A 112360-nucleotide genomic window follows, 5' to 3' on the forward strand; every position below is an offset into this window, starting at 1 on the left:
GCCGCGCGCGTGCCGGCGACGGCGGCGCGGGCGGCGAGGCCGGCGCGGGCGCAGCGCCCCACGAGGTCGCGCACCATCGCCGCCTCGCCGCCGAAGAGATGGGCCGATCCGCCGATATCGAGCAGCAGCCCGTCCGGCGGGTCGAGGCCGACGAAGGGCGTGTAGCGCTCGGCCCAGCCGGCGACGGTGTCGAGCAGCGTCGCGTCCGCCGCCGGGTCCGCCTCCGCCACCGCGAGCGCCGGCACCATGGCGCGGGCGGTGGCGAGCGGCAGGCCGGCCGACAGCCCGGCCCGCGCCGCCGCCGCGTCGACGGCGGCGAGCACGAGGGCGTTGTTCTCGCGCGCGACGACGACGAGCGGGTCAGCCGGCGCGGCGCCAGTCGCCCTCAGCCGGTGCAGCCGGTCGGTCGGCAGGCGCGGCAGGACGAGCGCGAGCAGGCGCGACGACGGGGTCTCGCAGGAGGTGCTCATCGGGATCCCACTCCATGGTCCAGGAGCCACCCTCGCCGACCGTTCCCGGCTGGCGCAGGCGTTCGAGCGTGACGGCGAAGGCCGGGCGGCCGACGCCCGGCAGGCGGCCGAGGGAAGGCAGCGGCAGGCTCGGCGCCGCCGCCACGCACCAGCGCGTCGCGGCGCCCGGCGGCCCGGCATGGGCGCCGGTGCGCAGCATCAGGGCCGGCACGCCGGAGGCCTCGGCCGCCAGCGCGAGACGCCGCGCGGCGGTGAGGTCGAGCGCCTTCGGATCGCCCCAGGGCTCGGCCAGCACGAGGCCCAGCGCGCGGCAGCGCAGTCCCTCCTCGGCGGCGCGCAGCACGTCGCGCGCGTCGGCGACGGCGACGAGCACGAGTCCGCCGGGATCGAGCCCGTAGGCGGCGAGGCCGGGGCCGTAGGGCTCGCCCGTCTCGCGTCCGGCGAGGTCCTGGCGGACCCACAGCCACGGCCGCGGCGTGCCGCCGGCGCGGGTGAGCCGGGCGGCGCAGGCGAGCGCGAAGCCCGTTGCCGCGGCGCCGTCGCCCGCCGCCGCCGGCCGCACCTCGTGCACGGCTCCCCGGCGCAGGCCGCCGCCGAGCATGCGGTCGGCCGCCGCATGGCCGAGGGGGACGGCGAGGTCCCGCTCCGGCCCTGCCAGCGCCCGCGCGCGGCCGTCCGCCCCGATGGCGGCGACGCGCTCGCGCAGCGCAGGCAACAGCAAAGGGTTCGCGGTCGCGCTCATGGCTCCACGGTCTCGACGCCCGTCAATGGAAGAGTTCCTGTTTTGTTCCAATACGGATTCCAGACGACGCCGACCGAGTCAACCGCGCCGTCGAATCGAACGATCGGCAGAGGGGATGTCAGAACCGGACACCGGCCCCTCATCCGCCCCTTCGGGGCACCTTCTCCCCGCAAGCGGGGCGAAGGGGCGCCCATCGACCGCGCCTCACCTTGCGCCTCTCCAGCTCCCGCGCCGGCACCGTTCCCTTCTCCCCGTCGCACGGGGAGAAGGTGGCCCGCACGCGCCGGGCTTGCCCGGCTCGTGCTCCGAAGGATGCGGGAGCGGGCAACAGCCCGCGCCCGTGGGACCGGATGAGGGGCGGCCGCGCCCGGTCCTTCCCCCCTCAGCGGCACTCCACCGCGACGACGCGGCCGCGCTGGGCAGCGGCGATGGCGCCGGCGGTCAGCGGTTGCGCCGGAGGAGACCCGGCCGAGGCCTGCGCCTTGCCGGCCGCCAGCGCGGTCGCGGCGGGCACCAGCGGCCAGCTCGCCTGCGGCATCACGCCGGCGACGAGGCGGGGTTCGACGGCCAGCGAGGCGACGAGGCCGACGAGGGCGCCGGAGCGGTCGAAGACGGCGGCGCCGGCCGCGCCGCGCTGCAGCGGCGCGAACACGCGGGCCTTCCCGCTCTCCGGCATGCGCGCCTCGGCGGGCACGACGGCGAGCTGCACGTCGCGCCCGAAGGCCGCCTGCGCCAGCACGACAAGCGGCTCGCCGTCCGCCGGGCGCCCTTCCCGCACCGCGCCCGCCGGGACCGCGAGACCGGGCACGTCGAGCACCGCGAGGCCGGCCGCCTTGTCCACGGAGAGGATCTTCGCCGGCTGGCGTCCGGCGAGCGGCGAGGGGCAGGCCTCGACGGCGGCGACCGTCACCACCTGCCCGGGACCGGTCACGAAGCCCGACAGCAGCAGCGGCCCCGAAGCCGTGGCCGGGGCCTGGCCCGGTGCCTGCGCCGCAGGCTGCCCCGGGGACGGGCCGGGCGTCGCGGGCGCCGTGGCCACGGCGGCGCCGGGCACGGGCTCGAAGCTGTTGGCGACGGCGATCGAGATGCGGTCGAACTCGGCGGCGCGCGCCACGGGGTAGCTCAGCGTGTAGCCGCGCAGGCCGGCGGGCGTCTGGGCGACGCGGGTGTAGAAGCGCCGCCCGTCGCCCTCTCCGGACACGACGAACCAGTCCGGGCGCAGCACCTTGTAGGTGACCTTCCGCTTCGGGCCGTCGGCCCGCAGGAGGTCGTAGAGCGGCTGCAGCTCGGCCTTCGGCGCCGTCAGCTCCAGCGTCACGGTGCCGTCGGCGGAGGCGAAGACGGTGCCGTCGGGCGACTGGCGGGTGCGGTCGAGGAGCTTCTGCGGCACGCCGATCCGGGCGCCGGAGCGGCCGTCGAGCAGTTTCGTGAAGCGCACGGCATCGCGCGCCTTCGCCGCCGTCTGGGCGAGCGCGGCGCGGTCCTTCGGCTGCAGGATGCCGTCCGGCTTCAACCCGGACCGCTTCTGCAGCGCGACGATGGCGCGGAAGGTGAGGGGGCCGAAGCCGCCCGTGGCGGCCCCGGTGAAGTCGCCGGTCCAGATCAGGTCGTCCTGAACGGCGCGCCGGTCGGCCTCCGGCAGGGCCTCGAAGGTCTTCTGCGCCTCCGCGAACAGGGGGTCGACGGGCGCCGCCTGCGCCGTGGGCTGCTGCGCGGCCGCGGGGCCTGCCTCCGTGATGCCCGCCACCGCCACCGCCACCGCCAGCGCCACGGCGAGGCATCCGCCATGGCCGGGACCTGAATTCCGCCGTCGCCTCATGGGCAGCCCCCGTCGAGCATGGCCGGGACTGTCGCAGAAGCGCACGCAGGGGTCGAGTGTCATTGCACACGCCGCTTCCGGTGTTACGCTTCCGCATCCCGGTCCGGACCCATCGACGATGCGCGCGCTCACCCGCACCCTCTCCGCCACCCTCCTCCTGGCGGCCGGCCTGTTGCTGGCCGGCCCCTTCGGCCCGCTGGGCTCCCTTGGCCTCGCCCCGCCGTCGGCGGCGCAGGCCCAGGCACAGAAGGCCTTCGTGCGCGACGATCTTGCCTCCGAGGGGGTGCGGCTGGAGGAACAGCTGCGCAAGGAAGCCCCGGCGGCGCTCGCCGGCCGTCCGGCCGCGCAGCTGCGCGCCGAAGGCACCGCCGCCGCGAACCGGGATGCGAAGCGGGGTCTCGCCATCCTCGCCGCCGCCGTCGCCGCCGATGCGCGCGACCCGGCCAACTGGCTGGCCTTCGCCCGCGTCGCCTTCGCCGCGGCGCCGGCCAACGGCAGCGAGCGGTGGCAGCTGCAGCAGCGCGCCGCCGTGGCCGCCTACGCCGCCTACCAGCGCGCCACCGCGCGGGCCGACGAGGCCGCCGCCCTCGCCTTGCTGGGCGACAGCTTCGCCGCCCGCCAGATCTGGCGCCCGGCGCTCGACGCCTACCGCCAGAGCCTCGCGCTCGCCGACGACGCGGCCCTGCGGTCCGTCTACCAGGCAATGCGCGAGCAGCACGGCTTCCGCATCACCGACTACAAGGTGGACTCGGACAGCGCCTCGCCGCGCGTCTGCTTCCAGTTCTCCGACCCGCTGGCGCGCGGCAAGGTGGACTTCGCGCCCTTCATCGCCGTCGCGGGATCGTCCAACGCCGCCATCGCGGCCGAGGAGCAGCAGCTGTGCGTCGACGGGCTGAAGCACGGCGAGCGCTACGCCATCGTGCTGCGCCAGGGCCTGCCGTCCTCCGTCGGCGAGGCGCTGCTGAAGAACGCCGACTACGAGATCTACGTCCGCGACCGCTCGCCGAGCGTGCGTTTCACCGGCCGCAACTACGTGCTGCCGCGCGTCGGGCAGGAGGGCATCCCGCTCGTCTCGGTCAATACGGCCCGGGTCGACGTCGAGATCAGCCGCATCGGGGACCGCAACCTGCTGCCGACGCTGCGCTCCGACGACTTCCTCGGCCAGCTCGAGGCCTACCGCGCCCGCCAGATCGGCAACGAGAAGGGCGTCAAGGTCTGGACCGGGACCATGGACACCCGCTCCGAGCTCAACCGCGACGTCGTGACCGCCTTCCCGGTCACGGAGGCGGTGGGCAGGCTGCAGCCGGGCGTCTACGTGATGACGGCGAAGCCGAACGACGGTACGCCGCCGTCTGCCTCCGCCTCGGCCACCACCGGCGACGACTACGACCCCGACGACTGGCGCACCCGCGCCACGCAGTGGTTCGTGGTGTCCGACCTCGGCCTCACGGCCTTCGTCGGCGACGACGGCGTGCACGTCTTCGTCCGCTCGCTCGCCTCGGCGCAGCCGATGGCGAACGTCGAGATCCGGCTCATCGCCCGCAACAACGAGATCCTCGCGACCCGACCGACCGACGCCACCGGTCACGTCGCCTTCGACCCGGGGCTGGCGCGCGGCACGGCCGGAATGGCGCCGAGCCTCGTCGTCGCCAGCGACGCCGGCGGCGACTACGGCTTCCTCGACCTCGGGCAGGCGGCCTTCGACCTCACCGACCGCGGCGTGAAGGGCCGCGTCGCCCCGCGCGGGCTCGATGCCTTCCTCTACGCCGAGCGCGGCGTCTACCGCACGGGCGAGACGGTCTACGTCACGGCGCTGCTGCGCGACCCCGCCGGCGTGGCCGTGCCCGGCCTGCCGCTCACCCTCGTCGCCCGGCGCCCCGACGGCGTCGAGTACAAGCGCACGGTGGTGCAGGACCAGGGCCAGGGCGGGCGCGCCTTCGCGCTGCCGCTGCTCGCCGGCGCGGCCCACGGCACGTGGCGCGTCGTCGCCTACGCCGACCCGAAGGGCCCCTCGATCGGCGAGACGAGCTTCCTCGTCGAGGACTACGTCCCCGAGCGCCTGTCGGTGGAGCTGACGCCGAAGCAGAAGACTCTTGGGCCCGGCGAGCCGGCCGACATCGACGTGCTGGCGAACTTCCTCTACGGGGCCCCGGGCTCCAACCTCGACGTCACCGGCGAGTTCGTGGTGCAGCCGGCCGAGGGCCCGGGCCTGCCGGGGCTCGAGGGCTACGCGGTCGGCCTCGCCGACGAGAGCTTCGAGCCTGCGTCCGGCAGCCTCGAGGACCCGGTGACGACCGACGCGAAGGGTCGCGCCACGGTGAGCGTGCCGCTGCCGGAGGTGGTGGCGCCCCGGCCGCTGGAGGCGAAGATCGCGTTGCGCGTCGGCGAGCCCGGCGGCCGCGCCGTGCAGCGTACCGTCACGATCCCGATCCGCCCCCGCGGGCCGGTGGTCGCGGTGAAGCGGCTCTTCGGCGACGACATCGGCGAGGGGACGCCTGCCCGCTTCGACGTGCTCTACGTCGCCCCGGACGGCGCGCGGCTCGCCAAGCGCGGCCTGCGCTGGACGCTGAACCGCGTGGAGAAGCGCTACCAGTGGTTCCAGCAGGACGGCCGCTGGTCGTTCGAGCCGGTCACCTCCACCCGACGCGTCGCCGACGGCACGCTCGACGCGGCCGCCGCCGCGCCGGGGCGCATCGAGGTCGCGGCCGAGATCGGCAGCTACCGGCTCGACGTCACCGGCGGCAGCGACGGGGACGCCACCAGCGTCGCCTACACGGTCGGCTGGAGCGGCGACGCCACGGCCCAGACGCCCGACCTGCTGGAAGTGTCGCTCGACAAGGCGGCCTACGCCGCCGGCGACACGATGCAGGTGACGCTCAACCCGCGCTTCGCGGGACAGGCGACGATCGCCGTCGTCTCCGACGCGGTGCGCACGATCCGCACGCTGGCGGTGAAGCCGGGCGAGAACCGTGTCAGCCTGCCGGTCGAGGCCGGCTGGGGCGCGGGCGCCTACGTGATGGCCATCGCCCACCGGCCGCTGGAGGAGGCGGCGAAGCGCATGCCGGGCCGCGCGCTCGGCGTCGCCTGGTTCGCCGTCGACAAGGCGGCGCGCAGCGTCTCCGTGTCGCTCGACCCGCCGAAGAAGGTGCGCCCGCGCGGCGCGCTCGAGATCCCGGTCAGGCTCGCCGGCCTGTCGCCGGGCGAGGAGGCCTTCGTCACCGTCGCCGCCGTCGACGTCGGCATCCTGGCGCTCACCGGCTACGAGCTGCCCGATCCCTCCGCCCACTTCTTCGGCCAGCGCCAGCTGCCGCTCGAGGTGCGCGACCTCTACGGCTACCTGATCGACGGCATGCAGGGCACGCGCGGCGCCATCCGCAGCGGCGGCGACGCGGCCGGCCTCTCGGCCGATGCCAACCCGCCGACGCAGGAGCCGCTCGCCCGCTACTCCGGCGTGGTGAAGGTGGGGGCCGACGGCACCGCCACCGTGTCCTTCGACCTCCCGGCCTTCAACGGCACGGTGAAGGTGATGGCGGTGGCGTGGTCGAAGGGCCGCACCGGCAGCGCCAGCACCGAGGTCATCGTCCGCGATCCCGTGGTGGTGACGGGCACGCTGCCGCGCTTCCTCAACCTCGGCGACCAGTCGCGCTTCCACATGGAGATCGACAACGTCGAGGGGCCGGCCGGGACCTACACGGTCGACCTCGACGTGACCGGACCGGTGGTCCTGCCTGCCTCGGCGACGCGCAGCACCATCCAGCTGCCGGCCAACGGCCGCGCCTCGCTGACTATCCCGGTGACGGCGGCCGGGCTCGGCACCGCCACCTTCGACCTGAAGCTCACGGGCGCCGGCATCGAGGCCGTGCAGAACTTCCGGCTGCGCGTGAACCCGGGCAGCTCCACGATCTACCGGCGCATCGTGCGGCCGCTGCCGCCCGGCGGCACGGTGAGCGTCAGCGACGATCTCGTCGCCGAGTTCCTGCCCGGCACCGGCGCCGTGTCGCTGGCCGTCTCGCCCTATGGCGGCATCGACGTGCCGGCGCTGCTGCAGGCGCTGGACCGCTATCCCTACGGCTGCACCGAGCAGGTCGTCAGCCGGGCGATGCCGCTGCTCTACGTCAACCGGCTCGCGGCGACGCAGGCGCTGGCGCTCGACGACGGCGTCGACCAGCGCATCCGCGACGCCATCGAGCGCGTGCTGTCGCGGCAGGATTCAAACGGCTCGTTCGGGCTGTGGTCGGTCGGCGGCTCGGAGGACGTGTGGCTCGACGCCTTCGTCACGGACTTCCTGACCCGGGCGCGGGAGCGCAACTTCGCCGTCCCGACGCGCGCGGTGGAGACGGCCCTCGACCGGCTGCGCAACACCGTCGCCAACACCACGGACGTCGCCGACGACCGGGCGGCCGGGCTCGCCTACGCCATCTACGTGCTGGCCCGCAACGGGCGGCCGGTGATGGGCGACCTGCGCTACCTCTCCGACACGAAGCTCACCTCCTTCTCCACGCCGCTGGCCCGCGCGCAGATCGCCGCCGCGCTGGCGCTGCTGGGCGACCGGGGGCGGGCGCAGACGGCGTTCGGCTCCGCGCTCGACCGCCTGCGCGCCTATCGGGACGGCGCCGTCTCGCGCGCCGACTACGGCTCGCGCCTGCGCGACGGGGCGGGCGTGCTCGCCCTCGTCGCCGAGGCGAACCAGGGCCGCGACCTCATCCAGCGCGCCGGCGCGGTGGTCGAGGAGGCGCGCGGCGCGACGGCCTACACCAGCACGCAGGAGAATGCGTGGATGGTGCTCGCCGCCACGGCGCTGGCCCGCGAGGGCGAGAGCATGGCGATCACGCTCGACGGCGTCCGCCAGAACGGTGCCGTGTTCCGCACGCTCAGGGGGCCGGCCATCGAGGGCCGCACGCTGGCGGTCGGCAACGCGGGCCAGGCGCCGGCGCAGGTGGTGCTGACGCTTTCCGGTCAGCCGATGACGCGCGACCCCGCCGCCTCGCAGGGCTACGCTGTCGATCGCAGCTTCTACAAGCTGGACGGCACCAGGACGGACCTCTCCAGCGTGCGCCAGAACGACCGGCTGGTGGTGGTGCTCAAGGTCACGGAGCCGGAGGCAAAGTTCGCCCGCCTGCTGCTCGTTGACATGCTGCCGGCCGGTCTCGAGATCGACAACCCGCGCCTCGTCAACGGCGATACGCTGGCCCCGCTCGACTGGCTGAAGCAGGAGATCGAGCCGGTGGCCACCGAGTACCGCGACGACCGGTTCGTCGCCGCCATCGACCGCAGTTCCGGCCAGCCCGCGTTCTTCACGCTGGCCTACACGGTGCGGGCCGTCTCGCCGGGCCGCTACGTGCATCCGCCGGCCGTGGTGGAGGACATGTACCGCCCCGAGCGCTTCGGCCGGACCGCCTACGGCACGGTCGAGGTGACGCCGGCGCGCTGAGGCGGGGAGACGCGCCGTGGCCGCGGGCAGGGCGAAGCGCTGGGCGAAGCGAACCGCCGTCGTCGCGGCGGCCGCGGCCGTCGTCGCGGGTGTTTCGCTCTGGCGCTTCGTCGACGCGCTCGGCCCGCTCGACCTCTCCCGCGTGCCGGACGGCTCGACCGTCGTGCTCGACCGCGAGGGGCGACTGCTGCGCGCCTTCACCACGGCGGACGGGCGCTGGCGCCTGCCGGTGACGACGGCGGACGTCGACCCTCGCTTCATCGCGATGCTGGAGGCCTACGAGGACGCTCGCTTCCGGCAGCATCGCGGCGTCGATCCGCGGGCCGTGGTGCGGGCCGCGTGGCAGGCGGTCGCCAACGGGCGGATCGTCTCCGGCGGCTCGACGCTGACCATGCAGGTCGCGCGCCTGCTGGAGCCGCGCGAGGAACGCAGTGCCGCGGCCAAGCTGCGCCAGATGGTGCGCGCGGTGCAGCTGGAGCGGCGTTTCGGCAAGGACCGGATCCTCGACCTCTATCTCGCGCTGGCGCCCTATGGCGGCAACCTCGAGGGCGTGCGCGCTGCCTCGCTCACCTATTTCGGCAAGGAGCCGAAGCGCCTTTCCGCCGGGGAGGCGGCGCTCCTCGTGGCGCTGCCGCAGTCGCCGGAGGCGCGGCGTCCGGACCGCCGGCCCGAGGCCGCGCGGGAGGCGCGCGAGCGCGTGCTCGCCCGCGTCGAGGGCCGCGGCCTGATGCCCGCCGCCGAGGTGGCGGCGGCGCGTGCCGAGCCGGTGCCCACGGCCCGTCGCCCCGGCCCGATGCTCGCCGCGCACGCCGCCGAGGCCGCCGTGCGCGCCGCGCCCGACCGGCGCGTGCATCGCCTCACCGTCGACGGCCGGCTGCAGGCAACGCTGGAGTCGCTGCTGCGCGAGCGCGTGCCGGCGCTCGGGCCGCGCCTGACGGCGGGCCTGCTGGTGGTCGACAACGCCACCGGCGAGGTCCGCGCCCATGTCGGCGGGCTCGACTACCTCGCGGCGGAACGCGCGGGCGCGCTCGACATGATCCAGGCGGTCCGCTCGCCCGGCTCGGCGCTGAAGCCCTTCATCTACGGCCTCGCCTTCGAGAACGGCATCGCCCATCCTGAGACGGTGCTCGACGACCGGCCCTCCCGCTTCGGCCTCTATGCGCCGGAGAACTTCGATCTCACCTACCAGGGCGCCGTGACGGCGCGCCGCGCGTTGCAGCTCTCCCTCAACGTGCCGGCGGTCGAACTGCTCGCCGAGGTGGGCCCGGCCCGCCTGCTGGCGCGGCTGCGCAACGCCGGCGCCGACCTCGTTCTGCCGCGCGAGGCACCGCCCGGCCTCGCCATCGGCCTCGGCGGCGTCGGCATCCGCCTCGCCGACCTCGTGCGGCTCTACGCCGGCTTCGCGCGCGGCGGCGAGGTGCCGACGCTGCGCTGGACGGCGGAGACGGCCCCCGGGCCGCCTGTCCGCATCTCGGAGCCCGTGGCGGCATGGTACGTCTACGACGTGCTGCGCGGCGCGCCGCCGCCGGCAAACGCGCCGGCGGGGAAACTCGCCTTCAAGACCGGCACGTCCTACGGCTACCGCGACGCCTGGGCGGTGGGGTTCGACCGGCGCTACACGGTGGGCGTCTGGGTCGGCCGGCCGGACGGCGCGGCGGTGACGGGCCTCGTCGGCCGGCAGGTGGCGGCGCCGCTGCTGTTCGACGCCTTCGCGCGCCTCGGCGGCGAGCCCGAGCCCATCCCGCCGCCCCGCGACGTCCTCGTCGCCACGACCGCGCACCTGCCGCCGCCGCTGCGCCAGCTGCGCCGCGACATCCCCAAGACGGCAAGCCTTGCGGCTCCCGCGCTGCGCATCGCCTTCCCGCCGGACGGCGCCCGCGTCGACCTCGGCCTCGCCGCGGCGGCGGCCGCGCCCCTCGCCATGAAGGCGCTCGGCGGCGTGCCGCCGCTGACATGGCTCGTCAACGGCCGCCCCCTCGCAGCGGCTGACCCGGTCGCAGCCGCCCGGCGGCAGGCGCTGTGGACGCCCGACGGCGCCGGCTTCGCCCGCGTCTCCGTCGTCGACGCGCTCGGCGCGACGGACAGCGTCACGGTGCGGGTGGAGTAGGGGCCTTCAGCGCGCGTTCGCGGCCGCGAGCGTCGCCGCGACACCGCGCTCGATCAGGCTGCCGAGGGCGCGCGTCACCGGGCCGGTGAAGCGCGGGTCTGCCGGGAGGCCGCGGCCGAAGACGCTCTCGAGGCCCATCAGTGCAGGGGCGAGTCGTGCCGCCACGGGGCCGGCCTCGTCGGCGCGGCGTCGCAGCTCTGCGGCCAGCGGATCGCGCACGTCGATGGGCCTGCCAGCCTCGTCCATCCCGGCGACGTAGCGCATCCACGCGGCGACCCCGAGCGCGATGCGGTCGACGGGCGCGCCGGCGGCGAGACGGTCGCGCGCGGTGGCAAGGAGGCGCTGCGGCAGCTTCTGCGTGCCGTCCATGGCGATCTGCCACGTCCGGTGGCGCAGGGCCGGGTTGCGGAACCGGGCGATGAGCCGGTCCTTGTAGCCCTCGACGTCGGCGCCGGGGGGCAGGCTCAGCGTCGGTGTCGCTTCCTCGTCCATCAGCCGGCGCACATGGACGGCGAGCGGCTCGAGCGCCATCGCGTCGGCCACGGTCTCCCGCCCCGCGAGGTAGCCGAGATAGGCCAGCGAGGAATGCGCGCCGTTGAGGAGCCGCAGCTTCATCGTCTCGAATGGCGCCACGTCGGCGACGAGCTCGGCGCCCTGCGCCTCCCAGTCGGGCCGCCCCTGCGGGAAGCGGTCCTCGATCACCCACTGGCTGAACGGCTCGGTCATCACCGGCCACGCATCCGCGACGCCGAGCGTCTCCGCCACGCGGGCACGGTCGGCGTCCGTCGTCGCGGGCACGATGCGGTCCACCATGGTCGAGGGGCACGACACCTCGTCCGCCACGAAGCGGCCGAGCCCGGGATCGCGGAGCGCGGCCAGCCGGGCGATGACCCGGTGCACCGTGTGCCCGTTTGCCGGGAGATTGTCGCAGGTCAGCACCGTGAAGGGCGGCACGCCCGCCGCCCGCCGCCGCGCCAGCGCCGCGACGAGGAACCCGGGCGCCGAGCGTGGCGCATCGGGGTGCGCGAGGTCGTGGCGGATGTCGGGATGGCTCTCGTCGAGCGTGCCCGCGGCCGGGTCGTGGCAGTAGCCCTTCTCCGTCACCGTCAGCGAGACGATGCGCACGGCGGGGTCCGCCATGGCGGCGACGAGGCGGGCGGGATCCTCCGGCGCCACGAGCACGCCGCGCAGCGCGCCGACGACGCGCAGGCTCTCGCCCTCGGCCGAACGGACGGCGACAGTGTAGAGCCCGTCCTGCGGCAGTAGCGCGTCGCGGGTGTCCGCCGCGCGCAGGCTGGCGCCGAGGATGCCCCAGCGAGGGTCGCCCGCCGCCAGGGCGCCGTCGGTATAGACGGCCTGGTGGGCACGGTGGAAGGCGCCGAGGCCGAGGTGCACGATGCCCGTCGTCACGGCGCCCCGGTCGTAGGCCGGGCGCTGCACGCCCGCGGGCAACGACGCCAGCGTGGCGGGCGAGAGGCGAGGCGGTGTCATCGGCGGGTGTCCTTTCGGCCTGTCAGGCGGCGAGGTCGGCGGGGACGTCCCCGTCGATCCGGCGCAGCGTCTCCGCGGCGATGGCGAGCGAGGCGGTCAGTCCCGGGCTCTCGATGCCGAGGAGGTTCACGAGGCCCGGCACGCCGTGCTCGGCCGGCCCGTCGATGCGGAAGTCGGGCGCCGGGTCGTGCGGCCCGGCGATCTTGGGGCGGATGCCCGCATAGCCGGGCGCCAGCGCACCGTCCGGCAGCGCCGGCCAGTACTTGCGGATCTCGGCGTAGAAGCCGTCGGCCCGCGACCCGTCGACGTCGTAGCGGGGCTCGTCGATCCACTCGACGTCGGGTCCGAAGCGGGCCTGTCCGCCGAGGTCGAGCGTCAGGTGCACACCGAGGCCGTGCGTGTGCGGGGCCGGGTAGATCAGCCGCGAGAACGGCGCGCGGCCGGAGAGCACGAAGTAGTTGCCCTTGGCATAGCGCGTGGGCGGCACCCGCCCTGCGTCGAGCCCCTCCACGGCGGTCGCGACGGTCGACGCGTCGAGCCCGGCGCAGTTGACGAGGAGCGTCGTGGTGAAGCGCCACGGCTCGGCGCCCCCGGTCTCCACCGCGATGGCGTTGCCCGTCGCGTCGGCCCGCAGGAACGGCGTGTGGAAGGCGAAGGACGCGCCGGCGTTCTCGGCGTCGCCCTGCAGCGCCAGCATGTAGGCGTGGCTGTCGAGGATGCCGGTGACGGGGGACCACAGCGCCGCGACGCAGGCAAGGTCGGGCTCCATGGCCCGGGCGGCATCGCCCTCGATGAGCTCGAGGTCCTCGACCCCGTTGGCGAGGCCCTTGCGCCAGACGCCTTCGATGGCGGCGCGCTCGTCGTCGGACGTGGCGACGACGAGCTTGCCGCAGCGGCGGTGCGGCACGCCGCGGCTGGCGCAGTAGGCGTAGAGCAGGCGCCGTCCCTCGACGCAGAGGCGGGCCTTCAGGCTGCCCGCGGGGTAGTAGAGCCCGGCGTGGATGACCTCGCTGTTGCGCGAGGAGGTGCCGGTCCCGATGCCCTCGGCCGCCTCCAGCACCACGACGGAGCGTCCCGTCAGCGCCAGCGCGCGTGCCACCGCGAGCCCGATCACGCCCGCGCCGACGACCGTCGCGTCGATGTCCGCCATCGCGTTTCCCCCTGTTCTCCCCGATGCGTAGCCGAGCATCGGGGCCGGGGCAACGGTCGACAGGGTTGCACCGCGCGGGCGCGGTGCAGTCATGCGCGGGGCGTCAGGGGACCGTCAGCCGGCCGTTGTCGCGGGCGCTGCGGGTCGCAGCATGCGCACGGCCGCGAGGCCAGACGCATGCAAGAGGGCCGTGGCCGCGAGGAAGCCTACGCCGTAGGCAAGGCCCGCCGCATTCGCAGGCATCTCGGCGCCGTGCGCCCAGCCGTGCATCGTGGCGAACAGGGCGCAGGCGGCCGCGCCCCAGCCCACCGGTACGCGGCGCCCGAGGACGAGCAGCCCGGCGAGGGCGACGAGCGACAGCGTGATGCCCGCCTCGCCGAAGGGCAGGGGCAGGCCGGCGGCGCCGAGCCCGGCCGCCGCGGCCATGGCGGCGACGAAGGCGAGGGGCCAGGCCCACAGCGCCCGGCCGCCCGCCATCCCGGCCCACGCCCCGACGCCGACCATCGCGGCGAGGTGGTCGAGGCCGCCGAAGGGATGGGCGAGACCGTCGAGAAGGCCGTGGACGTGCGGCGCGGCGCCGGTGTGGGCGAGCGCCGGCGTCGTGATCGCGAAGAGCGTTGCGGCGCCGAGAGTGCGGGCGAGCGGGGTCATGGGCCGTCCTCGTGTCGGTGTTGGCGAGGACGGCGAAGCAAGGAGCGTTCCGCTCAACCCTTGAGGCCGCCCGCCTTCTCGATGAAGGCCGCGACCTCGGCCACGCCCTCGCCGGCGCGGACGTTGGTGAAGACGAAGGGCTTGTCCCGGCGCATCAGCTTCGCGTCGCGGTCCATCACGCCGAGGTCGGCGCCGACGAACGGGGCGAGGTCGATCTTGTTGATCACGAGCAGGTCGGAGCGGGTGATGCCCGGCCCGCCCTTGCGCGGGATCTTCTCGCCGCCGGCGACGTCGATGACGTAGACCGTGATGTCCGCGAGCTCGGGCGAGAACGTCGCGGCGAGGTTGTCGCCGCCCGACTCGATGAGGACCACGTCGAGCGCCGGGAAGCGCTTCACCATGGCGTCGACCGCGGCGAGGTTGATCGAGCAGTCCTCGCGGATCGCGGTGTGCGGGCAGCCGCCCGTCTCCACGCCCATGATCCGCTCCTCCGGCAGGGCGCCGGCGACGGTGAGGAGGCGCGCGTCCTCCTTGGTGTAGATGTCGTTGGTGATGGCGCAGATGTCGTAGGTGTCGCGGAAACGCTTGCACAGCGCCTCCATCAGCGCCGTCTTGCCGGAGCCGACGGGCCCGCCGATGCCGACGCGCAGGGGGCCATGGAGAGAGCGGCCATCGGTGGAACGGGTCATCGTCGATCCTTCGTCGGTCGGTCGTCAGGAGCGGAACAGGCGGGTGTACTGCGTCTCGTGCCGGGCCGAGGCGATGTCCGTCCGCCACGCCGCGCCGCCGAGGTCGTCGAGCGTCGCGGACACGGCGAAGGCGGCCGCGGCCTCGACGCGCGGCAGCAGCGCAGCCGTCACTCGCTGCCCGTCCGTCTGGCCGATGGGGCCGAGCCGCACGGCGGCCGAGACGAGGTTGGCGACGAAGGCGAGCAGCGCCGCCTGGAGGGTCGGTGCAAGCGGCAGGCCATGCCCGGCCGCCGCCACGCCGAGCGCCACGGGATAGGCGACGTCGCCGTCCCACTGTCGCGCCAGACGGTCGATGGCCGGCGCCGGCCAGGAGGCGCGGGCGATGGCGAGGAAGGCGTTGCCCTGCGCCGTGGCCTCCAGGTGCCGCTCCCGCGTGGGTTGAAGGGCGACGGCCAGCTCGGCGATCTCGCGCAGGGCCGCATCGTCGCCCGCCGTGACGGCGCGCCACGCGCAGGCCAGCAGAACCGCGTCGTTGCGGCCGGAGCCGTGGTCGAGGAGGCCGGCGATCCAGGCCTCGGCCGTCGCCGCGTCCTTCACCTGCCCCGTCTCGACCGCCCATTCGAGCCCGTGCGAATAGGCGAAGGCGCCGACCGGGAAGGCCGGCGACAGCCACACCATGAGCGGCAGCAGGGCCGTCTCAGCCATGCTTGTGGCCGTGCCCGCCGTGGCCGTGCTGGTCGTCGTGCCCGTGGTCGTGGTGATGGTCGTGCCCGCAGCCGCAGCCCGGCCCGTGCTCGTGGGGGGCGTGGGCCTTTTCGTGACCGTGGTCGTGCGAGTGCCCGTGAGCGTGCGCATGGTCATGCGAATGGTCGTGGCCGCAGCCGGGGCCATGCTGATGGTCATGGTCGTGACCATGGGCGTGGCGATGATCATGATCATGATCGTGGTCGTGGTCGTGGTGATGCCCGTGCCCGCCGTGGTCGTAGGCGCCCTTCTCCGGCTGGAACGGGCGCTCGACCGCGGTCACGCTGCAGCCCTGCCCGCGCACCATCTCGGCGAGCACGTGGTCGTCCTCGATGTAGATGGCGTCGGCGGTGATCTCGGCCGGCGTGTGCCGGTTGCCGATGTGCCAGGCCACTCTCAGCAGGCGCAGCGGGTTCTCGGCGCGGACCTCCAGCAGCTTCTGCGCGGCGGCCTTCACCTGCACGAGGCGGCCGTCCTCCAGCTTCAGCCCGTCGCCGTCGTTGAGAACGGTCGCCTTCTCGAGGTCGAGCAGGAAGGCCAGCCCCCCGGTTCCGGTCAGGGTCATGCGGCGGCGATGGCGGCCGTCATGGTCGAGCACGACGGTGTCGGCGACGCGCTCGGGCTTCACGGCGGCTTTGCGGACGACGGCGGTGGCTCGCAGCATAGGGACGCTCCTCGGATCGGCCGCGCTTGATAGCACGCGGCGCCCGGTCAGGCACGCGTCTCCGGCGCCGCCACCGCCTCAGCCGGCACCGGAACCTCATGGCGCCGCACGACCAGCGTCAGGCCCGCGAGGAGGAGGAAGGCCCCTGCCGACGCGATGCCGAGGAGGCCGATGGCCGGGCCGATGCCTTGCCGGTCGATGACGAAGGCCAGGACCACGGGGGCGACTGCGTTCGCGACGTTCTGGCCGAAGGCGAGCCGCCCGGCGAACGTACCGTAGCTCGCCGATCCGAACACCCAGAGCGGCAGCGTGGCGCGGGAGACGGCGAAGAGGCCGGTGCCGAAGGCGTAGAGCCCGATGAAACCGATCGCCGCGGTTGGCGAGCCGATGAAGACGGCGAAGACCGCGAACGAGATCACGATCAGGCCGCAGGCGCCGAGCGCGGTCTTCATCGGCGAGAAGCGCCGGCCGAGGGCGAAGTCCGCCACTCGGGCCCCCGTCGAGACGAGCCCCATGCTCGAGGCGACGGTGAGCGCCACGGCTTCGCTCAGCCCCGACTGCTCGAGCAGTTCGAGGACATGCAGGGACAGGCCCCAGGAGACGAAGCCGGACAGGGCGAAGCAGGGCGCCATGACCAGCACGGCGAGCCGCCGGCCCTCCGGCGTCACCGCCGAGGGTGCCGGCGTCGGGCCGGCGCCGCCGGCCACCGCGCTGCGCCGCGGCAGGACGAAGGCGTGCAGCGGCAGGCAGAGCAGCACATGCACCACGGCGAAGGTGAAACAGACGCCGCGCCAGCCGACATGGGCGTCGAGCCAGCCGGTGACCGGCCAGGAGATGGAGGACGCGATGCCGGTGAACAGCATCAGCGTCGACATGCTGCCTCGCGCCGCCTGCCCGGCGACCTGCGCGAGCGCGGTGAAGGCCGGCAGCGACAGGGCGAGGCTGCCGCCGAGCCCGATCAGCAGCCAGCCCGCGGCGTAGGAGGTCGGGCCGCGTGCCATCCCGAGCGTCGCCAGCGCCAGCGCGAAGACGCACGAACCCGCCACCAGCGACCCGGCCGCGCCGACCCGGTCCAGCCGCTTGCCCAGCCAGGGCGACACCACGGCCATCACGATGACCATCAGGGTCACGCCGAAGAACACGAACTCGGTGGTCAGGCCGAGGTCGCGGGCCATCGCGCGGCCGATGATGGCCGGAAGGTAGAAGGTCGTGCCCCAGCCCGTCACCTGCGTGACGGCCAGCACCGCCGTGGCCCGTGTGACCGCCGTCGCCATGCCTGCCCGCGTCGCCGCTTCCCCCCGGGAAGCTTTAGGCCAGACGGACGCGCGCCGCCATGCCGCCGTCGCCCGAGGGCGGATGGCCGCTCTGCAGCGGGGGCATGCCGGGCGGGCCCGGTCGGCCGCGAGACGGCTGGAAGAGCCTGGACGCGACGTCGGGGAAACGGCTCAGAATAGGAAGTAGCGCTGCGCCATCGGCAGTTCCTTCGCCGGTTCGCAGACGAGGAGTTCCCCGTCGGCGGTCACGGCGTAGGTCTCCGGGTCGACCTGGATGTCGGGCGTGGCGCCGTTGTGGATCATCGACGCCTTGGTGATCCCGCCGCGCACGTTCTCGACGGCGACGAACTCCTTCGTCGCGCCGATCCTGTCCCGCAGGCCGTCGGCGATGGCCGCCTGCGAGGTGAAGACCATCGAGGTCGCCGTCAGCGCCTTGCCGAAGGCGCCGAACATCGGCCGGTAGTGCACCGGCTGCGGCGTCGGGATGGAGGCGTTGGGGTCGCCCATCGGCGCGGCGATGATCATGCCGCCCTTGACCACGAGGTCGGGCTTCACGCCGAAGAAGGCGGGAGACCACAGCACGAGGTCTGCGAGCTTGCCCGGCTCCACCGAGCCGATGTGCTTCGACACGCCGTGCGCGATGGCCGGATTGATCGTGTACTTGGCGACGTAGCGCTTGGCCCGGAAGTTGTCGTTGCCCGGCCCGTCGCCCGAAAGCGCGCCGCGCTGCTTCTTCATCTTGTCGGCCGTCTGCCACGTGCGGGTGATGACCTCGCCGAGGCGGCCCATGGCCTGGCTGTCCGACGACATCATCGAGAGCGCGCCGATGTCGTGCAGGATGTCCTCGGCGGCGATCGTCTCGCGGCGGATGCGGCTCTCGGCGAAGGCGAGGTCCTCCGGGATCGAGCCGTCGAGGTGGTGGCACACCATGAGCATGTCGAGATGCTCGTCGAGCGTGTTCACCGTGAACGGCCGGGTCGGATTGGTGGAGGACGGCAGCACGTTGGGCAGCCCCGCCACCTTGATGATGTCGGGCGCGTGCCCGCCGCCGGCGCCTTCCGTGTGGAAGGCGTGGATGGTGCGGCCCTTGAAGGCCTTCACCGTGTCCTCGACGAAGCCCGACTCGTTGAGCGTGTCGGTGTGGATCATGACCTGGATGTCGTGGTCGTCCGCGACGGCCAGGCAGTTGTCGATGGCGGCCGGTGTCGTGCCCCAGTCCTCGTGCAGCTTCAGCGCGCAGGCCCCGGCCCGGATCATCTCGACGAGCGCACCCGGCAGCGCCGCGTTGCCCTTGCCGGAGAGGCCGAGGTTCACCGGGAAGGCGTCGAAGCTCTGCAGCATCCGCATCATGTGCCACGGGCCGGGCGTGCAGGTGGTGGCGTTGGTGCCCGCCGAGGGGCCCGTGCCGCCGCCCAGCATCGAGGTGACGCCGGACATCAGCGCGTGCTCGATCTGCTGCGGGCAGATGAAGTGGATGTGGCTGTCGAAGCCGCCGGCCGTAAGGATCTTGCCCTCGCCGGCGATGACGTCCGTACCCGGGCCGATGACGATGGTGACGCCGGGCTGGATGTCGGGGTTGCCGGCCTTGCCGATGGCGGCGATCCGGCCCTCCTTGATGCCCACGTCAGCCTTGACGATGCCCCAGTGGTCCAGGATCAGCGCGTTGGTGATGACGGTGTCGACGGCGCCTTCCGCGTTGCTGCGCTGGCTCTGGCCCATGCCGTCGCGGATGACCTTGCCGCCGCCGAACTTCACCTCCTCGCCATAGATGGTGAAGTCCTTCTCCACCTCGATGACGAGCGAGGTGTCGGCGAGCCGCACCCTGTCGCCGGTGGTCGGGCCGAACATGTCCGCATAGGCGGAGCGGGAAAGGGTGGTCGCCATCGTCGTCGGTCCTTCCCGCTCAGAGCTTGCCCATCACGTCCTGCCGGAACCCGTAGACGGTCCCGTCGCCGGCCAGCGCCACGAGCCGCACGTCGCGGGTCTGCCCCGGCTCGAAGCGCACGGCGGTTCCGGCCGGGATGTCGAGGCGCATGCCGCGGGCCTTCGCCCGGTCGAACGACAGCGCCGGGTTGGTCTCGAAGAAGTGGTAGTGGCTGCCCACCTGGATCGGCCGGTCGCCGGTGTTGGCGACGGTGAGCGTCACCGTCTCGCGCCCCTCGTTCATGGCGATGTCGCCGGGCAGCGTCGTCACTTCGCCGGGCGTCAGCGCGCCGGAGGCGCCGCGGATCGGGTTGTGCACGGTGACGAGCTTGGTTCCGTCGGGGAAGGTCGCCTCAACCTGCACGTCGTGGATCATCTCGGCGATGCCGTCCATCACCTGGTCGGCCGTGATCACGTGGGCACCCGCCTCCATCAGGTCGGCCACGGACCGCCCGTCGCGGGCGCCCTCGACGACGAAGTCGGTGATCAGCGCGATCGCCTCGGGATGGTTCAGCTTGACGCCGCGCTCCAGCCGGCGCCGGGCGACCATGGCCGCCATGGCGACGAGCAGCTTGTCCTTTTCGCGGGGTGAGAGGTTCATCGTCGGCCCTCGTCAGCGGTCGGTCAGCACTGCCACACGCGCGGAAGCGGCATGGCGAGGAAGGTTTCGAGGAACCGCGCCACGTCCCGCCTAAGGGCGGACGGCGACGGCGCGGCGAAGCGGGCCACCAGCATGGACGACCAGGCGCTGGCTCCGCAATCGCTCGTGGCGCCCTCCAGCGCGGCGCGGGCGTCCTCCAGCCGGGCCTCGGCGTCGGGAGCCACGTGCAGCACGGTGGCGACGGCCAGCGCGTCGCCGGCGACCGTCGGCCGCGCCAGCGCTCCGGCCAGCGGCCCGTCGACCCGGATGTCCTCGGCGAACAGCAGCCGCCCGCCGCGGCGCACCCGCCAGCGGTCGCGGATCAGCCCGTCGCCCAGCGTCTCGCCCATGGCGATGCGGCCGAACACCATCGCCTCGCACAGCGTGAGGGAGGCGGAAGGATCGACGTCCGCCTCGAACCGCCGGGACAGGCGAGCGCCGGAGAACAGGATCGACTCCTGCGGGAGCCAGGCGAGCCGCGCTCGCCCGGCGAGCGACAGCCGCACGTCGATCTGCGTGTCGGCCCCCGTCGAGCGGTACATCTTCTCGGCCGACTGCGTGGTGGCCACGGCCGCGGCGTCGGGCTCGACGGCGATCTCGACCTGCAGCCGGTCGCCGCCGGTCATGCCGCCGCCGGTGTTGATCATCACCGCCTCGCAGCCGGCGGCCGCGCGCGGGAAGCGGATGCGGTAGCCGCCGCTCTCGGACAGTTCGATCGCTTCCGTCCCGCGCGGGCGGGCGGCGAGGCGCATGCGCAGGCGCCCTTCGGCGCGCACATAGGCGGGAAGGTCGCCGCCCGCGCCGCCGGGCGTCGTGTCAGACGGAAAGGTGCCGGCGTACATCGCTCTCGACCATGTCGTCCTTGCGGCCGGCGAGCACGATCTGCCCGCGGTCCATCACGGCGAAACTGTCGCACAGGTCGCGGGCGAATTCGAAGTACTGCTCGACGAGGAGGATCGCCATGTCGCCCTTGTTGCGCAGGTAGGCGATGGCACGGCCGATGTCCTTGATGATCGAAGGCTGGATGCCCTCCGTCGGCTCGTCGAGGACGAGCAGCGTGGGGCGGGTGACGAGCGCGCGGCCGATGGCGAGCTGCTGCTGCTGGCCGCCGGAGAGGTCGCCACCTCGCCGGTTCAGCATGTCCTTGAGGACCGGGAACAGGTCGAAGATCTCGTCAGGGACGTAACGGTCCTGCCGCTTCAGCGGCGCGAAGCCCGTCTCGAGGTTCTCCTTCACCGTCAGCAGGGGGAAGATCTCGCGGCCCTGCGGCACGTAGGCGATGCCGCGCCGCGCGCGGTCGTAGGGCGGGATCGCGCCGAGCGTCTCTCCCTTCCACGCGATGCTGCCGTTGCGGATCGGCTGGATCCCCATGATGGCGCGCAGCAGCGAGCTCTTGCCGACGCCGTTGCGGCCGAGCACGCAGGTCACCTGGCCCGTCTCGGCCTTCAGCGAGACGCCGCGCAGCGCCTGCGCGGCGCCGTAGTAGAGGTCGATGCCGTCGATGGCGAGGGTGGTCATCTCAGCGCCCCAGGTAGACTTCGATGACGCGCTCGTTGCCGGAGACGGCGTCGATGGTGCCCTCGGCGAGCACGCTGCCCTCGTGCAGGCAGGTGACCTTGCAGCCGAGCGCGCGCACGAAGGCCATGTCGTGCTCCACCACCACCACGGCGTGGTCCCGGGCGATGGAGGTCAGCAACTCGGCAGTGGATTCCGTCTCGGCGTCGGTCATCCCCGCGACCGGCTCGTCGACGAGCAGGAGCTTGGGGTCCTGCGCCAGCAGCATGCCGATCTCCAGCCACTGCTTCTGCCCGTGCGACAGGTCGGCGGCCATGCGGTGGCGGTGGTCGGCGAGGCCGATCTTGACGAGGATCGGCTCGAGCTCCGCCTCCTCGACACGGTTGCGCCAGCCGAACAGGGAGGACAGCGCGCCGCGCGGCCCCTTCTTGGCGAGCAGGATGTTGTCGACGACCGTGTGGCTCTCGAACACCGTGGGCTTCTGGAACTTGCGGCCGATGCCGAGTTCCGCGATCGCCGCCTCGTCGAGCTTCGTCAGGTCCACGTTGCCGCCGAAGAGCACGTCGCCCGTATCGGGGCGCGTCTTGCCGGTGATCACGTCCATCATCGTCGTCTTGCCGGCGCCGTTCGGGCCGATGATGGCGCGCATCTCGCCCGGGCCGATGACGAGCGACAGGTTGTTGAGTGCCCGGAATCCGTCGAAGGAGACACCGACGCCGTCGAGGTAGAGGAGGGACTGGGTGAGCTGTTCTTCGGTCATCGGCTCACTCCGCCACGGCCGGGGTGGGGGCAGCGGGTGCCGCGGTCGAGGGACCGGCCTTCCTCGCGGCCTTCTCCTCGGCGCGGCGCTGGCTCCAGGCCGAGAGCGTGCCGACGATGCCCTTCGGCATGAACAGCGTGACGACGATGAAGAGCGCGCCGAGCGCGAAGAGCCAGATCTCCGGGAGGGCGCCGGTGAGCCACGTCTTCGCCCAGTTGACGAGCACGGCGCCGAGCGCCGCGCCGACCAGCGTGCCGCGGCCGCCGACCGCGACCCAGATCACCGCCTCGATGGAGTTCGCCGGCGCGAACTCGGAGGGGTTGATGATGCCCACCTGCGGCACGTAGAGCGCACCCGCCACGCCGGCCATGCAGGCCGAGACGGTGAAGGCGACCAGCTTGAAGCGTTCCACCCGGTAGCCGAGGAAGCGCGTGCGGGATTCCGCGTCGCGGATGGCGATCAGCACCTTGCCGTAGGCGGAGTTCACCATGGCGAGCGCCAGCAGGTAGCCGGCCGCCAGCGCCGCCAGCGTGATGACGAACAGCGACACGCGGGTCGTCTGCGCCTGGATGTTGAAGCCCAGGATGTCCTTGAAATCGGTGAGGCCGTTGTTGCCGCCGAAGCCCATGTCGTTGCGGAAGAAGGCGAGCAGCAGGGCGTAGGTCATCGCCTGCGTGATGATCGACAGGTAGACGCCGGTGACGCGCGAGCGGAAGGCGAACCAGCCGAACACGAAGGCGAGCAGCCCCGGCACCAGCAGCACCATCAGCATGGCGTAGGGAAAGAACTGGAAGCCGTACCAGGTGACCGGCAGCTCCTTCCAGTTCAGGAACACCATGAAGTCGGGCAGGATCGGGTTGGCGTAGACGCCGCGCGGCCCGATCTGGCGCATCAGGTACATGCCCATCGCGTAGCCGCCCAGCGCGAAGAACGCGCCGTGGCCGAGCGAGAGGATGCCGCAGTAGCCCCACACGAGGTCGAGCGCCACCGCGAGCAGCGCGTAGCACAGGTACTTGCCCATCAGCGACACGGCATAGGTGGGCACGTGGAAGGGCGAACCGGGCGGCACCATCAGGTTCAGCACCGGCACCATGACGGCGGCGAGCGCGAGGATCGCGAGGAAGATGCGGCCGCGCTGGTCGAGGCCGCCGATGAGCTTCATCGTGATCATGCTTCGACTGCCCGGCCCTTGAGCGCGAACAGGCCGCGCGGGCGCTTCTGGATGAAGAGGATGATGAAGACGAGCAGCGCGATCTTGCCCAGCACGGCGCCGGCGAAGGGCTCGAGGAACTTGTTGGCGATGCCGAGCGACAGGGCGGCCACCAGCGTGCCCCACAGGTTGCCGACCCCGCCGAACACCACGACCATGAAGCTGTCGACGATGTAGCTCTGGCCGAGGTTGGGGGAGACGTTGTCGATCTGCGAGAGCGCCACGCCGGCGATGCCGGCGATGCCGGAACCCAGCCCGAAGGTGAGGCTGTCGACCCACGGTGTGCGGATGCCCATCGCCGAGGCCATGCGCCGGTTCTGCGTCACCGCCCGCATCTTCAGGCCGAACGACGTCGCCTTGAGCACGAAGAGCAGGGCGACGAAGACGGCGAGGCCGAAGACGATGATCCAGAGCCGGCCGTAGGTGATCGTCAAGCCGTAGAAGTCGAACGCTCCGGCCATGAAGGATGGGGCGCCGACCTCGCGGTTGTTGGCGCCGAAGATCGAGCGCACCGTCTGCTGGAGGATCAGGCTGACGCCCCACGTGGCCAGCAGCGTCTCCAGCGGCCGGCCGTAGAGATAGCGGATGACGCCGCGCTCGATGGCGATGCCCACCGCTCCGGCCACGAGGAAGGCCAGCGGCAGCGCGATGGCGAGCGACCAGTCGAACAGGCCCGGATACTTCGTGCGCAGGAACTCCTGCACCACGAAGGTCGTGTAGGCGCCGAGCATCACCATCTCGCCGTGCGCCATGTTGATGATGCCCATCACGCCGAAGGTGATGGCGAGCCCGATGGCGGCGAGCAGCAGCACCGAGCCGAGCGACAGGCCGTACCACGCGTTCTGCAGGCCTGACAGCAGCGCCAGGCGCCGCTGGATCGTGGCGGAAGCCGTCTCAGCCGCCAGCTTCACGATGGGCGAGGACTTCGACGCGGCGAGCCCGAGGAGGTTGAGCGCATCCTGGTCGCCGCGGTCGCCGATCACGTCCACGGCCGCGACCTTCTCGGCGTCCGAAGACTGGTCGCTCAGCAGGACGACGGCGGCACGGGCCTGCTGCAGGGCCCGCTTGATGCGCGGCTCGGTCTCCTTGCCGATGGCCGTGTCGAGTGCCGGCAGCGCGTTGACGTCGCGGGACTTGAAAACGGACTCCGCCGCGGCGAGACGCTTGGCGGGATCGGGATTGAGCAGCGTCAGCGAACCCAGGGCGGCGTCGAGCGCGCGGCGAATGCGGTTGTTGACGCGGACGGGGCGGGTGCCCGACGGGGCCTCGACCTTCGCGCCGGTGCGCGCATCGAGGACCGTGCCGTCGGCCTGCTTGATGAAGACGGCCTTGTCTGCCTGCCGGTAGACGAGGTTGCCGGCGGCGAGCGCCTCGAGGGCCGGCTGGGCCCGCTCGCTGCCCGTGGCGGCGAGATCGCCGATGGCGGCCTCGATCTCGTTGAACGTCTCGGTCGCCATCCGGTTGAAGGCGGCGTCGGCGGGGGCCTGGGCCCTCGCGCCGCCGGGGGCGGCGGCGATCACCGCGAGAAGGGCGAACAGTCCGGCGACGGCGCGCAGGACCCTCGGGATGGCGGAAGGAGGCATGGGACCGGCCCTGGCAGGAGCTCGCGGGAAGCGGACGAAAGAGGGGGCGGGCGGCCGTAGCCTTGTGAAGCGGGGCCGCCCGCAACGGCGCGTCCAGGTCCCCTCCCGACGGCGCCGCCTGGAACCGGCCGGCGAAGGCTCGCCGGCCGGGCTGTCTCAGGTGCGGGCGATCACTTCGTGGCGCCGCCGCACTTGCCGGTCTTCACGTTGAAGTTTCCGCAGGACATCGGGGCTCGCCAGTCGGAGATCAGGTCCTTCGAGCCCTCGAGGTAGTCCGACCACTCGTCGCCGACCACGAGGCCCGGGGTCTGCGACACGATGTTGAACTGGCCGTCCGCCTTGATCTCGCCGATGAGCACCGGCTTCGTGATGTGGTGGTTCGGCATCATCGCGGAGAAGCCGCCCGACAGGTTCGGCACGCTGACGCCGATGAGGGCGTCGATCACGGCGTTGGTGTCGGTGGTGCCGGCCTTCTCGACCGCCTTCACCCACATGTTGAAGCCGATGACGTGCGCCTCCATCGGGTCGTTCGTCACGCGCTTCGGGTTCTTCGTGAAGGCCTTCCACTTCTCGATGAACGCCTTGTTGTCGGCGTTGTCGACCGACTGGAAGTAGTTCCAGGCGGCGAGGTGGCCGACGAGCGGCTTGGTGTCGATGCCGGCGAGTTCTTCCTCACCCACCGAGAACGCCACGACCGGGATGTCGGTCGCCTTGATGCCCTGGTTGCCCAGCTCCTTGTAGAACGGCACGTTGGCGTCGCCGTTGATGGTCGAGACCACAGCCGTCTTCTTGCCGGCCGAGCCGAACTTCTTGATGTCCGCCACGATCGTCTGCCAGTCGGAATGTCCGAACGGCGTGTAGTTGATCATGATGTCTTCCTGCTTGACGCCCTTGGCCTTGAGGTAGGCCTCGAGGATCTTGTTCGTCGTGCGCGGATAGACGTAGTCGGTGCCGGCCAGCACCCACCGCTGGACCTTCTCGTTCTCCATCAGGTAGTCGACGGCCGGGATCGCCTGCTGGTTCGGAGCCGCGCCCGTGTAGAAGATGTTCTTCGAGGATTCCTCGCCCTCGTACTGCACCGGGTAGAAGAGGATGCCGTTGAGCTCCTCGAACACCGGCAGCACCGACTTGCGCGACACCGAGGTCCAGCAGCCGAACACGGCGGCCGCCTTGTCCTTCGTCAGCAGCTCGCGCGCCTTCTCGGCGAAGAGCGGCCAGTTCGAGGCCGGGTCGACCACGACGGCCTCGAGCTTCTTGCCGAGCAGGCCGCCCTTCTTGTTCTGCTCCTCGATGAGCATCAGCATGACGTCCTTCAGGGTCGTCTCGCTGATCGCCATCGTGCCCGACAGCGAGTGCAGGATGCCGACCTTGATGGTGTTCTGCGCCTGCGCGCCGAAAGAGGCGAGCGTGACGCCGGCGGCCACGGCGGCCCCCGTCAGGAATGCCTTGAACGATCGAGTCATGAATTGTCCCCTCGGAACCGGATTGACCGTGAACCGTGGTGGCAAGCGCCGTGCCAGCTTCCCGAACCGCCGCGTCAGGCGCGTGTCGGGCCGCTTTGCGCAGCCGGGGAGGGCGACACACCGACCGCGGGAGGCTTGAGCACGGCCGTTCGGAGGGCCGGAGTGCCCGCCGATCAGGCACGGCCCGGGAGGTGCCAAAAAAACAGGCACCCGCGGTGGGATTACCCCCTGACTGGATTCAAAGTGACCAGAAATCGCGCGGCACGTTGCCGCGGTCCCCTGACCAGGTGCGCACGCCGTGCTTGCCCAGCTTCGTGTTCGCGAGGGAGCGCTCGGCGTGCAGCATGCGGTGCGAGAGCAGCCGCTGGGCGAGGCGGGCGACTTCGCCCGCGCAGGCCGGGTCGTTCGCCCGGTTGACGAACTCGCCCGGATCTGTGGCGAGGTCGAAGAGGAGCGGCGGCAGCGCCGTGAAGTGGACGTACTTCCAGCGCTCCTCCCGGATGACGTCGAGCGTGCACTGGTCGGGCAGCAGGCCGAGGTGCTGCTCCATCCCGCCGCTGCCGAGCGTGCGGAAGTCGTACTCCCAGAACACGTAGTCGCGCCAATCGCCGGGCGTGGCGCCCTCGAGCCACGGGCGGAGCGAGCGGCCGTTCATGTCTGCGGGAGGCTCGAGGCCGATCCACTCGAGGATGGTCGGCGCGAGGTCCACGCTCTCGGTGAACGCGTCCACCACGCGCCCCCGCGCCGCCGGGTCCGCGCCCGGCATGCGGATCACCAGCGGCACGTGGTTGGCCGGGTCGAACCAGCCGCCCTTGCCCCAGCACCAGTGGTCACCAAGCATCTCGCCGTGGTCGGCGGTGACGATCACGAGCGTCTGGTCCCACTCGCCGGTCTGCTTGAGATGCTCCACGAGCCGGCCGAGGTTCGCGTCCACCTCCGCGATCAGGCCGCCGTAGACGGCCCGCATCGCCATGACGTCGTCCATCGTCGCGCGGAGCGGGTTCACCTGGCTCTTCAGGTAGTCGTGGTTGTCCATCTCGTCGAGCCAGGCGTCGAGGAACGGATGGAAGGCTCTTTCGTCCGTCAGGGCCTCCCGCCGCCGCGGCGCCGCGATCCGGCCGGTGTCGACGAGCATGTTGTAGGGCTCGGGGGCGATGAAGGGCGGATGCGGCCGCATCCAGACGAGATGCACGAACCAGGGATCGTCCCGTCGCAGCCGCCACCAGTCGAGCAGGCGCTCGGTCAGCCAGGCGGTATCGGAATCCTCCGCCCGGTAGAGGGCGGGATCGCGGGAGAAGTGCTCCATCTTCCGGGTGCGGCCCGGATGGTTGTAGAGGTCATGCAGCTTGTCCGGAACAGCGTAGCCCTTGCGGACGAGGTCCGTGGCCCAGGGCTGCAGGCTGAGTTCGTTGTGCGCCGCCTCCAGCCGGAAGCCGGGAAGGATGCCCTCGAAACTGCGCGTGCGCGGGTCGTCCGGCGGCACCGTGCGCGGATCCACGGACGAATCGGTGTAGCCGAACAGCACCGGGTCGTACCCGGCCCGGCGCGCCTCCAGAGCCACGTTGGAGAAGCGCGCATCGAGCGGGGTGGCGTTCCGCACCGAGCGGTGCACGAAGGGATAGAGCCCCGTCAGCAGCGTCGCCCGCGCCGGTCCACACGGTACCGCCGGCGTGAAATGTCGCGCGAACGTCGTGCCCTCCGAGGCCAGTGCATCGAGATTCGGAGTCAGGCTCGGCCCGCCGAAGAGACGCGGCGCATCGCCGCGCCACTGGTCGGCGGCGATGAACAGCACCTTTCTCATCACTTTCCCCGCATGGACCGCATGTATCGCGATGGGAAGCTTATCCCGGTCCGGAACGGGTCCAAAATCGTGCCGAAAAGAGGACAATAGTCTTTACGAAGCGGGCCCGCCGTGTCTAACTCACGGCCGCACGCAGCACTACCGGAAATACCTCTTCTTCATGTCCACGACCCCGAATATGGACCAACTCGCCTTGCGCGCGAGGGATGCGACCGCCTTGCTGAAGGCGCTATCCCACGAGGCGCGGCTGGTCATCATGTGCCTCCTGATGGATGGGGAAAAAAGCGTCACGGAGCTCGAACGAGCCCTCGGACGCCGGCAGGCGGCGGTTTCTCAGCAGCTCGCGCGCCTGAGGCTGGACGGACTGGTGAAGGCGCGGCGCGAAGGCAAGATCATCTACTACAGCGTCGCCTCCGACCACATCCGCATGATCATGCAGACGCTGTCGACGGCTTTCGCCGCGCCCTTTCCCGATCCGTTCGAGCGCCGCATCCGGCGCTCCGACTCGACGCCGACCCCCTGAGGTCTCAGCGCCGTCGCCACGGCGCGAACCAGCCGAGCCCCTCCAGCGTGCCGTTGCGCGGACGGTACTCGCATCCGACGAAACCGTCGTAGCCGAGGCGGTCCAACGTGGCGAAAACGAAGCCGTAGTCGATTTCCTCTCCCGCCGGTTCGTTCCGGGAGGGAATGCTGGCCACCTGGACGTGGCCGGTGAGCGGCATGAGGGCCTCGAGGCCCCTGGTCACGTCTCCGTGAATGATCTGCCGGTGATAGACGTCGAACTGCAGGCGCACGTTCGGGAGGCCGATCTCGCCGATCAGCCGGGTCGCGAGCCCGAAATCGCCGAGGAAGTAGCCGGGCATGTCTCGTCCGTTGATCGGCTCGAGCATCACCGACACGCCCGCGCGGGCCATCGCCTGCGCCACGAAGGCGATGTTCTCCTTGTAGGTCGCGATGCTGCGGGCGTCGGGCGCCACGAGGCCGGCCATCACGTGGACGCGCCGGGTGCCCGTGGCGGCCACGTAGTCGAGAGCCCTGGCGACCCCCTCGCGGAACTCCGCCTCGCGTCCGGGAATCGCGGCCATGCCGCGCTCCCCGGCGGCCCAGTCCCCCGGCGGCAGGTTGAAGAGGGCCTGCGTGAGCCCGTGGCGTTGGAGCCGCTCACCGATCGCCTCCGGCGGGTGCTCGTAGGGGAACAGGAACTCGACCGCGTCGAAGCCGGCGTCGGCCGCGGCGGCGAACCGGTCGAGGAACGACCATTCGTTGAACATCATGGACAGGTTTGCGGCGAAGTGGGGCATGGGCGGTCTCCTCGATGCCGCCCAGCCAAGCTCGCCGATCTCGTTCTGTCCAGCGCGGCGTGGGGGCATGCGCTCCTCACGTCCCCGATTCGCGGATGAGCACGCCGATGACGTGGCGCGCGGCGCGCACCGCGAAGCTCTCGGCATGTCCCTCCAGAACCGCGGTGCCCCGTCTGGCGGTGGGCGGCACGGGGCCGGCGGTCGTCATGATGGCCGGATAGACGGCGGCGCCGGCCTTGAGCCGCCGCCCGTCCTGCAGGGCCGGCACGGGGCCCTCGTTCGTGGACGCGAGGGGCAGGAGGTCCAGATCCTCCGCCGCGGTCCGGCCGATGGAGTCCAGCACGACCGGCACGGCCGGCATCTGGGGATCCTCGGGCACGAACCGTCCCCGGGTCCCCGGCGACAGGCGCCGAAGGTCGGCCTCGGCCACGTAGCCGCGGACCTCTCCGGTCTCGGTGCCGACGATCCGCGCGATCTGTGTCCGCGGGTTCACCCACGTCCCGGGCTTGAGCAGGGGATCGAGCTCGCGCACGACGCCCGGCGCCGGCGCCCGGACGACGAGGTCGCTCCGCTGCGCCTCGAAGCCTTGCAGCCGCCGCCTCTCGGCGTCGAGCTGCCTGCCGAGCACGATCCACTCGGACCGGTCCCCGGCATCGGCTGCAGCACGGTCCCGCCTGCGCTCGAGCAGGGCGATGCGCAGGCCTGCACGCTCGATCTCGCTCTCGAGCTCGCGGGAGCGCAGCACGACAAGGACGTCGCCTTCCGCCACCGTCGCGAGGGGCGTGGCTCGTACCTCGACGACCTGGCCGGGCGAGCGCGGATAGACCGCGGCGTCGACGGCCGCCCCCGCCTGCGCCGGGACGCGGACGGACGTCGACCACGGCACCACGGCCGCCACCACGAGGCCGACGAGGGCCATCAGCGTCACCAGGCTGCGCGGGCTCCGCGCCACGAGATGCCGGCCGCCCCACAGGACGCGGAGTTCCATGGCGATGGGCCGTGCGATGAACCAGACGATCTCGATGAGGAACAGCACCACGCCGAGCGCCTTGAAGGCCATGTGGTAGACCAGCAGGGCGATGCCGAGGAACAGGAAGAAGCGGTAGATCCAGATCGCGTAGGCGTAGAGCGCGAGGATGACGAGCGTTCGCCGCTCGAACGGCTCCGGCGGCGGCGCGCCGAGCCCGAACAGGACCTCCCGCATCAGCCAGCGCCCGACGGCGATGGCGCGGGTCTGCAGGTTGGGGATGCCCGATGCGTCGGCCAGCAGGTGGTACCCGTCGAACCGCATGAACGGGTTGAGGTTGAGGAGAAGGCTGAGGACGAGGCTCGTGGTGGCCGTCACGAAGGCGATCGACCTCAGGATGCCGTCCGGAAGGAACACCCAGGCCAGAAGGGCCCACGCCGCCAGCATGACCTCGGCGACGAGGCCGGCCGCGTCGATGGCCAGCCGCTGCCGGCGCGAGCGGAGGCGCCACGCATCGCTGACGTCGGAATAGAGGAACGGCGCCATGACCATGAAGGCGACGCCCATCGACGGCACGCGCACGCCGTACCGCTTCGCCATCAGTGCGTGGCCGAGCTCGTGGATCGTCTTCACCAGAACGAGGCTGAGCCCATAGAGCGCCGCGCCCTCCAGCGTGAAGAAGGACAGTGCGGTGGCGACGAAGTGGTCCCACTGGCGGGCGACGAGCGCCAGCGCGACGAGCCCCGCGGCTCCGGTCAGGCCGAGCACGGGGCCGGAGAACACGGCGCGGGCCAGCCCGCGGCGCCGGTCGAGCCAGGCCTGCGGCCGCAGCAGCGGCACCTTGAAGAAGAGGTAGTTGTGGATGAGCCAGGCCAGCCAGTGGTGGGTCCTGTCCTTGTCCCTCCTCGCAAGGGCCATCGCGCCGCCGGCCGGCTCCTGCGTCAGTTCGTGCGCAGTGAGGAACGCGATCACGCCGTCGATCTCGTCGTCGGAGACGGGCCGCGCGCTGCGGGCGGCGACCCTCGTCTTCAACCCTGACCGCGTTCCAGCCGGCCACGCGGACAGGAGGTCCAGCACCGCGCGGCCGATCTGGAAGTAGCGGTGGCGGACCGGGTCCAGCACCACCCAGCCCGGCGCGCCGCCGGGCAGCGGCGACGAAGGCAGGATGCGCAGGTCCTCGCGCAGCGGCGGCAGGCCCTCGTCGGCCACTGCAGCCGGGTTCACAGCCAGACCTGCTGGCGCAGGGCCGTGATCGGCCGGCGCAGGAGGAGGTAGCCGAGGGGAACCGGCTCGCCCCGCACCTGGGCGGTTCCCCGGTAGCCGATCCTCGGCGGCGGCGTGGCGGCATCGGGCACGGCACGCAGGACCAGCGCCAGTCCGCCGCCGGGCACGGGTGTGGCATGGAACGCCACGTCCTCGACGGTCGCGTCGAGCGGCGCCAGCGGATCGGAGTCGAGGTAGATGCGCACCGCCGCGCCGTCGCGTGCGACGATGGCATCCTTCACCGGCAGTTCGATCCGGAACTCGATGCGCTTCGGATCCGCGAGCGTCATCAGGCGCTCGCCCGTGGTGACCGGCTTGCCCTCGAGGTCCTTGCGGCTGGCGAAAACCGCCACGCCGTCACGCTCGGCGACGATCGTGGAGCGGGCCAACTGCTCGCGGGCCGCGTTCCGCTCGGCCTCGGCGAGACCGAGCTCGGCCGACGCCACGGCGAGTTCCCGGCGCGCGGACTTGTCGGCGAAGGCGGCCTGCGTCAGGCGCTGCTCGCGCGCCCGCGCCACCGCGACGTTCTGCTCCGCGACTTCGAAACGGCTACGGGCCGCAGTGTCCACCATCCGGACGAGCACCTGCCCCTTTCGGACGTCGGTATCGGGAGCCACCTCGACCGTGTCGATGAGGCCCTCCATCGGGGCACTGACCACGTCCGCGTCCCGCGGCACGACCTCGACCGGCGCCAGCGCCGTGAGCCTCACGGGGACGAGCCCCGCACCGAGCAGGAGGGCGACGCAGACCGGCGTCACCCACCGCTTCCACGCAGCCTCCTTCAGTCCCGCTCGCCCCAGAAGCGCGGCCCACGCGTGGCCGTAGCTCTCGCCGAGCCGGCTTGCGAGCGCCGTGTCCCGCTCGGTCCAGGGCATGTCCCGCGCGAGGACGGCGACACCGAAGCAGCGCCCGTCGCGGGTGACGAACGGGACGAGGCAGACATGGGCGAAGGGCGACGGATCACCGGTGTCGCCGGACGGATCGGCACACAGGGCGGTCCATTCCATGACGGCGGCGCGCGCCGGGACCGGCCGCGACAGCCGGCGGACCCATTGCGCGAGCCCGCGTTCCACCGCGACGACGAGCGGCGACGTCCGCTCCACGCTCGACTGTGCCGAGACCGCGAGGACGCGGGCGTTCCGGTTCGTCGTCCTCGCCACGACGCATTGGCCGTAGGGAAGGAGGCGGCGCCAGTCGTTCGCGATCCCGTGCACGAGCTCCGTCGGGTCGGCGGCCGCCCGCGCCGCCGCCTCGAGCGACAGCACGGTTTCCAGCGGCGAGGCCGGAGCCGGCGCCGCGCCCCGCGCAAAGGCGGGCTGGATCGTCATGGCCCGTCCGCCTCCGCGGAGAACGTCGCCGTCCCGCTCATGCCGGGCTTGACCCGAGGATCCGGCGCGAGCAGCACGGCGAACAGCTTGACCGTCTGGCTCACGGCATCGACGACCGCGGCCTGCCGGATGACGCGGGCAGGGTGGACGCTGCCCGTGTCCTCCAGCGTGAAGTCGAAAGTCTGCCCCACGAGGTCGCGACGCAGCCAGCGCGACGGCGCGATGAGCTCGATCTCGAGTCGCGAGGCGTCCACGACGCGCAGCAGCGGCGTCGAGGGGTTGGCGATCTCGTGCGGGTTCGCGCTTGTCTCGACGACGAACCCGTCGAAAGGCGCGAGGATCCGGCATCCCTTCAACCGCGCGTTGCCGGCATTCACGTCCGCCGCGGCCTTCCCGAGCCGTGCTGCCGATATGATCATGTCCCGCGCGCCGATGGCCTTGTGGCGCTCCAGTTCCAGGTTGCCGTCGTGCGTGGCCTTCGCCGCGGCCATTTCCGCCTCCAGGGATGCCTGCTCGGCCTCGTTGCGGGAGCAGTCGAAGGCCACGAGCAGGTCGCCCGCGCGGAACGGCTGGCCTTCGCGGAACGGCATCGTCGTGATGCGGGCGGAGAGCTCGCTGGAGATCGTGGCCTCTCCGAGCGATCGCACGAGGCCATGGGCCCGGTTCTCCCGCCCCTCGCCCAACGCCGGGGCTTCGGCCAAGGCAGGCCGTGCGGCCAAGGCAGGTCCTGCGGCCGAGGCAGGCCCTGCGGCCACGAGTCCCGCCGTCAACAGAAGCCCCCGCAGGGCTGGCGTCACGAGGCTCTCCCGTCGGGAGCCCGCAGCCCGTTCTTCCGGAACGCCTGGGCAGCCTCCTTCAGGGACGCGCCGCCCAGTTGCGGATAGGGATCGCGGCCGAGCGTCGTGAGGATGGCGGCATAGGCGCTCTGCGCATCCGCCACGGCGACGTCGTGCCGGGCCCGGGCGAGAAGCGCTCCAAGCTTCTCGCGGATCAGTTCGTTCTCGCTCGTGAGCTGTGCGTCTCCGGCCGAGGCCGCGAACTTCTCGAGGAGCTTCGTCTGCACCGCGGCGTAGTTGCCCAGCGTCTCCGCGCGGCGGAGCGCGTGCTCGTAGCGCACCCGGCTGACGTGCACCTGCAGGGCCACGGAGGCGATCGTCGCCTTCAGCCGCTCGGCCCGGACCTCCTTGTTGGCCTCCACCTCCGCACTCCGGACCGGGTAGCTGATGAGGCGCATGGCGTTCCACGTCACCTGGGCGCCCCAGCCGGCCCAGTCATTGGCCCAGGTGAAGCTGTTCGAGGTGTAGTTGGGGCCGGCGTTGAGGTTGATGCCCGGCAGGAGCTCCAGCAGGATCTTCGTCCCGTCCCAGTCGGCGATGCGCTGGTCGTAGAGCGCCTCGCGCACCTCGGGGCGCTGTGTGATCGCCTCCTTCACCTGGTCTTCCGGCCGGCCCTTCACGGCCGGCAGCGCCCGGCCCGCATTCGGCCGCACCAGCGTGAAGCGGGTGCCCGGGGGCAGGTTCATCAGGGCCGCGAGCTGGTTGCGCGCGGCGGCGACGTCCGCCTCGACCGTCTGCAGGCGGTCGGTCAGGTCGTAGACCTCGCGCTGGTAGGTCAGCGCCGTGAGTGGCGGCGTCCGGCCGCTGTCGACCAGTGCCTGCGCGTTGGCGAGGGCCTGGCGCGCCTCCTTCTCCAGCGCCCGCAGTTCGCGCCCGAGGTACTCGGCCGCCAGCGCCCGCCAGTACGCGGAACGCACCTCCTCGACGATGCGCGCCATCACGCGCCGCCGTGTCTCCTCGGCGATCAGCGTCCGGTCGGCCGCCTGCTGCGCCTGGACGTAGGACAGGCCGAAGTCGAGGACGTTCCACGAGATGCTCAGGTCCCGCGTCCGCAGGTCCTGGTCTGTCGACACGTTGAAGCCCTGGTCGACGAGGCCGGTCCGCAGGCTCCGGCTGAAGGACGCGTCCGGCTCGTTGCGGCCGGTATAGCCGGCGTTGAGGGCGATCTGGGGCAGCGCGGAGACCGCCGCCGAGGCGATCTGCCGGTTGCGCAGGCTCGTCTCCAGCTGCTCGACGCGGTGGTCGAGGTTGTAGAAGACCGCGCGGGCCATCGCCTCGCCGAGGTCGATCGGCCCGGCGACGGGTTCCTGGGCCTCCGTAGCAGCCTTGAAGGCCTCCGCCGTCTTTACCGCGATCTCCGCCTCGCTGAGGGGCGTCGGCGTCAGCGCACAGCCGGACAGCAGCACGCCCAGTGCGCAGCCTGCGAGCAGGACGGCGATGCGCCGGGGCGCGAGGGCACGAAAATCGGGCTCGGAAAACGAATGCATGAAATCCCCATCCCCGTCACCAACCGCCGTTCCCCCGGCGACCGAGACAACTCGGCTGCCCAGGGGCGAGGATTTCCGCTGCACGTCAGCGTGGATCGAAGGCGATCTCGACGATCGAGTCGGCTAGAACAAAAAATAACGTCTTGAGGAAGCAGCAACGTCGACGCGGTGTCAATGCACAGAAGAAATGACGCGACGTCGATAGGTTAAACAACTTCAGGTTGTACGTTCATCGCTTCGCGTCTACACGCGTTCATCATGAATCGCCGTCCGTCCGTAATTGCGCGCAAAAATGTGATCACGACGCGCTGGCCGGAGGGGCGCGCTACCCTAAGTTGACCGCGGCTGACGGTGATCAAGCCAAGGGAGGGTGTTGCATGTCGATCACACGCCGGACAATGCTTGCGGGTACGGCCGCCACGGGAGCGGCGCTGGCCGCCGGGGGACAGGCTCTGGCCAAGGCCCCGATGTCCAACCAGCAGGCGCCCGGCTTCCACCGGTTCAAGATCGGCGCCTTCGAGGTCACCGCCATCCATGACGGGGCGGTCTCGCGCGACATGCCGAAGGGCTTCGTGCGCAACGCCTCGGACGCCGACGTGTCCGCCGCCTTCGCCGAGCTCGGCCTGCCGGCCGACAAGCTGACGATCACCTTCACGACGCTGGTCATCAACACGGGCGACAAGGTCGTGCTGCTCGACACGGGCAATGCCGCGGGCGGCCCCGTCGGCAACACGCCGAAGAACCTCGCGGCCGCAGGCATCCAGCCGGGCGACGTCGACGTGGTGGCCTTCAGCCATTTCCACGGCGACCACATCGGCGGCGTCCGCAACGCCGAGGGCGCCATCGTCTACCCGAATGCCGAGATCGCGGTGCCGTCCGCCGAATGGGCGTTCTGGATGGACGACTCGAAGATGAACGCCGCTCCCGAGGCGGCGCGCGGCGGCTTCCAGCTGGTGCGCAAGCAGTTCGGCCCCATCGCCGACAAGGTGCGCAAGTTCGACGCAGACAAGGAGATCGTGCCCGGCGTCGTCGCCGTCGCGGCTCCCGGCCACACGCCCGGCCACACCGCGTTCCTGATCGCCTCCGGCAACCAGCAGATGATGTTCGTGGGCGACATCACGAACCATCCGGGCATCTTCGCCCGCCGGCCGGAGTGGCAGGCGATCTTCGACATGGACCCGCAGATGGCCATCGCCACCCGCAAGAAGCTGCTCGACCGCGCGGCGGCGGACAAGATCCGCGTGTCCTTCTACCACGCGCCGTTCCCGGCGACGGGCTTCATCGTGAAGGACGGCGCCGGCTACGACTTCCTGCCGGCCCTCTGGTCCAGCACGCTCTGAGCGACCGGGACTCCGGTCCCGTTCGAGAAACAACGGGCCCGCGGCATTGCCGCGGGCCTTTTCGGTGACGGCTTGGCAGCCGCTGGCACGGCTGTTGTATGCTCCCGCGCAGCGTCACGAGAGCCCGTCCGCCATGACCTCATCCCCGCCGTCCGCCCCCGCCGCCCCGCTGGCGCGCTATGCCGCGTTCAAGCGCATGGGGGACTTCGTCTTCCTCTCCGGCATCATCGCGGTTGACCCGGCGCGCTCCCTCGTCGTCGGCGGCTACCAGGACATCCCGCCGGAGGCGGCCGACCTCATCGGCCGGACCGGGGAGATGTCGGTCGACGTGAAGGAGGGGCCGATCCTGGCGCAGAGCTGGTGGGTGCTCGACCGCATCCGCGCCACGATCGAGAGCGCCGGCGGGTCGATGACCGACGTGTTCAAGCTCGTGCAGTACTTCCGCGACCTGCGCGACTACCCGCACTACAACCGCGTGCGGAAGCTGTTCTTCCCCAACGATCCCCCGGTCTCCACCGTGGTGCAGGTCACCGCGATGCTGCCCGACGAGCGCGTGCTCGTCGAAGTCGAGGCGACCGCCTACCTCCCGAAGAAGAAGTGAGTCCATGACCGCCCACCGCTACGACATCGAAGGCCTCAAGCGCCGCCTCGGCGGCATCAGGGTCGAGGACAACCCGGCGCTGGTGAAGCAGAAGAGCCGGGACTTCTTCTGGTACTCGCCCAAGCTCAAGCGGCAGCTCGATCACGTGACGGGCGACATCGTCGTGTCGCCGGCCACCGAAGCCGAGGTGCTCGCCACGCTGGCGGCGGCGCATGAACTCGCCATCCCCGTCACGCCACGCGGCACGGGCACCGGCAACTACGGCCAGGCGATGCCGCTGTCGGGCGGCATCGTGCTCGACCTCTCCGGCTTCAACCGCGTGAAGAGCATCGGCCGCGGCCGCGTGGTCGCCGAACCGGGCGCCGTGATGGCACGCATCGACGACGAGACGCGCCCGCAGACGCAGCAGGAGCTGCGGCTGCACCCCTCGACCTATGCCACCGCGACCATCGGCGGCTTCGTCGCCGGCGGGTCGGGCGGCGTCGGATCCATTCGCTGGGGCGGCCTGCGCGACTTCGGCAACGTCATCCGCCTGCGCGTCGCCACCATGGAGGCGAACCCGCGCGTGCTCGACCTCGAGGGCGAGGACCTGCACAAGGTCAGCCACGCCTACGGCACCAACGGCATCATCACCGAGGTCGAGATGCCGCTCGGCCCGGCCTTTGCGTGGACGGACGTGATCGTCGGCTTCGACACGCTGGAGCAGGCGGCGGACTATGCCAACACGCTGGGCGAGCAGGACGGCCTGCTGCTGAAGAACCTCGCGGTCGTCGCCGCGCCGGTGCCGCACGACTACTTCCCGCGCCACCGCAAGTACCTGCCGCGCGACAAGGCCATCGCCATCGTCACCATGGCCGACTTCGCGGTCGGGCCGATGCTGGCCTTCACGCGCCGCTGGAAGGGCGCCGAGGTGCTGTTCCGGCAGGACGTCCTGCCGCCGGAGGACCTGAAGGGCCTGCCGCCGGGCTTCGAGCTGTCGTGGAACCACACCACGCTGCGCGCGCTGCGTGTTGACCCGACGATCACCTACCTGCAGGTGCTCTATCCCTTCCCCAACCAGGTGAAGCTGGTCACGGCGATCCACGAGCGCTTCGGCGACGAGGTACCGGCGCATCTCGAGTTCGTCCGCTTCGACGGCAAGATCACCTGCTTCGGCCTGCCGCTGGTGCGCTTCACGAGCGAGGAGCGGCTGGACGAGATCATCCGCATCCACGAGGACATGGGCGCGCCGATCTTCAATCCGCACCGCTACACGCTGGAGGAAGGCGGCATGAAGCAGACCGACGAGGTGCAACTCGCCTTCAAGCGCGAGGCCGACCCGCAGGGCCTGCTGAACCCGGGCAAGATGATCGCCTGGGAGGATCTGTCCTACGACTTCCGCTCGGGCAAGACCTTCCTGTTCAAGGGGCTCGCGTCCTGATCCCGAGCATGCCGGCATGAAGGTCCTCGTCGTCTACTGCCATCCCTGCCCCGACAGCTTCTCGGCGGCGCTGCGCCACACCGTGCTTGCCTCGCTTGCAGCCGCAGGGCACGAGACCCGGCTCACGGATCTCTACGCCGAGGGCTTCGACCCGGTTATGGGCGATGCGGAGCGCCGCGGCTACCACACGCCGGGCGAGAACGAGCGGCCGGTCGCCGACCACCTCGCCAACCTGCGCTGGTGCGAAGGCCTTGTCTTCGTCTACCCGACCTGGTGGTACGCGCAGCCCGCGATGCTGAAGGGCTGGCTCGACCGCGTGTGGATCCCGCACGCCACCTTCACGATGCCCGATGGGCAAGGGCCCATCGGCCGGGTCCTCACCAACATCCGCAGCATCGCCGTGGTGACCACGCTGGGCGCGCCGTGGTGGTGGTGGATGGTGATGGGCGCGCCGGGCCGGCGCATCCTGCTGTCCGGCTTCAAGCCGCTCGTCCATCCCCGCTGCCGCACCCGCTGGTTCGGCCTGCATCGCATGGACAGCGTCACGCAGGGCGAGCGGGAGAGCTTCCTTGCCAGGGTTCGCGACCGGATCGGCGCCATGTGAGGGGTCGCGCCGCGGTCAGCCTCAGCACGCCGACGACACGCCGGAGCTGCGCGTCTTCGTCGGCCAGTTGCGGCGCAAGGTCGAGGCAGAGCCGACGTCGCCGCGGCTCGTGCTCACGGAGCCGTGCGTCGGCTACCGCTTCGGCGCCTGACGCGCCTCAGCTGATCTTCTCGACCTTGGCGGCCATGTCCGGCACGAGCCTGACGCGATAGCTCACGCCGTCGCACTTGAGGATCCACACGGCCTCGTTCGGCTTCGAGGCCTGGGCATCGCGCGTCGCCGACTCCGGCGTCTTGCAGGCGTAGCCCTGGTTGCGGATGTGGTCGGCGATGATTCCAATGGTCGTCTCCTGCGCCATTGCTGCCGCTGCCGTCACTACGAGGGCTGCACCGGCCACGGCCACGCCGACCCACCCCATCCGATCCTTCGACGCCACGGCATCCCCCTTCGTCCCGAACATGCGTCGATCATAAGCGGGGCCGTCCGCGTGGCAAGCGTGCGGCACCCCGCGGTCGAATGGAAGAATCCGGCAGGGCGTGAACGGCCTCGAAGCCCGCCTCAGCCGCGTCGGGCGGCCTCGATCGCGGCGACGTCGATCTTGCCCATGGTCATCATGGCCTGGAAGGCACGGCGTGCTTCCTCCCCGCCCGCGGCCAGCGCGTCCGTCAGCACGCGCGGCGTGATCTGCCACCGGATGCCCCAGCGGTCGCTGCACCAACCGCACACGTTCTCCGTGCCGCCATTGCCGACGATGGCGTTCCAGTAGCGGTCGGTCTCCTCCTGGTCATCGGTGGCGACCTGGAAGGAGAAGGCCTCGCTGTGGCGGACCGCCGGTCCGCCATTGAGCCCGAGGCAGCGCACGCCGGTGACGGTGAACTCCACCGTCAGCACGTCGCCCGCCTTGCCGGACGGATAGTCGGACGGTGCGCGGTGAACGGCGAGGACCTCGCTGTCGGGGAAAGTCGCCGCGTAGAACCGCGCGGCGGCTTCGGCATCCTTGTCGTACCAGATGCAGATGGTCGTCTTGGCCGCGGGCATGGCGTGTCCCTCCTGTGGCGTCGAGGCAAAGGGACCAGCGGGGCGGCCGGCCCGTCAACCTTGGCGACGGTCGTTCCGGTACTGGCTCACAGACATCCACGTCACGCCGCCGATCATCGTCGTGTGGTAGGCCACCTGATGGGACGTCCTGTCGAAGATGAGGTAGCCCAGCGGCATGAGGATCGCAAGACTTCCAGCCCACATGAAGGCGGCGGCGATGAAACTGCGGATCTTCGGCATGATGTCTCCTTGTTTGGGAGAGGGTCCTTAGCAGGGATACGCATTCAGAGAAATGAAAATCGAACTGAGACTGAGCAGATGAGCCTCACAAAGCTTGAGCGCGGCATTGCCATGATCCGGAAATTCTGATCGGGTCGCCTGCATCGACAAGATCAGACCGGCCGTGCACCTCGCGGCGGCGCCGGGCCGCCGCCCCTACCGTGGCGGCAGCGCCATGCGCCAGCGCTGGGGTGTCATGCCGCTCCAGCGGCGGAAGGCCGTGTCGAACGCGGCATGGGTCGAGTAGGCCAGCGCAAGCGCGATGTCGCCGATGCTGAGATCGGTCACCTCGAGCAGTTCGCGGGCATTCGCGTAGCGTAGGTCGTCGAGCACGGACTGGAAGGTCGTCCCCTCCCGGGCGAGATGGCGCCTGAGTGTCCGAACATGCACGTCGAGCCGCTCGGCCACGACGGTGACGAGCGGCTCGCGCTCGAGGATCGTCGACCTCAGGACGCGCCGGACGCGATCGGTCCAGACGTGATCCGAGGGCGGCATCAGCGCTGCCGCCTTGCGCTCCAGCGTGGAGAAGTCGACGGGGCTCGCCCCCTCGATGGGCGTGTCCATGGCCCGGCGGGGCAGGACGAGGGCCGAGAGCGGCTGGTTGAAGTGGACCGGTGCCTTGAAGACGTCGAGCCACGGCTTCTTGTCCGCCGGCTCGCGCAGGGAGAGTAGCACCTCGATCGGCTTGATCTGGCCGCCGGTCAGTTTCCGGACGACGTTGTTGGCCATGCCCACCACCAACGGGTAGAGGTGCTGCCAGCCCGTCGTGCGCTGTCCGTAGATGCCGTAGCCCAGATAGACGGCATCGTCGCTTGGGAACATGTAGACCACGCCCCCGCGCGAAGCCGAGGGCTGCATCGCCACGAAGCCGGTCAGCGAGGCCCCCAGCGTCGGTGCGTTGCGCATCCACTGTCCGGCGAAACCCAGCACGGACGTGTCCGCACGGGCGCCGAGCAGCAGCCCGAAATGCGGGCAGCCGGTGAGGTCGGCGCCATTCTGCAGGAGCTGGCAGATCTGGCTGTAGGGGATGCGCGTCTCGGGGTCGGCGAAGATGTCCGCCGTCAGCGGAAGCCCCTCCAGCATCGCGGCGGTCTCGACGCCGAACTCCGCCAGCAGTTGAGGAATGCCGACGAGCGGGGACATCCGCTGGAGGGCGTCATCGGGGCCCGGTTCGCCGGTGCGCCTGTCCGACATTCGAAAACCCGGCCCTTCGAACCCGCTTAACATTTTCATATCCGGCTTAGCGAATGACCGTGACGAAAAGCAACTCCGAGTTTCGGACGTCGATAGCTCGAGGGCGCTCGCCCCGTGTGCAGGTCCGAACCTCGGGAGGCGCGATGGTCCGCGCCGGGACGCCCTTGCGGCGAACGCGCCGACAGGTTCCGGGAAGGCGACGCGCTCTGGTCCCGGTCCAGCGACTGCCACTGGCCTTGAGACAAGACGCCGCAGCCCGCGGCGGCAGACGACTGAACGACAGATGGGGGAGCAGGTGATGAGACACGGATCATTCAGGACACTTGGCCGACCGTCGCGCCGTGCCGGCGCCGTTGCGGCGGCGCTGCTGGCGTCGGTGGCGACGGCAGGTGCCCAAGTTCCCGACAAGGTCGTCGAGTCCCTCGGCCCACCGGCCTCGATTGCGACGAGCTTCGGGCAGCTCGAGTTCAGGAACGGCGTGCCCACGGTCGAGACGGCCGCGAGGACCTACGACATCCTCGACTTCTCGCAGGCGCTGAGCGTCTACAACAACAGCTTCCGCGGCGCCTCGGCGCTGGCCATCGTCAAGGGCTTCGAGGGCATCGGGGCCAAGCCCGGCGACGTCGTCATCTTCTCGAAGCTGATGGATTCGCGTTCGCTGTTCCTCACGGCCAACGCCGACACGGTCTACTACCTCACCGGCCTCGACCTCAGCAAAGGCCCGGTGGTGATCGAGCAGCCGCCGAACGCCGTGGGAACCATCAACGACATGTGGTTCTCCTGGATCATCGACATCGGCGGTCCCGGACCGGACCGCGGGATGGGCGGCAAGTACCTGATCGTCGGACCCGACTACAAGGGACCGCTGCCGGAGGGCGGCTACTTCATCGGGCGCTCGGAGACGAACTTCGCGCTCTATGCGGCGCGGGCCTATCTCCAGAACAACGATCCGGCGCCGGCCGTCGAGACGATCAAGAAGACCATGAAGGTCTATCCCTACGAGCCTGGCTCCTACGGGACGAGCCTCGCGCAGGCGCTGGAGGGGCAGGTTCGGCTCGCCGGCGAGCCCAAGATCCCCGAGATGAAATTCATCGAGGGCAGCGGGCTCGCCTTCAACACGATCCCGCCGAGCGACGCGAGCTTCTTCGACCTGATCAACGAGAACGTCCAGAGCCAGCCGGCCACCAGCTACGACATCGAGCTCGCCGGCCAGCTCGCCGCCATCGGCATCGCCAAGGGCAAGCCGTTCAACCCCGATGCGCGGATGAAGAAGATCCTCGCCGACGCGGCCGCGTTCGGGCAGGCGACGGGGCGGGCGCTGAACTGGCGCTACGCCATGAAGCACCCCGGCTGGGCCTACTACCCGAACTCCAGCTGGGGATCGATGCTCTGGGAGGGCGGCGCCTTCTTCGAGACCCCGCCTCCGCTCTTCGAGGCCGGGGTCATCAAGCCTCTTCCGCCGACCGGCGCGCGCACCCTCGATTCCCGCACGGCCTTCTACTACGGCTATACGCTCGACTCCCCCGGCATGATCATGCGCATCCCGGGCGTCGGCTCGCAGTATCTGATGGGCTTCGTCGATTCCGACGGAAACCCGTTCGACGGCGCGAAGACCTACACGGTGACGCTGCCGCCGAAGATCCCGGCAGAGGCGTTCTGGTCGCTCACGCTCTACGACAACCAGACGCGGTCGATGCTGCAGACGCCGCAGAACTATCCGCGGGCCGGAAGCCAGAACTATCCCTCTCCGGCCGCGGACCCGTCCGTCGACGGCAGCACGACCATCTGGTTCGGACCGACGAAGCCGGAGGGTGTTCCGCGAGGCAACTGGATCCAGACCGTGCCTGGCAAAGGCTGGTTCACGATCCTGCGCCTGTACAGCCCGCTCCCCTCGTTCTTCGACAAGAGCTGGCGCATCGGCGAGGTGAAGCTTGCCAGGTAAGGGCCAGGCGAGCACGGCCTCTCTCCACCCGGACGAGGAGAACGAGGCTGTCACGCTGCGGCACATGCGCGTCGTGACAACTGGGACTTGCATTCACACAATCGAAGAGGAAACATCCATGAAGACCTCGACCTTCGCCGTCGGCGCCGCGCTTGCCGTCGCTGCCATCGTGTCCGTTCCCGCCATGGCCCAGACGCCCGTGCCGCTCTCCGCCTATGCCGACAAGGACGGCTACATCGACGTGCAGGCGCTGACCTGCGCCCAGCTCGCCGGCACGTTCCAGGAGGACGCTGACGCGCTCACGGCTTGGTACAGCGGCTGGTACAACGGGCTCGCCAAGCGCCACTACATGGACTTCACCAAGGGCAAGGAGGCCGAGCACGAGACCATCGTGTACTGCAAGGCCAACCCGCAGGTGAAGATCATCCAGGCCATGGAGATCGTCTTCGACAAGATGCGCAAGGACCGCGGGATCGTCCTGGCCAAGTGACAGGGTCCGGGTGACCGGCGTCCAAGCGACTTTGGCCAGGTGACTTGGGCCAGGTGACTTGGGCCAGGTGACTTTGGCCAAGCGACTTCGGCCAAGCGACTTCGGCCAAGCGGCACCGGCCACCGTGAAACGCGCCGGGTGACGCCGGTCACCATGACACGCAAGGGGGCGCCCGGGGGGCGCCTCCCATTTTCAGCAAGGGGGACGCGATGCGCATGATCCGGACGACCCATCTCAGCCTGCTGGCCGCTGCAGCGGCCATCGTGACCTTGGCCACGACACCCGGCCATGCCCAGAACGCCGGCGCGACGCCCCATGTCCCGGGGGCGAAGACGATCGGGACGCCGGCCAGCGCGGGTCGTCCGATTCCCTCCCTCGCCGTGATCAACGCCGCGGGCGCCAGGCTGGACGGCGGCAAGCTCGTGCTCACCGGCGTCATGCCGACGACGATCGTCTTCGCCGACCGGCCCTACAGGGCGGCCGGCCACGAGACGACGAAGCAGTTCATCATGCAGTGGGACGAGGGCAAGGACAGCTTCGCCAAGGACCCGCCCAACGCCACCGTCTCGGTGCTCGGCTCCACGCCCGGCGACGTCGCCGACGCCGTCGTCACGCTGAAGACGCCCCGGCTCGACGGCACCACCCTGACCTTCGACGTGGCCGTTCTCGAGGGGAGCCTCGCGGGCGCCAGCGGCCCGGTGGCGCTGTTCATCGACGCGTTCGCGGCGAGGGGCGCCTATGGCGGCGGCGTCGCCCACTGGGGCGGCGTCGGCGGAACCACCGTCGCCCGGGCGCCGGACGACTATCGCGGCGGCGCGGCCTATTACCACCCGCCCGTCTACCACGGCGCCTGGTACGCGCACCCGGACCCGGTCTACGGGGTGGGCGCGGGGGTCGCGGCCGGGGCCATGGTCGGCGCTGCGGCAGCCGCGGCCGCGCCGCGGCCCGCCTGCGGCTACTACCCCTATCCGCCCTGCTACTGACGGCGTGCCCGGGGGCGACGAGGCAGCCGCCTGCGTCGTCCCGGGCCACGAAGAACACTGCTGCTGAACGGACGGACCGGCCGGTCGTCCACTGACCCGGGGGGGTGCATGTCGCGCGGGAATGGCCTTCGACTGATCCGGCTCGGGGTGGCCCTGGGCCTCCTGCTGGGCGTGCTTGCGGCGATGGCGTTCGACAGCCGCGTCGCCGGCCCGGCCATGGCGGCAACGAAGCCGACCGCGGCCGCCGCGGCGCCGGCAACCGCTGCGGGAGCCCAGAAGGATCCGGACGACGTCGACCAGTTCGCCGAGATGGTGGAGGAACTCGCCGGTCGCGCACCTGGCGTTTTCCGGTCCATCCCCGGGCTGCCGGCTGCCACCGCCGCCGCGATCACGGGGCTCGACCGCAGCGGCGACGGGGGGCGCAGCACGGGATCGTTCCTGTCGGCCCTGGCCGGATGGCTGATCGCCCTTGTCCTCATCGACCTGTTGATCGGCTTTGCGATCCGGGGCCGCTGCCAGCGACTGATCGGACAGGGTCCGGAGAGGGCAGGGCTCGGCGCGACGGTCAAGGCCGCCCTTCTGGAATTTCTGCGGCCCCTCGCGGTCCTGCTCGTCAGCCGCGTGGCGCTCGGGGCTGCATTCGCTGGCGCCGGCAACCAGACATTGGTGGCGGCCGCGATCCTCGACGCGGTCGTCACGGTGGTGGTGTTCCGCTTCCTGCTGGAGGTGTTCCTGCGGCCCACGTGGCCCGCCGCACGGCTGGCGCCGGTGGAGGACGGGCAGGCATCCCGGCTCAAGCGGGGGATTCTCGCGGTCGCCGTGCTGGCCCGGATCGGACAGGTCTGGGGCGCCCTCCTCGCGGGCAGCGCCTACCTTCCGGCGCAACTGCTCGTCACCGCTGCCATCATGCCGATCGCCTATGGCTGGATCGTGTGGAGCAAGAGGGACGTCTTCGGAACGTGGATCGGACGTCTCTTCGGCAGCGGCTCGCCGGCCGCCGTGGCCCGCGGCTCGCACGCCTGGGTCCTGGGCATGGGGCTTCTCGTCGCGCTTGTGCTGCTGCTGCGCGTCTACGCGGCCCTGGCTGACCGACCGGACGTGCCCTTCGGCACCATGGCGACGCTGACGACCGTCATCCTCCTGCTTTTCGGCGAAACGCTGGTCCGCTGGGTTCAGGGCCATCCCGACGCGGCTGCCGGGCGCAGCGACGTCGAGGCCCGGCTGCTGAGGTCAGGCGCGCGGCTCGCCCGCGTGCTCATGCTGATCGCCGCGGCCGGATTTCTCGCGAGGGTCTGGGTCGTCGAATCGCTCTCGCTCGTCAGCGCCGACGACTGGCCGAGCGCCAGCCGCCACTGGTGGCTGGCGGCGGTCACCGCCTTCGCGGGGTTCATCACCTGGGAGGTCATCAACTTCGTCTCGCAGGCCTATCTGGCGCCGGCCACGCCGGACCCTGCCGCCGCGACCCCCGCCACCGGGGCGGGATCGCGCGCCAAGACGCTCGCGCCGCTCCTGCGCGCCGCCCTGCTGACGCTGACCGTGGCGATGTTCGGCCTGGCGGTGCTTTCCATCCTCGGCGTCAACATCACGCCGCTGGTCGCGGGCGCCTCGATCCTCGGCCTCGCCATCTCCTTCGGCAGCCAGACGCTGGTGAAGGACATCATCACGGGCGTGTTCTACCTCGCGGAGGACGCCTTCCGGGTGGGCGAGTACATCGACTGCGGCAAGGCGAAGGGGACGGTCGAGGGGTTTGCGCTGCGCTCCCTGCGCCTGCGCCACCAGAGCGGTCAGTTGCACACGATCCCGTTCGGCCAGCTCGGGCAGGTGACGAACTTCAGCCGCGACTGGTCGACCATCAAGATCAACCTCCGCTTCCCGCGTGACGTCGACCTCGACAAGCTGCGAAAGGCGGCGAAGAAGATCGGCCAGCAGCTGATCGACGAGACCGACTACGCGCCCGACTTCATCGATCCGCTGAAGATGCAGGGCGTGACAGAGGTCCTCGACGACGTCCTCGTCATCGGGTTCAAGTTCACGGTGATTCCCGCGAGGCCGAGCGAAATCCAGCGCGAGGCCGTCCGCAGGCTCCTGACCGACCTGCCGAAGGCGGGCCTCCGCTTTGCCGCCTCGACGCCCACCTACATCCAGGTTGCCGTGCCCGCAGGTCAGCCGCCTGCCCCGGTTCCCGCGACCGCATCACCGGGTGTCGTCGCCAACACGCAGGTGGTCACGGCGCCCGCGGGGTAGCGGCGGACAGGTCCCGCGATACGCGATCAGAACCGGATGCTCAGGCCCAGCACCGGGCCGTGCTGCACCATGTCGAACTCGTACCGGTTGCGGCCTTCGCCCTGCACGTAGTCGACGTAGAGCGCCTTGTAGCCGATCACCCCGGAATAGGTGACGCCGTTCCTGGTGGTGAAGTCGTAGGCGTACGCGGCCAGCGCGTTCCACGTGAACTTGCTGCCGCCGCCACCGAGGTCGCCGCGCAGTTCGAGATGCTGGTTCGGCGCGATGGAGACGCGGGCGCGTGCGCCGGCGAAGGCGTCGATCCAGTCGACGGACCCCGACCGCGCGACGACGCGTCCACCCTCCACGACAAGATTGCCGAGGTCGACCGTTCCGTTGAGATCGAGCGTCGCGTCGATCTTCTGGTACCAGTAGCGCGCCCCCGCCAGCACGTCGAAGGCGACGGGGCCGATCTGCCCCACCTCGTAGGCGCCGCCTGCCTCGACGATGGCCATCTGGTATTGCATGTCGAGGCCGGCGCCCAGCGTGCCGGTGACGCCCGGCGTCACGCCGCGCGTCTTGAAGCCGGACTTGTCGATCGAGATGCTCTCGGCGATGACGTCGGCCAGGAGGGCGAACTTCCCGTAGCGCGCCTCCATGTCCAGCATCAGCGCGACGAGGGTGCCGCCGTCGCCGATCGTGTTGTCGACGATGTCCGCGAAGGACGCGTTCACGTCCATGGTGCGGCCCTTGATCGTCTGGGTCCCGTTCAGCGCGGTGAGCCAGGCGTAGGGCGTGGCGCGGAAGGTCCAGCCCATGTCCACCACCGGAACCTGCGGCGCGGCCGCCGGGGCCGGCGCCGGGAGGTCGGCGGCCCACCCGGGCACCGCCCAGCCCATCAACCCCGCCAGTGCCGCAGCCGCCCTGATGCCCCGCATCGACCCCTCCCGAACCCGCGTCGCGGGCGCCTTCCTGTCACCATGCTGAGCCTACGCCGTGCCGGGCGTCCTGTTCGTGTTCACCGCGCAACAACGGCGCGGGAAACTGCAACGGTTCCCCAGGCCGGTTCCGCTCGAACGATCGCCTCGAAAGGCGGTTCTGCCGCCGGGCATCCGTAGGACCACCCATTTACAGCGCCGCAGGCGTCCCGAACCGTGGCGGGCGTGGATTCTGTGGGAGAACATCCGTGCTGGCACGAGGAAAGGGGCGCCCGATAGGATGGCGGCGGGCGGCTGGCCTTCTCGGCCTCTCCATTATCGCCGCTGCGGGACTGACCTCGCCGGGGAGCGCACAACCGAAGCCGCCCAACATCGTGCTCATCGTCGCGGACGACGCCGGCTACGCCGACTTCGGCGCGTTCGGCGGTGAGATCGCCACGCCCAGCATCGATGCCCTCGCCGCCGTGGGCGTCCGCTTCTCGAACTTCTACGTCGGCCCGACGTGCTCGCCGACTCGCTCGATGCTGCTGACCGGGGTGGACAACCACCTTGCCGGGCTCGGCAACATGGCGGAGTTCACCGCCCCCAACCAGAAGGGACGACCCGGCTACGAGGGCCACCTCAACCAGCGGGTGGCGCCCGTCGCGGCCCTGCTGAGGCAGGCCGGCTACCACACCTACATGGCCGGCAAATGGCACATGGGCGAGGAGCCCGGCCAGTTTCCGGCGGCTCGGGGGTTCGAGCGTGACCTCACGCTGATCCCCGGCGGCGGAAGCCATTTCGACGACATGTGGGGCGCGAAGGGCGAGAAGCAGCTCTACACGCGCAACGGCAAGGTCCTGACCGAGCTGAGGCCGGGCTTCCACTCCAGCGTCGACTATACCGACGCCATCATCGACAACATCGAGGAACAGCGCGCGGACGGACGGCCGTTCTTCGCCTACCTCGCCTTCCAGGCGCCGCACGATCCCTTCCAGCTGCCGCCGGACTGGCTGGACAGGGCTCGCGGCCGCTACGACGCGGGCTACGACGCCACGAGAGCCGCCCGCATCGAGCGGATGAAGCGCCTTTCGCTGCTGCCCGAGAACGCGACGGTCTATCCGCGGCTGCCGACCATCCCTGCCTGGAACACCCTGACGCCGGAGGCGAAAAGGCAGTCGGCACGCAGGATGGAACTCTATGCCGCGATGCTGGAGCACCTCGACTGGAACGTCGGCCGGCTCGTGCGCTACCTGCGCGACCGGAACCTCTACGACGACACGCTCTTCATCGTGCTGTCCGACAACGGCCCCGAGGGTACGTCCGCGGGGATCGGCGCACCCTGGGACAACAGCCGCTTCGAGGACTGGGGAACGAAGGGGACATTCATCCAGTACGGCGCCGCGTGGGCGCAGGTGAGCGCCGGGCCCTTCCGGATGTTCAAGGGCTACGAGTCGGAAGGCGGGATCCGCGCTCCGATGATCGTCGCCGGCCCGGGCGTCGTCGGGGGTGGTCGCATCTCGGCGGCACTGAGCCATGTCACGGACGTGCCGGCCACCATCCTGCAGGCAGCGAGCGTCGCGCATCCCGCGACGTTCGAAGGCCGTCCGGTGCTGCCCTTGCAGGGCCGCGCCTTGCAACCCGTGCTGGACGATGCGCGCGGCGCGGTCAGGAAGCGGGGCGGGCCGATCGCCGGCGAACTCTTCGGCAACCGCTTCGTCCGTCGGGGCGACTGGAAGCTGCTGTGGATGTGCCCGCCCGCCGGGACGGGGGACTGGCAGCTCTTCGATCTCGCCCGAGACCCGGGCGAGACGCGCGACCTGAGCGCCAGGGAACCGCGGGTGAGGAGCCGCCTGCTGAGGGACTGGGACACGTATGCGGCGGCCAACGGAGTCATCATCCCCGACGCATCGCCGGTATGCCCCGCCAGTGCCAGGTAGCAGTCGCTGACGACGCCGGTCACTCGCGCCTGGCGAGACGCTCGGCCACCCGGCGGTCCTGCGCGGTCTGTACCGCCGTCATGAGAACGCCGGTGGACCAGGCGAAGGTCAGGAGGCCGCTGATGGCGATCATGCCTTCCAGCAGGCGCCAGCGTGAGGGAAGGTTATAGTCGCTCCCGACGGTCGTGTATTCGAGCAGGGCGAAGTAGTAGGAGATGCTGACGTTGGCGAAGCTCCCCTTCCAGAAGAAGAAGCCCGCCCAGAAGACGACCTCCAGCAGGTGGATCAGGACGAGCAGCTCCGCCAGCACGATGATGCGGACGAGGTCCCGCCAGCCGGGCGACGGACCATTCGGCGCGGGAGCCCGCGTCCAGAGGATCGCCCATGTCGTCCCGATTCCGTGGATCACGAGCGTCAGCGCCATGAGGACAAGACCCCAGGCGATCTCCTCGAACGACGTGACGTAGAAGGGTTCGGGACCTTCGCTCATCAACGGTCGTCCGTTGCGATGCGTCCGGCCTTGCGCAGGCCCTGAAGTGTCTCGTAGTCCCGTTCGTTCTGATCCGCGTACGCGACCGCGAAGTCGGCCATGGCCTCCGCGAAGGCGTCCGACTTGCCGACATAACCGCGGATCGCGACCGCGTCGCCGGCCTTTGCGAGCGCCCTGGCGAGCGCCGTGCCGCACGCGTCGGCATAGTCGTGAAGGGCCGCCTTGCCGATCTCCAGCGGGTCGAAGGCGCCCTTCATGTCGCGGAGCTGGCGGACGTAGAAGTCGATGCCGGACGAGGAGCGGGCCCAGCCGAGGAAGACGTCGCTGGCGCCCTGCAGGAGGTGCTGTCCTGCCACCACCCGCTCCCCGTGGTTGCCGTAGGCACTGGGCCCGAGTCCTTCCTCGAGGGCGGAGGCCCTGGCTTCCTTGATCTGGAGGAAGAGGGGCGTCTGCCCGTCGGCCATCAGCAGCGCCTCGTAGCATCGGGTGCCCACCGATCCGACGCCAACCACCCTGACGACGACGTCGACCAGCTCGAAGCGGTCGAAGAGTGTTCTGCGCTCGTCCGGCAGGCTGTTCCGGTAGTGCCGGAAGAAATCCCGGACGACGTGGTCGAACTCCTGCCTCCTTCGGGTCGACCCTGGATAGTGGTAGATGTGGTCCGGCTCCTCTCGGATGCGCAGCCGCCCGTCGACGACCTCGGTGTCCTGCCCGGCGAGGGCCGCCGACGTGGAATGGCGCGCACGCTTCATCTCGGTCTCTTCGGCCTGACGAACCTTCTTCTTTCCGGCCATCGCCACCATGCCGGCCGCCGTGAACTGCTGGTACCAGACGGCAAGGACGCCCATCGTGCTCAGCTTGGAAACCTCGTTGACGAACGTGGCACAGGCCCGCATGGCGAGGTGCTTCTGGGCATGCTTGCCCAGCCCGTACATCCGGCCTGCGATCGCGAAGGAGGCGGCGAGGCGGCGCACGTCCCATTCGAACGGCCCCGGCAGGGTCTCGTCGAAGTCGTTCAGGCCGAAGAGAATGCGGCGCTCGGGGCTGGCGTAGAAGCCGAAGTTCGAAAGGTGCGCATCGCCGCAGATCTGGCAGACGATCTCGGTGCGCGGCAGCGGCGAGAGATCGTGGGCCATCAGGCACGCGGCGCCGCGAAAGAACGACAGGGGAGATACCAGCATCCGCGCGGTACGGACAGGGATCAACTCCAGGAGCCGCCCCTCGTTCGAGCGAGTCAGGAGTTCGAGGACGTCCCGGTCCGGCGCGGGGAAAGCCGCGAGGCTCGCTCGGGTGACGCGCCTGCGGGACTCCCGTCCCGCTGCGAGCCGTTCGGCGAAGACGCCACGGCCTCGCAGCAAGCCCTCGTCCGGCGTTCCGCGGGAGCCTGTCACCGGATCCTTCATCTCCCTGCCCCGGACGTCTCGATGGCGTCCTGCAGCGCGGCGTCGACGGACGAGAACAGGCGGCCGTTCGGACCCTCCGACTTGCGGTACCGGTCCATGGCCTGTGCCACATCGTCATTGACGGCAACGCCGATCATCCGCACGCCGCGCCTCTCCAGTTCGGCGTGCAACTGCATGAGGGCCTTGGCGGCCGTGAAGTCGATCGAGTCGATGCCGGACGCGTCGATGATGACCGTCGTCGTGCCCGCCCTCCCGGCGAGCCGAAGGACCTCGTCGGTGAAGCGCCCGCAGTTGGCGTAGAAGACGTCGGCCTCGAACCGGTAGACGAAGACCCCCGGCGCCGCCTGATGGTCCGGGGTGACGGGTTGCTCGGCAAAACCGCCACGTCCGTCGGGCACAAGAAGCCGCGTCCGCAACCTGTAGCTATGGCGGACGTGCGCGATCAGCGACAGGAGGACGGCTGCGAGGATGCCGTCCATGACTCCCAGGCCGACGACGACGAGGGCCGTCATGACCGCGACAACCCACTCGTCCCTCTGCACGTGGAACAGCTCGGAAAGGCCGTTGTAGTCGACGAGCTTCACGCCGATCAGGAAGACGATTGCCGAGAGTACGGCTGCCGGCAGGAGGCTGAGCGGACCGGTCAGGAAGAGCAGGACCATCAGCACGATGACGGCGGTGGTCAGGTGCGTGAGCTGGCTGCGTCCGCCCGCCTCGTCCACCATCTCGGTCTTGGTCGGGCTGCCGTTGACGACGAAGGTGCCGGTGAGGGCGGCCGCGGCGTTCGCCCCGGCGAGGCCGACGAGATCCGTGTTCTCGTCGAAGCGCTCGTTGTAGCGGTTGGCGTAGGCACGGGAGGTCGCCGCGCTCTGGGCGAGCACGACCACGAAGCAGGAAGCCGCCGCCGTCGCGACGACGGAGAGCGAGCCCATGTCGAGCGTCGGGAGCGTCAGGTGCGGCAGGCCGCTGGGGACGGCGCCGATGACCTTGATGCCCTTGTCCTGCAGGTTGAAGAGCGCGCTCGATGCGATGGCCCCAATCACGGCGATCAGGGCGCCGGGAACCTTGGGCGCGAAGCGCTCGAAGAGGATGATCGTCCCCAGGACGCCGACGACCACGAGAAGGGTCGGCAGGTGGAACTCGCCCAGCCGACGAAGGAAGGACAGCAGCTGCTCCGCGCTGCCGTGGCCCTGTTTCTCCAGCCCGATGAGGCCAGACAGTTCTCCGATCGCCACCTGCACGCCGACACCCGTGAGGAAGCCGATCAGCGCGCTGCGGGACAGGAAGTCCGCGAGGAAGCCGAGACGGAGCAGGCGCGCGGCGAACAGCATGATGCCGACGAGCAGGGCCGTGAGACCAGTGAGTTCGACGTAGTGCGCGCTGCCGAGCGCCGCGGCCCCGGTGAGGGTACCCGCGAGGATCGCTGCCGTCGCCGAGTCGGCGGCGACCACGAGGTGCCGCGAACTGCCGAGGATCGCGAAGACGATCAGGGGGAGCAGGATGGTGTAGAGGCCGGTGACCACGGGCGTGCCCGCGATCTTCGTGTAGCCCATGACCTCGGGAATCCCGAGCGCCGCGAGGGTGACGCCGGCGAGGACGTCGCGAGGAACATCGGATGGCCGGATCGGCAGCAGCCCCTGCATCAGGCGGAAGAAGGCAGTGGGCGCGTCGCCCGTTGTCTCCGGAGTCTCCAAGCGCTGCCCTCCCCGTCCGGCTCCCTGATCGTGGACGATAGGCCTGCACATGACCCGCAGCTTGATCGTTTCGGACAGGCCCGCGCTGCCCGCCGGTCAGCATTCGCGCGATCTCGACAGGACACGGAAACTCGCGCTTGAATGGCCGAGCTTTCGCTGCCGCCGTGGGGACCGAATGGACGCGGACGCAGGATTCCAGCGTGTCGGCGTTCTCGCGCGACTGCCTGAGGCTCTCGCCGATCTCGGTGTCGAGGCCGGCGCCGTGCTTGCGGCGGCGGGAATCCCGGCCGCTGCCATCGCGCGCGAGGACAATCAGCTTCCCTTCGAGCAACTGGACCGCCTGCTCGCGGAGGCCGTCCGCATCGCCAAGGCGCCGCATATCGGCCTTCTCACCGGGCAGCGTTCATCCCTCTCGTCTCTGGGGCTCGTCGGCGACCTGATGCGCCACGCGCCAACGATCCGCAGGGCCATGGAGGACCTCGCGGAGAACCAGCACCGCTATGTCCGGGGGTCCGTCGTCTATGTCGCCGACGGGGGCGAGACCGTCACGATCGGCTACGCCGTCTATCAGCCCGGGTTTCGCACGGGGCGGATCCTCGCCGAAGGCGCCATCGCTGCGGGGTCCCGCTTTTCGCAGGAACTCGGGGCCGGCGAGCCCCTCGAGGTTCTGATGCCGGGGCCGGCGACGGTCGAGCCGGCGATCTATCAGAAGCTCTTTCGTGCTCCCGTCCGGTTCGGCACCGGCGAGGCCGGACTCGTCTTCTCCGCCGCCCAGCTGGACAGGCCCGTTCGCGGGGCTGATCCGATGCGCCGTGCTGCCCTCGAAGAGGCCGCGCGGTCCTATTGGGCTCTGCGCGAACCCAGCGTGCCGCATATGGCGCGCCGGCTGCTCCGGTCGATGGTGCTCTCCGGGACGCCCGACCTGGCTTCGCTCGCGGGCCGGTTGGCCATCCATCCGCGGACCCTCAATCGGAGGCTGCAGGATGCAGGCCTGACCTTCCGCTCGTTGCTCAACGAGGTCCGGTATGACGTGGCGCGAGAACTTCTTGAGGGAACGGGTCTCTCGGTGACCCAGATTGGATTGTGGCTGGGCTATTCCGAAGCAGCCGCCTTCGCCCATGCCTTCCGTCGCTGGGCGGGCGTGGGTGCGCAGGAGTGGCGCGCCTCACGGCCAGCGTGGACAGGTCCCTCCCATCCTCCCGGCGGTGCCTGAAGCCCCCGTCTTTCGGTCAGGTTGTCGCGAAATATCAAGTCGCGGCCCGACCGGAGCCTTAACGATGGAGCGTGCGGCGTCGGGGTCGAGCCGCACGGGCGCGGGGCGGGCAGGCGTGGCTTGGGCGTTGAACGAGAAGGCGCGAACGGCGCGCGTGACGGCCTTGCGGGCCGCGCCGCTGGTGTCGGTGCTGCTGCTCGCAGGATGTGCCGTCGGACCCGACTTCACGACCCCCGCCGCCAAGGTCGCGCCGACTTGGCTGGAATGGCGGGAGGCCTCGCTGAAGAGCGCTCCCAACGCGACGGCCGCGTGGTGGAGGGGCTTTCACGATCCGACGCTCGACAGGCTGGTGGCGACGGCGCAGGCGGAGAACCTCACGCTCCTGAGCGCTGGCACCCGCGTCCTCCAGGCGCGGGCGGAACTGGGAATCGCCGTTGGCGAGGTCTTTCCGCAGCAGCAGTCGGCGGACGGCTCCATCGGCTTCAGCCGTTCGAGCCAGGCCGATCCCACCGCGGCCAGCGGCCTCAAGAACTACTGGCGGGACTCGCTCGGCGTCCGTGTCGCGTGGGAACTCGACTTCTGGGGCAAGTTCAGGCGCGGCGTGGAATCGGCCGACGCGGCCTACCTCGCATCGATCGCGACCTATGACGACGTGCTCGTCACGATGCTCGCGGACGTCGCGTCGACCTACATCGGCATCCGGACGCTCGAACGGCAGATCATCATCGCGCGGGCCAACGTGGTGAAGTCGCGGGAGGTCCTGCGGATCGCGCGGGATCGCTTCAAGGAGGGCGCCAGCAGCGAGCTCGACGTGCTCCAGGCCGAGACGATCCTGGCGACCACCGAGGCCTCGATCCCCGAACTGGGGATCCAGCTCCGCCGCGGCCAGAACGCCCTGCGCGTCCTGCTGGGCATGGAACCCAAGCCTCTCGAAGCTCTCATGGCGTCTGGCACCGGCCGCATCCCCGCGGCTCCGTCGCAGGTGCGCATCGGCATCCCCGCGGACCTCCTCCGCCGACGGCCGGACATCCGGGCGGCGGAACTCAGGGTCGCCGCGCAGAGCGCGCAGGTCGGCGTCGCGGTGGCCGAACTCTATCCGGCCATCAGCATCAGCGGCTCGTTCGGCGGCGTGGCGAGCAACGTCAACGGCGCCAACCTGAACCAGGTCGTCAAGAACGCCGGGATGACCTACGCCCTCGGGCCGTCCTTCCAGTGGAACCTGCTGAACTACGGCCAGATCACCAACAAGGTTCGCCTGCAGGACGCGGCCCTGCAGCAGGCGATCGTCGACTACCAGAACACCGTGCTGAAGGCCCAGGCCGACGTCGAGAACGGCATCGCCGCCTTCACCCTGTCGCGCGTGCAGGCGGAGGCCCTGCGGCGCAGCGCGACGTCGGCGGCGAAGGCGCTCGACATCGCGATCCTGGAGTACCAGGGCGGAACGCGTGACTTCACGACCGTCCTGCAGGCCCAGCAGAGCCTCTACGGCACGCAGAACAACCTGGCCGTCGCCAGCGGCGGCGTGTCGACCGGCGTGGTCGCGATCTACCGCGCGGTCGGCGGAGGATGGCAGGCGCGCGAGGGCAAGGGCTTCGTCCCGCCCGCCGTGGCCGAGGAGATGCGCAAGCGGACCGACTGGGGCGGGCTCCTCGACACGAATGGTCGGGTGCCCGACGCCGCGCCCGGCCTTCCCGGCCCACAGGATCGGGGGCCGACGGTACGACCGCCGGACTTTTGAGAGGAGCCGCTCGCGATGCGCAACGCTTCTGGACGGATCGTCTGGCCGACCTGCGGAGCCTGGCTCCTCGCCGGTGCCGTCATGACGGCTGGTTCCCCGGTCCGGGCGGAGAACTGGTTCCAGCGTCTGTTCGACCGCACGCCTGCGCCGAGCACGGCTCCAGCGGCGACACCCGTTCGCCCCGTGCCACCGGCTCCTGCGGCGCCATCGTCCCCAGCCCAGCCCGCCCCTCCGGCCGCTGCCGCGCCGTCGGTTCCTGCGCCGGCCGCGGCCCCGCCTGCTGCACAGCCGGCCCCGGCTCTGCCGCAGATCCCGGTTGCCTACCCGAAGGTTCAGCGCTTCGAGGAGCATATCGAACTCACCGGCACCTCCGCGGCCGTGAACAGCGTCAAACTGGTCGCTCGGGTCCCGGGCTTCCTCGAGGACGTTCACTTCGCCGATGGGCAGACGGTCGATCAGGGAGCGCTGCTCTTCACCATCGAGCAGGCCCAGTACAAGGCCCAGCTGGCGCAGGCCGAGGCGCAGGTGCGCGCCACGGAGGCGGCCCTGGCCTACGCCCGCAGGGAAGTGGAACGCTACGCCGCGCTGCAGAAGCGGGGAGCGGCTGCGCAGGTCGTCGTCGACAACTGGAACTTCCAGGCGAGCAAGAGCGAGGCCGAGCTGGCGTCGGCGCGCGCGCAGGCCGAGATCGCCCGTCTCAACCTGAGCTACACGGAGGTGCGGGCGCCGTTCGCCGGGCAGATGGGCAAGGCCCTCGTCAACGTCGGCGCCATGGTGGGCGGAGCAGGCCAGCCGCCGAACCTCGGCGAGATCGTGCAACTCGATCCGATCTATGTCGTCGCCAATGTGAGCGAGCAGGACCTGATCAAGATCCGCGAGAACATCGGTCCTCGCCGCCTGACGCAGCAGGAGCTCCTGAAGGTTCCCGTCGACGTCGGGATCGAAAGCGTGCCGTCGTTCCACATGCGCGGCTTCGTCGAGTACATCGCGCCGGGCATCGACACCCAGACGGGCACGATCATGGTGCGCGGCGTCGTCGCGAACCCCGACCGCGCCCTGCTGCCCGGCGAGGCCGTCCGCATCCGGCTGCCGCGGGGCAAGGTGATCCCCGACGCGGTCATGGTGCCCGACCGCGCCATCCAGGCCGACCAGGGCGGTCGCTACGTGCTCGTCGTCAACGCCCAGAACACGATCGAGCAGCGCTACGTGAAGCCCGGCGACCTCGTCGATCGGCTCCGCATCGTCGGCGGCGTGGGCCCGCATGACCGCATCGTCATCGCCGACCTGTGGCGTGCGACGCCGGGGCTCAAGGTCGCGCCGAAGCTGATCCCGATCGACCAGGCCGCGACCTTCGGAAGCCAGTGATGTCGAAGTTCTTCATCGAGCATCCGGTCCTCTCCAACGTCGTCGCCATCATTCTCGTCATCATCGGTGCCGTCGCGGTCTACACGCTGCCGGTCTCCCAGTATCCGAACATCGTGCCCCCCACCGTGCAGGTGACGGCGCGATATCCCGGCGCGAGCCCGCAGACGGTCATCGACACGGTCGCGCTCCCCATCGAGCAGCAGATCAACGGCGTCGACGGCATGCTCTACATGCAGTCGACGAGCGCCTCGGACGGCACCTACACGCTCACCGTGACCTTCCGCATCGGCATGGACCCGGACACGGCGCAGGTCCTCGTCCAGAACCGGCTCTCGAACGTGCTCGCGAGCCTCCCCTTCCCGGTGCAGGCGCAGGGCGTGTCGGCCCAGAAGAAGTCGACCGCGATCCTGCAGATCGTCACGCTGGACTCCCCGACGGGGACGTTCGACTCGCTGTACCTGACGAACTACGCGACCATCAACCTCGTGAACGAACTGGCCCGGCTACCCGGTGTCGGCAACGTCAACGTGTTCGGTGCGGGTCGCTACGCCATGCGCGTGTGGCTCGACCCCGGCAAGCTGCAGTCCTTCGGCATGGTGCCGTCGGACGTCATCAACGCGCTCCGCAACCAGAACCAGGTGGTGTCGCCGGGGCAGACGGGCCTTCCCCCGGCTCCTGCCACGCAGGACTTCCAGTACACGCTCGACATCGCGTCCCGGCTGAGCGACCCGGCCGCCTTCGCCGACATCATCGTGAAGACGGAAACGGCCGGCGGCGGCCGCCTCGTCAAGGTGAGCGACGTGGGGCGTGTCGAACTCGGCTCCCAGACCTACGCGCAGCAGTTCCTGCGCAACGGCAGGCCGGCGGCGGGCATCGCCATCTACCAGACGCCCGAGGCGAATTCGCTGCAGGTCGGCCAGTCTGTGTCGGAGAAAATGAGGGAGCTCTCCGCCCGCTTCCCGCAGGGGTTGCGCTACGGGATCCCCTTCGACACGACGCTCTTCGTGAAGGCGTCGATCGACGAGGTGTACACGACGCTCTACCAGGCCGGCATCCTGGTCCTCATCGTCATCCTCGTGTTCCTGCAGAGCCTGCGAGCCACGCTCGTGCCGGCGACGACGATCCCGGTCGTGATCATCGCGTCCTTCGCGGGGATGTCGGCGCTGGGCTTCACGATCAACCTGTCGACGCTCTTCGGCGTCGTGCTGGCCATCGGCATCGTCGTCGACGACGCCATCGTCATCGTCGAGTCCGTCTCGCGCCAGATCGAGGAGGGCAAGTCCGGCCACGACGCGGCCGTCGACGCGATGAAGGAGCTGATCGGACCCATCCTGGGCATCACCCTGGTGCTGATGTCCGTCTTTCTGCCGGCGGCCTTCCTGCCCGGCCTCACGGGCAAGATGCTGGCGCAGTTCGCCATGGTCATCGCGGCGACGGCGCTGATCAGCGCGATCATGGCGGTGACGCTCAGCCCGACGCAGAGCGCCCGCTTCCTGCGCAAGCCGGTCCCGCCGGAGAAGCGCAACGTCTTCTTCCGCGGCTTCAACGCCGTCTACGGCCGCGGCGAGGACGCCTATGTCCGGCTCGTGGGCGGGCTGGTCAAGCGCAGCACCGCGGTCGTGCTCGCGGGCATCCTGATCTCGGCCGGCGCGGTCTGGGGAATCGCCCGGCTACCGACGGCCTTCATCCCCAACGAGGACCAGGGCTACGCGCTGATCGCCGTGCAACTCCCCGACGGCGCCGCGCTGGGGCGCACCGTCGACGCACTCGACCAGACGACGAAGATGGCGCTGGCGACGCCGGGCGTGAAGGACGTGATCACCATCGCCGGCATTTCCGTGCTGGACAACAGCGCGACGTTGGCCAATGGCGGCGTCAACTATGTCATCTTCGACGACTGGGAAGCCCGCAAGAAGGCGGGCCACGAGGACATCCTGTCGATCCTGCGCGAGTTGCAGAAGCGCCTCGACACGCTGGCCTCGGGGCGCGCCTTCGTCGTGGTGCCGCCGCCCATTCAGGGCATCGGCAACGCCGGCGGCTTCCAGATGCAGACGCAGCTTCTCGGCGGCAGCTTCGACTACGGGCGCCTGATGCAGTCGACCGAGGCGCTCATCGCCGAGGCGCGCAAGAGCCCCTCCGTCGAGCGCCTCCTGACCACGTTCCGGCCCGACGTCCCGCAGGTTGCGCTCAACGTGGATCGCCTGCAGGCGGAAGCCATGGGAGTGGACGTCGGCGACGTGTTCGCCGTCCTCACCGACTATGTCGGCTCCACCTATGTCGGCCAGTTCAACAAGTTCGGCCTGTCGCTGCAGATCTACGTCCAGGCCGACGCTGCCTTCCGGCTGCAACCGGACGATCTCCTGAACCTCTACGTGCGCAGCAAGACCGGCCAGATGGTGCAGCTCGCCAGCGTGGCGTCGCTCGCGCAGCAGGTCGGGCCGTCGATCATCACGCTCTACAACCTGTACCCGTCGGCGACCGTGATGGGCTCGCCGGGTCCCGGCTTCAGTTCGGGGCAGGCCATGGCGACGATGGAAGAGGCCGCGGCGCGGGCCCTTCCCAAGGACGTCGGCACCAGCTGGACGGCCATGTCCTACCAGGAGAAGGCGACCGGCAACCTCCTCTATGTCGGCTTCGCCATGTCGGTGCTGCTCGTCTACCTCGTGCTCGCCGCCCAGTACGAAAGCTGGTTGCTGCCGCTCGCGGTGATCGCCGCCGTTCCGCTCGCGCTGGTGGGACCGGCCTCCGCGCTCACGGCCCTCGGGGTCGCCAACAACCTGTACACGCAGATCGGCCTGATGCTGCTGATCGCGCTGTCCGCCAAGAACGGCATCCTGATCGTCGAGGTCGCGCGCGAGCAGAGGCTCTCGGGCAAGCCGATCATCGAGGCCGCCATCGCGGCGTCGAAGACGCGCTTCCGGCCGATCCTGATGACGTCCTTCGCCTTCATCCTCGGCGTGCTGCCGCTCGTGTTCGCGACCGGCGCGGGTGCCAACGGACGCCGCTCGCTGGGCCTCAGCGTCTTCTCCGGGATGATCGCCTCCACCTGCCTCGCCGTCGTGTTCGTCCCCGCATTCTTCGTGCTGCTCCAGAGGCTCGACGAGAGGAGGAAGCCGGCGACGCCGGCTGCTTCACCCACCCCGGTACCGGCCGCGTCGGAAGCGTGACGCCGGCGCTCGCGCCGGCGTCAGGCAGATTGCTGGGCCCCGGCTGATGATCCGTTGCGGCTGCCCGTCCCTGACGTCAGGCGGGAGCACCATCGAAAGGTCGATCCCATGAAGGCCCTCCAGCCCCTCGTCCTCGGCTTCGTTATCCTCGCGACCGCTGCCTGCCAGACGGCGGTCCAGGACAAGGAGAACATGCTCTCGGCCGCCGGCTTCCAGATGCGCCCCGCCGACACGCCGGAGAAGATCACCGCCATACGGACGCTCCCGCCGCACCGGTTCGTCCAGCAGACGAACAACGGGCAGCCCGTCTGGATCTACGCCGACCCGACCATCTGCGGCTGCCTCTACGTCGGCAACCAGCAAGCGTGGCAGACCTACCGCCAGATGGTCTTCCAGCAGAACCTGGCCAACGAACAGCAGATGACGGCGATGATGAACCAGTCCTTCGCCTTCGACTACGGCATGTGGGGCTTCAACCCGCTGATCTACTGATGGACTCCATCCCGAACGGGAGGCTGGAGCAATTCGCGGGACGGCGCGCCGCCGGCCTCGATGCTCAGGACCATGGGCGTTGCTCCATCCTCCGCACGCAGGCGGCCTGAGGGGCTGTCGCCGCCGTCGGCCAGGGAATTCGATGGTACCAAGGCGCCTCGTGAGGACTGGGTCGTGACGCCCGAGCCCACTCCTGCTTCAATCATCCGCGCCCAATCCGAAGCAGTGCCCATTCTGGAGTGAATCGATGAGCCTAAGCCGCAGGACCGCGCTGGCCGCGCTCGGCGCAACATTGCTGTCCCGCTCCGCCTGGGCGGCCGGCCTGCCGCCCATGCGCGTCCACAAGGATCCCAACTGCGGTTGCTGCACGGGCTGGGTCGAACATGTCCGTGCTGCGGGCTTTCCCGTCGACGTGCTGACCGAGACGAACATGGACGCGATCAAGTTGCGGCTGGGGGTTCCGGCGGCGCTGTCGTCCTGCCATTCCGCCGAAGTCGACGGATACGTGATCGAAGGTCACGTTCCAGCCGCCGAGATCATCCGCTTGCTCGCGGAGCGGCCCCGTGCGCTTGGACTTGCCGTGGCTGACATGCCCGTCGGCTCGCCTGGCATGGAGGTCCCCGGAGCACGTCCCGACGTCTATCCGGTCGTGCTCTTCGGAAGCGGACAGTCCATCTATGCCCGCTATAGGGGCGGGCAGCGAATCTAGCGGGGGCAGGACAGGGGACGGAGGCGAACGGGCGGTCTGAAGGACCCGTTGACCAGCCTGCCAACGCCCCCGGCCGTGCCTCCGACTGCCAGGACATCGAGACCCTCGCCGATCCCACCCGCACCCACGGTGCCCTGACGTGGACGAAGGCTGCCAGGCTCCGGGCACCCTGAACGGAGCAGCGTCCTGAAGCGTCATCGGTCCTGGAGCCAGAGGGGCGATGGCGGTCCGAGGGAGTTACGCCAGTCCTGCAAGATGAAGCCAAGGCTCCCGTGGCTGCTGCCGCGATGCGGGCGCCCGATGGACAGCGACAGGCCTCCGCGATCCTCAGGCGGATGTTCGATTGACGACGGTGGCACCGACCGCCACCTTACCAACCTCGCAATAGAAGAAGGATGAGCCGGCTGCCCTTGCTTGGTCCGGCTCGAAGACTTCGTGTTCGAACTCATCGTCGCCGCTGTTCTCATCGCCCTGAACGGGCTTTTCTCGCTCTCCGAACTCGCCATCGTCTCGGCGCGTCGCGTCCGGTTGAAGGCCATGGCGGATGCTGGGCGACCCGGCGCCGCCACGGCTCTCGCGCTCGCCGATGATCCGGGACGGTTCCTGTCGACCGTGCAGATCGGCATCACCCTCGTCGGCGTCATCGCGGGCGCATTCTCGGGCGCGGCGCTGGGCGAGGCGTTCTCGGCGATCCTCGCGGAGCGCTTCCCGATCTCGACGACGGTGGCGGAGGCGCTCGGCTACACGACGGTCATCGGCGTCATCACCTACCTGTCCGTCGTGGTGGGCGAACTGGTGCCGAAGAACCTTGCCCTGCGCAACGCCGAGGGCATCGCCTGTGCCGTCGCGCCGCTGATGCTGGTGGTCTCGCGGAGCGCCGCGCCCGTCGTGTGGGCCCTGGACGCTTCGACGCGCCTGATCTTTCGCATCCTTGGCCTGCGGGAGGAGGGCAACGACGCCGTATCGGAGGAGGAGATCCGGACGATCGTGGCGGAGGCGCAGTCGGCTGGCGTGATCGAGGGCGAGGAACGGGAGATGATCTCCGCCGTCCTGCGCCTCGGCGACCGTCCCGTCCGGGCCCTCATGGCGCCCCGCACCGACATCGAGTGGCTTGACCTTTCCGCCGACGAGGCGACCCTGCGCGCGGCGCTGGTCAAGTCGACGCGGGCGCGGCTGCCGGTCTGCGAGGGCGATCCCGACAACATGATCGGTGTCGTCCAGGTGCGGGATCTCCTGCCGCCGCTGCTGCGCGGCGAGCGGCTCGACGTTCGAAGGCACCTGAAGGTGGCGCCCGTCATTCCCGACACGCTGGACGCGCTGCAGGTGCTGACGGTGCTTCGCCACGCCGAGGTTCCGCTCGCCCTCATCCACGACGAGTACGGGCATTTCGAAGGCATCGTCACGCCGGCCGACGTTCTGGACGCCATCGCCGGCGCCTTCCGGTCGGACGAGGGGATCGGTGAGCCCGAGGCATACCAGCGTCCGGACGGGTCTTGGCTGTTTGCAGGCTACATGCCCGCCGACGAGATGGCGGAGAAACTGGGCGTCACGCTTCCCGACCAGCGGGGCTACGAGACCGTCGCCGGCTTCGTGATCAACGCCATGGGCAGGCTGCCCGGTACCGGCGACGCCACGACCGTCCTGGGCTGGCACTTCGAGGTGGTCGATCTCGATGGCCGCCGGATCGACAAGGTGCTCGTCACACGCGCGACCTAAGGCACGCCATCGCTCCGCTGGTGGGGTGCTCCCGCCGCACCGGGCGACGGGAGCCCAACCTCACATGACCTTGCGGATCTCCGCGTAGGCCCCGGTGGTCTGCAGCGTGATCGTCACCGGCTGCGAGCCGCGGTTGCGGAAGAACCACCCGTGGGTGCCGTCGAAGCCGGCTGCGAGCGTGCCCTCGTCGCCCGGCACGCCGCGGGCGGACTTGTAGCTGCTCTCCTTGCCGCCGCCCTTCGGTGTCCCGTGCATGTCGTAGTTGACGACGCCGCCGCTCACCGTCCAGCGGTACTGGACCTGACCGCCCTTTGGCAGCTCGATCTTGTACTCCACGCCTTCGGCAGGCTTCAGCGTGATGACGGTCTCGTCGGTGCGCGTCGCCTGCGCGACGACGATCCGCTCGCCCGCTACCGCGGACGGCACGAGCCACTGCCCGATCTGGCGCAGCAGGTCGATGTTGGAGCGCTGCCCGCCGGCGCTGGACTGCTGGTCCTTGATGCGATCCGCCTCCGCCTCGGCGGCGAGCTGCTTCTTGATCTCGCCCATCTCGGTGAGCTTCAGCAGACGGCCGACGCCCGTCGGGTCGATCGCGTACTCGGCCGGCATGACGATCGTCACGAGGATGGTCATGGCCGAGATCAGGGCGATGATCGTCGAGCGGATGAGCTGCCGCGTCGACGGAAGCTCCGCGCGGCTCGGGATGTCTGAGTTGTACATGGTCTGGAACCTCAGGTCTGGGAAACGAAGTAGCCGGTCAGGTGCATCCCGGTGAGGACGAAGCCGGCGGTCATCATGGCGACGTTGGCGGTGTAGGCGTGCTTCCAGAAGCTGTCGGTCCGTCGCCAGAAGCTGATGGCGATCAGGATCGCGGCCAGCGCGAGGAGCTGCCCCACCTCCACGCCGATGTTGAAGGCGATGAGGTTGGTGAGCAGGCCGTCCGGCGCGATGTCGTATTCCTGCACCTTCGTGGCGAGGCCGAAGCCGTGGAACAGGCCGAAGATGAACGTGGCCGCCTTGGTGTTCGGCTGGAACCCGAACCACCGCTGGTAGGCGCCCATGTTGTCGAGCGCCTTGTAGACGACCGACAGGCCGATGATCGCGTCGATGATGTAGGAACTGACCGAGATGTCGAAGTAGACGCCGATGATCATCGTCGTCGAATGGCCGATCGCGAACAGCGTGACGTAAAGGCCGATGTGCTTCGGCTGGTAGAGAAAGAAGATCACCCCGGCGAGGAATAGCAGATGATCGTATCCGGTGATCATGTGCTTGGCGCCGAGGTACATGAAGGGGATGAAGTGAACCCCCGTGATCTCCTGGATGTAGCCCTTGTCCCCTTCGGCGACCGCGTGGGCGAGCGCGTCGAGGGAGAAGGACAGGGATAGAAGGACGGCGAGGAGGACGATGGGGCCCCCACGGGGCGCGAACGTGCTCCAGCCCGCCCGAACGAGGTTGGGCATGCGGAAACCTTTTGAACGAAGGGATGCGTTGCGTCGCTAGGACGCGCGGATCGAACCGGATGCGCCGTCGCGCGGAGGTCGCTCGATCCCGATCGGCCGCATGCCGGACCTCACCTCGTCGGGGATGGCCGTCTGCATCCGAAGGGGGGATGCGGTCGTCGCCGTGGACGCTGCCGGCATCGTGCCGGGCTCGTGAGAATGGTCCAGCGGGTCGTGGCTTTTGCTGCCGGGGGCGTCCTCGTCGTCGAACGCGTGGACGTGGCCGTGATGACCATGGGGGGTGTCCGGATGCACGTCGCCAGTTGCCATGTCGCTCTGGGCCGCGACGACGGGCGCGACCATCGCCGGCGGCGAAAGGACGATCGCCACCGCCAGAAGCAGAGCAAAGCAGGCTCTCGCAAGGGTCATCGTGACGCGAATCATCGACATCCCGGGTAGCACGTCTTGGTCGAGATAGGGGTTAACGTGTTGACGTCATCCCCACCGGGGGGATAGGTCGTGATCATGACCAAGCGACACCACAGTCACCCCGACATCGTCAAGCGCCTCCGGCGCGCGGACGGGCACCTTCGCAGCATCGTCGAGATGATCGAACAGGGTCGCCCCTGCCTCGACATCGCGCAGCAGCTCCACGCGGTGGAGAAGGCGATCTCCGAGGCGAAGAAGACGCTGATCCGCGATCACCTCGACCATTGTCTGGAAGACCTCGTCGGTCCCCTGCCACGCGAACAGCGCCGCACGATCGACGAGTTCCGCGACATCACGAAGTACCTCTGAGGCAGCCCATGCCCTCCTTCGCCGAACTGCTCCAGCAGGGTGCCGCCAACGCATGGTTCTTCGTCCCAAGCGCGATACTGCTCGGGGCTCTCCACGGGCTGGAGCCCGGGCATTCGAAGACCATGATGGCGGCGTTCATCGTCGCGATCAGAGGCACCGTCCTGCAGGCGGTCATGCTCGGCGTGGCGGCGACGATCTCCCACACTGCCGTCGTATGGGCGATCGCGCTCGGTGGAATGTACCTGTGGCGTGGCACCGCGCCGGAGACGTTCGAGCCGTGGTTCCAGTTGATCTCCGGCGTCATCATCGTGGCGATAGGGCTATGGATGGTGTGGCGCACATACGACGACAAACGCCGCGCGCTGATGGCGGCAGGAGCAGGCCGTCGGGGCCACCATGGCGGTCACGGCCATCACGGTGGTCACGGCCACCATGGCGGGCATGGTCATCACGGCGGGCACGGGCACCATGGGGGGTACGGCGTCGCCGCCTCCCGGCACGAGGACGACAGCGGTGTCGACGAGGCCGATGAGCGCCTGATCGACAGCGGCCACGGCCTCGTTGCCCTGAGCCTTGGCGGTGCAGATGGCGGCCACTGGCGGGTCCGAAGCGTCAGCGGTCATGTCTGGTCGCCAGCGGAAGTGACGATCGAGATCGAGCGGCCCGACGGCACGATCAAGAAGTTCATCAGCTTCCACCAGCGCGACGGCTTCCTGGAGAGCAACGATCCCGTGGCGGAGCCGCACGACTTCATGGTCCGCCTCAGCCTTGGCCACGCCGGGCACAGTCACGACTACGACCTCGTCTTTGGCAACGGAACGAACCGGCACGACCCGATCCACGACGAATTGCGCGGGCTACGGGCGACCGACGACGACTACCAGGACCCACACGCGCTGGCGCACGCCAACGACATCCGCCGCCGCTTCGCCAACCGCCCCGTCACCAACGGGCAGATCATCCTGTTCGGCCTCACGGGCGGGCTCATCCCCTGTCCGGCGGCCATCACCGTCCTGCTGCTGTGCCTGCAGGTGAAGGAGTTCACCCTCGGCGCGGTGCTGGTCCTCTGCTTCTCGATCGGCCTCGCGATCACCCTCGTCGCCGTCGGTGCCGTCGCTGCCATCAGCGCCCGGAAGGTCCGCGAGCGTGTGAGCTGGTTCTCGACCGTGGCCGCAAGGGCGCCCTACGTCTCCGGCGGGCTCATCGCGGCCGTGGGAGTCTACGTCGCGATCCACGGACTGAGCGCCCTCACATGACCCATGGCGCGATGAAGACGATCTCGCGAGACGACAGGGAGCCCATGGCAAGCCAAACTTCCACGACGATGGCAGGACTATGCTGACGATGGCTGCCCCCTGCCGGAAGCGTTCAGCGCTTTCAGTTCAGCCTGTTCGTCAGAACATGAATGATTGACCGCCGCCAACGTGCGGGAACACCCCTTGCTCCTCTAGCCGCTAGAGATGCTACGCCCCGGCAACGATTCACGTTGCAGGGCTCTTGCATGGTTCAGGTTCGCGTCGCCGGCGCCGCCGTTTTTCTGTCCGCCGCCGTCCTCGCCGGGGACCAGTGGTCGAAGGGTCTGATCCTCGACCGGTTCGAGGCGGACCCGTCTCCGGTGCCGGTGACGCCTTTCCTGAACCTGACCCTGTCGTTCAATCCCGGCGTCAGCTTCGGGATGTTCCAGGACATGCTCGCTGCCCATCCCGGGGTCGTGGCTCTCGTCACCGCGTGCCTGTCGCTCGGACTGCTCGTCTGGGCGACCCTCGCTCGCACTTCCGTGGAGCGGGTCGGGCTCGCGCTCATGGCCGGCGGAGCTTTCGGCAACGCGGTCGATCGCTGGCGTCGGGGCGCCGTCACGGACTTCATCGATCTCCATGCCGGCGGGCTGCACTGGCCCACCTTCAATGGCGCCGATATCGCGATCGTCGGCGGCTGCGCCATGATCTTCGCGGACGCCGTTTTCCGCGCACGCCAGCCCATGGTGGCGACCTCCGCCCGGGGCCACTCATGAGCCTGCGAACCCTCAGAGTCACGCTGTGGGCCCTCGTGGCCGTGGCTTTGGCCGGCGCGGGTGTGCTGTGGTTCTGGCCGGGCCCGACGGCTCCCGGCACCCCGCTCGGGCCCGGCGTATCCCTCGTGAAGCCCTACACCATGACCGACCACCGAGGCCGGGCGGTCGACGAGCGCAGCTACCTCGGCAAGCCGACGGCGTGGTTCTTCGGTTTCACCCACTGCCCCGACGTCTGCCCCACGACCCTGATGACCATGACGACCCTCCTGAAGGACCTCGGCGCCGATGCCGACAGGCTGACCGTCGTCTTCGTCACCGTCGATCCGGAACGGGATACGCCGCAGGTGCTCGCCGAATACCTCACCGCGTTCGACCCGCGGATCATCGCCCTTTCGGGCTCGCCGGAGCAACTCGCGGCGATGGCGAAGACGTTCTACGTCACCTATCGCAAGCAGCCCCTGGAGGGCGGTGGCTACACCATGGACCACTCCGCGACGGTTCTGCTCGCGGATAAGGATGGGCGCCTCGTCGGAACCCTGGACCCCCACGACACGCCCGCGGCGATCGCCTCCAAGGCGCGTCGGCTCGTCCAGCGTGGCGAGCCATGAACGGCGACCGCGTCCGCGCCCCGGAGCAAACGGAGACTTCATCCGGCCGGTCCCGCGCTGAGCATGAGGCTTGGCCCCATGTAACAGGACATTGCCCATGAGCCGACCAACCGCCTCGCCGAACGGCGTGTTTCCGCGCTTCGACGGCGGTCCGCCGCCCCGTGACCGCGCAACCAGCGGCGCCGCCTCGTGGTGCCTCCTTTGTGCGTGGATCATCGCCCTCGCCGCGACGTTGGCCGCCCTGTTCATCGGCGAGATCATGGGCCGGACGCCGTGCGACCTGTGCTGGCATCAGCGGGTCTTCATGTTCCCGCTCGCCGTGATCCTCGCGGTCGCAGCGTTCCGCGGAGATGCCGGCGTCTGGCGCTACGCACTGCCGCTCGCAGTCCTGGGCTGGCTGGTCGCCGGCTTCCATTCCCTGCTCTACGCCGGCGTCGTCTCCGAGGCGATCAGGCCATGCGGGAAAGGGGTCTCCTGCACCGGCGCCGACATGACAATCCTCGGCCTCCCGCTCCCTTACCTGTCACTCATCGCCTTCACGGGCGTTGGCGCTCTCCTCCTCGTCGTCGGCCGGAAGGATTCGAATGTCTAGACGCCTCCTCGTCATCGTCGTGGCGCTGATCGCAGGCGCCGCCTTCGTGGGTGGCAGCGTCCTCTACGACCGCTTCGGCCGTCCGCCCGAGCGCGGACAGTCGGCCTCGTCCACGCTGGTGAGGGCTCACTCGCCCGTCATCGGGCCCGCCGGAGCGCCGGTGACGATCGTGGAGTTCTTCGATCCGTCGTGCGAGGCCTGCCGGGCCTTCCATCCGATCGTCAAGAGGATCATGGCCACGTTCCCGAACGAGGTGCGCCTCGTGATCCGCTACACGCCCTTCCACGAAGGCTCAGACGTCGCGGTGCGAATCCTCGAAGCGGCGCGCGCGCAGGGGCGGTTCGAGCCCGTCCTGGAGGCGCTCCTCGAGGGACAGCCGCAGTGGGCCGTCCACGGCGCTCCCGACCTGGAGAAGGCGTGGAGCCTGGCCGGCGCCGCAGGCCTCGACGTACCCCGTGCGCGGGTCGCGGCAGTCGCTCCTCAGGTCGACCGCGTCCTCGACGTGGACGTGGCCGACGTGAAGGCGAACGGCGTGGAGCGGACGCCGACGTTCTTCGTCAACGGCAGGCCCTTGACGACCTTCGGCCCGCAGCAGCTGTTCATGCTGGTGGCCCAGGAAGTCGAGGAAGCTCGGAAGGTCAGGTAGGACGCGTTGATCGGGGGCATCGGAGGGGCGCCTGCCGCGATCCCTCGGTTCGTCACGCGGCAGCCCGCGGTTCGCGACGTCGCCAGAGAACAGCGGCGACCGCAATGAAAGCCACGAGCAGCACGACGCTCGCGACGCCGAACCCTGACTGCACCGCCTCCTCGATGATCGGTCCGAAGCCGTATCCGAGCCCGACCATCACGGCCGTCCAGGTCGCGGCCGATGCCGCGTTGAGCGGGGTGAAGCGCCGCCACGGCATGTCGGTCAGGCCGACGGGAAAAGCCCCGACCGTACGCAGGCCCTTCGGGTACCGGTAGGCGAACAGGTAGGCGCGTCCGTATCGCGTCAGCAACGACGTCGCGCGGTCCACGAGGGGCTTGAGCCGGGGGCGGTGCGACAGCCACGCCGCGCCGTGACGCCGGGCGATCCAGAACCTGAGTTCATCGCCCAGGTAGCCACCGGCGAAGGTCGCTCCGGCGACGATACCGGCGTCGAGGGCCCCGGCCTGTGCCGCATAGCCGGCAAAGAGGGGCAGGGCGCCGCTCTTGGCGAACGTGTACAGGAAGAGGAGGCCGTAGACGAACGGGCCGTAGGCTTCGACGAGGTCGAGGATTGCCGTCACGTGCTCCTCCGTGGATCCCGGACGCGAGATAGCGCCGGCCGCGTCTCCGTCGAGGGTGCTGCGGCGTTCGGGTCGGCATGCCTGGGCTGTCACATCCTCCGAAACTAGGATCGCGTTACGTCGTCGCAGTCGGCCGTTTGCTGCGACGTGCGGACCGCCGCCGCGCCAACTCTCGATAGAGAGCTTCGGGACTGACACCGATCTCTCCGGCCACATCAACCCATCGCCTATCCGTCGAGAGGGGGCCGTGTACATCCATCCAGGCGGATAGCCGCTCGGACACCGTCCGCAGAGAGAGAATCTCGGCGCGCGTGCGCGTTGCCTGCACCTCGTGCGAGAGACGCGCGAGCCACATCTCCGCGACGAGTGGCTCCTTCAGCTTTGACCGAAGGTCGGCGGCGCTCACGCTCTCGAGAACGCTCGTTCGCCTGACCACGGCATCGCAGTGATATGTGGCCGAAAAGAGCGAGGCCTCCGCCACGATCGCACCGGCGCCTGCACGCTGCAGCACCAGTGTCCGACCCTCCGAGCCATGGCGAACGAGTTCGACCAGGCCCTCAACAACGCGGTGCATTGAGCGGACTGGTCGGCCACGGCTGAACAGGACATGCCCTGGAGCGTACTCGTGCCGGCGGACGCGCAGACCCTCGAAAGCGGATGCAGACATGATCACTATCATGCGCGCGGACCTGTCGACGCGGCAAGATGTCCGCCTGATCACAAGGACCATTCGCCATGCTCGCCCGTGCCCTCGTCCTCGCCGCTGCCCTCTCAGGCCCTCTCCCAGCGATCGCCCAGCACGCGCATCATGCGATGCCGCCGCAAGCGCAACCGGCCGTGAGCGGGCCGCACGAACCCGGACAGTCCGCCTTCGCTGCCATTCAGGAGATTGTTTCCCTGCTGGAGGCCGACCCAACGACGGATTGGAGCAAGGTCGACATCGAGGCCCTCCGACGGCACCTTGTCGACATGGACGCGGTCACCCTCCGGGCGCGTGTCGCCGCTGAGCCCGTCGATGGTGGAGCGCGGTTTGTAGTCAGCGGGGATGGTGAAGTTACGGGTTCGATCCGCCGGATGGTCTCAGCTCATGCGGCAACGATGGACGGCGCCGGGGGCTGGCGGATGAGCGCCGAGGAACGCCCCGGCGGCGCCGCGCTCACCGTTACCTCGCCTCGCGTCGGCGATGCGACGAAGATCCGCGGCCTCGGCTTCATTGGCATCATGACGCGTGGCATGCACCACTCGCAGCACCACCTGATGCTGGCGCGCGGCATGAATCCGCATCAGTGAACGGGGCTGCAACTTGTCGGCGCGTGGCGTAACGGCGTAACCGATTAGCGTTTGGAGACGTATTCGGCCCTGATGGTTTCTTCTCCGGCGTGACCACGGGCACCTTCCACCAGGCGGCAGCTTTGCCCCGGGCCGACGGTGCCGACATGCCCGTCGGCGCTTAAGGCACGCAGGTCCCAGGAGCACGTCCCGACGCGTAGGCCGGTCGTGCTTCTTGAAAGACCGCGTATGTCCGTCAAAGCGGCGGACGGCGGATGGAGGACCACGGGCCGCCTCACACACGGCTCACGTCGTCGCCTTCGGCCCCTTCAGCAGGCGCATCGCATTGGCCGTGACCAGCACGGTGGCGCCGGTATCGGCGAGGATGGCGGGCCACAGGCCGGTGATGCCGGCGATCGTCGTCACCAGGAACACGGCCTTCAGTCCCAGCGCGATCGTGATGTTCTGGCGGATGTTGGCCATCGTGCGCTTCGACAGCGCGATCATCTCGGCGATGTCACTCACCCGTCCATGCAGAACCGCCGCGTCGGCGGTCTCCAGCGCCACGTCCGTTCCTCCCCCCATGGCAATGCCGACATGGGCGGCCGCCAGCGCCGGCGCGTCGTTGATGCCGTCGCCGACCTTGGCCACGCGGTGGCCGGCGGCCTGCAACTCGCCGACGATGCGCTGCTTGTCCTGGGGTAGCAGCTCCGCCAGCGCCTCGATGCCGAGGTCCCGCCCGACCGCCTCGGCCGTGCGGCGGTTGTCCCCCGTCAGCATGAGCGTCTTGAGGCCGGCGCCGTTGAGCGCGGCGAGCCCCGCCTTGGCGTCAGGGCGCGGTTCGTCGCGCATGGCGATGGCACCGGCGAGGGCGTTGCCGACGACGAGGATGGAGACGGTCTTGCCCTCGTGGTTGAGGCTCTCGATGCGGGTCTGGAGGTCGGTCCCGATCGCGACCCGCGTGGCGGCCTCCTTCGGCGACCCGAGGAAGGCTTCCGTCCCGTCCACCTTGCCCGCGATGCCCTTCCCGCCAAGGGCCCTCGCGTCCGTGACACGCCCGGGCTCGATCCCGTCGGCGGAGGCGCGGGCAAGGATGGCGAGGGCAAGGGGGTGGCTCGATCCGGTCTCCAGCGCGGCCGCCACGCGCAGGACCTCCCGGGGATCGCTCGTGAGGCCGATCACGTCGGTGACCTGCGGCCGGCCCTGGGTGAGCGTCCCGGTCTTGTCGAGCGCGACGGCCGTGACGGTCCCGACCGCCTCAAGCACCGCGCCGCCCTTGAGCAGGAGGCCGCGCCGGGCGCCGGCGGACAGGCTCGCGGCGATGGCGGCGGGCGTCGAGATGACGAGGGCGCACGGGCAGCCGATGAGCAGGATGGCGAGGCCCTTGTAGATCCACTCCGACCAGGCGCCGCCGGAGACGAGCGGCGGCACCACCGCGACGAGCGCGGCCACCACCATGACCCCCGGCGTGTAGTACCGGGAGAACCGGTCGATGAAGCGCTCGGTGGGAGCCTTGCTCTCCTGCGCCTCCTCGACCAGCTTCACGACGCGCGCGATGGTGTTGTCGGCGGCCGCCGCCGTGACCCGCACTCGCAGCGCCGCCTCGCCGTTCACGGTGCCGGCGAACACGCTGTCGCCCGGCTCCCGGCGCACCGGGACGCTTTCCCCGGTCACCGGGGCCTCGTCGACGGCGCTCTCGCCGGAGAGGATGAGGCCGTCCGCCGGAATCCGGTCCCCCGGCCGCACGAGAACGACGGACCCGACAGCCAACGTCTCCGCCGGAACCTCGCGGGTGCGTCCGCCGTCTTCGAGCAGCGCCGTCTTCGGGACGAGCTTGGCCAGCGCCTGGATGCTGGCGCGCGCCTTGCCGGCCGCGACGCCCTCCAGAAGTTCGCCGACAAGGAACAGGAACACGACCGCGGCGCCTTCCTCGCCCGCGCCGATGATCACGGCGCCGACGGCGGCGATGGTCATCAGCATCTCGATGGTGAAGGGCATGCCGGCCAGCGCCGCCATGATGGCGCGCTTCGCGATCGGCACGAGGCCGATCAGCATGGCCGCCTCGAACGCCCAGCGCTCGATGCCCGGATACAGCTTGCCCAGGACAAAGGCCGCTGCGAGCCCGAGCCCGCTCGCGATGGTCAGCATCCCTTTCGGAGAGCGCCACCATGGTCCGTCGGACGGGCCGTGGTCATGGCCGTGGAGGCCGGCGGGGTTCGTCGACTTGCCGTGGTCGTGCGCGTGTGGTCGTTCCTCCCGGTGGCCGTGATCGCCGCGGGTGGCTGTGGCGGCGCCGGGCAAGGCAGAATGACCGCAGGCCTGACCGTGATTCCCGTGAGCACTATCGCCGTGATCATGGCCGGTGCCATGGTCGTGGTCGCAGCATCCCGCGTGATCCTGCGGCGCGTGGGACGCCGGTGCGACCTTTGCCTCGGCGGTCCGGGTCACGCCGTAGCCGAGGCCCGCGATCCTCTTCTCCATCGCGGCGAGATCGGTCTCGGCGGCATGGCGGACGGTCATGGTGCCGGCTGTGACCGAAACCGACACGTCCGCGACACCGGGCACGCGGCGGACGGCGCCCTCCACCTTCGCGGCGCAGCCTCCGCAGTCCATGCCGGCGACGCGATAGCGGGTCTGGATCACGGTCGTCGGGTCGTTCATGGCAGGCCTCTGTGCAGTCCGTCGGCGATGCTCTACATCCTCCAGTCGCTAGAGGAGCAAGCGCGATGACCGGACATTCGTTCCCGATCGGCGAGGCGGCCCGCCACACGGGCGTGAAGGTGCCGACGATCCGCTACTACGAGAGCATCGGCCTGCTTCCGGCCCCGCCGCGGACCGAGGGCAACCGTCGCCTCTATGACGAGGACGACCTGCGCCGCCTTGCCTTCATCCGGCATGCCCGGGAGCTCGGCTTCGAACTCGAGGCGATCCGCACGTTGCTGGCGCTGCAGGACGACCCCGATCAGTCCTGCGCCGCGGCCGACGCCGTCGCACGGGCCCGCCTCGTCGAGGTCGAGCAGCGGATCGCCCGCCTGTCGGCCCTGAGGGACGAGTTGCAGCGCATGCTGAAGCGCTGCGCCTCCGGCCGGGTCTCCGACTGCAAGGTCATCGAGACCCTCGCCGATCCCACCCACACCCACGGCGCCCTGGCCTGAGCAAGGTCGGGGAGCCTTCGATACGTCGCTGGGCGTGGCCAGGCCCTGTGAGGCCCATGGCTCCGGAGTCGGTCGCGAAAATCACCTGCGCGTTGTGAATGTGTAGGCGAACACCCACTCGTGACTTGCCAGACGCGTTCTTGCAACTGATTATCAATAACGACCGTAGAGGCGGGAGGATCCGGAATGACCGCCGCGCTGCCGCAAAAGCCGGACGACGTCGAGGACGGCTGGCGGCGACAGCGTGGCGATCCCTCGATGCTCGACGTCTTCCGGTCCGTGAGCGTCGATGCGCGGGGAACGCCGCTGCGGCGCTTCCTGGCCTTCGTCGGTCCGGGCTATCTCGTCGCTGTCGGCTACATGGATCCCGGCAACTGGGCGACGTCTCTCGCCGGCGGTGCGCAGTACGGCTACACACTGCTGGCTGTCGCGCTGGTCTCCAACTTCATGGCGATCGTGCTGCAGTCGCTCTGCGCGAGGCTTGCCATCGCCACCGGGCGCGATCTGGCGCAGGCATGCCGCGATGCCTATCTGCGGGTGCTCTCGTGGCCGCTGTGGCTCCTCGCCGAACTCGCCATCTGCGCCACGGACCTCGCCGAGGTCATCGGCACGGCCATCGGCCTCAACCTGCTCTTCGGGTTGCCGCTGGAGATCGGCGTCATCGTCACGGCCCTCGACGTGTTCGTCATCCTCTGGTTGCAGACCAAGGGATTTCGCTGGATCGAGGCGTTCATCGTGACCTTGCTGGGCGTCATCGCCCTGTGCTTCGCGGCGCAGATCATCATGGCGCGGCCGGTGTGGTCCGAGGTCTTCGTTGGCTTCCTGCCCCGGGCAGACATCGTGACGAACCCGGGAATGCTCTACCTGGCCCTCGGCATCATCGGGGCGACCGTGATGCCCCACAACCTCTACCTCCATTCCGGCATCGTGCAGACGCGTGCCTTCGGCGACACGGAAGCCGAGAAGCGCGAGGCCCTGAAGTGGACGACGCTCGACACGACCGGCGCCCTCCTGTTCGCCCTGACCATCAATGCCTCGATCCTCATCCTGGCTGCCGCGACGTTCCACAAGGTGGGCGAGCACGAGGTGGCCGAACTCGGACGGGCGTATGAACTGCTCGCTCCGCTGCTGGGTGCCTCGATTGCCCCGACCCTGTTCGCCATCGCCTTGCTCTGCTGCGGGCTGAACTCGACGGTGACCGCCACGATGGCGGGTCAGGTCGTCATGGAAGGCTTCCTGGACATCCGCCTTCCGGCCTGGCTGCGGCGGCTCGTCACGCGTCTCGTGGCCATCGTGCCGGCGATCGCGGTGACCTGGCTCTACGGTGCCGGTGAGACCGCCAAGCTGCTGATCCTCAGCCAGGTGATCCTCAGCCTGCAGCTTCCCTTCGCGGTCGTGCCGCTGCTGCTGCTGACCGCGTCCCGGCGCAAGATGGGCGTCCTCGTCGCGCCGCGCTGGCTGACCGGAATCGCGGCCCTCGTCGCCGCCGTCATCATCGCCCTGAACGCCAAGCTGCTCTTCGATCTGGCTGTCGGGTAGGGCCAAGCATTTCTCAAGGGGCTCGCTGCCCCCGAGGGCGAGGCGGCGGGTGGATGTCGCCGCCTCGGGTCTTCTGCCGGGTTCGGATGATCTCCGACCGTCGATGTGATCGGGAGGACCCGGCCGCTGGCCGGGCCCTGGCTCACGGGATGACGAAGCGCCCCTGGAGCGTGTGGCCGTGGCTGTCCTTGCCGGTCACGACGACGCGTGCGCCCTTGTTCAGCGGGGCCGCGAGCTTGCCCGTCAGGCGGTTGCCGTCGACGGTCAGCGGCACCGTCTCGTTGCGCGTTCCATCCTGGACCACGACGCGGACCGTGGCGCCGGTGGGGACGTCCACCTTGCCGCTGTCGATCAGGTAGACCGTGATCTCGGCAGGCTTCACGATCAACTCGACCGCGTGGCTCTTGTCGCTCGACAGGAGCCCGCCGTTCGGACCGGTCCCCTGCGCGAAGGTCGGCGTGTTGAAGGCCAGCAGCGTCGCCGTCGCAAGGGCGGCCATGAGGTTTTGCCTGGGCATGAGTGTGTCCTTTGGTTGGGGGGTCAGTAGGCGTCGGCGAGCGTGAGGCCGCCGGCGGGTTGCGAGGCGCGCTGCGACTGGATTCGCTCCAGGGGCTTGCGGCCGAACTTCATGAACAGGATCGGCGTGAGGAAGGTGTCGATCAGCGTGGCGCTGATCAGGCCGCCGAAGATCGTCACCGCGACGGGATGCAGGATCTCCCGCCCGGGCTCGCCCGCCCCCATGAGGAGCGGAATGAGGGCAAGGCCGGCCGACAGCGCCGTCATCAGCACCGGGGTGAGCCGTTCAAGGCTGCCGCGGATCACGAGGTCCCGACCGAACGTCTCGCCCTCGAACAGGACGAGGTTGATGTAGTGGGAGACCTTGAGGATGCCGTTGCGGGCCGAGATGCCGGCCAGCGTGATGAAGCCGATCATCGAGGCCACCGAAAGCGGCTGCCCCGCGATCCAGAGCGCCACGACGCTGCCGATCAGGCCGAGCGGAATGTTGGTCAGGATGATCGCCGCGAGCGCCGCCGACTGGTAGCGCGTGTAGAGCACCATGAACACCAGCGCGAGGGAGACGAGCGACAGCGCGCCGATGACGAGCGTCGCCTCCTCCTGCGCCTTGAAGGTGCCCTCCATGGCGGTGACGTAGCCGCGCGGGAACGTGGTGTCGGCCAGCACGCCCCGGATGTCGGCCACGATGGCGGCCATGTCCCGCTTGCCGTCCCCGTTGGCGGAGACGACGATGCGGCGCTGGCCGTTCTCGCGCAGGATCTGGTTGGGCCCTTCCGCCTCCTCCACCGTCGCGATGAGGCGCAGCGGTACGAAGCCCTTCGGCGTCGGCACCAGCAGATCGCTCAGGCCCGTCGTCGAGCGGTTCTCGTCCGACAGCCGCATCACGACGTCGAAGCGGCGGTTCCCCTCGACGATCTGCGAGATGACCCTCCCGTTCGACAGGCCTTCGAGTGCTTCCGTCAGTGCGGCCGGCGTGATGCCGTAAAGGGCCGCGCGCTCGAAGTCCGGCGTTACCCGCAGCTGCGGGATCAGCACCTGCTTCTCCACCTGCACGTCGACGAGCCCGGGAATGGTCACGAGCCGCGACCGGACTCCCTCCGCCAGGGTCCGCAGGGTGTCGAGGTCCTCCCCGACGATCTTGACCGCGACCTGCGCGCGAATGCCTGACAGCATGTGGTCGAGGCGGTGCGCGATCGGCTGGCCGATGCCGACGGCGACCGGCAGCACCGAGAGCTTGCTGCGGATCTCGGCGTAGACATCCTCCTTGGGCCTGTCGGACCGCTGCAGGTCGATGTCGAGTTCTGAGGTGTGGACGCCCTCCGCATGCTCGTCGAGTTCGGCGCGTCCGGTGCGGCGGCCGACCGACTTGACCTCAGGCACCGTCATGACGATGCGCTCGGCGACGCTGCCCAGGCGGCTGGACTCGGCCAGCGAGATACCGGGGTTGTACTGCAGGGACACCAGGATCGTACCCTCGTTGAACGGCGGCAGGAAGGCACGCGGCAGCAGGAAGGCGCCGATCCCCGCCACGGTCACGCTGACGACGACCCACGAGACGATGGCGGCCGGCCGGTCAAGGGCCCACAGGAGGAGCCGCCGGTTGCCCGCCTTCAGCGTCCTCACGACGGCGCTGTCACGCGCCTCGTGAGGCTTGGCCTTGCGCAGGAAGTAGTAGGCGAGCACGGGGGTGACGGTGATCGACGTCAGCAGCGAGGCGAGGATCGAGACGATGTACGCCACGCCGAGCGGCGAGAACAAACGGCCCTCGATGCCCGACAGCGCGAAGAGCGGGACGAAGACGAGCACCACGATCATCGTGGCGTAGACGATGCCGGACCGCACCTCCTGCGACGCGGCCGCGATGACGTCGATCGCGGGCCGCGGCACGGCCGCCTCCGCGTTCTCCTTCAGGCGGCGCAGGATGTTCTCGACGTCGACGACCGCGTCGTCCACCAGCTCGCCGATGGCGATGGCGAGACCGCCGAGCGTCATCGTGTTGATCGACAGGCCGAACGCCTTGAACACCAGGACGGTGATCAGGATGGAGATCGGGATGGCGGTCAGGGAGATGAGCGTCGCCCGGACGTTCATCAGGAACAGCAGCAGGATGACGGCCACGACGACGGCCGCTTCCATGAGCACCGTCTTCACGTTGTCGATCGAGCGCTCGATGAAGGTGGCCTGCCTGAACTGGATCTTGTCGGCGACGACCCCCGCGGGAAGCGTGCGCTGGATCTCGGCGAGCTGGGCCTCGATGGCGCGAGTCACCGTGATCGTGTCGGCTGATGGCTGCTTCTGGACGCCGATGATGACCGCGCCCTTGCCCTGGTGCCCGGCGTCGCCGCGCTTGACCCGCGGCGCGAAGTCCACGCTGGCGATCTGCCGCAGCAGGATCGACTGCTCCCCTCGCGTCGTGACGACGAGGTTCCGCAGGTCATCGAGGCGGTTGGTGACGCCGATGTTGCGGATCAGGTACTCGCGGGCGTGCTGGTCGACGAACCCGCCGCCCGTGTTGGTGCCGAACCGCCGCAGGGCCGCTTCGAGCTGGTCGGGCGTGATCTTCAGCTTGTTCATCAGCACCAGGTCGGGCGAGACCCGGTACTGACGGACCTCACCGCCGATCGGGATGACCTGCGACACGCCGGGGATGGTCAGGATCTGCGGCCGGATGGTCCAGTCGGCGATCTCGCGCAGCTCCATCGCCGAGATGCCCGGACCGGTGAGGGCGATGAGCATGATCTCGCCCATGATGGACGACACGGGCCCCATCTGCGGCTGGAGACCGGCCGGCAGGCGGCTCTGCACGACCGACAGCCGCTCCGCGACCTGCTGGCGCGCGCGATAGATGTCCGTTTCCCAGCCGAACTCGACGTAGACGAACGACAGCCCCACGCCGGACACCGAGCGCACACGCATGGCGCCCGGCATGCCGTTCATGGCGGTCTCGATAGGATAGGTGACGAGCTGCTCGACCTCCTGGGGCGAGAGGCCCTCGGCCTCCGTCATGAGCGTGACGGTGGGCCGGTTGAGATCGGGGAACACGTCGACCGGAAGGCGCGGCAGGACGAAGCTGCCATAGGCCACGAGCAGGAGCGCAGCGGCGATGACGAAGAGCCTGTGGCGCAGGCTCTGGTTGACCAGGAAGCTGAACATGGTCCCGCCTCACCGCACCTGGTTGACGAGGGGAGCGTTGCGCACGACGACCTTGTCGCCGGTGGCAAGGCCGCCGACGATCAGCACGCGGTCGGCATCGAGGTTCTCGATGCGCACGGCCTTCGGCACGAAGAGTTCGGCCTCCTTGTGCTGGAACACCACGGTCTGACCGTTGGGGGACTGCGCCAGGGCGGTCCGCGGCAGGATGATCCCGCTGACGGGGTCGCCCGTCGTCGCCATGACGGTCACCGGCGCGCCCGCATCCAGGTGTGCCGGCGGGTCGAGGATCTCGAAGTGGACGAGCGTGGCCTGCTGCTGCAGCGCCCGGCTGCGCCCGACGAACGACAGCTTGAGCCGGGCCCCGTCCACCGCCATGGCCGACGCCGACGTGACGGCGCCCGCGGTGGTCTGGTCGTAGACGAGCGCCTCGACCCAGAAGCCGGAGGGGTCGACGATCCGCATGAGGATGTCGGACGGCGCGACCACCTGGCCGAGGACGAGCGTGGTCTCCGCCACGACACCGTCCACGGGTGCGACGAGGGGTTCTGGGCGGTTCTGCGCCTGTTGCAGTTCCTCGCGACGCTTGCGGAGGCCCTGCAGTTCGATCTCGGCTTCCTCCAGGCTCGCCCGCGACGCGATGTCGGCGGAGGCCAGTCGACGAAGCCGATCCAGCCGCGCCGTGACGAGGCTGATGCGCTGGTCGAGGTCGCCCTCCGTCTGGCGCATGTTCGACGCGTCGATCGAGGCGAAGGCGGGTTGCACGAAGCCGAGGACGTCGCCGGCCTTCACGGTCTGCCCCAGCCGCGGAAGGCCGCCATTCGCCGCGACGATGCGGCCGGCGATGGTGCTCTGGACGAAGCCGCTGCGGTTGGGATTGGGAACGACGCGACCGGGGAAGCGGACGGCCCGGACGGCCGACTGGGGCTCCACCACGGTGGTGCGCACGTCGAGGAGCCTTTGGGTCGGCTTGGGCAAGAAGATCGAGCCGTCGGGCTGCCTCGCGGGTGCATTGCCGTTGGCCGCTGCTGCGGGCTCGGGGCCGTGGTCGTGGCCGGGGCCCGCCCGCACCGTCGTGGTGGCGAAGAGGGTCGCGAGGCCGGCGAGGATCAAGGCACCGATGATGGCGGGCCGGGTGCGGAACGCCGCGCCCAGCAGGAAGGCGCCGAACAACGGTAGGCCGAGCATGGCAAGGTCCGGCTTGATCGGGAGCGCCGTCAACTGGTGGAAGTCGAGCCTCCAGGGGGACGCCGCATGGGCCACGGCGGCCGGCGGCACGCTGAGGGTGCCGATCAGGAGATCGCTGGCGTCACCCTCGCGCACGGTCACGAGAACCTCTTTTTCCCCGGAAGCGCGAAGCGCGGGGCTCACGACCTCGTACGTGCCGTTGTCCTGGCGTTCGACCTTCAGGTTTTCGCCGTCGACCGTGACCTCCAGTTCCGCGGCGGTGACGGGTTCGTTGTCGCGCGCGCGGTCGAGGTAGATGACGAGAACCTCGCCTTCGAGGATCCCGGTGAACTGGTAGCTCTCGCTGTCGGCGACGACGCGGGGACTGGCAGGGACTCCGGCGCCGGTCGGCTGGGCCCCGTGGTCGTGGCCTTCGCCGGCCCTGGCGCTCAGGCCTGCCAGCGAAATCGAGGCGGCAAGGAGGGATGCGAGGAATCGCTTCGTGATGGTCATCGTCCTGCTCTTGGATGATCGAATGCCGAGACAGCCCGGACGGGCCGGGCGCGATCAGGCGAGCAGGAGGCGAGGAGGCCGTTCGGGTCCGGGTGGCACCCGCGAAGGCGGGGCGGCCGCGAGCGCGAAGGGCAGGCGGCACTGGCTGGATTTTGCCAGAGGCGTCATCGCCGACGGCGAGATCAGTGACGTCGTCTGGCAGTTGCCGTGCTGGCACTCAGCCAGGTCGTCGCATCCGTGAGAATCCGTTCCGCCCTCCCGGGTCAGTCCGTCACCCGAGGCAGCGAGGACCATGTGCCCGGCAGGAGCGTGATCGCCGCTCCCGCCGAAAGCGGAAACGAGCCCGGACACGACGAGCGCAAGCACGACCAGAAGGTGCACGGCACGGCGCATCATCACGGATCGAGAACCAGACCTGTCCCACGACTTCGACATGGCATTCAACCGGCGACTACGATTGTCGCCTCCGGTCGGATCATCCGGACCGGCGCCGGAGCGCGCCTCGCGCGTCCCGGCCAAGCTCCAGCCCCGATCGACGCGTGTTTGCCTAACGAGACCTTTCAGGAGGGTAAACGAGCGAACGCACCCGTCCACCGCTGCGCACGAGGTCGAGGTACGACAACGAGCGGCCGACGAAATGCAGTTCGGGGGTCCGGGCGAGGATTCTCCGGGGAGCCGTCGGATGTGCCGCCGCGTCACCCGGCGTACCCTGAAGGCCCCCAGCCAATGCCTCACCTACTCCAGGCGAAGAAAGACCAGCTATTTCAGATAGTTGAGTGGCGCACCCGACACGATTCGAACGTGTGACCTTTGCCTTCGGAGGGGCAGGGAAGCGGATTTCTGATGCTTCCCGATGGTTTCTTGAGATTGCTAAACCGCTGATTTCCTTGACATGGTGCGATCTGGCCGCTTACCGGTCTTCCCCAGGATGACCCGGGGCGTGTTACCCCGGTGTTACCCCGAGGAGATCGACATGGCGACGGACAGGACGTTCGACAGGCGGCAGGCGGGGGCGAGGCGCATCACCAAGACCGTCGTCGATGCCCTCAGGCCGGCCGCGACCGAGTACACAGCGTTCGACAGCAAGCTGCCCGGTTTCGGCGTCCGCGTCCGCCCGACTGGCAGCATGTCCTACGTGGCGATGTATCGGACCGGCGGGCGCAACACCGCCCTTCGCAAGGTGACCATCGGCAAGGTCGGCAAGCTCACGGCGGACGAAGCGCGCAAGGAGGCAGAGGCGATCCTCGCGAAGGCAGAACTCGGTCAGGACGTGGCGCACGAGCGCGCCAAGGCTCGATCCGAGCAGACGGTCGCGGACCTGTGCGACATCTACCTCGCCGAGGGGTGCCCCACCAAGAAGGCGTCCACCCTGGTCTCGGACCGTGGGCGGATCGAGCGGCACATCAAGCCGCTCCTCGGCAGAAAGCTGATCGGTGAGGTGACCTCGGCCGACGTCGAGCGGTTCCTGCGGGACGTGGCGACGGGCAAGACCGCGGCCGACGTAAAGACCGGCAAGCACGGGCGGGCCATTGTCCGCGGTGGCAAGGGGACGGCAACCCGCACCACCCGTCTGCTGGGTGGGATCTTCACCTTCGCGGTTCGGCGAGGCCTCCGTGCCGACAACCCGGTCAAGGGCGTGCGGAAGTACGAGGATGGGCGCGGTGACCGATACCTGACGACGGACGAGTTGCAGCGTCTCGGCGAGGCGCTCCGGGAAGCGGAGACGATCGGAATCCTGTGGGACGTCGAACTCGACGCGCCGGGCGCGAAGCACTTGCCCAAGGACGCCGCATCGCGCCGAACGAAGATCGACCCCTATGCGGTGGCGGCAATCCGCCTCCTCATCCTGACCGGTTGCCGCCTGAGCGAGATCCTGAAGCTGAGGTGGGAGCAGGTTAACTTCGAGCGCGGCGTCATCCTGTTGCCTGACAGCAAGACGGGTTGGAAGCCCGTACTCCTCGGCAGTCCCGCCATCCAGATCCTCGCTGACCTGGGCCGTGTCGAGGGCAGCCCATACGTGATCCCCGGCGAAGTCCCCGGCAAACCGCGGGCGGATCTCAAGCGTCCTTGGGTAACGATCCGCGCACGCGCCGGGCTCGACGATGTCCGAATGCACGACCTCCGACACACGTTCGCCAGCTTCGGCGCGGCGGGCGGCATGGGGCTCACCATCGTCGGCCGGTTGCTCGGACACGCCGACATCAAGACGACCAACCGTTACAGCCACCTCGCGGACGTTCCGCTTCGTCGTGCTGCCGACACTGTTTCGAGCTCGATTTCTGTGGCGCTCGGAGACCGTCCAGCCAGCGTGGTCGTGCCGATGAAGCGGAAGGGCAGTAGATCCCCGTGATCACTTCCCAAAGTGCCTTCGTCGCCCAAGGCCTCATTAGGGTGGTGGGCATCGAGGTCGCGATCCGCGGTCGTTTGGGCTGCTGCCGTTCCGTGTCGTGTGTGGAAACCGTGGTTCCCTGGCCGATCGGGGCCGCCTCGTAGGTTACATTGGCGACCGACCGAGGAGGTTGGCATGCCTAGCCGGGATGACCTGATCGACGCCGTGGCCGAGGGCAGGCTTTCGCCCGACGAGGCCGAAGCCGAGGCATTGAGACTCGGATTGGAGCCCCTGGCCCTCAAGCCTGACCCCGCCGACTACGACCCCATGGGGGAGCCGTACTGGACGCCGATCATGGCGTTGGCATGGATCATGTGGCGGTCGCCGGATGCCGTGCGTGAGGCGTGGCCGGCGTACGCAGTTCGGTGCCGAACATGGCGGCTTTTTCGCCTGGCAGACAGCTCTGGCGCCGATCGGGAGGTTTGGTCCTTAGAGCCGCACGACCGACCGACCTTCCTTACCCTGCATCTCGTTGAAGTCGCGCCGCGGTCGGTTGGGCGAGAGGCACGCCCAGTGCTCGTGACACTTTCTGACGCCCACGCCCAACTCATGGACAGGCTCCGGCTGGGTACCCTGACTGCCACGGGTGTCCCGCTGCCTGACGGCCCGCGGCAATACATTTCTCAGGTAGAGTGGATCGACCTCGACATCGACACCGACAGCGAGGACGACCGCTTCCACCGTATGGGCGCTGCCGGCACAGGCAGTTATGGGTTTGTGCTGGTTCCGCGAAACCACGTGGTGCGATTCTGGAAGCCCGGACCCCCGCCCATGATCCACGACCTTCCGACGGTCGTGCGACCCGACGGTCCCGGCTTCATGACCGTCTTCCACGCCCTCCTCTGGCTCGCCACCTCGGGCGGCAGAGAGACCGTCGAGATCGGCGACACCTCTCGATGGCAGATGGCGTTCGAGTTGCTGATGCCCCAGATCGCGTCCGGACATATCCCGCTGACGGGGGAACGGGATGGCGTACGGGAGGTGATCCCTGCTCTTACGGTCGCGGCGTGCCGCTTCGTTGGACCCTTCGTCGGCGTACCGTCCGACCTTACCAACGGCTCGGACCTGTACTTGAGATCGCAACCCTACGCCGGAGACGAGCAGTGGCGGAACGGCTTCGATGATGCGCTCCTTGTTGGACAGCAAGAGCGCTGGACGCGGCTTATGGTGCCGAAGGAGAAGGTCGCCGAGATCTGGCCTTTCGATCTCGCTGTGCCGCGTAGGACAGGCGCCCCTGGGAGGCCGACTTCGATGGATCTCATCCGCTCGGAGTTCGACAGACGAGTGGCCGAGGGAATTCTAGAAGAGCGCGTCGGGAAGGAAGCTGCCGCGTTGCGCGATTGGCTCCAACGGACACACGAAGGCGCCTTGGTCCCGACGGTGAAGACGATCAGGAACAACATCGGTCACGCATTCCTCGCGGCGAAGAACGGCCCGAAATAATCGCCGGGCGCGAATTTCAGGCCTCTGTTTCGGGCCTCGCAAATCGCCGACGTCATATCCCGTAACCGCCGGGCATTCCCGGCTTCAGCGGCGAGATGACGATGCAAACCAACCACCCCTCCCCGGCAGGGGCGCGCTACCTGACCCGAGCCGACGCGGCCGAGTACATCCGCAACTCGTACGGCTTCCCTTGCTCGCGGCAGTGGCTGGCCAAGCTGGCTGTCATCGGCGGGGGACCCGTCTTTCGCAAGGCCGGCCGCACCCCCCTCTACGCGCCTGCCGACCTCGACGCGTGGGCCCTGGCCCGTATCGGCGCGCCACAGCGCTCGACGTCGGACGTCACCGGCGCGGGAGAGGAGTGAGGTGGCCAAGCGGATCAACCTACGTCGCGTGAAGGCGAACCGGACCTACCGGATTGACGAGTTGGCCGAGGCCACCGGCACCCATCGCAACACGGTACGGAACTGGATCAAGAAGGGGCTGCCGGTGATCGGCGGAAAGCCGCTTCTGATCCTTGGCGGGGACGCGATCGAATTTCACCGCGGTCGCCGCGCCGCGGATCGGAAGGTGTCGCCACCCGGGACGATTTACTGCCTGGCCTGTCGCACGCCCCGGAGACCCGACGGCGACATGGCCGACTTCGTTGTCGACGACGCTGGGGTTGGCAGGCTGCAGGGGCTTTGCCCGTTCTGCGGACGGCTCATGAGCAGGATCGTCAACCCGACGAAGGTGGCGCAGGTCGCGGGGGATCTGGATGTCCATCACGTGCGACGCAAGCCGACCCTATGACAGGGGCGCGGGCGCTGCGTGAATTGTGACTTGAGAAGGAGACCGCGCATGCGGATGAGGAACGACGCGAACGAGCGCCTGAAGTGGGAGTATGCAGAGCATCTCCAGCACGCTCGTGGGCGCGGCGAGGCGACGATCGACGACGCTCTCAGCGCCATCTTGCGCTTCGAGCAGCACACCAGCTTCCGGGACTTCAAGACCTACCGGCCGCCGCAGGCGCAGGCCTTCAAGCGGAAGCTCGCGGAGACGAAGGGCACGACCGGGCGCCCTCTGAGCGCCGCATCCCGGGCGTCCATTATGAAGCACTTGCGCAACTTCTTCCTCTGGCTGCGCGAGCGCCCCGGACATAAGCGCATCACCGTCGGCGATTGCGACTACTTCAGCCTGTCGCGCGCGGAGGAGACGATGGCTGCGGCGACCAAGCCGAAAGTGATCCCGACGCTCGACCAGATCCGTGCAGTGCTCAGAGCGATGCCGAATCAGTCGCCGATCGATCGGCGCAACCGCGCGCTGATCGCCTTCCTGGCGCTGACGGGTGCCCGAGCGGATGCTGTCGCGTCCTTCAAGTTGCAGCACGTCGACGTCGCCGGGCGGTTCGTCGACCAGGCGGGAACGGAGGTGAGGACGAAGTTCCGGAAGACCTTCCGCACGTACTTCGTCGTCCTCGACAAGGAGATCCTGGACGCGTTTGTCGACTACGTGGCCTTCCTGAAGCAGGAGCTTCTGTGGGGTCCGACGGATCCCCTCTTCCCCGCGACGAAACTCGCGCTCGGACCCGACCGCAGGTTCCGGCCCGTTGGTCTTGCGCGGCGAGCTTGGTCCGGGACCGGCCCTGTTCGCGAGATCATCAAGCCGGCGTTCGAGCGCGTCGGACTTCCGTATGCGAGCCCTCATCGGTTCCGCGACATGCTCGTGCAGATGGGCGAGCGCGAGTGCCGGACGCCCGAAGAGTTCAAGGCCTGGAGCCAGAACATAGGGCACGACGGAGTGCTCACCACGTTCACGAGCTACGGCGCGGTTCCGACGTATCGGCAGGGTGAGATCATCGCTCGCCTCGGGGTCGAGCAGGCGTCGCCTCCGGCGGTAGCTGCCGCGGACGCTGATGACGCCGAGGTGCTGCGGATGCTGCAGAAGCTCATGATCAAGAGGGAGGGTCGGTGATGTCCGTCGAACCCGAGAACCACTCCGTCCCGATCGGCACGGCTGAGCTGCGGGCCGACGAGATGCAGCCCTCCGGCGCGCTTGCGCACGATCTGCCCGGCGAGGTGGAGAGCATCGCGACCGCCGTTCGGGGGCGCCTGAACCGCGTCAGGCAAGAGATCGTCGCGATTGGCCGTGATCTTCATCGGGCCAAGGACCTCCTGAAGCGGGGGCAGTGGCTGCCCTGGTTGAATGCCGAGTTCGGCATGACCGCTCGCACCGCCGAGAACTACATGAACGTGGCCGAGCGGTTCGGGTCGAAATTCGAAAGGCTTTCGAATCTGCGCCTGGAGACCGCCTACAAGCTGGCGGCACGCTCCACCCCGGACGAGGTCATCAACAAGGTGCTGGCATTGGCGGCCTCCCAGAAGGGAGTGAGGGACGCGGATGCGACCGAACTGATGCGTCAGTCGGGACGCGCGCCGTCGAAGACGAGATCCCCGGCACCGGCGACTGCCGAAACGACGACGCGGGCCAAGTCGCCCGTTGATCCCATGAACGATTGGACGTCGCAGGCCTTTGATCTGCTAAGGGCCCAGATGAAGGACAAGCCGCGCCTGAAGACCTTGGCCACCCTTCTTCGGCGAGCAGACATCGAAAGTCTGATCGACAAGATCGACAGCTACCTCGCGGCGCCCCCGTGACACACACGTCGTCCTAGGCGCGAGCACCGACCTCGGCCTGTCGTTTGGTGAGCTTGGCCAACGTGGCGCGGCTGCACCCGGTCGCGGCCTGGATCTTCGACCACGACATGCCCGCCCGAAGCATGTCCATGATGCCGGCGTTACGCTTCACGTCTTCGGGGCGGCCCTTGTACCGACCCTCGGCCTTCGCGCGGGCCTGCCCCTGAGCCTGCCTGCGGCGGCGGTCCTCGTAGTCCTTGCGGGCCACCGCGGCGAGGACGTCCAACATCATGCCGTTGACGGCCTCGAACATGCGGCTGGTGAAGTCGTCGGAGTTCGGGGTCGCCATCATCCAAGAGGTCGGCAGGTCGAGCGCGACAACCCGCAACTTGCGGGCCGCGATCTCCGACTTCAGGCGCTCCCAGTCGGAGGCCGTCAGACGCGACAGTCGGTCCACCTGCTCTACGAGCAGCATGTCCCCGGGCTGGGCGTCCTCCAGCAGGCGGAACAGCTCCGGCCGCGCCAGCTTCGCGCCGCTCTCGTTCTCGACGTAGAAGGCTGCAATCTTCAACTCGCGCTCGGTGGCGAACTTCTCCAGGTCGGTCCGCGCTCGACGGGCGTCCTGATCCTCAGTCGATGCGCGGAGGTAGGCACGGACGAACATCGGAGTGACCCATGGTCTGTTATGCATGGTTCACATATAGATAGTCTGTTTAGGATCTGCAAGAGATATTTCTTGAACCAGTTCAGCGCCGGTTCACAAAGGGCATGCTCATCCAGAACCGACGGATCCGAACTGAATGGGCCAGATTATTGTCGTTGGCGGCTCCGACCGCGTTCAGACCGTCATCTGCGAGCCGATTTCCACCACGCGTCCCGTGGGGATGCGGAAGTAGTCGGTGGCGTCGGTCGCGTTCGACGCCAGGAGGATGTAGATCCTGTCGCGCCACAACGGCATGCCGCCGCGTGGGGACGCCTTGATGCTCCGGCGCGACAGGAAGAACGACGTCGACATGATGTCGAACTTCAAACCCTTCTTGCGGCACAGCGCCAGCGCGGCCGGCACGTTGGGCTCCTCCATGTAGCCGAAGGTGAGAACGACGCGGGAAAAGCGGCCGCCGATCGGCTCGATGCGGACGCGGCCATCGCCCGCGACCCTCGGTACGGTCGCGGTCTGGACAGTCAGCAGCACGTTGGCCTCGTGCAGGACCTTGTAGTGCTTCAGGCTGTGCAGGAGCGCGGCGGGTGCGGTGTCTGGGTCGCTGGTCAGGAACACCGCCGTGCCCGGGACGATCAGGGGAGGCTTCTTCTCCAGGCTGCCCGCGAGGTCGGCGATGGAGACGTCCTGCCGGCGTGCCTTCTCGAACAGGATCCGCGTGCCCTTCACCCACGTGCTCATCATGACCATGATGCCCAGCGCCAGCAGAACGGGCACGTAGCCTCCCTCGAACAGCTTCAACAGATTGGCACCGAGGAACACGATTTCGATCCCGACGAAGGGCAGGACGATTGTGGCGGCGGCCCACAGGGGCCAGCGCCAGTGCTTCCAGACGACGACGAAGGCGAGGCTCGCCGTCACCAGCATCGTTCCCGTGACGGCGATGCCGTAGGCCGTGGCGAGCCGGCTCGACGATCCGAACAGGAAAACCAGCAGCAGGACGCCGACCAGCAGCAGGACGTTGACCTGCGGCATGTAAATCTGTCCTGCATGCGTCTCGGAAGTGTGGCGGATTTCGAGCCGCGGGAGGAGCCTCAGTTGGACGGCCTGCCGCGTGAGCGAATAGGCGCCCGTGATGACGGCCTGGCTGGCGATCACCGTCGCCATCGTGGCCAGCGCCACCATCGGCAGCAGAGCCCAGGACGGATAGAGGAGGAAGAAGGGATTCTCCAGCGCTTCCGGTCGCGCCATTACGAGTGCGCCTTGGCCGAGATAGTTCAGGGTCAAGGCCGGGAAGACGACGGCGAGCCATGCGAACTGGATCGGGCGGCGACCGAAGTGGCCGAGGTCGGCATAGAGGGCCTCCGCCCCGGTGACCGCGAGAAACACCGCGCCGAGGGCGACCAGCCCGACCTTCCCGTTGCCGGCAAGGAAAGCCAGGGCATGGCGCGGATCGAAGGCGGCGATCACGCCGGGATCGTCGGCGATGTGGAGGATGCCACCCGCCGCCATTGCCGCGAACCACACGAGCGTGATCGGACCGAACCAGACCGCGACTCTCGCCGTGCCTCGGCTCTGGACGAGAAAAAGGCCGAGGATGATCGCGACGGAGATTGGGAGGATATACGGCTCGAAGCTGCTGGTTGCGAGCTTCAGGCCCTCGACAGCGGACAGCACCGAGATCGCCGGCGTGATCAGCGCGTCCCCGTAGAAGAGGGCTGCGCCGGCTGCGCCAAGGAAGAACACGGCGGCCGATGGCCGGCCCAACGCCCTCTGTGCGAGCGCCAGAAGCGACAGCGTGCCGCCCTCGCCGTCATTGTCGGCCCGCAGCAGGAAGAAGACGTACTTGATCGTCACGATGACGATGAGCGCCCAGAGGATCAGCGACAGCACGCCGATGACGTCCGCCCGCTGCACACCCTGGTGGGCCGTTCCAGCGGCAGAGAGGGCTTCTCGGAACGCATAGAGGGGGCTCGTGCCGATGTCGCCGTAGACGACGCCGATGGAGCCGAGGGTCAGGGTCCAGAATCCCGCATGCCGGACTGGCGGTCCCGCACCGACAGGCTCAGCGGACGGGACGTGTGTTGAGAACGGGGAGGTGTCGGTGCTGTTCATCGCAGGCCCTTCGACGATCGGTGCCGCGGCGCTCTGTTTCGACGACGACGGCACGGCGGGATGATCCCTCTTGTCGAACGAGCGGCGTAAGGACGCGATGCGGGATCGGGCCGGCAGGCATAAGGAAGCCGTAAAGGCGACCGTCGGCGGTCGGTTTGCGCTTCGCCGAAGGGGGCGTTCTGGCTAGGGTCCGAACCGGCGGGGCTCGGCGCTCCGGAGGGGAAGCCACTCATGGAGCGGCCTGGCGAGGCAATAAGGGCGACGCTGACGGTGATGGGCGTCGTGGCTCTCGCGCTGGGGCTTGCCCTCGTCATGGCACCTGTATTGCCCCCGGCAAGCTTGTCGCTCCTGTTCCTGATCGCTGTGCTCCTTGCGGCCGTGGCGCACGGAGTGGCGGCCGGCGTGACCGCGGCGCTGCTGGGCTCGCTCGCCTTCAACTTTTTCTTCATTCCGCCCGTCCTGACCTTCGCCGTGACGAACGAGGCGGACGTCTTCGGGCTGCTGGTGTTCGTCGCGGCAGGCGTCATCACCGGCAACCTCGCCGGTCGGCTGCGTCGGGAGGCGAAGATCGCCCGCCGTCGTGCACAGATCGTCCAGTCGTTGAACGACTTCGCCGGGCGCCTGTCGGTGGCGGAGAGCAGGGAGGACGTGCTCGCGGCGGCCGGGGAGCAACTCGCGGCAACGTTGCAGCGCCGCGCCGCGCTGTTCCAGCCTGCCGGCGACGACCTCGTGCTGGTCACGGCGTGGCCGTCCAGTATGGAACTCGGAATGGCCGACCGAGAGGCCGCCATCCTCGCCTGGAAGGGCCTGCCGGAGGAACGGCCGCCCGGCGTCGGGAGCCGTGACATGGCTTTCTCGTTCCGGCCTGTTGAAGGCGGCAACAACGTCGAGGCGGTTCTTGGTGTCGAAATGATCGGCGGTCTGGAAGACGAGGAGATCCACGCCTTCGACGCGGTGGTCCGCCAGGCCGGCATGGCCATTCTGCGGTTGCGCCATGCCGAGGCCGCGGCGAAAGCTCGCGCAGCCGCGCGAGAAGAGCAGCTTCGCAATGCGCTCCTCTCGTCCGTATCGCACGACCTGCGCACGCCTCTCGCGACGATCCTTGGATCGGTGACCACCCTGCGCGAACTGGGCCCGTCGATGGTCGAGGCCGAGCGTCAGGACCTCCTCGCCGCGATCGAGGACGAGGCGCGTCGCCTCTCGCGGTTCGTTGGTAACCTTCTCGACATGACCCGCGTGGAGGCCGGTGCCCTCGCCGTGCGCAGCGACTGGATCGACGTTGCCGATCCTATCCGCGCCGCCGTCGCCCGGGCGCGGATGATCCATCCCGGCGTGACATTCACGGTGGTCGGTTCGGCCGATCAGCCACTGGTGGAGGCGGACGCCACCTTGCTGGAGCAGGTGCTGTTCAACCTGCTCGACAACGCCGCCAAATATGCCGGCGCGGCGGGCCCTGTAGACGTCACGGCGGCAATGAGCGGCGACGACCTCGCTGTCTCGGTCACCGACTGCGGGCCGGGCATTCCAGCGTCTCAAGGCGAGGTCATCTTCGAGAAGTTCCGTCGCGCCGCGCCCGGCGACGCGGCCGCCGCAGGGACTGGCCTGGGCCTCGCCATCGCCCGCGGAATGACCATGGCTATGGGTGGCGACATCGCGCTGGAGAGCCCGGCGCGCGACGGAGTGGGCTCGCGCTTCACGGTTCGGCTGCCTCGCACCCGGAGGAAGGCGGCATGATCGCACCGTCGCAACCGCTCGTCCTCGTGGTCGACGACGAGCCGCAGATCCAACGGTTCTTGAAACCCGCGCTGGTGGCGTCGGGCTACCGCGTCGCGGGAGCCGCCGACGGCGGTCACGCCATCCGTTTCGCCGACATGCTGCAGCCCGCCGCGATCATCCTCGACCTTGGCCTCCCGGACATGGATGGCAAGGATGTCATTGCCGCGATCCGGCGAACGGGGGACGTGCCGATCATCGTGCTGTCGGCCCGCGACCGCGAGGCGGAAAAGATCGCGGCCCTCGATCTCGGCGCCAACGACTTCGTCAACAAGCCCTTCGGGATTGGCGAGCTTCTGGCCCGGCTGCGCGTTGTCACACGCCCAGCGCGCGCGGTGGCGGAGCCGGCGGGTCCGCTGCAGGTTGGCCACCTCGTCCTCGACCCTTCGACCCACCGGGTGACCCGCGCTGGCGAATTGATCCGCCTGACGCCAACGGAGTTCGAGTTGCTCGCCGTACTGATGCGCAACGCTGGCCGCGTGATGACGCATCGCCAGCTTCTGACGGAAGTCTGGGGTCCGGCACACGGGCAGGACACACCCTACTTGCGGGTCTTCGTTGGCCAGATCAGGCAGAAAATCGAGCCGGACCCATCGGAACCGCGAGTGATCCTCACGGAGCCCGGTGTGGGGTACCGGCTGGCCGAGGACTAACGGCCTCGTGCCTGAGAAAACAGGACGCACAGCACGTCGCCGAACCGACCGTGGGACTGAATGTGGTAACGAGCTACATCCGCAATGTGCTGAAATACAACGATAAAACTATGGGATTGGTGCCCAGGAGAGACAGCTTCCCGCCTTTGCTACCTGCCTTTCGGGGCGACCACCTCGGTCAACCGCGCCAAGCCGACCGGAGGCTGCGATTGCCAGCCCAACGCGAACACCCGCTCCGCGAGGCCGTCGCGCACGCGTTCGATCTGGGCGGTCTCCCGGGCCAGTCGCGATCGCAGGAGCGGGTCGCCCGTTCCCGAGGCGACAAGGCTGCGGTTGATGACCCAGGCGTAGGGCTCGATGCCGGCGCGCCGCAGGTCCGTCTGCAGGGCGGCCGCCTCGGACACGGGCGTCGTCTCCGGCAATGTCACCAGGATCACTCGGGTGTAGGCGGGATCCTGAAGGCGCATGAGCGGCGTGATCATGCGGCCCGCACCGCTTGGCTCGAAGTCGCGGGTCATCTGGCGGTGGTAGGCGCCAGTCGCGTCCATGAGCAGCAGCGTGTGGCCGGTGGGCGCCGTGTCGAGCACGACGAACGCGCTGCGGGCCTCCGCGACGATCCGTGAGAAGGCGTGGAAGACGGCGACCTCCTCGGTGCAGGGTGACGCGAGGTCCTCTCGCAGGAGGCGCCGCCCTTCCTCGTCCAGGTCCTTGCCTTTACCCGCCATCACCTTCTCGATGTAGCGCCGGGTCTCCTCCTGCGGGTCGATCCGGTCCACTTTCAGGCCTTGGAGAGGTGTGTCGACCACGAAGGACACGTGCGCGGCGGGGTCTGTGGTGCTCAGGTGCACGCCATGCCCGCGCCGCGCCAGGCCCACGGCAATGGCCCCTGCAATGGTGGTCTTGCCGACGCCCCCCTTGCCCATGACCATGACGAGTCCTTTGCCGGCCTCGGCAAGATCGTCGACCAGTCGAGACAGGCTTGGGAGAGGCGCGGACGCATTTGCCGGCACAACGGGTACACCACCGGCGGCGGCCGGGTTCAGCAGAGCCCGCAGCGCGGGGAGCCCGACGAGGTCGAACGGCAGGAGTGGGATCTCGTCGCGCGGCAGCCGAGCCAGCGCGTCGGGCATGGCAGCCAGCGCCCGGGCCTGCTCATCGGCGATGGCCCCGGCAACGGGGTCGGATCCGGGCGATGACCGAAACCGTCCGTTAACCGCCAGCACCTGATTGGACAGTCCGAGTTCCTGCAACTCGCCTGAGGTGCGTGCGGCCTCCCGGATCGCACCCTGGTCGGCCCGCGTCACCAGAACGACCGTCGTGCGTCCGGGATCGGACAGAGCTTCGAGGCCTTGGCGGAACCGCGCCTCGCGCATCTTGAGCCCCGAGTGGGGACCGAGACAGGACGCGCCCCGGTCGTTGCCTTCCAGAAACCCCGTCCACGCCTTCGGCAGGCTGAGGAGCCGCAGGGTATGGCCGGTCGGGGCCGTGTCGAAGACGACGTGGTCGAAGCCCTTCACCTCTCCAGCCAGGAGGCCGACGAACTCGTCGAAGGCGGCGATCTCGGTCGTGCAGGCACCCGATAACTGCTCGCGCACCGTCGCACGCTCGTCAGCATTCGCCTCCGGCCCAAGCTGCGCCAGGACCCGTTCGCGGTACTCCTCGGCTGCCTGCTCCGGGTCGATGTTCATGGCTGAAAGTCCCTCGACACCGGGAACGGCGGTCGGCGCGTTCCCGAGCGTCGTGTTCAGCATCTCGTCGAGGTTCGACGCGGGGTCGGTGCTGACCAACAGCACGCGCTTGCCACGGTCGGCGAGCCCGATCGCGGTGGCGCAGGCGAGGGACGTCTTCCCCACGCCGCCCTTCCCCGTGAAGAAGAGGAAGGGGGTGGGCGCGTCGAGGGGGCGGAACGGCAGCATGGCGGTCTCCATCGGCGACGACCCTAGCCGTGAAGCGTGGTCGCGCGATGACGTGGATCATCCGCTCCCGCAGGTCAGATCGAGCGCTGGTTGACGCGCTTGGACAGCTCCTCGGCGCTTTCCTTCCGCTCGGAGTAGCGGTCGACGAGATAGGTGGCGCAGTCGCGCGTCAGCAGCGTGAACTTCACCAGCTCCTCCATCACGTCGACGATCCGGTCGTAGTATGGCGAGGGCTTCATCCGGTCGTTGTCGTCGAACTCGGCGAAGGCCTTGGCGACCGACGACTGGTTCGGGATCGTGATGAGGCGCATCCAGCGGCCGAGGACGCGCAACTGGTTCACCGCGTTGAACGACTGCGACCCGCCGCTCACCTGCATCACCGCGAGCGTCTTGCCCTGGGTGGGCCGCACTGCTCCGAGCGCAAGCGGGATCCAGTCGATCTGTGCCTTCATGATGCCGGTCATGGACCCGTGCCGCTCCGGCGAGCACCAGACCATGCCCTCCGACCACGTCACGAGGTCGCGCAGTTCGCGGACCTTCGGGTGGTCCGCTGGCGCGTCGTCCGGCAGAGGCAGGCCGGAGGGATCGAAGATGCGGGTCTCGGCCCCGAGCCAACGAAGGATGCGGGCGGCTTCCTGGGAGGCCAGACGGCTGAAGGAGCGAGTCCGGACCGAGCCGTAGAGGAGCAGGATGCGGGGCGGATGCGTCGCCCGGCTGGTCGGCAGGAGCCGGGCAAGATCGGTCGCGGGGAGCAGATCCTCGTGCAAGTTCGGCAAGTCGTCGGTCATCGTTCGCGGGTCCGGGCGCAGGAGAAGTCGCGCGTCTTCTACGCCACCCGACGGCCCTGCGCATCGATCAGCGGCGAACCGTCCTCCTTGGCGAAGGGGCCAGGGGGCCAGCGCTCCAGGAGGTCGAGTACGACCTCGCTGGGCCGGCACAGACGCACGCCCTTCACGGTGCAGACGATGGGGCGGTTGACGAGTACAGGGTGCTCCAGCATGGCGTCCAGCAGCGCTTCGTCCGGCACCGACGGGTCGAGCAGGCCGAGTTCCGCGGCGGGCGACTTCGTTTCGCGCAGGGCGGTGCGCGGCGTCAGGCCAGCGGCTGCGAAGAGGCCGAGAAGCTGCGGGCGTGTCCATCCCGTCTTCAGGTACTCGATGACGGTCGGCCGGTAGCCAGCCGCCTCGATGATGGCCAGCACGTTGCGCGAAGTGCCGCACTCGGGATTGTGGTGGATGACGACGTCCATGGCTCCCCTCAGGTGCGCGTCTGCGGCTCTGATGCGAACAGCCATGCCGCGAGGGCGCTGGCGGCGAAAGCACCGATCACCTGCGCGACCACGAAGGCCGGCACATTGGCGGGCGCGATGCCGGCGAAGGTGTCGGTGAAGGCACGGGCGATCGTCACCGCCGGATTGGCGAAGGACGTCGACGCCGTGAACCAGTAGGCTGCGGTGATGTAGAGGCCCACCGCTACGGGCGCACTCTCCGGCCGGAAGCGGACGACGCCGAAGATGGTCAGGACGAGCCCGAAGGTCGCCACGAACTCGGCGAACCACTGGGCGCCTCCGGACCGCACGGTCTGCGAGGCCTGCCAGACCGGCAGGTCAAACATCACATGGGCGATGAGGGAGCCTGCGATCCCGCCGATCACCTGCGCGGCGATGGTGGGTCCGAGTTCGCCCCATGGCATGCGCCCGCGTTGGGCCATGACGAGGCTGACGGCCGGGTTGAAGTGGGCGCCCGAGACCGGCCCGAAGATCAGAATAAGGACGACGAGGATCGCCCCGGTCGGCAGCGTGTTACCGAGCAGTGCGAGGCCGACGTCCTTGGTGAGCTTCACGGCCATGATGCCGATCCCACCACGGTGGCCACCAGCAGGCAGGTGCCCAAGCCCTCGGCGGCAAGGCGGCGTGGGACGTCAAAGGCCGTCACGCCCCACTCCCATCGATAGGACGCCACATGAGCTGGGCGGACGCCGGACACAACCCCTGGAACTGCAAGCTGCCGGTGACGACTGCCGGCGCCATGTCCCTGTCCGCCAGCCGGAAACCGTGCCGGGCAAAGATAGGCGCGGCGGACGTCGTCAGGAGCCACGCCTCCCGCGCTCCTTCGGCGTGGGCCCGTTGGAGCAAGGCAGCGAGCAGGACCGATCCGATGCCTGCCGCTCGCTGGCCAGGGCCGACGGCGAGCGAGCGGACGAGAACGGCCGAACCGCCCCGGGCATATCCGCCGAACGCCGTCGCTCCAGGGAGTCGAAAGAAGTGTTGGCCAGGTTCTTCGAGGTCGTCGGTCGGCAAGCCTGATGCGGCAAGGACGTCGAGCATCTCGGCCCAGCCTGGGCTGTGCTGCTCCACGTGAACGAGATCAACTTGGACGGGTGATGCGACTTCGGGTTCGGCGGAATCCACGATTCCGGTCCTCCTCACGCGGGCTCGGCGGGAGCAGGGCAGCACGCGCCTGCCGTCGCGAGAACAGGGACGCAGACCTCCGGCCGACCCTGGCAGCAGTCTTCCATGAGGAAGGCGAGCAACTCGCCCATCCGTGCGAAGTCGGCCGAGTAGACGATCGACCGACCCTCGCGGAGCGACCGCACCAGCCCCGCATGCGAGAGCACGTTGAGGTTGGCCGACAGGGTGTTCGGGAGCATCGCGAGGCCGCGGGCGATCTCGCCTGCCGCGAGGCCATTGGGTCCGGCCTTCACGAGCAGCCTCACAATGGAAAGCCTCCCCTCGTGGGCCAAGGCGGAAAGCCGCCTCACTGCGTCAACCTGTTCCATATTTCCAGAATATTGGAATTGATAGGAAGTGCAACTGCGTTACTGCCTGGGAGCGGTCGCTGTCGGCCCAGACGAACATCAAGTGGTTGGTGGGGGCGCGATGCAGCCCGCTCGGCTCAGCATGAGAGGATCGTCGACGCCGGCCGTGTTACCCGGGTGTTACCCCGGATAGACGACCAGCACCCCGCCAGCCCTCAGAGAGGCAAAAAACACTAGCGAATTCAGATCGGTAAGTGGCGCACCGCGCCGGGTGAAGATGATAACTATGTTTACGCCATAGCCCTCCCAAAATAGTCCTTGAAAATTAGCGTCAACCCTATGAAATCCATCAATATCTTCGGTCAACGCTAACGCGAAACCTGTTGTTGGAAGTCAGAACGGAATTTCATCATCCATCTCGTCATTCCGGGACGTAGCGGTTGAAGCCGGCTGCAATTCCACTGGCTGGGCAGCCGTATCACTGTGCTCAGGCTTGGCCGCTAATCCCCAGTTCTCAACGACATCGATTAAGGGGAAGGCTTCAGTCGTTGCCCAGTCGATGTAGGGTGCTGCCGTTGCACTCCATGGCTCGCGCTTAGGCAACTTGATCTGAACGCGGGCTGGGACGTGCAGCGCGCTACCGAATACAATCGCCTCGCCCGCCGCAAGCACCGTCACCTGATCGAGCAGACGTTGAGCCTGTTTCGGGATGATCCGGCGAAAATGGTCAATGTCATCTGGATTTTGCAAGCGATGCGAAAAGAAGTTGGCGCACTGGCTAATAATGGTAGGGCTGATTTCGCTCGGGCGCTGGCTGGCCACTACCAGGGATAAGCCAAATTTCCGGCCTTCCTTGGCGACCCGTTCAAAAGCGCGACGCGAGAGGGTCTGACCGCGATCCTCGACCTTGCCCGGCGGGCGGGCATAGTTATGCGCCTCTTCCAAAACTAGAACCCATGGATAACGGCTGCGCCGGTCGGGGCGGAGCATTTCGCGTGCTTCGAGCAGCAGACGCCCCAGAATCGCGCACGCGAACGGCAGCACCTCCGAGGCCAGCATCGAGAAATCCAAAACGGAGACGCGCGGACCAGAACACCGACCCACGCCGAGTTTTTCCATCCAAGTCTGAAAGCTGCGGATATCCTGTTGCTCATAGCTGAATAACGATTGCCAACGCCGATCATCGAGACGAGTCCGCAAACGTAGTTTCAGCGTGGTGAGATACTGGTCGATCTTCTTGCCGCTCTCCTGATCGGTCGCGCGATCAACAAGGCGTGGGTCGCGAAACTCCGCTGCCGCGACGAAGCGCGGCGAGTCAGCCGATTTGGCAAAGTTGACCCCTTCATTCTGGCGCGCCGAAATGCTTTCCAGCATGGAGGTGCGGATCGTCGCCAGGCCGTCTCTTACCTGCCTGTCATTTATAATTTTCCGCCATTGATCCGTACCCGACCATGTAATTGAATTGCGGAACGCATTCCAATCAGCACCCGTCGCATACTGCTCAGCGTGATTGATGAAGATGTCGAATGATCCGCTAGCGGGCGAGCGAGGATCGTCCATCCAGGATAGCGCAGAGTCGATCTTGCCGATAGCAACCTGCAATGGGTCATATAGGCTTCCGTCGTCGGCAGCAGCCTTGGCAATCGCCCACCAGTCTTTCAGGACAGGTTCTTGCGTCGCTTCAGATGCCTGAAGCCACTCGCAAATTTCCTCGCCATTCATCAGCCAAACTGGAAGGCAAAACTCCGTGCCGTTGAGGTAAATCCGATTCGGCTCGCGCTGATACGTTGCCTTCTCTGTGGGCAGAAAAGCGTTAGCGTATTCTCCGTTGATATCTAGAATAAAGATGTGAGGATCGGCCTTTGCCTCGGCTCCGAATCCCTCGTGCTCGATGATGCCTCGGATAAGGCTCGCCACCGTGTACGACTTGCCGGAGCCTGTATTGCCCACCACCGCAAGCGGCCGAGAAAAAAGGTCGTTGAAGGACGCCTTAACCTTCGTGTTCTCGTCGCCGGTCTGGTGGCCAATCTCCAGCGCATAGTCGAACGGCTTGCCGTCCCAAAGATAAGGGCGGTTTCGCTGCGGTGGACTTGCAAAGATACCTGAGAGGATATCCGGGTCGGCCACCTCCGCTGGCGTGTCCAAAGTGGGCAGGACTGTGATGCCACTGTCAAACTTCCAAAGGCTTTTCCCAAGGTGCCTGACAGTTCCGAGAAGCTGGACCGAGGCGATCCGGCGCGGCTTCATCAGTTCCAACGAAAGCTCATCGTCCCGCATCGGATCAAAGCTTTCCCGCGCCTCAAGATCGCTGAGAATTCCAATAGCATGCGATCCTGCTCCCAGATCAAAGGTCAGAAACGCATTGATGGCGACGGCGCGCTGAACGCCATCCGGGGTGGCTCGGGAGGACGACTTAGAATCAGGCGACAACTCAACCTTGAGCCGGAACCCGTTGACGGCGACCACATGGCCGATAACGCGGGGCTGTTCCATCAGACGGCCGCCGCCGGCTCGCCCGAAGGCCGATCCTCAACCTTGCGAAGCTGATCCTCGAAGTTGCGCAGGCGTTTGTAGTCATCCAGCCATTTGACATCGGGCATGACGTTTTGGGCAAAATCGGCGAAAGTAGCCACCTCGAAGGAGCAGCCTGCACCTTCGCCCGCCCGCTCAGTCAGCACAAATGCGCGCTGCCCAAGGCTCTGATAGCGGCGAACCCGCTGGACGATGGCGCTGGTGGGGTTCGGCTCCACCACCAGCATTACCAGCGACGGATTCATCAGCGCCGTCTCAATGATTCGTGTGATGTGATCGTCGCCAAAGCCGTATCCCAGAACCATCAAGAAAGTTTGCGGCTGATTTAGCCGAGCATGAAGGAGCCGGAATAGGTGCGCGTAAGGCATGTCCAGCGTCCGGGCGAATTTCTGGGAGGTAGGGAGAATTCCAAACGAGCTGATTGATTCGAAATTCGGGGAGACAAGTTGTTCGGCCTTTTTCGCTGCGTCGGCCGCCCGATACGATGCGGCAAATCCGAGGTCACGGTGACGAGCACGCATGATCCCACTTGCGTCAGCCTGCCAGTGAATTGAGCCATGCAACTTGTAGAATTGAAGGAATTTGTCGAAACGGCGAACACGGCCTTCCGCGACATCACCGGGATAATAGATATCAAGGCCATAGACCGCCGGATCGAAGCGTGCGTTTGTCTTGCCAGAGAACCCATCAAAATATTGGATTCCTAGTTCCTCCATGGCCTGCTCAAACAGGGTGTCATAGTTCAGGGTAAAGAGATGCGTCCGCCCGAGATTTGTGTCGCGCGCCGCAAGCTTGGCCAGAAATGGGATATGGCCCGATGTCTGCTTACCATCCGGCTCGGAAAGCTCGCGGCGATCAATCTCAAGAGCGCATTCCGCGAAGATTGCACGCTCGATTAGCGCCCGCAGCGTTTCCATGGTGGCCGCATCGGGATTAGCATCAGAGTCCTTCCCGTCAGCGTACTTGCCTTTCCAGCTTACCGCGCGGATCGGGGACTTTTCCGGCTGGGAAAGTTCCGCAGCATTGAACAGGTAGCTCAGCCACTCCTCAAAACCTACCGGCCCCTGCTTCGGCTCAGCCGGCCATAGGGATATGCGGTTCCTAATGATGGCTGCTGCGTCCGTTGCCAGCGCGCATCGCTGAACAGCTTCGAGAACTTGGCACTCAAGGTTGGTCGCTCGCCCGCCGGCCATCAGGCGGCCGCCCGCGCTGAATGACGTGCCGGCGGCAGTCAGCACCACCACGTTTTCCATGCGAAGCCAGTCCGCTAGGAGCGCCTGCATCCGGCGCAACCCATCGTCCGGCGATTTGCTCGCAAGAAGATCATCGCTTTCGCCGGCTGAGACTGGCGAAAGCAGCTTATATTTGCAAAGCTCCGTCAATTACCTTTCCCCCAACTTTGGCAGGTTCATCAACCTTCTTTTTTTATTCCGCGTCTCTACATTTGCCCCGGAAGATACAGCGTTCTTACGAACATAGTCCCGCATGAACTCCCGCAAGAGCTGCGACGCAGGGCGATCCTGAATCTTGCAAGCTGCGAGGAATTCATCTCGCAGCTCGCGATCCAGTCTGATCCGCATGCCAACATCTTTCTTCATAACTCGATAGTGTAGCCGATGGATACACATCCGCCCAGCGGCATTCGTGCCGTCGTGGCAGGAGCCTTTTAGTTCTTATTTTCATTGGCTTGGGTCGGGTGAGCTAAGGGCGCTGCCCTCGCGCGGCGCAAGAAAACTCTCCGACCTTTCGCGGCATAAACGGCTTCCTCCCCGTAAACGGGTGCCCCTCCATTTATTCCACGGTGCCAAAGAGTTGTCTGGCACCTTACTACCCCGGTCTCGCCGACGGGCAAGGGTTCAGGAGCGGCGCTTCGCTGCTCTGAACCCCAAACCCGAAGGAACAGAGACATGACCAGCGCAACCGACAGCAAGCCCCGCATCTATGTCGCCTGCCTTGCCGCCTACAATAACGGTTATCTGCATGGGGCGTGGATTGAAGCGGATCAGGACGCCGACGAGATCAGGGACGAGATTGCGGCGATGCTCGCACGATCCCCCATTGAGGACGCAGAGGAATATGCCATCCATGATTATGATGGTTTCGAGGGCGTCACCATTAACGAGTATGCCGGCATCGAGAGCGTGGCACGAATGGGCGCTTTCATCGCCGAGCATGGCGCGCTAGGCGCGGGTTTGCTGGAGCAGTTCGTCGGCGACATCGACCAGGCCGAAACTGCCTTGCAGGATTGCTATCATGGTCAGTTCGCCAGCCTCGCCGATTTCATGGAGGAGCTGACCACCGAAAGCGGCGTCACAATCCCCGAAGCCTTGCGCTATTACGTTGATTGGGAGGCAATGGCGCGGGACGCTGAAATGAGCGGCGAGTTCTTCACGGTGGAGACAGCACGCGATGAGGTGCATGTCTTTTCCAGCAGGTAGGGACTAGGACGCTTTTCCGGCATTCGTCGGCAGAGCGGTTTGTTGAACGATGTGCAAATGTGCCGGCCGGCTCACGTATTACTACGCGCATCTGGAGCGATTGAGAAAAATCCGCCGACTAGCGGAATCACGCAATCATTGTTAAGAAGAAAATTAACTATAAACGTCCAATCCGTCCGAACAACGTTTCGGATAAATCTGACTATTTCCCGCAGCAACAGTTTCAGAAACTCTCTATCCGGGCGTTGTCTCGCGCGCTCGTGAGTAGAGAGAGTGCGCCATGCTTCGCATTGATTGGCGTGCGCCCGCGTCTTACGGGCACGCAAAAGCTATTCCTCCCGCCGGCTTCGCTTGGGAGTATCTTCGTCGCCATGACGATTATCATCGCGACTTTGAGACAATCGCCAGCATGAAGGAACCGGCCGCGACCCAACTGGACGCATTCACGCAGCGATGGGGTTTGCGATTTCCCATGCGATCCCGAAACCCCGTCTGATCGACAATCCCTGTTCTGGATTCCAAGCCTACAGCCACACGCGGTTCTCTTGTCTCCGATGCAACCTCGCGAAGGGGTGACCGAACCCATTGTGACGCTGGCGCATCTGTCCGGCCTCGACCTGCGACACGCGGCGGACGGATGGCATGGCATCTGGCATGTCGATGGCGTCACGCATCAATTCTGGCTGCCCCAGGCCGTGCCCGACGCAGCCGCCTTCTATGCCGTATCCCTTCCGATGGATTCCTACATGGAGCTTCGCGCCCATGCTGCGCGCCGCCTCTGGCGATCCCTGAATGGGCGAGCGCCAGGTGCAGACTTCCGCACCATGCCCGCGCAGCTTCGCCGGTTTCATATCTTGTCCCTGCGTGCGCTCGACGCTCGCTTGCGGGGCGAAAGCTATCGCACCATCGCGGAAGTGCTGCTCGGCTTTCGCGGAACCAAGGAAGATTGGGAAGTCGATCCCCGGAAGAATCAGGCCCGGCGATTGGTCGCGCACGGCCTGAAAATGATGCGGGGCGGCTATCGGCTGTTGCTGCACTATCCAATTAGGCACAACAGCGGTTGATTTTCGGACGCTTGAGCCTGGACCATGCTGGATCAGTGTTCCGCCTCGACGGGAGCGGCGCGTCGGCCGTCGCGCTCATACCAGCCTTTCGAGCGGTTCACGATCCAAACGACCGAGAGCATCACCGGCACCTCAATCAGCACGCCGACCACGGTTGCGAGCGCGGCCCCGGAGTGGAAGCCGAACAGGCTTATGGCGGCGGCAACCGCCAACTCGAAGAAGTTGGATGCGCCGATCAGCGCCGAGGGACCAGCAACGCAATGCTGTTCGCCGAAGGCCCGGTTGAGCAAATAGGCCAGCCCCGCGTTGAAATAGACTTGAATCAGGATCGGCACCGCCAACAGGGCAATGACGAGCGGTTGCGCGATGATTTGTTCGCCCTGAAAGCCGAATAGCAGCACCAGCGTCGCCAGCAGGGCGACCAACGACAGCGGCCCGAGCCTCGCCAGCAACGCGGCGAGCGCCGGAGCGACGCCCCTCGCAAGGAGCCGTCGCCGGACGATCTGCGCGACGATCACCGGAATGACGATGTAGAGCACAACCGAGAGGACTAGCGTTCCCCACGGCACGGTGATGGCGGACAGACCAAGCAGCAAGCCGACAATCGGAGCGAAGGCCACCACCATGATGGCGTCGTTGAGTGCAACCTGACTCAACGTGAAATGCGGCTCGCCTTTGGTCAGATTAGACCAGACGAACACCATTGCGGTGCAGGGTGCGGCGGCGAGGATGATGAGGCCGGCGATATAGCTGTCGATCTGCTCGGCCGGCAGATAGGGCCGGAACCACCAGCCGATGAACAGCCAGCCGAGCAGCGCCATCGAAAAGGGCTTGATCGCCCAATTGATGAATAGCGTCACGCCGATTCCGCGCCAGTGCCGGCCGACTTCCCCGAGGGCGGCGAAGTCGATCTTGAGCAGCATGGGAACGACCATGAGCCAGATCAGCACCGCGACCGGCAGATTGACCTTGGCGATTTCCAGCCCGCCGACAGCGTGGAACACGTTGAGGAACCAATGTCCGAGGGCGATGCCGACGACGATGCACAGCGCCACCCAAAGGGTGAGATAGCGTTCAAAGGTGGACATGGATCATCCTCACGCCGTCGCCACGCGGCGACCATGCCCGTCCACCACAGGCTCGCCGTCTTCCTTGAAAAACTCGCCTTGCTGCGGCGGCAGCAGATCGAGCACGTCTTCGGAGGGGCGGCAGAGCTTTACGCCCTTGGGACTGACGACGATTGGCCGGTTGATGAGGATCGGATGCGCCATCATCGCGTCAAGAAGCTGACCGTCGCACAACTGCGGATTATCCAAGCCGAGTTCGGCGTAGGGAGTGCCCTTCTCGCGGAGCAAAGCCCGAACCGAAATCCCCATGCGCCCGATAAGCTGCGTGAGCATGATCCGAGTCGGCGGCGTCTTCAGATACTCGATGATGTGCGGCTCAATGCCTGCGTTACGGATCATCGCCAGCGTGTTGCGAGACGTGCCGCAATCTGGGTTGTGGTAGATAATGATGTCCATGACCGGCCTCATGCCGCGCTGCCGCGCGGCGAGCTTGCGCCTTCGGATTGGCCGATTTCGACAAGGCGGGCTCGCAGCGTCGATTTGTCGAGGCTGGAGACGGGAAGCGCGGCAAAGACCGCGATACGATTCCGCAAATAGCGAAACGCGGTCACGAACGCCGTTTGTCGGGCAATCTCGGGGCCTTCTACAGTGGCGGGGTCTTCGATCCCCCAATGCGCTGTCATCGGCTGACCGGGCCAGACCGGACAGGCTTCACCGGCCGCGTTGTCGCAAACCGTGAACACGAAATCCATGACCGGAGCGTCAGCCCCGGCAAACTCATCCCAAGCCTTCGAGCGCAGGCCATCGGTCGGATAGTCAAAATTTTTGAGGGTCGCGATGGCGAGCGGGTTGACCGTCCCCTTGGGCTGGCTTCCGGCCGAGTAGGCGCGGAAGCGGCCCCCGCCATCCTTGTTCAGGATGCTTTCGGCCAGGATCGAGCGGGCCGAATTGCCGGTGCAGAGAAACAGGACGTTGAAGATGCGTTCGGGCGTAGTGTTATCAGACATGGGCTTTGTCCGTGGCAGGTTCACAGCAGGCGATAAGTTTGCTCGCGACCGGGCTGCACACTTCGGGATGACCTTGGCAGCAGTCGCGCATGAGAAATTCGAGCAGGCCGGACAGCGCCGGATAGGAGGCGCTGTAGATGATCGAGCGTCCGTCGCGGCGCGACTCGACAAGGCCGGATTGTTCAAGGTGGCTCAAGTGGAAGGACATGCGCGACGAGGACGCGCTATCCATCGCTTCCCCGATGGCCCCGGCCGGCATCCCATCCGGCCCGGCCGTGACCAGCAGGCGCACGATACGCAGGCGGGTTTCCTGCGAGAGCGCCGCGAAGGCGGAGAGGGCTTGCTTTTCGTTCATTAATATCTCAACATCTCAAGAATCGTTGAAATATGGATACACGGACATGAACGTTCACGCCAGCCCCCTAAAGACGGATTTTCAGGATGACGCTTCGCTCGGGGCGATCCTCGACGTTCTGGAAGCCCATGCCGACAAGGCTCTTGTCCTCACCTATGGCGACGGACGGCAGGTGCAGGCCGGCTATCACGTCACCGAGGTTAAAGCCGGTTCATTCGTCACGCTCGATTGCGGCGGCAATCCCGATGCGTGGCGGGAAACCGTCTTGCAGGTCGAGGACATTCCTCTGACCAAGGGCAACGCGCCCATGACCGTCACCAAGTTCCGGTCGATTCTCGGCAAGGTCGGCAGCAGAGTGCAACTCGACGCGAATGCGCGGCTGACCTGGGAAGTGAGCCGACCCGGCGATCCGATGCAAGTTTATGATGTGGCGGGCATCGAAATCGAGAGCGAACGGGCAGTTGTGCGCCTCAGCCCGCGCCCCGCGATTTGCAAGCCCAGGCATCGCGCGCAGCAGACGGGAGCGCCGGCCTGTTGCGGGTAGGTTATTGCAGCAACGATCAGCGCCCGGCTGCCACCGCCTGTTCCAGGATTCGGCGATAGCCCGCGCGTGAAAGCCATTCGGCGCGCGCGAGGTGGCTTTCCCAACATCGGCGCGTCAGCGTTTCGTCGCCGACCGGATCGCGATGCAGCACGATTCGCGCGGCTTCCTTCCAGTCCGCGCCGTCCGCCTTCGCGTCGAGAAGGCGCAAATAAGTGACGTAGTGCTGTTCGTCGTAAGGCGTAATGTCGTTTCCCGCTGGCGCTTCGTCGTCCACATCGGGATCGAGTTCGACAGGCTTTCGCATGTCTGTTCCCCGTATCCGAGAGGGTTTGTCTGCGGTGCGCCCCCGCAAACGGTGCTCTCTGACTCTGGTGATCGGGGAGTTAGTAACCGCATGACACGGCCCCACGGCCTTTAGTTCGGAGAACCTGTTGCATACGCCGCAGGCTCCCCGACCATAGGTCGAAGAGTGGTGCCAATTCGGCGACACCTTCCTAGTCATGAGGGGTTACTACGCCCCAGAGCGGCGCGTCCGCTCCACTTTCATGTCTAGCCGAACCGCGCCCGGATGTCTTTCCCTATTCGGCGCGACAGGCAATGACGCGCTGAAATCCATCATCTTTTCAGCTTGCCGGCGCGTCCCAAGGGGTGCCGCCAGCGCATAGGCGCAAATGCGGCACGCTACGCGCCGCCGATCCCCCGCCAAGGTTCGCCACAGCCCGCCGAAGTTTGCGGCGGCCACATCAACGAACCCAAGGTGATCTTATGGCCATCCGCCGCAATGCGGAGCTGCCGCCGCGCCTGTTGCGCACACAGGAAGCCGCGCGCTTTCTCGGCATCTCCATCCGCACGCTTGAAAAACATCGCACCTACGGCACCGGCCCGACCTATCGCAAGATCGGCGGCCGTGTCCTTTACACCGTTCGCGACCTTGAAGCCTGGAGCGCGGTCGGCACCCGCAAATCCACGCGCGACAAGAACGCCGGCACGGTCTTTCCCGCTCGCCCGCTCACGCCCGACGAGCGGGGCAAGCTCTGAATGCCGCGCGACGATCATAGACCCACGCGGCCGACCGACATCAGCGAACGCAGCCGGCTCGACCCCTTCATAGTCGCTACGGGCGACGCCGCGCCGCGTGACCAGCGCGATTTGATGGAGCGGCCTTTCTTCTCGCTGGCGAAGACACCGCGCACCAAGCCGATTCTCTACAAGGCTGCCGATGTCGAGGTGCAGGTGCTCGCCATGCCCGAACACGGCATGGCGACCATATGGGACGCCGATGTGCTGATATGGGCGGCCTCGCAGATCGTCGCGGCCGAGAATAGCGGCCTTCGCACGTCGCGCTTCTTCCGCTTCACGCCTTACCATCTGTTGCGCGCCATCGGGCGGCCGACCGGCAATCATCAATATCTATTGCTGAAAGCCGCGCTCGCGCGCCTGCAATCGACCGTCATCGCCACAACGATCCGCAACGGCCCGCATTGGCGTCGCCGGCAATTCTCCTGGGTGAATGAATGGGAGGAAATGACGACGCGCGCCGGCCGCGTCGAGGGCATGGAGTTCGTCCTACCAGAATGGTTCTACAACAGCGTCATTGACCGTTCGCTAGTTCTCACCATCGACCCGGCCTATTTCCGGCTCACAGGTGGTATCGAGCGTTGGCTTTACCGTGTCGCGCGCAAGCACGCCGGCCACCAGCGCCACGGCTGGACGTTCGAGGTTTCGCACCTTCACGCGAAGTCCGGCAGCCTCGCGCGGCCGTCAGACTTCGCGCTCGACATCCGCCGCATCGCCGAGCGCCAGCGGCTCCCCGGCTATCGGCTCCAGATCGAGCGGGAGAACGGCCGCGAGCTGCTGCTTATGCGGCCGGCAAAAGCATCCACAGTGCCTGTTGAAAACCGTGTGGACGCCATCGGCACATCAGGCGCACGCACTATCGGCACATCAGGCGCAAACCGCGCGCCGGACTCTATAGAAGAATCTAACAGAGAATCTAACTCTTGTTGTTTGGCGCGCGCGCAAGCGCGCCGTGGTGCCGGTGCCACGCCGAAGGGCGAGCCATGACACGCGCCCCCGGCATGGCGCTCGCGCGCAATCCCCATCCCATCCCCGGAGACGAACAATGACCCGCAGCGCGCATCGCGGCGCACACGGCCGTCCGCTGCCGGACGGGCCTGCGCCCTTCACGACGCTGGTTGAACTGACCTTCGACAAACGCAAGGTCGAGCACTGGATACGCTTCGGCCGTAAGAGCTACGAACAGATACTCGACCGTCGCCGCAGCGTCGTCGGCTTCGCGCCGGAGAGCACATTCGCCTTCGTCCGCTGGGCTGCCGGCGAGCATGGCACGATCATTTCCCGCATCGACATCGTGCGCGCCATCGGCCGGGGCGAGCCGTTTCAGACATTGCCCTTCGTGCGGCCGGGGGGCGACATCATGCTACGCCTCGACGGTTGGCCGAAGGTGCAGCGCGCGCTTGCCGTCATCGACGCCGTGGAGGCGCTGGGCCTCGACCCGGCCGACGTGTCCCCGGACTACTGGCGGCACGCGCACAACCGCCTGTCCGCGAATCTGGAGCCGAGCGCCTACACGCCGGAACGTCATGCCGCGTGGATCGGGCGGCGTAGGATCGGCCCATGACGCGCGCCGGCCTCCTTATCGCAACGGCGCTCGCGGCTGTCGGCGTCGGCTATCCCGGCCTCACGCCGATGCCGATCAAACTCATCTGGAACGCATCGGCCAGCGCGCCAATCGGCTTCTACACAATCGACTTCGACGGCCCGTTCGAGGTGACTGATCTTGTCGCCGCTGATGCACCCGAACCGCTCGCGACCTTTCTTAGCGAGCGCGGCTATCTGCCGAAGGGCGTGCCTCTGTTGAAGCGCGTGCGCGCCGTTTCCGGCCAGACCGTTTGCAGGATCGGCCACGTCATCACCGTCGATGGCATCATTGCCGGTGCCGCGCTCGAACGCGACCGGATCGGCCGTGCGCTACCCGTCTGGCAGGGCTGCCAGCGCATCCATACCGGCGAAATCTTCCTCATGAACTGGCAAGTCCGCGACAGCCTGGACGGCCGGTATTTCGGGTTGATTTCCACGGACCAGATCATCGGCCGAGCGGTGCCGCTCTGGACCGACGAGGACGGCGACGGCCGCTTCCAATGGCGCGCGCCGACGCACTGACTTCGCATTTCCCCCCACCAACCAGAAGGAGACTGACAATGCCTGCCAATATCTTTGAACCTACCGCCAACGGTTACGCCGGCCGCGTCCGGCTGTTCGGAATCGACGAGGCAATCGTGCTCGTCGCCATCGAGCCGAGCGACGCCGACAACGCGCCGGCCTACCGCATCCACCTCGACGACGAGGACGGCCCCGAAATCGGCGGCGGCTGGAAACGTGTCGGCGAACGCGCTGGCGACTACATCGCCCTGGAGATCGACAGCCCGCTTTTCCCCGCGCTATTTCGTCCGGCACTGTTCCAGGCCGACGACGAGGGACGCACCTTTCGGCTGGCGTGGAAACGGCCAAAGGCGCGCGAGGATCGGAACTGATCGGTGCGGTTTCCGATCATCCCTTTGTTCGCGGGAACGCACTCGCATCCCTTCGTCCCGCTCGGCGACAAGACGGCCGGCGCGCGCAGCGAAGGTCAGGGGCGGCCATCGGCCGGCGCTTTGCGCGCACCCTTGACCGTAGCGAGCACGCTGGCAGGCTGGCGTCATAGCGGCGATGGGGCGGCATGGCGCTGTGCCGTCCTGTTGCTCGCCGGGGCGCTTTCCGTCTGCGCCGGGCCGGGCGTCGCGGTCGCGCAATCCGCGCCGGTCGCGCGTCCTGCCCCCGATCCTTATGCCGCTCACATCGCCGAGGCGTCGCAGCGGTTCGGCATCCCCGAACCCTGGATTCGCGCCGTGCTGCGCGCCGAGAGCGCGGGCGACATGCGCGCGATTTCATCGGCCGGGGCGATGGGATTGATGCAGATCATGCCCGACACCTGGGCGGCCCTGCGCGTCCGCTACCAGCTCGGTCGCAATCCCTATGACCCGCGCGACAGCATCATGGCGGGCGCGGCGTATCTGCGCGAAATGTGGGACCGCTACGGCAATGTCGTAGCCATGCTCGCGGCCTACAATGCCGGTCCCGGTCGCTATGACGATCATCGTTCGACCGGCCATCCGCTGCCGGCCGAGACGCGCGCCTATGTCGCCGCGCTCGCGCCGATCCTGGGCGGCACGGCGACATCCGAAGCACCGTTAGCACCACCGCCGCCGCCGCCCGACTGGCGCGACGCTCCGCTCTTTATCGTGCGGCCGACCGACAGCCGGGCGACGGTCGCGCCGTCATCCGATGCGCAATCCGGCGATCTGTTTGCGTCCGTTTCGGAGCGGGACCGTCGATGAAAATCGCCTACGCGGACCCGCCCTATATCGGCTGCGCGCATCTCTACCGCGACCATCCCGACTATGCCGGCGAGGTCGATCATGCACGCCTGATAGAGCGGCTGGAGCGCGACTATGACGGCTGGATTTTGCACGCCGCCGCGACGCCGCGCTCCGTCGCGACGCTCGCGCCTTTGGTCGAGCGGACGGGCGCGCGGTGGATGGCCTGGGTGAAGGGATTTGCCGCGTTCAAGCGCAATATCCCCGTCGCCTTTGCGTGGGAGCCGGTCATCGTGAAGGCCGCGCGAAAGCCAGTCGTCAGCAAGCGGCTAGTGATGCGGGACTGGATTCAGGAGAGCATCACGC

The 112360-nt window shown here is 68.5% G+C and carries 103 protein-coding genes, 1 tRNA gene and 1 pseudogene (1 of these 105 cut by a window edge); 48 read left to right on the forward strand and 57 right to left on the reverse strand.

Annotated features, from left to right (window positions below):
- The 3 genes from ACX9GQ_RS05480 to ACX9GQ_RS05490 all read right to left on the reverse strand — a co-directional run.
- Positions 1 to 470, reverse strand: a 470-nt coding sequence (locus tag ACX9GQ_RS05480; protein ID WP_459628543.1) for a Y-family DNA polymerase, incomplete at its 3' end; no start/stop codon positions are given.
- Positions 361 to 1212 (reverse strand): ImuA family protein, encoded by an 852-nt coding sequence (locus ACX9GQ_RS05485; protein WP_459628544.1) that lies wholly within the window; start codon positions 1210 to 1212, stop codon positions 361 to 363. The genes ACX9GQ_RS05480 and ACX9GQ_RS05485, both read right to left, overlap by 110 nt.
- A gap of 382 nt (positions 1213 to 1594) precedes the next feature.
- Positions 1595 to 3031, reverse strand: coding sequence for a peptidoglycan-binding protein (locus ACX9GQ_RS05490; RefSeq protein WP_459628545.1), 1437 nt, complete (start codon positions 3029 to 3031; stop codon positions 1595 to 1597).
- Between the two features lie 118 nt (positions 3032 to 3149).
- Between ACX9GQ_RS05490 and ACX9GQ_RS05495 the strand changes: the two genes are divergently transcribed.
- Together ACX9GQ_RS05495 and pbpC are read left to right on the forward strand one after the other, a co-directional pair.
- Complete coding sequence (locus ACX9GQ_RS05495) at positions 3150 to 8462, forward strand: alpha-2-macroglobulin family protein (protein WP_459628546.1); 5313 nt, start codon at positions 3150 to 3152, stop codon at positions 8460 to 8462.
- Between the two features lie 16 nt (positions 8463 to 8478).
- Positions 8479 to 10569, forward strand: coding sequence for a penicillin-binding protein 1C (gene pbpC / locus ACX9GQ_RS05500; RefSeq protein WP_459628547.1), 2091 nt, complete (start codon positions 8479 to 8481; stop codon positions 10567 to 10569).
- Between the two features lie 6 nt (positions 10570 to 10575).
- Here pbpC and ACX9GQ_RS05505 read toward each other — a convergent pair whose 3' ends face one another.
- The 16 genes from ACX9GQ_RS05505 to ACX9GQ_RS05580 all read right to left on the reverse strand — a co-directional run bounded on the left by ACX9GQ_RS05505 (position 10576) and on the right by ACX9GQ_RS05580 (position 28127).
- Entirely contained in the window at positions 10576 to 12060 is a 1485-nt protein-coding gene (locus ACX9GQ_RS05505) for a mannitol dehydrogenase family protein (protein ID WP_459628548.1), read from the reverse strand.
- A 22-nt stretch (positions 12061 to 12082) separates the two neighbouring features.
- Positions 12083 to 13210 (reverse strand): NAD(P)/FAD-dependent oxidoreductase, encoded by a 1128-nt coding sequence (locus tag ACX9GQ_RS05510; RefSeq protein ID WP_459628549.1) that lies wholly within the window; start codon positions 13208 to 13210, stop codon positions 12083 to 12085.
- 114 nt (positions 13211 to 13324) lie between these two features.
- Positions 13325 to 13861, reverse strand: a complete 537-nt coding sequence (locus ACX9GQ_RS05515) for a HupE/UreJ family protein (protein ID WP_459628550.1) — start codon at positions 13859 to 13861, stop codon at positions 13325 to 13327.
- Positions 13862 to 13914: 53 nt separating this feature from the next.
- Positions 13915 to 14550: an urease accessory protein UreG gene (gene ureG, locus ACX9GQ_RS05520; RefSeq protein ID WP_459628551.1), complete on the reverse strand. Its 636-nt coding sequence runs from the start codon at positions 14548 to 14550 to the stop codon at positions 13915 to 13917.
- Positions 14551 to 14574: 24 nt separating this feature from the next.
- Positions 14575 to 15255, reverse strand: coding sequence for an urease accessory protein UreF (locus ACX9GQ_RS05525; RefSeq protein WP_459628552.1), 681 nt, complete (start codon positions 15253 to 15255; stop codon positions 14575 to 14577).
- Positions 15248 to 15958 carry an urease accessory protein UreE gene (ureE, locus tag ACX9GQ_RS05530; RefSeq protein WP_459628553.1) on the reverse strand — a complete coding sequence of 237 codons (711 nt, stop codon included), beginning with the start codon at positions 15956 to 15958 and terminating at the stop codon, positions 15248 to 15250. The genes ACX9GQ_RS05525 and ureE overlap by 8 nt, the downstream gene beginning before the upstream one ends.
- Positions 15959 to 16005: 47 nt before the next feature.
- Positions 16006 to 17232, reverse strand: coding sequence for an MFS transporter (locus ACX9GQ_RS05535; RefSeq protein ID WP_459628554.1), 1227 nt, complete (start codon positions 17230 to 17232; stop codon positions 16006 to 16008).
- A gap of 171 nt (positions 17233 to 17403) precedes the next feature.
- Positions 17404 to 19116 carry an urease subunit alpha gene (gene ureC / locus ACX9GQ_RS05540; RefSeq protein WP_459628555.1) on the reverse strand — a complete coding sequence of 571 codons (1713 nt, stop codon included), beginning with the start codon at positions 19114 to 19116 and terminating at the stop codon, positions 17404 to 17406.
- 19 nt (positions 19117 to 19135) lie between these two features.
- On the reverse strand, positions 19136 to 19756 hold the full coding sequence (locus ACX9GQ_RS05545; RefSeq protein ID WP_459628556.1) for an urease subunit gamma: 621 nt from the start codon (positions 19754 to 19756) through the stop codon (positions 19136 to 19138).
- A 23-nt stretch (positions 19757 to 19779) separates the two neighbouring features.
- On the reverse strand, positions 19780 to 20637 hold the full coding sequence (locus tag ACX9GQ_RS05550; protein ID WP_459628557.1) for an urease accessory protein UreD: 858 nt from the start codon (positions 20635 to 20637) through the stop codon (positions 19780 to 19782).
- Positions 20612 to 21313, reverse strand: coding sequence for an urea ABC transporter ATP-binding subunit UrtE (urtE, locus tag ACX9GQ_RS05555; RefSeq protein WP_459628558.1), 702 nt, complete (start codon positions 21311 to 21313; stop codon positions 20612 to 20614). The genes ACX9GQ_RS05550 and urtE overlap by 26 nt, the downstream gene beginning before the upstream one ends.
- Before the next feature lies 1 nt (position 21314).
- Positions 21315 to 22070, reverse strand: a complete 756-nt coding sequence (gene urtD, locus ACX9GQ_RS05560; protein WP_459628559.1) for an urea ABC transporter ATP-binding protein UrtD — start codon at positions 22068 to 22070, stop codon at positions 21315 to 21317.
- A 4-nt stretch (positions 22071 to 22074) separates the two neighbouring features.
- Positions 22075 to 23241 carry an urea ABC transporter permease subunit UrtC gene (urtC, locus tag ACX9GQ_RS05565; RefSeq protein ID WP_459628560.1) on the reverse strand — a complete coding sequence of 389 codons (1167 nt, stop codon included), beginning with the start codon at positions 23239 to 23241 and terminating at the stop codon, positions 22075 to 22077.
- A complete protein-coding gene (urtB, locus tag ACX9GQ_RS05570; RefSeq protein WP_459628561.1) occupies positions 23238 to 24863 on the reverse strand; it encodes an urea ABC transporter permease subunit UrtB in 1626 nt (541 codons plus the stop codon). The genes urtC and urtB overlap by 4 nt, the downstream gene beginning before the upstream one ends.
- 170 nt (positions 24864 to 25033) lie before the next feature.
- Positions 25034 to 26326, reverse strand: coding sequence for an urea ABC transporter substrate-binding protein (urtA, locus tag ACX9GQ_RS05575; protein ID WP_459628562.1), 1293 nt, complete (start codon positions 26324 to 26326; stop codon positions 25034 to 25036).
- Positions 26327 to 26564: 238 nt separating this feature from the next.
- On the reverse strand, positions 26565 to 28127 hold the full coding sequence (locus ACX9GQ_RS05580; RefSeq protein WP_459628563.1) for an alkaline phosphatase family protein: 1563 nt from the start codon (positions 28125 to 28127) through the stop codon (positions 26565 to 26567).
- 160 nt (positions 28128 to 28287) lie between these two features.
- Here ACX9GQ_RS05580 and ACX9GQ_RS05585 point away from each other — a divergent pair, with 160 nt between their 5' ends.
- Positions 28288 to 28650 (forward strand): ArsR/SmtB family transcription factor, encoded by a 363-nt coding sequence (locus tag ACX9GQ_RS05585; RefSeq protein ID WP_459628564.1) that lies wholly within the window; start codon positions 28288 to 28290, stop codon positions 28648 to 28650.
- Positions 28651 to 28654: 4 nt separating this feature from the next.
- Here ACX9GQ_RS05585 and otnI read toward each other — a convergent pair whose 3' ends face one another.
- The 5 genes from otnI to ACX9GQ_RS05610 form a co-directional block, all read right to left on the reverse strand.
- A complete protein-coding gene (gene otnI / locus ACX9GQ_RS05590; protein ID WP_459628565.1) occupies positions 28655 to 29575 on the reverse strand; it encodes a 2-oxo-tetronate isomerase in 921 nt (306 codons plus the stop codon).
- Complete coding sequence (locus tag ACX9GQ_RS05595; protein WP_459628566.1) at positions 29505 to 31619, reverse strand: HlyD family efflux transporter periplasmic adaptor subunit; 2115 nt, start codon at positions 31617 to 31619, stop codon at positions 29505 to 29507. The genes otnI and ACX9GQ_RS05595 overlap by 71 nt, the downstream gene beginning before the upstream one ends.
- Positions 31616 to 32986, reverse strand: coding sequence for an efflux RND transporter periplasmic adaptor subunit (locus tag ACX9GQ_RS05600; protein ID WP_459628567.1), 1371 nt, complete (start codon positions 32984 to 32986; stop codon positions 31616 to 31618). Before ACX9GQ_RS05600 ends, ACX9GQ_RS05595 begins: the two co-directional genes overlap by 4 nt.
- Positions 32983 to 33687 (reverse strand): efflux RND transporter periplasmic adaptor subunit, encoded by a 705-nt coding sequence (locus ACX9GQ_RS05605; RefSeq protein WP_459628568.1) that lies wholly within the window; start codon positions 33685 to 33687, stop codon positions 32983 to 32985. Before ACX9GQ_RS05605 ends, ACX9GQ_RS05600 begins: the two co-directional genes overlap by 4 nt.
- Before the next feature lie 92 nt (positions 33688 to 33779).
- On the reverse strand, positions 33780 to 35309 hold the full coding sequence (locus ACX9GQ_RS05610) for a TolC family protein (protein ID WP_459628569.1): 1530 nt from the start codon (positions 35307 to 35309) through the stop codon (positions 33780 to 33782).
- Positions 35310 to 35686: 377 nt separating this feature from the next.
- Between ACX9GQ_RS05610 and ACX9GQ_RS05615 the strand changes: the two genes are divergently transcribed.
- The 5 genes from ACX9GQ_RS05615 to ACX9GQ_RS05635 all read left to right on the forward strand — a co-directional run bounded on the left by ACX9GQ_RS05615 (position 35687) and on the right by ACX9GQ_RS05635 (position 39425).
- Entirely contained in the window at positions 35687 to 36649 is a 963-nt protein-coding gene (locus ACX9GQ_RS05615; RefSeq protein ID WP_459628570.1) for an MBL fold metallo-hydrolase, read from the forward strand.
- A gap of 133 nt (positions 36650 to 36782) precedes the next feature.
- A complete protein-coding gene (locus tag ACX9GQ_RS05620) occupies positions 36783 to 37250 on the forward strand; it encodes a RidA family protein (protein WP_459628571.1) in 468 nt (155 codons plus the stop codon).
- 4 nt (positions 37251 to 37254) lie between these two features.
- A complete protein-coding gene (locus tag ACX9GQ_RS05625) occupies positions 37255 to 38670 on the forward strand; it encodes an FAD-binding oxidoreductase (protein WP_459628572.1) in 1416 nt (471 codons plus the stop codon).
- A 16-nt stretch (positions 38671 to 38686) separates the two neighbouring features.
- Positions 38687 to 39274, forward strand: a complete 588-nt coding sequence (locus ACX9GQ_RS05630; RefSeq protein WP_459628573.1) for an NAD(P)H-dependent oxidoreductase — start codon at positions 38687 to 38689, stop codon at positions 39272 to 39274.
- Positions 39240 to 39425, forward strand: coding sequence for a winged helix-turn-helix domain-containing protein (locus ACX9GQ_RS05635; RefSeq protein ID WP_459628574.1), 186 nt, complete (start codon positions 39240 to 39242; stop codon positions 39423 to 39425). Before ACX9GQ_RS05630 ends, ACX9GQ_RS05635 begins: the two co-directional genes overlap by 35 nt.
- Before the next feature lie 6 nt (positions 39426 to 39431).
- On the opposite strand, the gene ACX9GQ_RS05640 is transcribed toward ACX9GQ_RS05635, so the two are convergent.
- The 4 genes from ACX9GQ_RS05640 to ACX9GQ_RS05655 all read right to left on the reverse strand — a co-directional run bounded on the left by ACX9GQ_RS05640 (position 39432) and on the right by ACX9GQ_RS05655 (position 41785).
- Positions 39432 to 39734 carry a hypothetical protein gene (locus ACX9GQ_RS05640; protein WP_459628575.1) on the reverse strand — a complete coding sequence of 101 codons (303 nt, stop codon included), beginning with the start codon at positions 39732 to 39734 and terminating at the stop codon, positions 39432 to 39434.
- 98 nt (positions 39735 to 39832) lie between these two features.
- Positions 39833 to 40312 carry a VOC family protein gene (locus ACX9GQ_RS05645; protein WP_459628576.1) on the reverse strand — a complete coding sequence of 160 codons (480 nt, stop codon included), beginning with the start codon at positions 40310 to 40312 and terminating at the stop codon, positions 39833 to 39835.
- Positions 40313 to 40366: 54 nt separating this feature from the next.
- Positions 40367 to 40552 (reverse strand): hypothetical protein, encoded by a 186-nt coding sequence (locus ACX9GQ_RS05650; RefSeq protein ID WP_459628577.1) that lies wholly within the window; start codon positions 40550 to 40552, stop codon positions 40367 to 40369.
- Between the two features lie 195 nt (positions 40553 to 40747).
- Positions 40748 to 41785, reverse strand: coding sequence for an AraC family transcriptional regulator (locus tag ACX9GQ_RS05655; protein WP_459628578.1), 1038 nt, complete (start codon positions 41783 to 41785; stop codon positions 40748 to 40750).
- A gap of 298 nt (positions 41786 to 42083) precedes the next feature.
- Here ACX9GQ_RS05655 and ACX9GQ_RS05660 point away from each other — a divergent pair, with 298 nt between their 5' ends.
- The 4 genes from ACX9GQ_RS05660 to ACX9GQ_RS05675 all read left to right on the forward strand — a co-directional run bounded on the left by ACX9GQ_RS05660 (position 42084) and on the right by ACX9GQ_RS05675 (position 47444).
- On the forward strand, positions 42084 to 43727 hold the full coding sequence (locus tag ACX9GQ_RS05660; protein WP_459628579.1) for a DUF1254 domain-containing protein: 1644 nt from the start codon (positions 42084 to 42086) through the stop codon (positions 43725 to 43727).
- 118 nt (positions 43728 to 43845) lie between these two features.
- The gene (locus ACX9GQ_RS05665; RefSeq protein WP_459628580.1) at positions 43846 to 44217 is read left to right on the forward strand and encodes an HdeA/HdeB family chaperone; all 372 of its coding nucleotides are present in this window, start codon (positions 43846 to 43848) and stop codon (positions 44215 to 44217) included.
- Positions 44218 to 44432: 215 nt separating this feature from the next.
- Positions 44433 to 45200: a hypothetical protein gene (locus ACX9GQ_RS05670; RefSeq protein ID WP_459628581.1), complete on the forward strand. Its 768-nt coding sequence runs from the start codon at positions 44433 to 44435 to the stop codon at positions 45198 to 45200.
- A 108-nt stretch (positions 45201 to 45308) separates the two neighbouring features.
- A complete protein-coding gene (locus ACX9GQ_RS05675; RefSeq protein ID WP_459628582.1) occupies positions 45309 to 47444 on the forward strand; it encodes a mechanosensitive ion channel family protein in 2136 nt (711 codons plus the stop codon).
- Positions 47445 to 47470: 26 nt separating this feature from the next.
- Here the strand turns inward: ACX9GQ_RS05675 and ACX9GQ_RS05680 are convergent, their stop codons facing one another.
- Positions 47471 to 48361: a hypothetical protein gene (locus ACX9GQ_RS05680; RefSeq protein WP_459628583.1), complete on the reverse strand. Its 891-nt coding sequence runs from the start codon at positions 48359 to 48361 to the stop codon at positions 47471 to 47473.
- A gap of 248 nt (positions 48362 to 48609) precedes the next feature.
- On the opposite strand from ACX9GQ_RS05680, the gene ACX9GQ_RS05685 reads away from it, so the two are divergent.
- A complete protein-coding gene (locus tag ACX9GQ_RS05685; protein WP_459628584.1) occupies positions 48610 to 50280 on the forward strand; it encodes an arylsulfatase in 1671 nt (556 codons plus the stop codon).
- A gap of 19 nt (positions 50281 to 50299) precedes the next feature.
- On the opposite strand, the gene ACX9GQ_RS05690 is transcribed toward ACX9GQ_RS05685, so the two are convergent.
- From ACX9GQ_RS05690 to ACX9GQ_RS05700, 3 genes are read right to left on the reverse strand one after another with little or no spacing between them, the layout of a single operon-like run.
- Positions 50300 to 50770 (reverse strand): hypothetical protein, encoded by a 471-nt coding sequence (locus ACX9GQ_RS05690; protein ID WP_459628585.1) that lies wholly within the window; start codon positions 50768 to 50770, stop codon positions 50300 to 50302.
- Entirely contained in the window at positions 50770 to 52161 is a 1392-nt protein-coding gene (locus ACX9GQ_RS05695; protein WP_459628586.1) for a DUF2252 domain-containing protein, read from the reverse strand. The genes ACX9GQ_RS05690 and ACX9GQ_RS05695 overlap by 1 nt, the downstream gene beginning before the upstream one ends.
- Before the next feature lie 8 nt (positions 52162 to 52169).
- On the reverse strand, positions 52170 to 53867 hold the full coding sequence (locus ACX9GQ_RS05700; protein WP_459628587.1) for a SulP family inorganic anion transporter: 1698 nt from the start codon (positions 53865 to 53867) through the stop codon (positions 52170 to 52172).
- Positions 53868 to 54042: 175 nt separating this feature from the next.
- Here ACX9GQ_RS05700 and ACX9GQ_RS05705 point away from each other — a divergent pair, with 175 nt between their 5' ends.
- The 7 genes from ACX9GQ_RS05705 to ACX9GQ_RS05735 all read left to right on the forward strand — a co-directional run bounded on the left by ACX9GQ_RS05705 (position 54043) and on the right by ACX9GQ_RS05735 (position 64267).
- Positions 54043 to 55080 (forward strand): AraC family transcriptional regulator ligand-binding domain-containing protein, encoded by a 1038-nt coding sequence (locus tag ACX9GQ_RS05705; protein ID WP_459628588.1) that lies wholly within the window; start codon positions 54043 to 54045, stop codon positions 55078 to 55080.
- A 64-nt stretch (positions 55081 to 55144) separates the two neighbouring features.
- Entirely contained in the window at positions 55145 to 56818 is a 1674-nt protein-coding gene (locus ACX9GQ_RS05710; protein WP_459628589.1) for an efflux transporter outer membrane subunit, read from the forward strand.
- A 15-nt stretch (positions 56819 to 56833) separates the two neighbouring features.
- On the forward strand, positions 56834 to 58183 hold the full coding sequence (locus ACX9GQ_RS05715) for an efflux RND transporter periplasmic adaptor subunit (protein WP_459628590.1): 1350 nt from the start codon (positions 56834 to 56836) through the stop codon (positions 58181 to 58183).
- A complete protein-coding gene (locus ACX9GQ_RS05720) occupies positions 58180 to 61350 on the forward strand; it encodes an efflux RND transporter permease subunit (RefSeq protein WP_459628591.1) in 3171 nt (1056 codons plus the stop codon). The genes ACX9GQ_RS05715 and ACX9GQ_RS05720 overlap by 4 nt, the downstream gene beginning before the upstream one ends.
- A gap of 108 nt (positions 61351 to 61458) precedes the next feature.
- Positions 61459 to 61842 carry a hypothetical protein gene (locus tag ACX9GQ_RS05725; protein WP_459628592.1) on the forward strand — a complete coding sequence of 128 codons (384 nt, stop codon included), beginning with the start codon at positions 61459 to 61461 and terminating at the stop codon, positions 61840 to 61842.
- 247 nt (positions 61843 to 62089) lie between these two features.
- A complete protein-coding gene (locus ACX9GQ_RS05730; RefSeq protein WP_459628593.1) occupies positions 62090 to 62551 on the forward strand; it encodes a DUF411 domain-containing protein in 462 nt (153 codons plus the stop codon).
- A gap of 435 nt (positions 62552 to 62986) precedes the next feature.
- On the forward strand, positions 62987 to 64267 hold the full coding sequence (locus ACX9GQ_RS05735; protein WP_459628594.1) for a hemolysin family protein: 1281 nt from the start codon (positions 62987 to 62989) through the stop codon (positions 64265 to 64267).
- Positions 64268 to 64327: 60 nt separating this feature from the next.
- On the opposite strand, the gene ACX9GQ_RS05740 is transcribed toward ACX9GQ_RS05735, so the two are convergent.
- The 3 genes from ACX9GQ_RS05740 to ACX9GQ_RS05750 are packed head-to-tail and all read right to left on the reverse strand — an operon-like array spanning position 64328 to position 66159.
- Entirely contained in the window at positions 64328 to 64987 is a 660-nt protein-coding gene (locus tag ACX9GQ_RS05740; RefSeq protein ID WP_459628595.1) for a transmembrane anchor protein, read from the reverse strand.
- Positions 64988 to 64998: 11 nt separating this feature from the next.
- Positions 64999 to 65730 (reverse strand): HupE/UreJ family protein, encoded by a 732-nt coding sequence (locus tag ACX9GQ_RS05745; RefSeq protein ID WP_459628596.1) that lies wholly within the window; start codon positions 65728 to 65730, stop codon positions 64999 to 65001.
- 36 nt (positions 65731 to 65766) lie between these two features.
- A complete protein-coding gene (locus ACX9GQ_RS05750) occupies positions 65767 to 66159 on the reverse strand; it encodes a hypothetical protein (RefSeq protein ID WP_459628597.1) in 393 nt (130 codons plus the stop codon).
- Positions 66160 to 66234: 75 nt separating this feature from the next.
- Here ACX9GQ_RS05750 and ACX9GQ_RS05755 point away from each other — a divergent pair, with 75 nt between their 5' ends.
- The 6 genes from ACX9GQ_RS05755 (at position 66235) to ACX9GQ_RS05780 (ending at position 70364) form a co-directional block, all read left to right on the forward strand.
- On the forward strand, positions 66235 to 66507 hold the full coding sequence (locus tag ACX9GQ_RS05755; protein ID WP_459628598.1) for a metal-sensing transcriptional repressor: 273 nt from the start codon (positions 66235 to 66237) through the stop codon (positions 66505 to 66507).
- An 8-nt stretch (positions 66508 to 66515) separates the two neighbouring features.
- Positions 66516 to 67763: a nickel/cobalt efflux transporter gene (locus ACX9GQ_RS05760; RefSeq protein WP_459628599.1), complete on the forward strand. Its 1248-nt coding sequence runs from the start codon at positions 66516 to 66518 to the stop codon at positions 67761 to 67763.
- 245 nt (positions 67764 to 68008) lie between these two features.
- A complete protein-coding gene (lspA, locus tag ACX9GQ_RS05765; RefSeq protein WP_459628600.1) occupies positions 68009 to 68518 on the forward strand; it encodes a signal peptidase II in 510 nt (169 codons plus the stop codon).
- Positions 68515 to 69126 (forward strand): SCO family protein, encoded by a 612-nt coding sequence (locus tag ACX9GQ_RS05770; RefSeq protein ID WP_459628601.1) that lies wholly within the window; start codon positions 68515 to 68517, stop codon positions 69124 to 69126. Before lspA ends, ACX9GQ_RS05770 begins: the two co-directional genes overlap by 4 nt.
- Before the next feature lie 97 nt (positions 69127 to 69223).
- Entirely contained in the window at positions 69224 to 69718 is a 495-nt protein-coding gene (locus ACX9GQ_RS05775; RefSeq protein ID WP_459628602.1) for a disulfide bond formation protein B, read from the forward strand.
- Positions 69711 to 70364 carry a DsbA family protein gene (locus ACX9GQ_RS05780; protein WP_459628603.1) on the forward strand — a complete coding sequence of 218 codons (654 nt, stop codon included), beginning with the start codon at positions 69711 to 69713 and terminating at the stop codon, positions 70362 to 70364. Before ACX9GQ_RS05775 ends, ACX9GQ_RS05780 begins: the two co-directional genes overlap by 8 nt.
- A 52-nt stretch (positions 70365 to 70416) precedes the next feature.
- Here ACX9GQ_RS05780 and ACX9GQ_RS05785 read toward each other — a convergent pair whose 3' ends face one another.
- Together ACX9GQ_RS05785 and ACX9GQ_RS05790 are read right to left on the reverse strand one after the other, a co-directional pair.
- Complete coding sequence (locus ACX9GQ_RS05785) at positions 70417 to 70986, reverse strand: DedA family protein (protein WP_459628604.1); 570 nt, start codon at positions 70984 to 70986, stop codon at positions 70417 to 70419.
- A gap of 115 nt (positions 70987 to 71101) precedes the next feature.
- Positions 71102 to 71716: a Crp/Fnr family transcriptional regulator gene (locus ACX9GQ_RS05790; protein ID WP_459628605.1), complete on the reverse strand. Its 615-nt coding sequence runs from the start codon at positions 71714 to 71716 to the stop codon at positions 71102 to 71104.
- Positions 71717 to 71721: 5 nt separating this feature from the next.
- On the opposite strand from ACX9GQ_RS05790, the gene ACX9GQ_RS05795 reads away from it, so the two are divergent.
- Complete coding sequence (locus ACX9GQ_RS05795; RefSeq protein WP_459628606.1) at positions 71722 to 72276, forward strand: hypothetical protein; 555 nt, start codon at positions 71722 to 71724, stop codon at positions 72274 to 72276.
- Positions 72277 to 72561: 285 nt separating this feature from the next.
- On the opposite strand, the gene ACX9GQ_RS05800 is transcribed toward ACX9GQ_RS05795, so the two are convergent.
- Positions 72562 to 74916 (reverse strand): heavy metal translocating P-type ATPase, encoded by a 2355-nt coding sequence (locus ACX9GQ_RS05800; protein ID WP_459628607.1) that lies wholly within the window; start codon positions 74914 to 74916, stop codon positions 72562 to 72564.
- A gap of 65 nt (positions 74917 to 74981) precedes the next feature.
- Here ACX9GQ_RS05800 and ACX9GQ_RS05805 point away from each other — a divergent pair, with 65 nt between their 5' ends.
- Together ACX9GQ_RS05805 and ACX9GQ_RS05810 are read left to right on the forward strand one after the other, a co-directional pair.
- Positions 74982 to 75410 carry a MerR family transcriptional regulator gene (locus ACX9GQ_RS05805; protein ID WP_459628608.1) on the forward strand — a complete coding sequence of 143 codons (429 nt, stop codon included), beginning with the start codon at positions 74982 to 74984 and terminating at the stop codon, positions 75408 to 75410.
- Between the two features lie 186 nt (positions 75411 to 75596).
- Entirely contained in the window at positions 75597 to 76949 is a 1353-nt protein-coding gene (locus ACX9GQ_RS05810) for an Nramp family divalent metal transporter (RefSeq protein ID WP_459628609.1), read from the forward strand.
- Between the two features lie 142 nt (positions 76950 to 77091).
- Here ACX9GQ_RS05810 and ACX9GQ_RS05815 read toward each other — a convergent pair whose 3' ends face one another.
- From ACX9GQ_RS05815 to ACX9GQ_RS05830, 4 genes are all read right to left on the reverse strand, one after another.
- A complete protein-coding gene (locus ACX9GQ_RS05815; RefSeq protein ID WP_459628610.1) occupies positions 77092 to 77466 on the reverse strand; it encodes a hypothetical protein in 375 nt (124 codons plus the stop codon).
- 23 nt (positions 77467 to 77489) lie between these two features.
- Positions 77490 to 80618 carry an efflux RND transporter permease subunit gene (locus ACX9GQ_RS05820; RefSeq protein ID WP_459628611.1) on the reverse strand — a complete coding sequence of 1043 codons (3129 nt, stop codon included), beginning with the start codon at positions 80616 to 80618 and terminating at the stop codon, positions 77490 to 77492.
- Positions 80619 to 80627: 9 nt separating this feature from the next.
- Positions 80628 to 82295 (reverse strand): efflux RND transporter periplasmic adaptor subunit, encoded by a 1668-nt coding sequence (locus ACX9GQ_RS05825; protein WP_459628612.1) that lies wholly within the window; start codon positions 82293 to 82295, stop codon positions 80628 to 80630.
- Positions 82296 to 83072: 777 nt separating this feature from the next.
- A tRNA-OTHER gene (locus tag ACX9GQ_RS05830) sits at positions 83073 to 83194 on the reverse strand.
- Between the two features lie 74 nt (positions 83195 to 83268).
- Between ACX9GQ_RS05830 and ACX9GQ_RS05835 the strand changes: the two genes are divergently transcribed.
- The 6 genes from ACX9GQ_RS05835 (at position 83269) to ACX9GQ_RS05860 (ending at position 88760) form a co-directional block, all read left to right on the forward strand.
- Positions 83269 to 84645, forward strand: coding sequence for a tyrosine-type recombinase/integrase (locus ACX9GQ_RS05835; RefSeq protein WP_459628613.1), 1377 nt, complete (start codon positions 83269 to 83271; stop codon positions 84643 to 84645).
- A 174-nt stretch (positions 84646 to 84819) separates the two neighbouring features.
- On the forward strand, positions 84820 to 86127 hold the full coding sequence (locus ACX9GQ_RS05840) for a hypothetical protein (RefSeq protein ID WP_459628614.1): 1308 nt from the start codon (positions 84820 to 84822) through the stop codon (positions 86125 to 86127).
- A gap of 101 nt (positions 86128 to 86228) precedes the next feature.
- On the forward strand, positions 86229 to 86489 hold the full coding sequence (locus tag ACX9GQ_RS05845) for a hypothetical protein (RefSeq protein WP_459628615.1): 261 nt from the start codon (positions 86229 to 86231) through the stop codon (positions 86487 to 86489).
- A 1-nt stretch (position 86490) separates the two neighbouring features.
- Positions 86491 to 86916 (forward strand): MerR family transcriptional regulator, encoded by a 426-nt coding sequence (locus tag ACX9GQ_RS05850; protein WP_459628616.1) that lies wholly within the window; start codon positions 86491 to 86493, stop codon positions 86914 to 86916.
- Positions 86917 to 86964: 48 nt separating this feature from the next.
- Positions 86965 to 88077, forward strand: coding sequence for a tyrosine-type recombinase/integrase (locus tag ACX9GQ_RS05855; protein ID WP_459628617.1), 1113 nt, complete (start codon positions 86965 to 86967; stop codon positions 88075 to 88077).
- Positions 88077 to 88760: a DUF3102 domain-containing protein gene (locus tag ACX9GQ_RS05860; RefSeq protein WP_459628618.1), complete on the forward strand. Its 684-nt coding sequence runs from the start codon at positions 88077 to 88079 to the stop codon at positions 88758 to 88760. Before ACX9GQ_RS05855 ends, ACX9GQ_RS05860 begins: the two co-directional genes overlap by 1 nt.
- A 13-nt stretch (positions 88761 to 88773) precedes the next feature.
- Here ACX9GQ_RS05860 and ACX9GQ_RS05865 read toward each other — a convergent pair whose 3' ends face one another.
- Together ACX9GQ_RS05865 and ACX9GQ_RS05870 are read right to left on the reverse strand one after the other, a co-directional pair.
- Positions 88774 to 89403: a recombinase family protein gene (locus tag ACX9GQ_RS05865; protein WP_459628619.1), complete on the reverse strand. Its 630-nt coding sequence runs from the start codon at positions 89401 to 89403 to the stop codon at positions 88774 to 88776.
- A gap of 174 nt (positions 89404 to 89577) precedes the next feature.
- Entirely contained in the window at positions 89578 to 91512 is a 1935-nt protein-coding gene (locus tag ACX9GQ_RS05870; protein WP_459628620.1) for a potassium transporter Kup, read from the reverse strand.
- Positions 91513 to 91743: 231 nt separating this feature from the next.
- Between ACX9GQ_RS05870 and ACX9GQ_RS05875 the strand changes: the two genes are divergently transcribed.
- Positions 91744 to 93246, forward strand: coding sequence for a DUF4118 domain-containing protein (locus tag ACX9GQ_RS05875; protein ID WP_459628621.1), 1503 nt, complete (start codon positions 91744 to 91746; stop codon positions 93244 to 93246).
- Positions 93243 to 93938: a response regulator gene (locus ACX9GQ_RS05880; protein ID WP_459628622.1), complete on the forward strand. Its 696-nt coding sequence runs from the start codon at positions 93243 to 93245 to the stop codon at positions 93936 to 93938. The genes ACX9GQ_RS05875 and ACX9GQ_RS05880 overlap by 4 nt, the downstream gene beginning before the upstream one ends.
- Positions 93939 to 94087: 149 nt before the next feature.
- On the opposite strand, the gene arsA is transcribed toward ACX9GQ_RS05880, so the two are convergent.
- The 8 genes and pseudogenes from arsA to ACX9GQ_RS05920 all read right to left on the reverse strand — a co-directional run bounded on the left by arsA (position 94088) and on the right by ACX9GQ_RS05920 (position 102525).
- Positions 94088 to 95854 carry an arsenical pump-driving ATPase gene (gene arsA, locus ACX9GQ_RS05885; protein WP_459628623.1) on the reverse strand — a complete coding sequence of 589 codons (1767 nt, stop codon included), beginning with the start codon at positions 95852 to 95854 and terminating at the stop codon, positions 94088 to 94090.
- 74 nt (positions 95855 to 95928) lie between these two features.
- Positions 95929 to 96642 carry an arsenical resistance protein ArsH gene (gene arsH / locus ACX9GQ_RS05890; RefSeq protein ID WP_459628624.1) on the reverse strand — a complete coding sequence of 238 codons (714 nt, stop codon included), beginning with the start codon at positions 96640 to 96642 and terminating at the stop codon, positions 95929 to 95931.
- A 38-nt stretch (positions 96643 to 96680) separates the two neighbouring features.
- Positions 96681 to 97103: an arsenate reductase (glutaredoxin) gene (arsC, locus tag ACX9GQ_RS05895; protein WP_459628625.1), complete on the reverse strand. Its 423-nt coding sequence runs from the start codon at positions 97101 to 97103 to the stop codon at positions 96681 to 96683.
- An 8-nt stretch (positions 97104 to 97111) separates the two neighbouring features.
- Positions 97112 to 97788, reverse strand: a pseudogene (locus tag ACX9GQ_RS05900) (aquaporin).
- Positions 97785 to 98180, reverse strand: coding sequence for a GNAT family N-acetyltransferase (locus tag ACX9GQ_RS05905; RefSeq protein ID WP_459628979.1), 396 nt, complete (start codon positions 98178 to 98180; stop codon positions 97785 to 97787). Before ACX9GQ_RS05905 ends, ACX9GQ_RS05900 begins: the two are co-directional and overlap by 4 nt.
- A 98-nt stretch (positions 98181 to 98278) precedes the next feature.
- On the reverse strand, positions 98279 to 98632 hold the full coding sequence (locus ACX9GQ_RS05910; RefSeq protein WP_459628626.1) for an ArsR/SmtB family transcription factor: 354 nt from the start codon (positions 98630 to 98632) through the stop codon (positions 98279 to 98281).
- 372 nt (positions 98633 to 99004) lie between these two features.
- Positions 99005 to 101104: an ATP-binding protein gene (locus tag ACX9GQ_RS05915; protein WP_459628627.1), complete on the reverse strand. Its 2100-nt coding sequence runs from the start codon at positions 101102 to 101104 to the stop codon at positions 99005 to 99007.
- Positions 101104 to 102525, reverse strand: coding sequence for an SIR2 family protein (locus ACX9GQ_RS05920; protein WP_459628628.1), 1422 nt, complete (start codon positions 102523 to 102525; stop codon positions 101104 to 101106). Before ACX9GQ_RS05920 ends, ACX9GQ_RS05915 begins: the two co-directional genes overlap by 1 nt.
- 525 nt (positions 102526 to 103050) lie before the next feature.
- Here ACX9GQ_RS05920 and ACX9GQ_RS05925 point away from each other — a divergent pair.
- The 3 genes from ACX9GQ_RS05925 (at position 103051) to ACX9GQ_RS05935 (ending at position 104645) form a co-directional block, all read left to right on the forward strand.
- On the forward strand, positions 103051 to 103581 hold the full coding sequence (locus ACX9GQ_RS05925) for an antirestriction protein ArdA (protein ID WP_459628629.1): 531 nt from the start codon (positions 103051 to 103053) through the stop codon (positions 103579 to 103581).
- 280 nt (positions 103582 to 103861) lie between these two features.
- On the forward strand, positions 103862 to 104077 hold the full coding sequence (locus ACX9GQ_RS05930; RefSeq protein ID WP_459628630.1) for a transcriptional regulator domain-containing protein: 216 nt from the start codon (positions 103862 to 103864) through the stop codon (positions 104075 to 104077).
- Between the two features lie 58 nt (positions 104078 to 104135).
- On the forward strand, positions 104136 to 104645 hold the full coding sequence (locus ACX9GQ_RS05935) for a DUF2285 domain-containing protein (RefSeq protein WP_459628631.1): 510 nt from the start codon (positions 104136 to 104138) through the stop codon (positions 104643 to 104645).
- A 32-nt stretch (positions 104646 to 104677) separates the two neighbouring features.
- Here ACX9GQ_RS05935 and arsB read toward each other — a convergent pair whose 3' ends face one another.
- The 4 genes from arsB to ACX9GQ_RS05955 are packed head-to-tail and all read right to left on the reverse strand — an operon-like array spanning position 104678 to position 107074.
- On the reverse strand, positions 104678 to 105733 hold the full coding sequence (gene arsB / locus ACX9GQ_RS05940; protein ID WP_459628632.1) for an ACR3 family arsenite efflux transporter: 1056 nt from the start codon (positions 105731 to 105733) through the stop codon (positions 104678 to 104680).
- A 9-nt stretch (positions 105734 to 105742) separates the two neighbouring features.
- On the reverse strand, positions 105743 to 106168 hold the full coding sequence (gene arsC / locus ACX9GQ_RS05945) for an arsenate reductase (glutaredoxin) (RefSeq protein ID WP_459628633.1): 426 nt from the start codon (positions 106166 to 106168) through the stop codon (positions 105743 to 105745).
- Positions 106169 to 106176: 8 nt separating this feature from the next.
- Positions 106177 to 106719, reverse strand: a complete 543-nt coding sequence (locus ACX9GQ_RS05950) for an arsenate reductase ArsC (protein ID WP_459628634.1) — start codon at positions 106717 to 106719, stop codon at positions 106177 to 106179.
- Entirely contained in the window at positions 106712 to 107074 is a 363-nt protein-coding gene (locus tag ACX9GQ_RS05955; RefSeq protein ID WP_459628635.1) for an ArsR/SmtB family transcription factor, read from the reverse strand. Before ACX9GQ_RS05955 ends, ACX9GQ_RS05950 begins: the two co-directional genes overlap by 8 nt.
- Positions 107075 to 107120: 46 nt before the next feature.
- Here ACX9GQ_RS05955 and ACX9GQ_RS05960 point away from each other — a divergent pair, with 46 nt between their 5' ends.
- Entirely contained in the window at positions 107121 to 107618 is a 498-nt protein-coding gene (locus ACX9GQ_RS05960; protein ID WP_459628636.1) for a DUF6428 family protein, read from the forward strand.
- A gap of 16 nt (positions 107619 to 107634) precedes the next feature.
- On the opposite strand, the gene ACX9GQ_RS05965 is transcribed toward ACX9GQ_RS05960, so the two are convergent.
- Complete coding sequence (locus ACX9GQ_RS05965) at positions 107635 to 107922, reverse strand: DNA -binding domain-containing protein (protein WP_459628637.1); 288 nt, start codon at positions 107920 to 107922, stop codon at positions 107635 to 107637.
- A gap of 461 nt (positions 107923 to 108383) precedes the next feature.
- On the opposite strand from ACX9GQ_RS05965, the gene ACX9GQ_RS05970 reads away from it, so the two are divergent.
- The 7 genes in view from ACX9GQ_RS05970 to ACX9GQ_RS06000 are tightly spaced (at most 58 nt apart) and all read left to right on the forward strand, a layout consistent with a single transcriptional unit that may run on beyond the window.
- Positions 108384 to 108656: a helix-turn-helix transcriptional regulator gene (locus ACX9GQ_RS05970; protein WP_233026536.1), complete on the forward strand. Its 273-nt coding sequence runs from the start codon at positions 108384 to 108386 to the stop codon at positions 108654 to 108656.
- Positions 108657 to 109682 carry a replication initiator protein A gene (locus tag ACX9GQ_RS05975; RefSeq protein ID WP_459628638.1) on the forward strand — a complete coding sequence of 342 codons (1026 nt, stop codon included), beginning with the start codon at positions 108657 to 108659 and terminating at the stop codon, positions 109680 to 109682.
- A 58-nt stretch (positions 109683 to 109740) separates the two neighbouring features.
- Positions 109741 to 110259 (forward strand): DUF2840 domain-containing protein, encoded by a 519-nt coding sequence (locus ACX9GQ_RS05980; protein ID WP_459628639.1) that lies wholly within the window; start codon positions 109741 to 109743, stop codon positions 110257 to 110259.
- Positions 110256 to 110801 (forward strand): S26 family signal peptidase, encoded by a 546-nt coding sequence (locus ACX9GQ_RS05985; RefSeq protein WP_459628640.1) that lies wholly within the window; start codon positions 110256 to 110258, stop codon positions 110799 to 110801. Before ACX9GQ_RS05980 ends, ACX9GQ_RS05985 begins: the two co-directional genes overlap by 4 nt.
- Positions 110780 to 111172, forward strand: coding sequence for a DUF736 domain-containing protein (locus tag ACX9GQ_RS05990; protein WP_459628641.1), 393 nt, complete (start codon positions 110780 to 110782; stop codon positions 111170 to 111172). The genes ACX9GQ_RS05985 and ACX9GQ_RS05990 overlap by 22 nt, the downstream gene beginning before the upstream one ends.
- A 3-nt stretch (positions 111173 to 111175) precedes the next feature.
- Positions 111176 to 112015 (forward strand): lytic transglycosylase domain-containing protein, encoded by an 840-nt coding sequence (locus ACX9GQ_RS05995; RefSeq protein ID WP_459628642.1) that lies wholly within the window; start codon positions 111176 to 111178, stop codon positions 112013 to 112015.
- On the forward strand, positions 112012 to 112360 hold the 5' portion of the coding sequence (locus ACX9GQ_RS06000) for a hypothetical protein (RefSeq protein WP_459628643.1). It continues 230 nt past the right edge of the window; the window shows 349 of its 579 coding nt (coding positions 1–349); its start codon is at positions 112012 to 112014; its stop codon lies off the right edge, out of view. The genes ACX9GQ_RS05995 and ACX9GQ_RS06000 overlap by 4 nt, the downstream gene beginning before the upstream one ends.

The sequence above is a fragment of the Alsobacter sp. R-9 genome, from assembly GCF_054612375.1.

Excerpts from the sequence above, each read along its gene's own strand:
- ACX9GQ_RS05485 (WP_459628544.1), bottom strand. The coding sequence starts at position 1,212 with ATGAGCGCGACCGCGAACCCTTTGCTGTTGCCTGCGCTGCGCGAGCGC.
- ACX9GQ_RS05490 (WP_459628545.1), bottom strand. The coding sequence starts at position 3,031 with ATGAGGCGACGGCGGAATTCAGGTCCCGGCCATGGCGGATGCCTCGCC.
- ACX9GQ_RS05495 (WP_459628546.1), top strand. The coding sequence starts at position 3,150 with ATGCGCGCGCTCACCCGCACCCTCTCCGCCACCCTCCTCCTGGCGGCC.
- ACX9GQ_RS05505 (WP_459628548.1), bottom strand. The coding sequence starts at position 12,060 with ATGACACCGCCTCGCCTCTCGCCCGCCACGCTGGCGTCGTTGCCCGCG.
- ACX9GQ_RS05510 (WP_459628549.1), bottom strand. The coding sequence starts at position 13,210 with ATGGCGGACATCGACGCGACGGTCGTCGGCGCGGGCGTGATCGGGCTC.
- ACX9GQ_RS05515 (WP_459628550.1), bottom strand. The coding sequence starts at position 13,861 with ATGACCCCGCTCGCCCGCACTCTCGGCGCCGCAACGCTCTTCGCGATC.
- ureG (WP_459628551.1), bottom strand. The coding sequence starts at position 14,550 with ATGACCCGTTCCACCGATGGCCGCTCTCTCCATGGCCCCCTGCGCGTC.
- ACX9GQ_RS05525 (WP_459628552.1), bottom strand. The coding sequence starts at position 15,255 with ATGGCTGAGACGGCCCTGCTGCCGCTCATGGTGTGGCTGTCGCCGGCC.
- ureE (WP_459628553.1), bottom strand. The coding sequence starts at position 15,958 with ATGCTGCGAGCCACCGCCGTCGTCCGCAAAGCCGCCGTGAAGCCCGAG.
- ACX9GQ_RS05535 (WP_459628554.1), bottom strand. The coding sequence starts at position 17,232 with ATGGCGACGGCGGTCACACGGGCCACGGCGGTGCTGGCCGTCACGCAG.
- ureC (WP_459628555.1), bottom strand. The coding sequence starts at position 19,116 with ATGGCGACCACCCTTTCCCGCTCCGCCTATGCGGACATGTTCGGCCCG.
- ACX9GQ_RS05545 (WP_459628556.1), bottom strand. The coding sequence starts at position 19,756 with ATGAACCTCTCACCCCGCGAAAAGGACAAGCTGCTCGTCGCCATGGCG.
- ACX9GQ_RS05550 (WP_459628557.1), bottom strand. The coding sequence starts at position 20,637 with ATGTACGCCGGCACCTTTCCGTCTGACACGACGCCCGGCGGCGCGGGC.
- urtE (WP_459628558.1), bottom strand. The coding sequence starts at position 21,313 with ATGACCACCCTCGCCATCGACGGCATCGACCTCTACTACGGCGCCGCG.
- urtD (WP_459628559.1), bottom strand. The coding sequence starts at position 22,070 with ATGACCGAAGAACAGCTCACCCAGTCCCTCCTCTACCTCGACGGCGTC.
- urtC (WP_459628560.1), bottom strand. The coding sequence starts at position 23,241 with ATGATCACGATGAAGCTCATCGGCGGCCTCGACCAGCGCGGCCGCATC.
- urtB (WP_459628561.1), bottom strand. The coding sequence starts at position 24,863 with ATGCCTCCTTCCGCCATCCCGAGGGTCCTGCGCGCCGTCGCCGGACTG.
- urtA (WP_459628562.1), bottom strand. The coding sequence starts at position 26,326 with ATGACTCGATCGTTCAAGGCATTCCTGACGGGGGCCGCCGTGGCCGCC.
- ACX9GQ_RS05580 (WP_459628563.1), bottom strand. The coding sequence starts at position 28,127 with ATGAGAAAGGTGCTGTTCATCGCCGCCGACCAGTGGCGCGGCGATGCG.
- ACX9GQ_RS05585 (WP_459628564.1), top strand. The coding sequence starts at position 28,288 with ATGTCCACGACCCCGAATATGGACCAACTCGCCTTGCGCGCGAGGGAT.
- otnI (WP_459628565.1), bottom strand. The coding sequence starts at position 29,575 with ATGCCGAGAGCTTCGCGGTGCGCGCCGCGCGCCACGTCATCGGCGTGC.
- ACX9GQ_RS05600 (WP_459628567.1), bottom strand. The coding sequence starts at position 32,986 with ATGACGATCCAGCCCGCCTTTGCGCGGGGCGCGGCGCCGGCTCCGGCC.
- ACX9GQ_RS05610 (WP_459628569.1), bottom strand. The coding sequence starts at position 35,309 with ATGCATTCGTTTTCCGAGCCCGATTTTCGTGCCCTCGCGCCCCGGCGC.
- ACX9GQ_RS05615 (WP_459628570.1), top strand. The coding sequence starts at position 35,687 with ATGTCGATCACACGCCGGACAATGCTTGCGGGTACGGCCGCCACGGGA.
- ACX9GQ_RS05620 (WP_459628571.1), top strand. The coding sequence starts at position 36,783 with ATGACCTCATCCCCGCCGTCCGCCCCCGCCGCCCCGCTGGCGCGCTAT.
- ACX9GQ_RS05625 (WP_459628572.1), top strand. The coding sequence starts at position 37,255 with ATGACCGCCCACCGCTACGACATCGAAGGCCTCAAGCGCCGCCTCGGC.
- ACX9GQ_RS05630 (WP_459628573.1), top strand. The coding sequence starts at position 38,687 with ATGAAGGTCCTCGTCGTCTACTGCCATCCCTGCCCCGACAGCTTCTCG.
- ACX9GQ_RS05640 (WP_459628575.1), bottom strand. The coding sequence starts at position 39,734 with ATGTTCGGGACGAAGGGGGATGCCGTGGCGTCGAAGGATCGGATGGGG.
- ACX9GQ_RS05645 (WP_459628576.1), bottom strand. The coding sequence starts at position 40,312 with ATGCCCGCGGCCAAGACGACCATCTGCATCTGGTACGACAAGGATGCC.
- ACX9GQ_RS05650 (WP_459628577.1), bottom strand. The coding sequence starts at position 40,552 with ATGCCGAAGATCCGCAGTTTCATCGCCGCCGCCTTCATGTGGGCTGGA.
- ACX9GQ_RS05655 (WP_459628578.1), bottom strand. The coding sequence starts at position 41,785 with ATGTCGGACAGGCGCACCGGCGAACCGGGCCCCGATGACGCCCTCCAG.
- ACX9GQ_RS05660 (WP_459628579.1), top strand. The coding sequence starts at position 42,084 with ATGAGACACGGATCATTCAGGACACTTGGCCGACCGTCGCGCCGTGCC.
- ACX9GQ_RS05665 (WP_459628580.1), top strand. The coding sequence starts at position 43,846 with ATGAAGACCTCGACCTTCGCCGTCGGCGCCGCGCTTGCCGTCGCTGCC.
- ACX9GQ_RS05670 (WP_459628581.1), top strand. The coding sequence starts at position 44,433 with ATGATCCGGACGACCCATCTCAGCCTGCTGGCCGCTGCAGCGGCCATC.
- ACX9GQ_RS05675 (WP_459628582.1), top strand. The coding sequence starts at position 45,309 with ATGTCGCGCGGGAATGGCCTTCGACTGATCCGGCTCGGGGTGGCCCTG.
- ACX9GQ_RS05680 (WP_459628583.1), bottom strand. The coding sequence starts at position 48,361 with ATGCGGGGCATCAGGGCGGCTGCGGCACTGGCGGGGTTGATGGGCTGG.
- ACX9GQ_RS05690 (WP_459628585.1), bottom strand. The coding sequence starts at position 50,770 with ATGAGCGAAGGTCCCGAACCCTTCTACGTCACGTCGTTCGAGGAGATC.
- ACX9GQ_RS05705 (WP_459628588.1), top strand. The coding sequence starts at position 54,043 with ATGGACGCGGACGCAGGATTCCAGCGTGTCGGCGTTCTCGCGCGACTG.
- ACX9GQ_RS05710 (WP_459628589.1), top strand. The coding sequence starts at position 55,145 with ATGGAGCGTGCGGCGTCGGGGTCGAGCCGCACGGGCGCGGGGCGGGCA.
- ACX9GQ_RS05715 (WP_459628590.1), top strand. The coding sequence starts at position 56,834 with ATGCGCAACGCTTCTGGACGGATCGTCTGGCCGACCTGCGGAGCCTGG.
- ACX9GQ_RS05725 (WP_459628592.1), top strand. The coding sequence starts at position 61,459 with ATGAAGGCCCTCCAGCCCCTCGTCCTCGGCTTCGTTATCCTCGCGACC.
- ACX9GQ_RS05730 (WP_459628593.1), top strand. The coding sequence starts at position 62,090 with ATGAGCCTAAGCCGCAGGACCGCGCTGGCCGCGCTCGGCGCAACATTG.
- ACX9GQ_RS05740 (WP_459628595.1), bottom strand. The coding sequence starts at position 64,987 with ATGTACAACTCAGACATCCCGAGCCGCGCGGAGCTTCCGTCGACGCGG.
- ACX9GQ_RS05745 (WP_459628596.1), bottom strand. The coding sequence starts at position 65,730 with ATGCCCAACCTCGTTCGGGCGGGCTGGAGCACGTTCGCGCCCCGTGGG.
- ACX9GQ_RS05750 (WP_459628597.1), bottom strand. The coding sequence starts at position 66,159 with ATGTCGATGATTCGCGTCACGATGACCCTTGCGAGAGCCTGCTTTGCT.
- ACX9GQ_RS05755 (WP_459628598.1), top strand. The coding sequence starts at position 66,235 with ATGACCAAGCGACACCACAGTCACCCCGACATCGTCAAGCGCCTCCGG.
- ACX9GQ_RS05760 (WP_459628599.1), top strand. The coding sequence starts at position 66,516 with ATGCCCTCCTTCGCCGAACTGCTCCAGCAGGGTGCCGCCAACGCATGG.
- lspA (WP_459628600.1), top strand. The coding sequence starts at position 68,009 with ATGGTTCAGGTTCGCGTCGCCGGCGCCGCCGTTTTTCTGTCCGCCGCC.
- ACX9GQ_RS05770 (WP_459628601.1), top strand. The coding sequence starts at position 68,515 with ATGAGCCTGCGAACCCTCAGAGTCACGCTGTGGGCCCTCGTGGCCGTG.
- ACX9GQ_RS05775 (WP_459628602.1), top strand. The coding sequence starts at position 69,224 with ATGAGCCGACCAACCGCCTCGCCGAACGGCGTGTTTCCGCGCTTCGAC.
- ACX9GQ_RS05780 (WP_459628603.1), top strand. The coding sequence starts at position 69,711 with ATGTCTAGACGCCTCCTCGTCATCGTCGTGGCGCTGATCGCAGGCGCC.
- ACX9GQ_RS05790 (WP_459628605.1), bottom strand. The coding sequence starts at position 71,716 with ATGGTCCTTGTGATCAGGCGGACATCTTGCCGCGTCGACAGGTCCGCG.
- ACX9GQ_RS05795 (WP_459628606.1), top strand. The coding sequence starts at position 71,722 with ATGCTCGCCCGTGCCCTCGTCCTCGCCGCTGCCCTCTCAGGCCCTCTC.
- ACX9GQ_RS05800 (WP_459628607.1), bottom strand. The coding sequence starts at position 74,916 with ATGAACGACCCGACGACCGTGATCCAGACCCGCTATCGCGTCGCCGGC.
- ACX9GQ_RS05805 (WP_459628608.1), top strand. The coding sequence starts at position 74,982 with ATGACCGGACATTCGTTCCCGATCGGCGAGGCGGCCCGCCACACGGGC.
- ACX9GQ_RS05810 (WP_459628609.1), top strand. The coding sequence starts at position 75,597 with ATGACCGCCGCGCTGCCGCAAAAGCCGGACGACGTCGAGGACGGCTGG.
- ACX9GQ_RS05815 (WP_459628610.1), bottom strand. The coding sequence starts at position 77,466 with ATGCCCAGGCAAAACCTCATGGCCGCCCTTGCGACGGCGACGCTGCTG.
- ACX9GQ_RS05820 (WP_459628611.1), bottom strand. The coding sequence starts at position 80,618 with ATGTTCAGCTTCCTGGTCAACCAGAGCCTGCGCCACAGGCTCTTCGTC.
- ACX9GQ_RS05825 (WP_459628612.1), bottom strand. The coding sequence starts at position 82,295 with ATGACCATCACGAAGCGATTCCTCGCATCCCTCCTTGCCGCCTCGATT.
- ACX9GQ_RS05835 (WP_459628613.1), top strand. The coding sequence starts at position 83,269 with ATGGCGACGGACAGGACGTTCGACAGGCGGCAGGCGGGGGCGAGGCGC.
- ACX9GQ_RS05840 (WP_459628614.1), top strand. The coding sequence starts at position 84,820 with ATGCCTAGCCGGGATGACCTGATCGACGCCGTGGCCGAGGGCAGGCTT.
- ACX9GQ_RS05845 (WP_459628615.1), top strand. The coding sequence starts at position 86,229 with ATGCAAACCAACCACCCCTCCCCGGCAGGGGCGCGCTACCTGACCCGA.
- ACX9GQ_RS05855 (WP_459628617.1), top strand. The coding sequence starts at position 86,965 with ATGCGGATGAGGAACGACGCGAACGAGCGCCTGAAGTGGGAGTATGCA.
- ACX9GQ_RS05860 (WP_459628618.1), top strand. The coding sequence starts at position 88,077 with ATGTCCGTCGAACCCGAGAACCACTCCGTCCCGATCGGCACGGCTGAG.
- ACX9GQ_RS05865 (WP_459628619.1), bottom strand. The coding sequence starts at position 89,403 with ATGTTCGTCCGTGCCTACCTCCGCGCATCGACTGAGGATCAGGACGCC.
- ACX9GQ_RS05870 (WP_459628620.1), bottom strand. The coding sequence starts at position 91,512 with ATGAACAGCACCGACACCTCCCCGTTCTCAACACACGTCCCGTCCGCT.
- ACX9GQ_RS05875 (WP_459628621.1), top strand. The coding sequence starts at position 91,744 with ATGGAGCGGCCTGGCGAGGCAATAAGGGCGACGCTGACGGTGATGGGC.
- ACX9GQ_RS05880 (WP_459628622.1), top strand. The coding sequence starts at position 93,243 with ATGATCGCACCGTCGCAACCGCTCGTCCTCGTGGTCGACGACGAGCCG.
- arsA (WP_459628623.1), bottom strand. The coding sequence starts at position 95,854 with ATGCTGCCGTTCCGCCCCCTCGACGCGCCCACCCCCTTCCTCTTCTTC.
- arsH (WP_459628624.1), bottom strand. The coding sequence starts at position 96,642 with ATGACCGACGACTTGCCGAACTTGCACGAGGATCTGCTCCCCGCGACC.
- arsC (WP_459628625.1), bottom strand. The coding sequence starts at position 97,103 with ATGGACGTCGTCATCCACCACAATCCCGAGTGCGGCACTTCGCGCAAC.
- ACX9GQ_RS05905 (WP_459628979.1), bottom strand. The coding sequence starts at position 98,180 with ATGCTCGACGTCCTTGCCGCATCAGGCTTGCCGACCGACGACCTCGAA.
- ACX9GQ_RS05910 (WP_459628626.1), bottom strand. The coding sequence starts at position 98,632 with ATGGAACAGGTTGACGCAGTGAGGCGGCTTTCCGCCTTGGCCCACGAG.
- ACX9GQ_RS05915 (WP_459628627.1), bottom strand. The coding sequence starts at position 101,104 with ATGGAACAGCCCCGCGTTATCGGCCATGTGGTCGCCGTCAACGGGTTC.
- ACX9GQ_RS05925 (WP_459628629.1), top strand. The coding sequence starts at position 103,051 with ATGACCAGCGCAACCGACAGCAAGCCCCGCATCTATGTCGCCTGCCTT.
- ACX9GQ_RS05930 (WP_459628630.1), top strand. The coding sequence starts at position 103,862 with ATGCTTCGCATTGATTGGCGTGCGCCCGCGTCTTACGGGCACGCAAAA.
- ACX9GQ_RS05935 (WP_459628631.1), top strand. The coding sequence starts at position 104,136 with ATGCAACCTCGCGAAGGGGTGACCGAACCCATTGTGACGCTGGCGCAT.
- arsB (WP_459628632.1), bottom strand. The coding sequence starts at position 105,733 with ATGTCCACCTTTGAACGCTATCTCACCCTTTGGGTGGCGCTGTGCATC.
- arsC (WP_459628633.1), bottom strand. The coding sequence starts at position 106,168 with ATGGACATCATTATCTACCACAACCCAGATTGCGGCACGTCTCGCAAC.
- ACX9GQ_RS05950 (WP_459628634.1), bottom strand. The coding sequence starts at position 106,719 with ATGTCTGATAACACTACGCCCGAACGCATCTTCAACGTCCTGTTTCTC.
- ACX9GQ_RS05955 (WP_459628635.1), bottom strand. The coding sequence starts at position 107,074 with ATGAACGAAAAGCAAGCCCTCTCCGCCTTCGCGGCGCTCTCGCAGGAA.
- ACX9GQ_RS05960 (WP_459628636.1), top strand. The coding sequence starts at position 107,121 with ATGAACGTTCACGCCAGCCCCCTAAAGACGGATTTTCAGGATGACGCT.
- ACX9GQ_RS05965 (WP_459628637.1), bottom strand. The coding sequence starts at position 107,922 with ATGCGAAAGCCTGTCGAACTCGATCCCGATGTGGACGACGAAGCGCCA.
- ACX9GQ_RS05970 (WP_233026536.1), top strand. The coding sequence starts at position 108,384 with ATGGCCATCCGCCGCAATGCGGAGCTGCCGCCGCGCCTGTTGCGCACA.
- ACX9GQ_RS05975 (WP_459628638.1), top strand. The coding sequence starts at position 108,657 with ATGCCGCGCGACGATCATAGACCCACGCGGCCGACCGACATCAGCGAA.
- ACX9GQ_RS05980 (WP_459628639.1), top strand. The coding sequence starts at position 109,741 with ATGACCCGCAGCGCGCATCGCGGCGCACACGGCCGTCCGCTGCCGGAC.
- ACX9GQ_RS05985 (WP_459628640.1), top strand. The coding sequence starts at position 110,256 with ATGACGCGCGCCGGCCTCCTTATCGCAACGGCGCTCGCGGCTGTCGGC.
- ACX9GQ_RS05990 (WP_459628641.1), top strand. The coding sequence starts at position 110,780 with ATGGCGCGCGCCGACGCACTGACTTCGCATTTCCCCCCACCAACCAGA.